This is a genomic window from Elusimicrobiota bacterium (assembly GCA_016722575.1).
In the GTDB taxonomy this organism is placed as follows: domain Bacteria; phylum Elusimicrobiota; class Elusimicrobia; order FEN-1173; family FEN-1173; genus JADKIY01.
The window spans coordinates 1-115,343 of record JADKIY010000005.1 but is presented as its reverse complement, the minus strand read 5'-3'; the positions used below and the strand labels follow the sequence as shown (position 1 = coordinate 115,343).

Annotated in this window: 89 protein-coding genes and 2 pseudogenes (1 of these 91 running past the window's edge); 4 read left to right on the top strand and 87 right to left on the bottom strand. The window is 61.2% G+C overall.

Annotation, left to right across the window (positions count from 1 at the left end; translation table 11 throughout):
• From IPP68_09385 to miaB, 10 genes are all read right to left on the bottom strand, one after another.
• Positions 1-338, bottom strand: partial view of a MotA/TolQ/ExbB proton channel family protein gene (locus IPP68_09385; protein ID MBL0350571.1) — the 5' portion only. The gene continues 295 nt to the left of window position 1, outside the view; 338 of the gene's 633 nt are visible here — the first part of the coding sequence; it begins with the start codon at positions 336-338; its stop codon lies beyond the left edge, outside the window.
• A gap of 25 nt (positions 339-363) precedes the next feature.
• Positions 364-3,327 carry a tetratricopeptide repeat protein gene (locus IPP68_09380; GenBank protein MBL0350570.1) on the bottom strand — a complete coding sequence of 988 codons (2,964 nt, stop codon included), beginning with the start codon at positions 3,325-3,327 and terminating at the stop codon, positions 364-366.
• 143 nt (positions 3,328-3,470) lie between these two features.
• Positions 3,471-4,028 (bottom strand): glycogen-binding domain-containing protein, encoded by a 558-nt coding sequence (locus IPP68_09375; protein MBL0350569.1) that lies wholly within the window; start codon positions 4,026-4,028, stop codon positions 3,471-3,473.
• Positions 4,025-4,702 (bottom strand): hypothetical protein, encoded by a 678-nt coding sequence (locus tag IPP68_09370; protein MBL0350568.1) that lies wholly within the window; start codon positions 4,700-4,702, stop codon positions 4,025-4,027. The genes IPP68_09375 and IPP68_09370 overlap by 4 nt, the downstream gene beginning before the upstream one ends.
• Positions 4,703-4,734: 32 nt before the next feature.
• Positions 4,735-5,979, bottom strand: a complete 1,245-nt coding sequence (locus tag IPP68_09365) for a Glu/Leu/Phe/Val dehydrogenase (GenBank protein ID MBL0350567.1) — start codon at positions 5,977-5,979, stop codon at positions 4,735-4,737.
• 14 nt (positions 5,980-5,993) lie between these two features.
• Positions 5,994-7,754, bottom strand: coding sequence for a DNA mismatch repair endonuclease MutL (gene mutL, locus IPP68_09360; protein ID MBL0350566.1), 1,761 nt, complete (start codon positions 7,752-7,754; stop codon positions 5,994-5,996).
• Complete coding sequence (locus IPP68_09355) at positions 7,751-8,185, bottom strand: PilZ domain-containing protein (GenBank protein MBL0350565.1); 435 nt, start codon at positions 8,183-8,185, stop codon at positions 7,751-7,753. The genes mutL and IPP68_09355 overlap by 4 nt, the downstream gene beginning before the upstream one ends.
• Before the next feature lie 82 nt (positions 8,186-8,267).
• Positions 8,268-10,868: a DNA mismatch repair protein MutS gene (mutS, locus tag IPP68_09350; GenBank protein ID MBL0350564.1), complete on the bottom strand. Its 2,601-nt coding sequence runs from the start codon at positions 10,866-10,868 to the stop codon at positions 8,268-8,270.
• A complete protein-coding gene (locus IPP68_09345) occupies positions 10,861-11,433 on the bottom strand; it encodes a lytic transglycosylase domain-containing protein (GenBank protein ID MBL0350563.1) in 573 nt (190 codons plus the stop codon). The genes mutS and IPP68_09345 overlap by 8 nt, the downstream gene beginning before the upstream one ends.
• On the bottom strand, positions 11,430-12,752 hold the full coding sequence (gene miaB, locus IPP68_09340) for a tRNA (N6-isopentenyl adenosine(37)-C2)-methylthiotransferase MiaB (protein ID MBL0350562.1): 1,323 nt from the start codon (positions 12,750-12,752) through the stop codon (positions 11,430-11,432). The genes IPP68_09345 and miaB overlap by 4 nt, the downstream gene beginning before the upstream one ends.
• 148 nt (positions 12,753-12,900) lie before the next feature.
• Here miaB and IPP68_09335 point away from each other — a divergent pair, with 148 nt between their 5' ends.
• Positions 12,901-14,217: a thiolase family protein gene (locus IPP68_09335; protein ID MBL0350561.1), complete on the top strand. Its 1,317-nt coding sequence runs from the start codon at positions 12,901-12,903 to the stop codon at positions 14,215-14,217.
• A gap of 69 nt (positions 14,218-14,286) precedes the next feature.
• Here the strand turns inward: IPP68_09335 and IPP68_09330 are convergent, their stop codons facing one another.
• The 71 genes and pseudogenes from IPP68_09330 to IPP68_08980 all read right to left on the bottom strand — a co-directional run bounded on the left by IPP68_09330 (position 14,287) and on the right by IPP68_08980 (position 77,882).
• Positions 14,287-15,180 carry a tyrosine recombinase XerD gene (locus IPP68_09330; GenBank protein MBL0350560.1) on the bottom strand — a complete coding sequence of 298 codons (894 nt, stop codon included), beginning with the start codon at positions 15,178-15,180 and terminating at the stop codon, positions 14,287-14,289.
• Positions 15,181-15,190: 10 nt separating this feature from the next.
• A pseudogene (gene recA, locus IPP68_09325) lies at positions 15,191-16,296 on the bottom strand (recombinase RecA).
• A gap of 127 nt (positions 16,297-16,423) precedes the next feature.
• Positions 16,424-16,921 carry a phosphatidylglycerophosphatase A gene (locus IPP68_09320; protein ID MBL0350559.1) on the bottom strand — a complete coding sequence of 166 codons (498 nt, stop codon included), beginning with the start codon at positions 16,919-16,921 and terminating at the stop codon, positions 16,424-16,426.
• A complete protein-coding gene (pgsA, locus tag IPP68_09315; protein ID MBL0350558.1) occupies positions 16,918-17,538 on the bottom strand; it encodes a CDP-diacylglycerol--glycerol-3-phosphate 3-phosphatidyltransferase in 621 nt (206 codons plus the stop codon). The genes IPP68_09320 and pgsA overlap by 4 nt, the downstream gene beginning before the upstream one ends.
• Positions 17,535-18,917 carry a 30S ribosomal protein S12 methylthiotransferase RimO gene (gene rimO, locus IPP68_09310; protein MBL0350557.1) on the bottom strand — a complete coding sequence of 461 codons (1,383 nt, stop codon included), beginning with the start codon at positions 18,915-18,917 and terminating at the stop codon, positions 17,535-17,537. The genes pgsA and rimO overlap by 4 nt, the downstream gene beginning before the upstream one ends.
• Positions 18,914-19,762 (bottom strand): helix-turn-helix domain-containing protein, encoded by an 849-nt coding sequence (locus tag IPP68_09305; protein MBL0350556.1) that lies wholly within the window; start codon positions 19,760-19,762, stop codon positions 18,914-18,916. Before IPP68_09305 ends, rimO begins: the two co-directional genes overlap by 4 nt.
• A 14-nt stretch (positions 19,763-19,776) precedes the next feature.
• Positions 19,777-20,430: an outer membrane lipoprotein carrier protein LolA gene (locus IPP68_09300; GenBank protein MBL0350555.1), complete on the bottom strand. Its 654-nt coding sequence runs from the start codon at positions 20,428-20,430 to the stop codon at positions 19,777-19,779.
• Entirely contained in the window at positions 20,427-22,703 is a 2,277-nt protein-coding gene (locus tag IPP68_09295) for a DNA translocase FtsK 4TM domain-containing protein (protein MBL0350554.1), read from the bottom strand. Before IPP68_09295 ends, IPP68_09300 begins: the two co-directional genes overlap by 4 nt.
• Before the next feature lie 11 nt (positions 22,704-22,714).
• Positions 22,715-23,500, bottom strand: coding sequence for an undecaprenyl-diphosphate phosphatase (locus IPP68_09290; protein ID MBL0350553.1), 786 nt, complete (start codon positions 23,498-23,500; stop codon positions 22,715-22,717).
• A complete protein-coding gene (locus IPP68_09285; protein ID MBL0350552.1) occupies positions 23,497-23,697 on the bottom strand; it encodes a winged helix-turn-helix domain-containing protein in 201 nt (66 codons plus the stop codon). The genes IPP68_09290 and IPP68_09285 overlap by 4 nt, the downstream gene beginning before the upstream one ends.
• Before the next feature lie 5 nt (positions 23,698-23,702).
• Complete coding sequence (locus IPP68_09280) at positions 23,703-24,107, bottom strand: biotin carboxyl carrier domain-containing protein (protein MBL0350551.1); 405 nt, start codon at positions 24,105-24,107, stop codon at positions 23,703-23,705.
• Positions 24,108-24,185: 78 nt separating this feature from the next.
• Complete coding sequence (pnp, locus tag IPP68_09275; GenBank protein ID MBL0350550.1) at positions 24,186-26,483, bottom strand: polyribonucleotide nucleotidyltransferase; 2,298 nt, start codon at positions 26,481-26,483, stop codon at positions 24,186-24,188.
• A gap of 157 nt (positions 26,484-26,640) precedes the next feature.
• Positions 26,641-26,907: a 30S ribosomal protein S15 gene (gene rpsO / locus IPP68_09270; GenBank protein MBL0350549.1), complete on the bottom strand. Its 267-nt coding sequence runs from the start codon at positions 26,905-26,907 to the stop codon at positions 26,641-26,643.
• A gap of 49 nt (positions 26,908-26,956) precedes the next feature.
• Complete coding sequence (locus IPP68_09265) at positions 26,957-27,769, bottom strand: hypothetical protein (GenBank protein MBL0350548.1); 813 nt, start codon at positions 27,767-27,769, stop codon at positions 26,957-26,959.
• Entirely contained in the window at positions 27,766-28,392 is a 627-nt protein-coding gene (locus tag IPP68_09260; GenBank protein MBL0350547.1) for a DUF2238 domain-containing protein, read from the bottom strand. The genes IPP68_09265 and IPP68_09260 overlap by 4 nt, the downstream gene beginning before the upstream one ends.
• 27 nt (positions 28,393-28,419) lie before the next feature.
• Positions 28,420-29,328, bottom strand: a complete 909-nt coding sequence (gene ribF, locus IPP68_09255; GenBank protein MBL0350546.1) for a riboflavin biosynthesis protein RibF — start codon at positions 29,326-29,328, stop codon at positions 28,420-28,422.
• Entirely contained in the window at positions 29,328-30,056 is a 729-nt protein-coding gene (gene truB / locus IPP68_09250; GenBank protein ID MBL0350545.1) for a tRNA pseudouridine(55) synthase TruB, read from the bottom strand. Before truB ends, ribF begins: the two co-directional genes overlap by 1 nt.
• Position 30,057: 1 nt before the next feature.
• On the bottom strand, positions 30,058-31,050 hold the full coding sequence (locus IPP68_09245; protein MBL0350544.1) for a bifunctional oligoribonuclease/PAP phosphatase NrnA: 993 nt from the start codon (positions 31,048-31,050) through the stop codon (positions 30,058-30,060).
• A 2-nt stretch (positions 31,051-31,052) separates the two neighbouring features.
• On the bottom strand, positions 31,053-31,457 hold the full coding sequence (gene rbfA, locus IPP68_09240) for a 30S ribosome-binding factor RbfA (GenBank protein ID MBL0350543.1): 405 nt from the start codon (positions 31,455-31,457) through the stop codon (positions 31,053-31,055).
• A gap of 15 nt (positions 31,458-31,472) precedes the next feature.
• A complete protein-coding gene (gene infB / locus IPP68_09235) occupies positions 31,473-33,668 on the bottom strand; it encodes a translation initiation factor IF-2 (protein MBL0350542.1) in 2,196 nt (731 codons plus the stop codon).
• A 4-nt stretch (positions 33,669-33,672) separates the two neighbouring features.
• Entirely contained in the window at positions 33,673-35,046 is a 1,374-nt protein-coding gene (nusA, locus tag IPP68_09230) for a transcription termination/antitermination protein NusA (protein MBL0350541.1), read from the bottom strand.
• 18 nt (positions 35,047-35,064) lie between these two features.
• On the bottom strand, positions 35,065-35,526 hold the full coding sequence (locus tag IPP68_09225) for a ribosome maturation factor RimP (protein ID MBL0350540.1): 462 nt from the start codon (positions 35,524-35,526) through the stop codon (positions 35,065-35,067).
• Positions 35,527-35,611: 85 nt separating this feature from the next.
• Complete coding sequence (locus IPP68_09220; protein ID MBL0350539.1) at positions 35,612-36,886, bottom strand: hypothetical protein; 1,275 nt, start codon at positions 36,884-36,886, stop codon at positions 35,612-35,614.
• Positions 36,883-38,535, bottom strand: coding sequence for a FecR domain-containing protein (locus IPP68_09215; protein MBL0350538.1), 1,653 nt, complete (start codon positions 38,533-38,535; stop codon positions 36,883-36,885). Before IPP68_09215 ends, IPP68_09220 begins: the two co-directional genes overlap by 4 nt.
• A gap of 105 nt (positions 38,536-38,640) precedes the next feature.
• The gene (locus tag IPP68_09210; protein ID MBL0350537.1) at positions 38,641-39,342 is read right to left on the bottom strand and encodes an FHA domain-containing protein; all 702 of its coding nucleotides are present in this window, start codon (positions 39,340-39,342) and stop codon (positions 38,641-38,643) included.
• A 21-nt stretch (positions 39,343-39,363) separates the two neighbouring features.
• Positions 39,364-40,182 carry a Stp1/IreP family PP2C-type Ser/Thr phosphatase gene (locus IPP68_09205; GenBank protein ID MBL0350536.1) on the bottom strand — a complete coding sequence of 273 codons (819 nt, stop codon included), beginning with the start codon at positions 40,180-40,182 and terminating at the stop codon, positions 39,364-39,366.
• 12 nt (positions 40,183-40,194) lie between these two features.
• On the bottom strand, positions 40,195-42,930 hold the full coding sequence (locus IPP68_09200) for a CHASE2 domain-containing protein (GenBank protein ID MBL0350535.1): 2,736 nt from the start codon (positions 42,928-42,930) through the stop codon (positions 40,195-40,197).
• Positions 42,931-42,958: 28 nt separating this feature from the next.
• Positions 42,959-43,438: a cyclic nucleotide-binding domain-containing protein gene (locus IPP68_09195; protein ID MBL0350534.1), complete on the bottom strand. Its 480-nt coding sequence runs from the start codon at positions 43,436-43,438 to the stop codon at positions 42,959-42,961.
• A 19-nt stretch (positions 43,439-43,457) separates the two neighbouring features.
• Positions 43,458-45,179 carry a proline--tRNA ligase gene (locus tag IPP68_09190; protein ID MBL0350533.1) on the bottom strand — a complete coding sequence of 574 codons (1,722 nt, stop codon included), beginning with the start codon at positions 45,177-45,179 and terminating at the stop codon, positions 43,458-43,460.
• Positions 45,179-45,955 carry an RIP metalloprotease gene (locus tag IPP68_09185; GenBank protein MBL0350532.1) on the bottom strand — a complete coding sequence of 259 codons (777 nt, stop codon included), beginning with the start codon at positions 45,953-45,955 and terminating at the stop codon, positions 45,179-45,181. The genes IPP68_09190 and IPP68_09185 overlap by 1 nt, the downstream gene beginning before the upstream one ends.
• The gene (locus IPP68_09180; GenBank protein MBL0350531.1) at positions 45,952-46,275 is read right to left on the bottom strand and encodes a site-2 protease family protein; all 324 of its coding nucleotides are present in this window, start codon (positions 46,273-46,275) and stop codon (positions 45,952-45,954) included. Before IPP68_09180 ends, IPP68_09185 begins: the two co-directional genes overlap by 4 nt.
• A complete protein-coding gene (locus IPP68_09175) occupies positions 46,272-47,459 on the bottom strand; it encodes a 1-deoxy-D-xylulose-5-phosphate reductoisomerase (GenBank protein ID MBL0350530.1) in 1,188 nt (395 codons plus the stop codon). Before IPP68_09175 ends, IPP68_09180 begins: the two co-directional genes overlap by 4 nt.
• On the bottom strand, positions 47,459-48,310 hold the full coding sequence (locus IPP68_09170) for a phosphatidate cytidylyltransferase (protein ID MBL0350529.1): 852 nt from the start codon (positions 48,308-48,310) through the stop codon (positions 47,459-47,461). The genes IPP68_09175 and IPP68_09170 overlap by 1 nt, the downstream gene beginning before the upstream one ends.
• A gap of 2 nt (positions 48,311-48,312) precedes the next feature.
• Positions 48,313-49,058 (bottom strand): annotated as a pseudogene (uppS, locus tag IPP68_09165) (di-trans,poly-cis-decaprenylcistransferase).
• Between the two features lie 29 nt (positions 49,059-49,087).
• Positions 49,088-49,663, bottom strand: a complete 576-nt coding sequence (gene frr / locus IPP68_09160; protein MBL0350528.1) for a ribosome recycling factor — start codon at positions 49,661-49,663, stop codon at positions 49,088-49,090.
• A gap of 21 nt (positions 49,664-49,684) precedes the next feature.
• Positions 49,685-50,404, bottom strand: coding sequence for a UMP kinase (locus IPP68_09155; GenBank protein ID MBL0350527.1), 720 nt, complete (start codon positions 50,402-50,404; stop codon positions 49,685-49,687).
• A gap of 10 nt (positions 50,405-50,414) precedes the next feature.
• Positions 50,415-51,278 carry a translation elongation factor Ts gene (tsf, locus tag IPP68_09150; GenBank protein MBL0350526.1) on the bottom strand — a complete coding sequence of 288 codons (864 nt, stop codon included), beginning with the start codon at positions 51,276-51,278 and terminating at the stop codon, positions 50,415-50,417.
• Between the two features lie 13 nt (positions 51,279-51,291).
• Positions 51,292-52,086, bottom strand: a complete 795-nt coding sequence (gene rpsB, locus IPP68_09145; protein ID MBL0350525.1) for a 30S ribosomal protein S2 — start codon at positions 52,084-52,086, stop codon at positions 51,292-51,294.
• A gap of 349 nt (positions 52,087-52,435) precedes the next feature.
• Positions 52,436-52,753, bottom strand: coding sequence for a ferredoxin family protein (locus IPP68_09140; protein MBL0350524.1), 318 nt, complete (start codon positions 52,751-52,753; stop codon positions 52,436-52,438).
• Between the two features lie 69 nt (positions 52,754-52,822).
• The gene (gene tatC, locus IPP68_09135) at positions 52,823-53,563 is read right to left on the bottom strand and encodes a twin-arginine translocase subunit TatC (GenBank protein ID MBL0350523.1); all 741 of its coding nucleotides are present in this window, start codon (positions 53,561-53,563) and stop codon (positions 52,823-52,825) included.
• 33 nt (positions 53,564-53,596) lie between these two features.
• Positions 53,597-53,779, bottom strand: coding sequence for a twin-arginine translocase TatA/TatE family subunit (tatA, locus tag IPP68_09130; protein ID MBL0350522.1), 183 nt, complete (start codon positions 53,777-53,779; stop codon positions 53,597-53,599).
• Between the two features lie 60 nt (positions 53,780-53,839).
• Complete coding sequence (locus IPP68_09125; GenBank protein ID MBL0350521.1) at positions 53,840-54,841, bottom strand: polyprenyl synthetase family protein; 1,002 nt, start codon at positions 54,839-54,841, stop codon at positions 53,840-53,842.
• 8 nt (positions 54,842-54,849) lie between these two features.
• A complete protein-coding gene (locus IPP68_09120; GenBank protein ID MBL0350520.1) occupies positions 54,850-56,241 on the bottom strand; it encodes an NADH-quinone oxidoreductase subunit N in 1,392 nt (463 codons plus the stop codon).
• Positions 56,242-56,248: 7 nt separating this feature from the next.
• The gene (locus tag IPP68_09115; protein ID MBL0350519.1) at positions 56,249-57,733 is read right to left on the bottom strand and encodes an NADH-quinone oxidoreductase subunit M; all 1,485 of its coding nucleotides are present in this window, start codon (positions 57,731-57,733) and stop codon (positions 56,249-56,251) included.
• Between the two features lie 29 nt (positions 57,734-57,762).
• Positions 57,763-59,754 (bottom strand): NADH-quinone oxidoreductase subunit L, encoded by a 1,992-nt coding sequence (gene nuoL / locus IPP68_09110; GenBank protein ID MBL0350518.1) that lies wholly within the window; start codon positions 59,752-59,754, stop codon positions 57,763-57,765.
• A gap of 1 nt (position 59,755) precedes the next feature.
• Entirely contained in the window at positions 59,756-60,064 is a 309-nt protein-coding gene (nuoK, locus tag IPP68_09105; GenBank protein MBL0350517.1) for an NADH-quinone oxidoreductase subunit NuoK, read from the bottom strand.
• On the bottom strand, positions 60,064-61,083 hold the full coding sequence (locus IPP68_09100; protein MBL0350516.1) for an NADH-quinone oxidoreductase subunit J: 1,020 nt from the start codon (positions 61,081-61,083) through the stop codon (positions 60,064-60,066). The genes nuoK and IPP68_09100 overlap by 1 nt, the downstream gene beginning before the upstream one ends.
• Positions 61,080-62,300, bottom strand: a complete 1,221-nt coding sequence (gene nuoH, locus IPP68_09095; protein MBL0350515.1) for an NADH-quinone oxidoreductase subunit NuoH — start codon at positions 62,298-62,300, stop codon at positions 61,080-61,082. Before nuoH ends, IPP68_09100 begins: the two co-directional genes overlap by 4 nt.
• Entirely contained in the window at positions 62,300-63,409 is a 1,110-nt protein-coding gene (locus tag IPP68_09090) for an NADH-quinone oxidoreductase subunit D (GenBank protein ID MBL0350514.1), read from the bottom strand. Before IPP68_09090 ends, nuoH begins: the two co-directional genes overlap by 1 nt.
• Positions 63,410-63,489: 80 nt before the next feature.
• Entirely contained in the window at positions 63,490-64,029 is a 540-nt protein-coding gene (locus IPP68_09085) for an NADH-quinone oxidoreductase subunit C (GenBank protein MBL0350513.1), read from the bottom strand.
• Positions 64,030-64,031: 2 nt separating this feature from the next.
• On the bottom strand, positions 64,032-64,544 hold the full coding sequence (locus tag IPP68_09080; protein MBL0350512.1) for an NADH-quinone oxidoreductase subunit B: 513 nt from the start codon (positions 64,542-64,544) through the stop codon (positions 64,032-64,034).
• A gap of 13 nt (positions 64,545-64,557) precedes the next feature.
• Positions 64,558-64,884 carry an NADH-quinone oxidoreductase subunit A gene (gene ndhC / locus IPP68_09075; protein ID MBL0350511.1) on the bottom strand — a complete coding sequence of 109 codons (327 nt, stop codon included), beginning with the start codon at positions 64,882-64,884 and terminating at the stop codon, positions 64,558-64,560.
• A gap of 23 nt (positions 64,885-64,907) precedes the next feature.
• Complete coding sequence (locus IPP68_09070) at positions 64,908-65,591, bottom strand: class I SAM-dependent methyltransferase (GenBank protein ID MBL0350510.1); 684 nt, start codon at positions 65,589-65,591, stop codon at positions 64,908-64,910.
• A 38-nt stretch (positions 65,592-65,629) separates the two neighbouring features.
• Positions 65,630-65,809 carry a hypothetical protein gene (locus IPP68_09065; GenBank protein ID MBL0350509.1) on the bottom strand — a complete coding sequence of 60 codons (180 nt, stop codon included), beginning with the start codon at positions 65,807-65,809 and terminating at the stop codon, positions 65,630-65,632.
• A gap of 201 nt (positions 65,810-66,010) precedes the next feature.
• On the bottom strand, positions 66,011-66,796 hold the full coding sequence (locus IPP68_09060) for a HesA/MoeB/ThiF family protein (protein MBL0350508.1): 786 nt from the start codon (positions 66,794-66,796) through the stop codon (positions 66,011-66,013).
• 16 nt (positions 66,797-66,812) lie between these two features.
• Positions 66,813-68,555, bottom strand: coding sequence for a nitrite/sulfite reductase (locus tag IPP68_09055; GenBank protein ID MBL0350507.1), 1,743 nt, complete (start codon positions 68,553-68,555; stop codon positions 66,813-66,815).
• A gap of 15 nt (positions 68,556-68,570) precedes the next feature.
• Positions 68,571-69,065, bottom strand: coding sequence for a M67 family metallopeptidase (locus IPP68_09050; GenBank protein ID MBL0350506.1), 495 nt, complete (start codon positions 69,063-69,065; stop codon positions 68,571-68,573).
• Positions 69,062-70,024: a cysteine synthase family protein gene (locus IPP68_09045; GenBank protein ID MBL0350505.1), complete on the bottom strand. Its 963-nt coding sequence runs from the start codon at positions 70,022-70,024 to the stop codon at positions 69,062-69,064. The genes IPP68_09050 and IPP68_09045 overlap by 4 nt, the downstream gene beginning before the upstream one ends.
• Positions 70,025-70,078: 54 nt before the next feature.
• Positions 70,079-71,113 (bottom strand): LacI family DNA-binding transcriptional regulator, encoded by a 1,035-nt coding sequence (locus IPP68_09040; GenBank protein MBL0350504.1) that lies wholly within the window; start codon positions 71,111-71,113, stop codon positions 70,079-70,081.
• A 79-nt stretch (positions 71,114-71,192) separates the two neighbouring features.
• The gene (gene moeB, locus IPP68_09035) at positions 71,193-72,299 is read right to left on the bottom strand and encodes a molybdopterin-synthase adenylyltransferase MoeB (GenBank protein MBL0350503.1); all 1,107 of its coding nucleotides are present in this window, start codon (positions 72,297-72,299) and stop codon (positions 71,193-71,195) included.
• Between the two features lie 44 nt (positions 72,300-72,343).
• Positions 72,344-73,000: a phosphoglycolate phosphatase gene (gene gph, locus IPP68_09030; protein ID MBL0350502.1), complete on the bottom strand. Its 657-nt coding sequence runs from the start codon at positions 72,998-73,000 to the stop codon at positions 72,344-72,346.
• Positions 72,997-73,551 carry a peroxiredoxin gene (locus IPP68_09025; protein MBL0350501.1) on the bottom strand — a complete coding sequence of 185 codons (555 nt, stop codon included), beginning with the start codon at positions 73,549-73,551 and terminating at the stop codon, positions 72,997-72,999. Before IPP68_09025 ends, gph begins: the two co-directional genes overlap by 4 nt.
• 6 nt (positions 73,552-73,557) lie before the next feature.
• On the bottom strand, positions 73,558-74,142 hold the full coding sequence (gene folE / locus IPP68_09020) for a GTP cyclohydrolase I FolE (protein MBL0350500.1): 585 nt from the start codon (positions 74,140-74,142) through the stop codon (positions 73,558-73,560).
• A gap of 11 nt (positions 74,143-74,153) precedes the next feature.
• Positions 74,154-74,561, bottom strand: coding sequence for a DUF2203 domain-containing protein (locus IPP68_09015; GenBank protein ID MBL0350499.1), 408 nt, complete (start codon positions 74,559-74,561; stop codon positions 74,154-74,156).
• 47 nt (positions 74,562-74,608) lie between these two features.
• Positions 74,609-75,067: a thioredoxin-dependent thiol peroxidase gene (bcp, locus tag IPP68_09010; protein MBL0350498.1), complete on the bottom strand. Its 459-nt coding sequence runs from the start codon at positions 75,065-75,067 to the stop codon at positions 74,609-74,611.
• The gene (locus IPP68_09005) at positions 75,054-75,467 is read right to left on the bottom strand and encodes an EVE domain-containing protein (GenBank protein MBL0350497.1); all 414 of its coding nucleotides are present in this window, start codon (positions 75,465-75,467) and stop codon (positions 75,054-75,056) included. Before IPP68_09005 ends, bcp begins: the two co-directional genes overlap by 14 nt.
• Positions 75,467-75,934 (bottom strand): molybdenum cofactor biosynthesis protein MoaE, encoded by a 468-nt coding sequence (locus IPP68_09000; GenBank protein ID MBL0350496.1) that lies wholly within the window; start codon positions 75,932-75,934, stop codon positions 75,467-75,469. Before IPP68_09000 ends, IPP68_09005 begins: the two co-directional genes overlap by 1 nt.
• Positions 75,931-76,158, bottom strand: a complete 228-nt coding sequence (locus tag IPP68_08995) for a MoaD/ThiS family protein (GenBank protein ID MBL0350495.1) — start codon at positions 76,156-76,158, stop codon at positions 75,931-75,933. Before IPP68_08995 ends, IPP68_09000 begins: the two co-directional genes overlap by 4 nt.
• Positions 76,155-77,108 (bottom strand): quinolinate synthase NadA, encoded by a 954-nt coding sequence (gene nadA / locus IPP68_08990; GenBank protein MBL0350494.1) that lies wholly within the window; start codon positions 77,106-77,108, stop codon positions 76,155-76,157. The genes IPP68_08995 and nadA overlap by 4 nt, the downstream gene beginning before the upstream one ends.
• A 27-nt stretch (positions 77,109-77,135) precedes the next feature.
• Complete coding sequence (locus tag IPP68_08985; GenBank protein MBL0350493.1) at positions 77,136-77,516, bottom strand: hypothetical protein; 381 nt, start codon at positions 77,514-77,516, stop codon at positions 77,136-77,138.
• Positions 77,517-77,543: 27 nt separating this feature from the next.
• Positions 77,544-77,882, bottom strand: coding sequence for a hypothetical protein (locus tag IPP68_08980; GenBank protein MBL0350492.1), 339 nt, complete (start codon positions 77,880-77,882; stop codon positions 77,544-77,546).
• 115 nt (positions 77,883-77,997) lie between these two features.
• Here IPP68_08980 and IPP68_08975 point away from each other — a divergent pair, with 115 nt between their 5' ends.
• Together IPP68_08975 and IPP68_08970 are read left to right on the top strand one after the other, a co-directional pair.
• Positions 77,998-79,458: a HAMP domain-containing protein gene (locus tag IPP68_08975; GenBank protein ID MBL0350491.1), complete on the top strand. Its 1,461-nt coding sequence runs from the start codon at positions 77,998-78,000 to the stop codon at positions 79,456-79,458.
• 64 nt (positions 79,459-79,522) lie between these two features.
• Positions 79,523-80,203 carry a response regulator transcription factor gene (locus IPP68_08970; protein ID MBL0350490.1) on the top strand — a complete coding sequence of 227 codons (681 nt, stop codon included), beginning with the start codon at positions 79,523-79,525 and terminating at the stop codon, positions 80,201-80,203.
• A 31-nt stretch (positions 80,204-80,234) separates the two neighbouring features.
• On the opposite strand, the gene IPP68_08965 is transcribed toward IPP68_08970, so the two are convergent.
• On the bottom strand, positions 80,235-80,606 hold the full coding sequence (locus tag IPP68_08965; GenBank protein MBL0350489.1) for a response regulator: 372 nt from the start codon (positions 80,604-80,606) through the stop codon (positions 80,235-80,237).
• Between the two features lie 2,991 nt (positions 80,607-83,597).
• Between IPP68_08965 and IPP68_08960 the strand changes: the two genes are divergently transcribed.
• Entirely contained in the window at positions 83,598-91,931 is an 8,334-nt protein-coding gene (locus tag IPP68_08960; GenBank protein ID MBL0350488.1) for an AAA family ATPase, read from the top strand.
• 495 nt (positions 91,932-92,426) lie between these two features.
• On the opposite strand, the gene IPP68_08955 is transcribed toward IPP68_08960, so the two are convergent.
• From IPP68_08955 to IPP68_08935, 5 genes are all read right to left on the bottom strand, one after another.
• Complete coding sequence (locus tag IPP68_08955; GenBank protein MBL0350487.1) at positions 92,427-109,667, bottom strand: hypothetical protein; 17,241 nt, start codon at positions 109,665-109,667, stop codon at positions 92,427-92,429.
• Positions 109,664-110,905 carry a hypothetical protein gene (locus tag IPP68_08950; GenBank protein ID MBL0350486.1) on the bottom strand — a complete coding sequence of 414 codons (1,242 nt, stop codon included), beginning with the start codon at positions 110,903-110,905 and terminating at the stop codon, positions 109,664-109,666. The genes IPP68_08955 and IPP68_08950 overlap by 4 nt, the downstream gene beginning before the upstream one ends.
• A 97-nt stretch (positions 110,906-111,002) precedes the next feature.
• Positions 111,003-111,254 carry a hypothetical protein gene (locus tag IPP68_08945; GenBank protein ID MBL0350485.1) on the bottom strand — a complete coding sequence of 84 codons (252 nt, stop codon included), beginning with the start codon at positions 111,252-111,254 and terminating at the stop codon, positions 111,003-111,005.
• A gap of 327 nt (positions 111,255-111,581) precedes the next feature.
• A complete protein-coding gene (locus IPP68_08940) occupies positions 111,582-111,833 on the bottom strand; it encodes a hypothetical protein (protein ID MBL0350484.1) in 252 nt (83 codons plus the stop codon).
• A 168-nt stretch (positions 111,834-112,001) separates the two neighbouring features.
• Entirely contained in the window at positions 112,002-112,319 is a 318-nt protein-coding gene (locus tag IPP68_08935) for a hypothetical protein (protein MBL0350483.1), read from the bottom strand.
• Positions 112,320-115,343 lie beyond the last annotated feature (3,024 nt).

The window sequence follows — 115,343 nt, the reverse complement described above, 5'->3', positions numbered from 1 at the left end:
CGCCGACCGAGCAGGGATTGGGTGCGCTGAAAGTAGAGGGTCAAGACGTGGTCCATTTCCTGGCGGTTTTTGTGATGAGCGGCCGCGGCGCCCAAAACGGCTTCCAGGGCTTCGGCGATGAGACCTCTGCCCCGATTCGCGGTTTCCTTGGCGTCGGCCAGGCGGCCTTCGAGCAAATGATCCTTGATGCGCCGGAAAAGTCGGCTGTCCAGTTGGCCCATGCGGGAGTAAAAATAAAGGCGCTCGATGGTGACGGCCACGAGAACAATGGACAGCACCAACAAAACGGGCATGACCAAACTGATCTTCATTATTTCGATGAAACTCATGTGCGGCATGTGTGTCCTCCGGGGATGTTGAAAATCATTTCGCGGCCGGTCCCAGAGCCGTCAATTGTTCCTGGGCGCGCCCGCGGCTTTCCGCGTCCGCCGCGTTCTTGACCACGTCTTTGTAGGCCCCCGCGGCTTGGGGCAACTTGCCCTGCAAAACCAACAAATCCCCCCACTGAAGGAGGCCGGCGATTCGGTAAGGATCGCTCTTGTTCGGCAGGGCGGCCAAGCTTTCGTACGCCTTCTGTTCTTCGGGGGCGTTTTTGATTTCCCGGAACACCCGCGCCACATTGTAGAGGGCTTCGGGGTACTCGGCCCGCCGGGGGGGCGTTTGGCGGTAAATCTCGGCGGCTTTTTGCTCCTGCCCCAGTTTTTCCAGAAATTGTCCCAACTGCAGGTAGGCGGTTCCGAGGTCTTCGGCGTTGGGGAAGGACGCGGCGTAGCTTTGCACCGCGTCGATGGCTTCCTCGACGTTTTGCGCTTGAATGTAGGACAAGGCGGCGTTCAGCGACGCGTTTTGGGCCAGGGCGTCTTTGGGAAACGTCTGGGCGAACAGCTCAAAGGTTTGAGCGGATTCGGGGAATTGTTTCAAATTGTACCGGCTGACCGCCAAATGAAACATGGCCAGATTGCGCTGGGCGTCGTCCTTGTAGGACTGCAAAAAGCCTTCGTAAGCCACGGCCGCTTCCTGGTATTTTTCCTCCAAGAAAAGCGCTTCGGATCGATAAAAAGAGGCCTGGGGCGCCAGGGAGGACGTGGGGAAGTTGAAAATGATTTTTTCGAAAAGCTCCCGGGCCTTGGGGTAATCCTTTTCGTTGTAGAGTTTGGCGCCCTCTTCCCAGTACACGTCGACCAGCACGGGGTTCTTGGTTTGGCCTTTGGTGAGCGCGTCGATGTCTTCGGGCGATTTGCCGGTTTTGTAATAGGCCATCTGAAGAAGCTGGGCGACCTGGACCGACTGCGGGTCCCGGGGATACTTGGCCAGGAAATCCTTGTAGGTGTCGATCGCCTTCGAGAAATTCTTGTCGTTGTAATAGGCCTGGCCGATTTGAAGCAACGCGTCCTTGGCGAATTCGGTCAGCGGGTAATTGCGCATCAGGTCTTCGAACCCGGCGATGGCCTCGGAGAATTTGGCCAAATCGAACCAGGTTTTGGAGGCTCGGAACAAGGCGTCGGGGGCGCGGTTGTCCTTGGGAAACTGGCGGACCAGCTTCGTCCAGTTGTCAATGGCATCGGTGTAGTACGAGGACCGATAAAGGGCCACGCCGCCTTGAAAGAGGGCGAAGGGGAGTTTTTCGTTTTTCGGGTCCACTTGTTCCATTTGCCGATAGAACCCGGCGGCTTTTTCGTATTTCTTCGCGTTGAAAGAGATGTTGGCCATGTCCAAGGTCAACTTGCCCATGAGCGCCCGGTCGCCGATGTCGCTGGCGTTCTGGTAAGCCCGTTGAAGGATCGGCAGGGCGGTTTCGGAGCTTTTGCCGAGGGCGCTCGCCAGGGCCTGGGCCCGCAGGGCTTGGGGAAGCCAGGGGTGCCGCGGGGGCGCGATTTTCGCGAACTCCTTGAACAGCGCCTCGGACTCGTCGCCGTGGCGCAACTTCAGATGCGCCTGGGCCAGCCAGTAAAGTGTTTCCGGATAATGGTTGCGCACGCCGTTGTCGATGGATTCCCACAGGCTGTTGACCTGGGTGGTCACGGCCTTGAACTGACCCGCCCGGTAATAATTCATGGCGGCCAACTGGGTCGCTTTGGCGGCGTAGGGGGTCGCCGGAAAATTTTCAACGACCAGTTGATAACTCGCGAAGGCTTCGGGCAATTTCCCCAATTTGTTGAAGGCGTACCCCTGGACCAGGAGGGCCCGCGGCGTCAGGTCGGCGTCGAGCTGGGTGCTCAGAAAATCGTTGGCCAAGTCGATGGCTTTTTTGTAATCGCCTTGGGCGGTATACCCCCAGATCAGCCGGTACATGTTGTCGACGGATTTTCGTTTGGTCTTTTGGGCCGACTCCAAAATGTCGATCAGGTGCGTGACCTTCTTTTGCTCCGCCAGGGCTTCGGACAACAGATAGGTGATGTTGGACAGGAGCATGGGGTCTTTGTTGTCGTCCGCCAAAATCGTCAGCTTTTCTTCGGCCGCTTTAAAATTGTTCTGTTGCATGTCGACGCAGGCCATGCGGTAGTAGGCCAGGGTTTCCCATTGGTCCGAGGGGCGGTCCCGGTAGATGTTCTGAAAGGTTTGCGCGGCAAGATTGAAATCCTTCTGCTGGTAAAACGTCTCCCCCACCTCGAACCGGGCGCGGTTGGCCCAGACGGATTCGGGGTGGTCCTCCGTGATGCGGCGGAAAACGGCGGTGGCCTCGGGAACGCGTTTGAGTTCCCGAAAGCACAGGCCCGCGAAATAGAGGCTCGCCGGGTTGCCTTCGTCTTTCAAAAAGTAATCCAACGCCCCTTCGTATTTACGCACCTCCCATTGGATGAGCCCCAACGGAAACATGTAGCGCGGGTGGATTTTGTAAGACGGATAAAAGGCGATCAATTCCTGGAAATGGACGAAGGCTTTTTCACGTTCGCCTTTGGCCACGCAAGCCAGAGCCAATCCAATAGTGGCCTCGGGCAGGATGGACCGGACGGCGGATTGGGCGGCGGCGGTGTAATAGCCGCTGGCCGTGGCGAATTGCGCCATGCGCATGTTGCAGTCGGCCAGCTTGATCAAAACGCTGGCCCGGAAAAATTCGTCCGCCTGGGGGACCTGAACGATGGTTTGGAGGATTTCAGCGGCTTCGTCCCATTTGCCCTGGGCCATGAAGGCGTCGGCCACGGCGTATTGGGTCCGCAGGCCCTCAATGCCGGGGGCGTTTTTTTGAACGAAGGTCAAATAATTTTGGAGGGATTCCGCGGGTTGGTCGGGTTTGAATTTGAATTGAAAATACCGAATGGGTTCGGATTCCTTGGCGCCCAGGGGCGTGGCGGCGGCGGGGAGGAGCCCCCCGAGGAGGACGGCCATGAAACGGCCGGGGACGGACCCGATCCACCGCGGGAGGGGCCGGTCTCAAAGAGGCAATCGTGTGCGGGTGGCATTCTCTTAATTATAGGGTCCGCGAGGCGGATTTGCAATACCGTTACAGAATTATTTCCAGGCGCGGGAGTTTATTTGGAGGCGGGCGCGACGCGAAGAAGGGAACGTCCTTTTTCGTCGCTGCGCCGTTGATTGGGGTCGCGAACGGTTTTCCCGTCCACGAGGAAATTGTAGGCGTGGTCCCCGGGGACGACGTCCACCGCAAGCGTCCAAAGACCCGAGGCCGATTTTCGAAAAGCCGCCGGGGTCCAATTGTTGAACGTTCCGGTAAGGAAAACTTTTTTGGCGACGGAATTTCGGTAACGGAAGGCCACTCGCGCGGTGGGGGCGGGTCCGGTCGAGGCCTCCACGCCGCCGGGCGTCGAGGTCGGTGGGGCCGAGACCGCCGTCGCCGTGGAAGTCGCCGTCGCGTCGGAGGTCGTCGTGGAAATCTCAACGGCGGGGACGGCGACGGGCGCCGTGGAGGTCTCCACCGCCGGGGTTTCCGCCGGAGGCGCGGCCGGCGGCGCCACGGGAGCGGCCGCCGAAGCGGGTTTCAATTCCCCGTAGCGTTCGTAGGCGCGGTAACCGGCTCCCCCGATCAGGGCCAGATCCAGCAGCATCAAAAGAAGTATTCGAGAGCGCGTCATGCGGGCGGGGTGCCGGGGGATTCGGCCAAATGTTCCAGGATTTTTTGCAGGCCGTAAACCTTTTCTTTAAAAGCGTGGAATTCGGCCGGGTCGATTCCGCCGCCGGCCGGGGCGGCGCCGGGTTCGGAGGCCCCCGGGACCGGCGCGGGGGCCTGGGCCACCGTTTTGGCCAGGTCGTCGATTTTCTTGGACAGTTCGCCGATTTCCTCCAGGCGTTTTTCCATTTGGCTCAACCGCTTGAGGAGCGGGTCGAGGAAAAGCGGGTCTTTCTTCACTTCCCCTTCCAGCGATGCCACCCGACGCACCAGCAATTCATACATGGCGACGTCGACGGAGCCCGGGGACGGCGGGGCCGCGGGTTTCGGCAACTCGGCCGGCGGCAGGACCATGGTTTTGGTCGCGTCGGCCGGCGGGGAAAGTTTGGTGGTCGCGTTGGGAGCGGGGGCAACGGCTTCCGACTTGGCGGGCCCTCGCACGGGGAGGGGCGTGGCGGTCGGGCCCACGCCGCCCGCGAGGGAATTCAGATCGGGGGCCTTTTCCGCTTTGAAAAACTTGGCCGCCAACGCCAGGAAGATCATCCCCCCGAAAACGGCCGAAGCGGAAGCGATGGCGAAAATCGGGTCGCCCATCAGCTCCACGTAGTTGTCCCACAGGGGAAGGAATCGTTCCATCATCAGAATTTAAAGGAATTGGATGGGCTTGTCAATCATGGAAAAAGGCCCCGCTGCCGAATCGCCTTGGCCAAACGGTCCAAGGCCACGAGAAACGCGGCCAGGCGAAGGTCGGTTTTGTTTTCCCCGGCCACCCGCCAGACCTCCTGAAAGGCGCGCAAAAGGATGGCACGCAGTCGGCCGCGCACTTCCTCTTCGTCCCAAAAAAACGCTTGCAAATCCTGGACCCACTCAAAATAACTCACGGTGACGCCGCCGGCGTTGGCCAGAATGTCGGGCACCACGGTCACCCCGCGTTCGTTCAGCAGCCGGTCGGCCTCGGTGGTGGTGGGGCCGTTGGCTCCCTCGACGATGAACCGGGCTTTGACCCGGGGCGCGACCTCCGCCGTGATCTGGTTTTCCAGCGCGGCGGGAATCAGCACGTCGCAGTCCAGTTCCAGAAGTTCCCGGTTGGTGATGGCCCGTCCCTTCCGATAGGTCGACAGGGTTTCTTTCTCGCTGTGACGTCGAGCGTCGTCGATGTCGATTCCCTTCGGGTCCGCCACGCCGCCCGTGGCGTCCGAAATTCCGACGATGCGGGCCCCGGCTTCCCGCAAGATGCGGGCCGCGTTGGAACCGACGTTGCCGAAGCCCTGAACCGCGATGCGCAAGTCCTTGAGCTGCCAATTTTTCACCCGGGCCAATTCCTGAACGATGAAGAAGACCCCCCGGCCCGTGGCTTCCCGACGACCCAGGGTTCCGCCGATTTCCACGGGTTTGCCCGTGACGACCCCGGGGACCGAATGGCCCACTTGGGAGGAGTAGGTGTCCATGATCCAACCCATGATTTTCTCGTTGGTGTTCATGTCGGGGGCGGGAATGTCCTTGTCGGGGCCGATTAAAATGGAAATTTCGGAGGCGTAGCGGCGCGTCAGGCGTTCCAATTCCCCCTCGGAAAGGGTTTTGGGATCGCAGACCACTCCGCCTTTGGCCCCGCCGTAGGGAAGGTTGACCAAGGCGCACTTCATGGTCATCCAAAAGGCGAGGGCGGAAACGTCGTCCAAAGACACGTCCGGGTGGTAGCGGATGCCGCCTTTGGCGGGTCCCCGGTCCACGTTGTGCTGGACGCGGTAACCCCGAAAAACCTTCACGGAGCCGTCGTCCCGTCGGACGGGGACGGACACTTCCAGGATGCGTTTGGGGTGGCGGAGGCGTTCGACGATGTAGGGTTCGAGCCCGAGGCGTTGAGCGCCGCGGTCCAACTGGGCAAGAGCTTGGTCCCACAGAGTCGGTGGCGTCATGGTGACGCTTAACTCTACATCCGGCGGAATCGTTTTGCCAGGTCTTCGTTGGTCAGTCGGAGGAACGTGGGCCGTCCGTGGGGGCAGGTCCAGGGGCTTTGGCACCCCTGCAGCCGGCCGATGACCCCGGCCATTTCCGGAGCGGAGAGAACGGCGCCGGCCATCAAGGACCCCCGGCAGGCGGCGCGCACGCGAAGGGCTTCGAGTCCCCGGGGAATTTTTCCCGAGGTCAAATCGTCGGCCAACCCTTCCAGAACTTCCCGCACCCGGGGCGAATCCCCCAGGGCGGCGGGCACCGCGGTGACGCGAAAGGACGCCGCGCCGAAGGCCTCCAACCGGAACCCGAGCGATTCAAAGGCGGGGCGTTGCTCCGTTAGGAGGGCGGCCGCTTCCGACGCCGGCTCCCACACCCAGGGAAGAAGGAGTCCCTGTCGGGCGCCGGTTTCGGCGTCGGCGGTCAGCCGTTCGTAGAGGGCCCGTTCGGCCGCGGCGTGTTGGTCGAAAATGAAGAATTCCCCCCCCGCTTGAGCCAGCACGTACGTCCCGTAAATTTGGGCCAGGGGGGCGAAGGCGGCCGCTTGAAACCACTCCCGGGAAAAGCCCCCGTCGCCGGCCTCGGCGTTGGGCGGGGCGGGGGTCAACGGTTGCTGAAATTCAAAGGCCGCCCGGGTTTCCGTGAGGGAGGGCGGACGGGGAAAAGCGAAGGGGGCCGGGCGGACCTCCGCCGACTCCGCGCGCCCCGCCGCGGGGGCGAAGGCCGGGGCGGTGTGCACGTCCCGGGAAAGGGCCTCCTGGACGGCGCGGCTCACGAACCCGTGCACTTGGTCTTCGTGGGAAAGACGAACGTCCTTCTTGGTGGGGTGGACATTGACGTCGACGAATTCCGGGTCGATGTGGAGGACCAGCACCGCCGCGGGGTGTTTGCCGATGGGCAGCCGTCCCCGATAGGCGTCGTAGAGGGCGTGGGACAGGCGGCGGCTGACCACGGGGCGGCGATTGATAAAAAATCGTTGGTAGCGGCCCGTCGGTTGGGCGCTCAAAACGTCGGACACCCAGCCCGACACGCTCATGTTGGCGCCCCGGGATTCGACGGGTTTAAGAGTCCGGGCGCGGTCGGCGCCCCACAGGCGCGCCAGACGATCCCGCAGGGCTTCGCGGTCGCTCACCGGCACGGCGGGCAGGACCAAGGGCGGGCGGTCCTCGGAAAGGATTCGCAGTTCCAGGCCCGGTTCGGCCAGGGCGACATCTTCCACGGTGCGGAGAAGGAGGGCCCGTTCGGTGGCGTCGGATTTTAAAAATTTCAAGCGCGCGGGCACGGCAAAAAAGAGGTCGTCGACGGTGATCGTGGTCCCCGGGGGAACGCCCGCCGGGCCTTCGCGCAATGGTCGGCCGGCTTCCAGGGCGATGGACCAGCCTTCGCCGTCGGCGGAGCGGGTGGACAAGCCAAAGCGGGAAACGGCGGCGATGGAGGGAAGGGCTTCCCCCCGAAATCCGTAGGTCGACAGGGTTTCGAGGTCCGCCAGCGCGGCGATTTTGGAGGTGGCGTGGCGTTCGAGGGCGAGCCGCGCGTCGTCGGGGGTCATGCCCCCGCCGTCGTCGGTCACCCGCAGGCGGCGCCGTCCGGCGTCCCGCCATTCGATTTCGAGGCGCCGGGCGCCCGCGTCCACGGCGTTTTCGAGGAGTTCCTTGAGGACGGAGGCGGGCCGCTCCACGACCTCGCCCGCCGCAATGCCCCGGACGATGTCGTCCGGCAGCTTTCGAACTTTGTTCTTCAATGCTTCAACTTAACGGGTTTGCCGCAGAGGGTCCAATAGGCGCATTGCCGGAAGCAGACGTCTTTGAGCCCGAAGGAGATCTTGAGTTCGCAATCCTGGAAGTCTTCGGCCATTTTGGTGATGCGGTGGACGGTGTCGTGGGAAAGGTGGTCGAAGCGGACGCCGATGGCGGTGGTGTCGCCTTTGACTTCGGTCCAGGCCACGCGGCCCTGGAGCTCGAGGTTTTCCAGGCCGTGGACGTCGAGCAGAATTTTGAGTTTGGCGTCGCCGGACACGTGGGCAAAGACGACCAGGGCCATGCCGCCGGCGGACAGGTTCGTGAGGACGGCGGGGACCTCCCGGGGCGGCTGGTCCATGACGAACAGGTCCACCGGCTCGGCCATGTCTTTTAAAACGGGAAAGCGTTTGTGTCGTCGGTTGTCGGGCTTCAAGGGACCCTCCTTCAAGGGGCGCGTCGGACTCCGCGGTCGAATGATAACAAAGCCGTCCCCGCGCGTCGAGTCCCGCGCGGCCTTACAATCCTTTTTTCAGTTCCGCCAATTTCTGAAGGGCCTCGAGGGGCGTCAAGCGTTCGGGGTCCAGGGCGCGGAGCGCTTCCAACACGGGGTGGTTGGAAAACAAATCCATTTGCCCGTTGCCGGCGGGCCGCACGGGCAGCCGGGCGTCCCCCTTCTCGAGGGCCGCCAGGAGAGCCGCGGCGCGCGTCACGCAGTCGGCGGGAAGTCCGGCCATTTGGGCCACGTGAACGCCGAAGGAGCGTTCGGCGGGCCCCGGCCGCACTTCGTGCAGGAGCACCAGGTCGATTTTGCCATCGGGTTTCGTCCACTCCCGGACGGCCGCGTGGGCGTTGGCGATGCGCGGAAACCGGTCCGGCAATTCGGTCAACTCGAAATAGTGCGTGGCAAAAAGAGTTCGCGGGCCGGCCGCGCCCCGCCCGGCCAGGTGCTCCGCCACCGCCCAGGCGACGGCCACGCCGTCGTAGGTGGAGGTCCCGCGCCCGACTTCGTCCAGGATCACCAAGCTTCGGGGCGTGGCGTTGTGGAGGATGCTCGCCACCTCCTGCATTTCAACGAGAAAAGTCGACGCCCCCGCGGCCAAATTGTCCCCCGCGCCGATGCGCGTGAAGATCCGGTCGACGATCCCCACCGTGGCCCGGGCGGCGGGGACGTAGGAGCCCATTTGGGCCAAAAGGACGATCAGGCCCGTCTGCCGAAGATACGTGGATTTTCCCCCCATGTTGGGGCCCGTGACCAGGAGAAGTTGCCGGTCGGCGCCGTCCAGCTCCAGGTCGTTGGGCACGAAGGCGCCGCCGCCCGTGGCCTCGAGCATTCGCTCCACCACCGGATGGCGGGCGCCTTCCAGTCGCAACACGGGGTCGTTCGTCAATCGGGGCCGCGTCCAATGGCCGCGTTCGGCCGCTTCCGCCAGGGAAGCCAACGCGTCGGTTTCGGCCAACCCCTCCGCCAGGCGAATGAGGGATTCCCGGTGAGCCAAAATTTTCTGGCGCAATTCGGCCAAAAGGTCCCGTTCCAGGGCCTTGGCTTTTTCCTCCGCGCTGAGGACCTTTTCCTCGTGGGCTTTGAGTTCCGGCGTCACAAAGCGCTCCGCGTTCGTCAGGGTTTGTTTTCGGATCCATTCGGGGGGCACCTTGGCCAAATTGACCTTGGAGACCTCGAGGTAATAGCCGAAGACCGAGGTGAATCCGATTTTAAGGGAGCCGATCCCCGTTTTTTCCCGTTCGGTCCGTTCCAAATCGGAAATCCAGCCCCGCCCATGGCGCGCGAGCTGCCGCCATTCGTCCAAAGGCGCGGAATAACCGTCCCGGATGACGCCGCCGTCCTGCAGGCGCTGGGGCGGATCTTCGGCCAGCGCCTTCTCGAGCAATTCCCGGGGGCCCGAGGGAACCTGGAAGGTTCGGGCCAGATCCCCGAGCGGGTGTTGGCCCGCCAGCGGTTCTCCGCCGGAACAGAGGGTTTTCTCCAGATCCGGCGCTTGGCGGAGGGTTCGGCGCAGGGCGCCGAGGTCCCGCCCGGAGGCCGTTCCCGCCGTAAGCCGGGAGAGGACGCGTTCCACGTCGGCCGTTTCGCGCAGCAGGTCGCCCACGGCGCGCCGGAGACGGCCGTGGGTCAGTAAAAAATCCACCCGGTCCTGCCGGGCGGCGATGGCGTCCAAATCCATCAAGGGGTTTAACATCCAGGCTTTGAGTCGTCGTCCGCCCATGGCCGTGCCCGTGTGGTCCAACAAATTCCAGAGGGCGGTGGGCCGTTGGGGGTCGCCGCCGTTGTCGGGCGGAAAAAGGTCCAAGCGGCGGAGGGCCAGGGCGTCCAGGGTCATGAACCGGGCCGGAGCGTGGGCCCGGGGCGGGCGGAGGGCGTTCAGGGCCGCGGCCTGGTTGCGTTCGATGTAATTGAACAGAGCCGCCACCGCGGGAAGGGCCGGATGGTCCGCCGGAAGTCCGTAGCCGTCGAAGGAGCGAACCCCGAAAAGCGTCGGCGCCCGGCGAAGGGCGGAGTCCGGCAGGAAAGAGGCGGCGTCCACGCGGGTGACCGGGCGTTGATCCTCGGGCGCGGGGCCGCCGGCCGGCCACAGAGTTTCCCGGGGGTCCCACCGGGACAGTTCGTCGGCCACGCCGGCGCTCCCCGGAAGGGCCGCGAAGGACAATTCGCCGGTGGACATGTCGGTCCAGGCGAGCCCCCAAGGCGAGGTCCCCCGCCCCGGCCAAACGGCGGCCAAAAAATTATTTTGTTTGGCCGACAACAATTCTTCCTCCAGCACGGTGCCGGGCGTCACCACGCGCACGACGTCCCGCCGCACCATGCCTTTGGTGGTCGCCGGGTCTTCCATTTGCTCGGCGATGGCCACGCGCCAACCCCGCTTGAGCAATTTGCCCAGGTACCCCGGCAAGGCGTGGTGCGGGAGGCCGCACATGGGAATCCCCTGGCGTTGGGTCAACACGAGCTCGAGAATGGGCGCCGCCCGGCGGGCGTCGTCTTCGAACAATTCGTAGAAGTCGCCCAGGCGGAAAAAAAGGATCGCGTCCGGGTTTTGGGTTTTGAGGGCCTGGTACTGACGCATGATGGGCGTGGCGGTGGGCGCGGCGGCGGGTTCAGACATGGAAAAACCGTTTCACCGCTTGAAGCCGCCGGAGCCAGCGATGGGTGCGTTGGACGCGGGTCACAAAAAAGCGGGTTTCGGGGAAGGGAATGTCCCGGGTGGACAGGGAGCCGTTGCCCCGCCACGCCCGGGTGTTGGTCGGGCCCGCGTTGTAGGCCGCCAGAAGGGACACTTCGTCCTCGCCGAATTCTTTTCTCAGGAGGGAAAGATAGTGAACGCCCAAATGGATGTTGATGTCCGGTTCCTCCAGATTAAGCGTCGAGGGGTTTTCCCCCACCCGGACGGCCATCTCCCGGGCGGTGTCCGGCATGAGTTGCATGAGGCCGATGGCGCCCCGGTGGGAACGTGCCGAGGGAGCGAAACCCGATTCGACGCGGACGAGGGCCAAAACGAACAACGGGTCGATGCCGTATTGCCCGGCGTAGAGGTCGATGGCGTCTTTGTGGATCAGGGGACGGGTGACCTGCCAATAAAACCGAGCGGGAACGGCCAAGGGAATCAGGAGGGCCAACGCCGGAACAATAAAGGCCCAGCGGCGGGGGCGTCGTTTGAGACCGGGGGTCATGGGCACGGGGTCCCGTAAAGGTTCTTCCCATCGGCTCGGACCACCCGACAGTCCACGAGGGCGCCCACCGGGGCGTTGGAATTTTCGATGAAAATTTTACGGCTGTGGGGGGTTCGGGCTTCGAGCGCGTCGCCCCGACGGGCTTCGATCAACGCTTCCGTTCGGGCGCCCACCTGCGCCGCGGTTTTTTGCTCCGCCAAACGGTCGGTCCATTCGCGCAAACGCGCCAATCGTTCTTCCTTGACCTCGATGGAAACGTCATCGGTCCGGGACGCGGAGACCGTTCCCGGGCGGGGCGAATATTTGAACGTGTAGGCCCCGTCAAAATCCACTTCCCGCACGAGGGACAACGTCTCCGCGAAGTCCTCTTCGGTTTCCCCGGGGAAACCGACGATGAGGTCGGTGGTGAGGGCCAGGCCCGGAACCGCCCGGCGCAGCCGGGCCGCTTTTTCCACGTAATCCCGACGGGAGTAATTTCGGCGCATGAGGGGCAAGAGCCGGTCCGACCCCGATTGGGCGGGCAAATGGAGGTGCGGGCAGACGGAGGGGGTTTCCGCCACGGCGGCCACAAATCGATCGTCCACGTGGTGGGGGTGCGGGCTCATGAACCGGATCCGCCGGACGCCCGGCTCGACCGCCACGGCCCGAAGCAGATCGGCGAAGTCCCGGATCTCGCGGCCGTCGGGACCGGGGTTGGGGCCCGCGGGTCGGTAGGAATTGACCGTTTGACCCAGCAGGAGAATTTCCGGTTGGCCCCGGGCGGCCTTTTCCCGCACCTCCGCCAGCAAACTCGCCGCGGGGCGGTATTTTTCCCGCCCCCGCACTTGGGGGACGACGCAATAACTGCAGGAAAAGTTGCATCCCCGCATGAGGGTCACGTGGGCCGTGACCGAGGACGGCGTTCCGGCGGCGCCCGTCATCCAGCCCCAGGCGTCCAGAGCTTCCCCTTCGCCGTCGTAGGCCAGGGACGGGAGGGCGGCGTCCACCAGCTCGTCAAAGCGGTCGATGGATTTGGCGCCGACCACCACCGAGACGTGGGGAAACCGTCGCCGGATGGTCCCCTGCAGTCGTTCGGCGGCGCACCCGGCCAAAATGACGCACCGGCTGGGGTCCTGGCTTTTCCAAGGGGTGAGCCGGCCCAAATAAGAGAGGGCTTTGTGTTCGGCGTGGTCCCGAACGGTGCAGGTGTTGACCAGGATCACGTCGGCCTCGGCCGGTTCTTCGGTCGGGGCGAATCCCCGGGCCGCCAGGCGGCGGCCCATTTCCTGGCTGTCCGCCACGTTCATCTGACAGCCGAAGGTTTCGACGTAAAATTTCATAATCCCGTTATTTTACCATGCCCGGGGCCCGTCGGCGCGGCGATTGACAAAGCCGCGCCCGGGGGCTAGCCTTAAAGCGAAGCCGGTCCACACGCTGGGGAGGACACCCATGAAGGCCACGCCCAAAAAAGTTGTGATTTGCGGAGGGGTGAGAACCCCGATCGGACATCTGGGCAAAAGCCTGGCCGGGTTTCTTCCCGAAGACCTGATGGAAGCCGCGGTGCGCGGCGTTTTCCAAAAAACATCCCTGTATCCCCACGCCGTGGACGGCGTCCTGGTCGGTTGGGTGGGTCAAGGATCCCACGCCCCCAACATCGCCCGGGTGACCGCCTTGAAAGCCGGTCTGCCCGTCAAAGCCCACGCCTACACCGTTCAAGCCAACTGCGTTTCCAGTTTGGAAACCGTGGCCAGCGCCTATCGACACATCGTGATGGGCGAGGGCGATTTGTACCTGGCGGGCGGGACGGAGTCCATGTCCAATTTCCCCTACGCCATCCGGGGACCCCGGTCCCACAAAAAGCTTCGATCCCTGGAAACCGTCAAGGCGGAATGGGCCAACCTGTGGGGAGACCCGGAGATCGCCATCCGCGACACCACCGAAGAAGGCCTCACCGATCCCATTGAAAAAATCAACATGGCCGCCACGGCCGAAATCTGCGCCCAGATGTATTCAATCTCCCGGGCGGCTCAGGACAAATACGCTTTTGAAAGTTATCGCAAGGGATTGACCGGCGAGAAAACCGGGTTTTACGCCACCCACGTCGTCCCCATTGAACGGGGCGGTCAAACGGTGCTGGAAAAGGACGAATACCCGTTTTTGCGGGAGAGCCTGGTGGAAAAACCCAAAATGCTCGAAAAGGCCCCGACCATTTTTGACGGGCCGTCCTATTCCATCAAGGATTTTTATCGGGACAACGGGTCGTACATCCAAGGGAAGACCTACGAAGAAGGCCGAAGCGAAGGGACCGTGACGCTGTTCAACGCCTGCGCCCGATCGGACGGGGCGGCGGTCGTGATCGTGTGTTCGGAGGAGCGGGCCAAGGATTTGGGGCTCGAAATTTTGGCCGAAATTTATTCCTGGGGATTCTGGGGGACCAACCCGGCCTACATGGGCATCTCTCCGGTTTTCGCGACGAACATCGCCCTGGAGCGGGCGGAGTTGAAATTCGGGGAACTTTCCCACATCGAGCTGCACGAGGCCTTCGCGGCGACCTGTCTCTCCATTTTCCGGGTGGGCAAGGAAAAATTCAACCAGGACTGGGCGGCGGCCAACGAGTCGGGCGCCTTGAACCCCAACGGCGGGACCTTGGCCCTGGGGCATCCCTTGGCCGCGACGGGTGTGCGGCTTTTGCTCAATTTGCTTTATTCAATGAAATCCGACCCCAACGCCCGTTTCGGCCTCTCCACGGCTTGTGCTTCTGGCGGCCTGGGCGGGGCCATGATCCTCAAGAAATACGGCGTCTGAGGGTTCGCGTCCTTTATTCGACGGGGTTCGATCGCTTCGATCGAGCCTCGTCTTCTTTTTTAACGGATCCTACGGGCGCGGATGGAATTGGCGGTGGGCCCGTTTGAGGGCCTCGCGGTCGACGTGGGTGTAAATTTGCGTGGTGGAAATGTCGGCGTGCCCCAGCATTTCCTGCACGGACCGAAGATCGGCCCCGTTGGCCAGCAGGTGGGTGGCGAAGGAATGGCGCAAGACGTGGGGGCTGAGCGGCCGATGAACCCCCGCGGCGGCCGCCCACCGGCGAAGGTGTTGCCAAAAGGACACGCGCGTCAGGGGCCGTCCGGAAGGATGGGCGAACAAAAAGCCTCCGGGACCCACCGGCCGCTCCGACAGCAGGCCTTGGAGGGCGCCGATCGCCCTCCGGTTCATTGGGACGACGCGCTCTTTTCCCCCCTTTCCCCAGGCCCGCACATACCCCACTTCCAAATCCACCTGATCCCGCTTTAAAGAAACCATTTCACTGACGCGCAACCCCGTCGCGTAGAGAAGTTCCAGCATGGCCCGGAAGCGGCGGTCGCCGAAGCGGAGGGGCGAGGGCGTGTGGGACAGTAGACGACGCACTTCTTCTTCGGTCAAGACGTTGGGCAGGCGCTCGGGTTTTTTGGGTCCCGTGAGGGTGGCGGTGGGATCCCGGTCGGTGTGACCTTCCCGCTTCAGATAGCGGTGGAATTGTTTCAGGGCGCCGGCCAGGCGCAAGAGGCTGGCCGCTTTAAGTCCTTCGGTCCGGCGCGCCCAAAGGAATTCGGCCAGGGTTTCGGCGTTGACCGCCTCCAAAGGAAGGCGGTGTTCGTTCAAATACCGAAAATAGGCCTTCAGATCGGCCCCGTAGGCGGCCAGGGTGTTGGCCGCCAGCTTCCGCTCGACCCGCAGGTGGTCGAGGAACTCTTGAAGAAACGGCGGGAGCGCCGCGGCTTCTTCGGGCAAGGAGGGCCCCCTAGGCGCGAGCGGCTTTGGCGGCGCGGGCGGGCTCTTTCTCTTTGGTTTCCTTGACTTCTTTTTCGGCCGCCGGTTTGGCTTCCACGGCCGCGGCGCCGTCCCCGGGGAAAAACTTGGCCCGGATGGCCTTGTCGATCTCGTCGGCGATGTTTTTGTTCGCCTTCAGGAATTCCCGGGCGTTCTCGCGGCCCTGGCCGAGGCGTTCGTCTTTGTAAAGAATCCACGTGCCGGCTTTCTCCACGATGCCGGCGTTGACGCCCATGTCGATGAGGCTGTTTTCCCGGGAGATGCCCTCGCCGAAAAGCATGTCGAACTCCGCCTGCTGAAAGGGCGCCGCCACTTTGTTTTTGACGACTTTGACGCGGACGCGGTTGCCCACGACTTTGTCGCCCTGCTTGATGGATTCGACGCGGCGGATGTCCAGCCGCACCGAGGCGTAAAACTTGAGCGCCATGCCGCCGGTGGTCGTCTCGGGGTTGCCGTACATCACGCCGATCTTCATGCGCAGTTGGTTGATGAAGATGATGCAGGTCTTGGAACGGGCGATGTTGCTGGTCAATTTGCGAAGGGCCTGGCTCATGAGGCGGGCCTGGAGACCCACGTGGGAGTCCCCATTTCCCCTTCGATTTCCGCCCGGGGCACCAGGGCCGCCACGGAGTCCACCACAATGATGTCCACCGCGCCGCTTCGAATCAGCTGGTCCGCGATTTCCAGGGCCTGTTCGCCGGAATCCGGCTGGGAGATCAGGAGGTTGTCGATGTCGACGCCGAGCTTTTTGGCGTATTCCGGGTCCATGGCGTGTTCGGCGTCGATGTAGGCCGCGGTGCCGCCCAGTTTTTGGGCTTCGGCCACCACGTGAAGCGAAAGGGTCGTTTTGCCCGAGGATTCGGGACCGTAGATTTCCACCACGCGGCCCCGGGGAAGCCCGCCCACGCCCAGCACGATGTCCAAAGGCAGGGAACCGGTCGGAATGGCGTCCACCTTCACTTTGGCGGATTTTTCCCCCAACTTCATGATGGCTTCTTTCCCGTGCTGCTTTTCAATGGTGGAAAGGGCCAGTTGCAGGGCTTTAAATTTCTCGTCTTTGGTGCTGGTTTGGGACATTTGGATCCTCCGATGGGTTCGAAAGGAGATCGTAATACATCGTTTACGCGACTGTCAACAAAAACTATTCGTTTGTATAGTGGTTGGGTGTTTTGGAGGGTAGGGTCTGCGTCCGGGGACGCGGCGTTTAAAGAATCGCGGCGGAAATTCCCTTGGTCAGAAAAAAAGCGATGATGCCCGCCACCAGGTCGTCGGCCACCACGCCCCAACCGCCGGGAAGGCGCGACACCGCTCGGCCCCAGGGGCCTTTAAAAACGTCGAAGACGCGAAAGAAAAAGACGCCCATCAAAAAAGGAACGGTGGCCCGGGGCAAAAGAAGGCAGGCGGTCCAGACCCCGGCCACTTCATCGATGACGATGCGGGGGTCGTCCAGGGAGAGCCACTTTTCCGCCCAATGGCTTGTGACGACCGATACCACCAGAACGGCCGCAAAAAACGCCCACAAACGGGGGCCGCCGACAGGGGCGATCCAAAGCAGGGCGGCGCCGGCGAGGGTCCCCAGAAGACCGCCGCCTTTCCATTTTTTGTGGGAAACCAGGTGGTAGGGGGCCCACCCCAGAAAACCCACGGTCGCCACGGACAAAACGGCCCATTGGCCCCAGGAACGGCGGGGGCTCTCGGTCACGGATTTTCCTTCAACAAGGCCCAATGTTTGCGCAGGTAGCTCACACCCGTGACCAGCGAAAAGAGCGTGGCGCCGAAGGCCATCCAGAAAGGAACCCAATCCAGGACGCGGGCCGCGTCCCCGCGCCAACCGCCCCGGGCATAAAGACTTTCAATGGAATGCCCCCCGAAGCGCTCCAGTCCGGAGGCGACCAGGAGGGCGACCAGAATGGCGATAATGGCCGTGTTCTGAATCGAGGTTTTGAATTTCCCCCCGTCGTCCGCCCCCATGATTTGCCCCTGGCTGGCGGCCACGGCCCGCAGGCCGGTGAGGACGAATTCCCGACCCACGATGGCGACGATCATCCAGGCGGGGATGTGAAGGTCCCGGAGTTCGATGAAGGAAATGAAAGCCGCCGTGATGATCAGTTTGTCGGCCAGGGGGTCCAGGAACACCCCCAAGGGCGTGACCATGTTCCGCGTTCGGGCAATGTGGCCGTCGACCAAATCGGTGATGCCGGCGCCGACGAAGATCAGCAGAGCGCCGAGGCGCGCGTAGACGTTGTCCCAGGAGACGCACAAGAGGAAAAAAGGAACCGACGCCAGGCGCGCGACGGTGAGTTTGTTGGGCAGATTCATCGGGGCGCCCCCGCGCGAGGCTTGGATTTCGGCCGGGCCGGCGCGATTCGTTGGGCCGGAGCCGACAGAGTCCGCGCCGTTAAATGGATGTCCCGAACGCCGGTAACGCGGGCCCGGTGAAAGCCGGGAGCCGGCCATCGGTCGAGGAGCACGCCGCCGTCCACTTCCGGCGCCTGGTGCCGCGCCCGGGCCGTGGGCTGGCCGTCGGGGTCCCATTCCACCAAGACCTCGATGTCGGACCCGACGCGGGCCTTGTCCTTGGCGGTTTTGACCTTCCGGTGGGCGTCCAACAAACGCTGCCACCGTTCGCTGACGACTTCCGCCGGAACCTGTCCCGGCAGGTGGGCGGAGGGCGACCGGGACTCAAAGGAATAGGGGAACACGCCCACGTGCTCAAAGACGCCCGAGGCCACGAGGGATTCGGCTTTTCGAAAATCCGTTTCGGTTTCGCCGGGGAACCCGACGATGAAAGTCGTGCGGAGGGCCAGGGCGGGCACGCGTTTTAGAAGGCGGTCCAAAAGGGTTCGGGTCGCCCGTTCCCCCCCCTCCCGCGCCATGGCTTTAAGCACGGCGTCGGCGATGTGTTGAAGGGGCATGTCGAGATACCCGCAGAGTTTGGGTTCCTCCGCCAGGAGGTCGATGAGGCGGTCGTTCACTTCGGAGGGGTAGGCGTAAAGCAGTCGGAGCCAGGTCAAGTCGGGCCACCGTCGAAAATCCTGGAGCAGATCGGTCAGTCCAAAATGCGGGAGGTCGCGGCCGTAGTCGGTGGTGTCCTGGCTGATCAATACCAGTTCGCGAACGCCCCGATCCACCAACCCCCGGCCTTCGGCCAGAATGTCGGCGGCCGGTCGGCTTTTGAGATTGCCGCGCAATTGGGGGATGACGCAAAAGGTGCATCGGTGATTGCACCCTTCGGAAAGGCGCAGGTAGGCCGATTGCTGTCCGGGTCGGAGTGGGCGCGGAAGGGCGGCGTCGTGGTAGCCGTTGGGACCCCGGTCCGTCGCCGCGGCGGCGCCCCCGGGCAGGCCTTTTTTCAGCCGCCGCTTTTCATCGATCACGTCGGGAAGGCGGTGGAATTGTCCCGTGCCCAAAAGCGCGTCCACCCCCGGCCAGGATTTGCCGTTCAAGTATTGGGCGAAGCAACCGGTCATGACCAGAAAGGAACGGGGGGCGGCTTTGCGAATGCCGGCCAAGGTGTCGGCCGCCTCTTTTCGGGCGCTCTCCAGGAAGCCGCAGGTGTGAACGACGATCACCGAGGCGTTGGGCAGGTCCGCCGTCATTTCCCAGCCCTCTCGGGCCAGGCGCGACGACATGCTTTCGGCTTCCACCTGATTCTTGGCGCAGCCAAGAACGACGAAAGCCACCCGGCCGCGCGTCACTCGTGGGGGACCGGCGCGGGGGAGGTGGAGCGGAGGACGGGGGTCGTTGCGGTCGGGCGCGCGGCCGGCCGAACCGCCGGGGCCGAGAGCGTCAGGGTGGCGCGTTCCCCGTTGGTCCCCGGCCAGACCACTTCGCCGGGATTGGAACTGCTCGAAGTCGGAACGGCGCCGCCGTCCACGTCCATCACCACCCGGGAAAGATTGCCGGCGCGCAGCCGAAACAGGGATTGGAAGGTCCATCGCCGGGTCTCGCCCGCGTTCAACGTGCCTTCGAATTTGACGGCGTTGTCGGCCCACACCCGCAACCACACCAGATTTTGGGCTCGCACCGTGGCCGTGTGTTCAACGATGGGGAGGGTCGGGGCGGTGGTCGACGACGAGAGAACCGCGGGGAGGGGCTGGGTATCGTTGACGTTGTTGAGGTTCAACGGGCCCGGGCGCGGCCGTTCCTGCTGGGAGCGGTAGAAATAGAAACCCGCCAGAATCACCAACACCACGCCCAGCATCACGAAGGGCAGGCGAATTTGAAGGAGGGAACCGCCGCCGCCGGCGGCCTCCGGGACGGGTTCGGGGTTGGTGAAAGCCGGTTTGTCGGTCTGGCCCAGTTGTTGACGCAATTGGCGGAGGAGGTCTTTTCCGTCCAGACCGAGGAATTCGGCGTATTTCACAAGAAAGCCGTCCAGGAACACCCGGGCGGGCAGTTCCGTCCAGCGTTCTTCCTCCAGGGCTTTTAAGAATTTGGCTTGGATGCGCGTCGCGTCGGCGACGTCCTCGATGGTTTTATTGTTCTGCAGCCGTCGGTTGCGTAGCGACTGGCCGATGGTGCCGGGAGCGATGTCGGTCATGGGATTCCTTCGATTTATTTCAATGGCGCGTCGATCACGTCGGTTCCCGCCGGAGGAGAAAACCGAAAAGCGTCGGGGCTCAAAGGGACATTGATTTTAAAATTTTTAACGGTGGTCGTCGCGGTCACGCTTTTGGAGGACAATTCGGTTTTGATCGGAAGCCCCGACGCCAGGTCCACCCACACGCGAAGGTCGTAGGGGAAAGCGCGGTCCCCCCGGGGGGTCAACCGGAGAATCGGCGTTTTGGGATCGGGCGTTTCGAGCGCGATATCGTATTTGGCGCGAAGTTCCGTCGTTTCGAGACGGAAGGGCGACAGACCCTGGGGGAAGCCCGCGGACCGGGCCCAGTTGTCGACCGAATCCCGAAGCGCTTGCCCCCGGGCCGGGAGGTAAAACCAGAGGTCTTTCCCGTCGCAAACGACCGTTTGCGGTTGGGGTGATTTTTGTTCGAGGCGGAAGCGGTTGGGGCGTTCGAAGAGAGCGGCGCCTTTGGATTTGACCGTTTCGCCGGTGAGCGGGATCCGGGTCGTTTGAAGATAATCGAATTGGAGCCGCTGGATCTCGGTTTCAGCCCGTTGGAGCCGGGCCACGACCTCCTCGGCGGATTGGGCCCGCAGCGACGCGGCCGCGGCCGCGACCAGGAGGAGGGACAGCGCGGAGCGCCTCACGCGGACGCTCTCTCCGATTGGGTGGGCGTCGTGGGTTCTTCCGGCGGCGGCGGGGGCGCTCCGGGGATTCGGAAGTAATCGTCGATCTTGTCGAAATAGATTTCCCACTTGTTGGTGCCCTCGGGTTTGAAAATGAATCCTTTGACTTCCAGGAGCGACAAGACGTTGGTGGCCCGGGCGGAGGAGCCGAAGTGCGCTTTAAGGAGGTCCTGGGAAACGCGTTTCCGCTCGACCACCAGGCGGAGGGCTTCGTCCAATTGCTGGCGGGTTTCCGAATCTTCCTGGGCGGACTCGGCCGCGGCGATCTGGGCGAAGATGTCCACGTAGTCGGGGCCGCCCTGGCTCTTGCAGAAATTGACCACGGCCTCGACTTCTTTTTCGGAAACGAAAGCCCCTTGCAGGCGGATGGGTTGGGGCGCTCCCGCCGGGAGAAAGAGCATGTCGCCTTTCCCCACCAGGGATTCGGCTCCGGGCCCGTCCAAAATCACGCGGCTGTCGATTTGGGAGGCCACCCGCAAAGCAATGCGGGCCGGGAGGTTCGCTTTGATGACGCCCGTGATGACGTCCACCGAGGGCCGTTGGGTGGCGAGGACCAGGTGGATCCCCACGGCCCGGGCCATTTGGGCCAGGCGTTGGATGCAGTCTTCCACCTCTTTGGCGGAAATCAGCATCAAGTCGGCCAACTCGTCGATGACGACGATGATGTAAAACTCCGGCGGCAGGCCCTGGGCCCGGCGTTTTTCGTTGTAACCCTCAATGTTGCGGACGTTGGCCCGAGCGAATATTTCGTAGCGGTATTCCATCACTTTGACCATGCGCTGGAGCGCCTTGGCCGCTTCCTTGGGCAAGGTGATGACCTGGGCGGCATCGGGGCCCGTGCGCGGATCGTACAAGTGAGGCAGGCCGTCGTACACCGGCAATTCGAGCCGCTTGGGATCGATGAGGCAAAATTTGACCTGGTCGGGTTTGGCGCGCAACAAGACCGACATGATGAGCGTGTGGATCGCCACGGATTTTCCCGCCCCGGTGGCCCCGGCGACGAGGAGATGCGGCATGGGCGCCAAATCCGTGACGTGGGGCTCCCCGGAGCTGGTTTTTCCCAGGGCGACCGTGAGGGGCGACACGCTGTTTTGAAATCGGGCGTCGGCGATGATTTCCTTCAACGAGACGATCACGGATTCGGAATTGGGGATCTCCACCCCGACCGCTCCTTTGCCGGGGATGGGCGCCAGCACCCGCACCCGGGTGGCTTTCATGGCCAGGGCGATGTCGTCGGCCAAGTTGACGATGGAGCTGATCTTGACGCCCGGGGCGGGTTCCAAATCATAACGGGTAATAACGGGGCCCGGGTGAATGTCGGTGGTGCGGGCCTCGACCCCGAAATTGGCCAGGGTTTGCTCCAAAATTTTGGCTTTGGCCACCAAGGCGTCTTCCGCGGGCTGGCGGCCCTTGTTGTCGGGTTCGCTCAGGAGGCTGATCGGCGGCAATTGGTAGGGCGGGCGCGCCGCGGCGGCGGGGCCGGCGACGGCCACCGCGGGGGCGGGGGCGTGCCGCGGAGCGACCGGTTTGGCCGATTCACGGGCCGGCGTCGGGGCGGCCGGAGGCGGCGCGGCAACGACGGGGGTCGGCGTGTTTTTGACCACGGTCGGGGCCGGTCGGGGCTCGAGGGGGGCGGGCGCCATCGGGCGCGGCTTCACCACAGGATCTTTTTTCGCCGCGGTCTGCTGGCGCGCGGAGCGCCATTCGTTCACATCGTTTTTAAGTTGCGTCCACAACCATTCCACCACGGTCATCGGGGAGACGCGCATCAACCCGGCGGCGGCGAGTCCCATCGCCGTCAGGGACACGAGCCACGCCCCCGGAGGGCCAAAAAGGCGGACCAAAAATTCCTGCCCGGCCAACCCGACGACGCCGGCGGCATTTTGTTGGAAAGCCAATTGGGAAAAAAGGCTGACGAAAGAAAGGGCGGCCGCCTGGAACAACGCCCCCAGGACGATGCGCAACGTCGGTTGGGGCCAGGGGCGCCGCAGAGAAAATCGAAGCCCGACGTAGCCCGCCCACAAAGGCACAATAAACCGGCCCACGCCGAAGGCCGTGGCCAAGGCCGCTTTGATCGGTTTTCCCCCCAAACCCAAAGGGAACAACACGCAATACATCGCCAGAACCGAGGCGGTCATGAGGACGATGCCCGGCAAGGAGCCGCGGTTTTTCGTTTCCGAACGGCGGCGTCCGCGGGCGTTGGTTTTAAATCGGGCGTTCAGGGAAAAGGCCATGTCGGCTTATTTTACACACTTTTGAGGAGCGCGAAGAGGCCCAACCCGAGGCAATACAGGGCAAAGGGCCAGAGGCGCCGGGCGGCCAGAAACCGCATCAGGATTCGGAGCGAGAGCGTCCCCACGGCGAAGGAAACGAGAAAGCCCACCACCGCCGGAACGGGCGGCAAGGCGGCGATGTCCCGGGCGGTCAATAGCACCGCGCCGAAAATGGCCGGCATGGCCGCCAGAAAGCTAAAGCGGCCGGCGTCGTCCCAGCGCCAGCCCAAAACCAAGGCGAGGCCGATGGTGGAGGCGCTTCGGGACCAGCCCGGCCAGACGGCGGCCCCTTGGGCGAGACCGATCAGCACGGGGTGCCAAAGTGGAATATCCCGGAGGGAGAGGCCCCCTTCCCGCCGGCCCCGTCGTTCGCCGGCCAATAGAAACGCCGCGGTGATGAGAAACCCAACGCCAGCGGCCAAAAGCGACATCGATAAACGTTCCACGGTGTGCTTGAGCCCCAATCCGATGATCCCGGTCGGAACCGTGGCGATGAGAATTAAGAGAAGTCGCCGTCTCTCCAGGGCGCGGGGTTCGTCATCGACGCGGGAGGTCAATCCTTGAAAGAGGCGTCCGAGGTCGGAACGGAAAAAGAGCAACATGGAAAGAAGAGTTCCCGCGTGGAGGGCGACGTCCAGGGCGAGCGAGCCCTCGCCGAACGCCGCTTGAAACAGGGCGAGATGGCCGTCGGAGGAAACGGGAAGGAATTCGGTGAGGCCTTGCACCACACCGAGCAGGGCCGCGCGGAGGAGGGTCACGATTTAACCAGCACCCAGTAGGTTCGGTCCCGGGCCACGATGTCGATCTTGCCTTCGCGGGAAAGCCACCCCAGGGCCAAATACAACAAGGTTTGGGTCAATCGAAGGTCCGAGCGAATTTGAAGGGCGGAAGATTCGCCTTGGCGGGTGAGATATTCCAGCACGAGGCCGCCGGCCTGGCCGATTTCGTGATGCATCCCGGTCAGGCCGGTTCGAGGAGGAAGAGGTCTTGCCCCGCGGACACCGGTTTGCCGTTTTCCGCGGCGATCTTTTTAATCTTGCCGGGCTTGTCGGCGCGAATTTCGTTCATCACCTTCATGGCCTCGACGATGCACAGGACATCGCCGTAGGCCACGGCGTCCCCTTCTTTCACAAAGGCGGCGGCGTTGGGGGCGGGGGAGCGGTAAAACACCCCGGCCAAGGGCGACGTAATCGACAGCGCCGCCGGCGTCGGGGCGGCCGCGACCGAGGGGACCGGGGGCGGGGGCGCTTGAGCCGCCGCCAGCGCGGGGACCTGGGGAACGACGCCCCCCGGGGCGGGCCGGGCCAATTTTAAATAGAACCCGCCGTCGCGGATCTCCAATTCCAGGAGATCCCGCTCCCGCATGAGTTCGTAATAATGACGAAGCTCGTCGGGGCCCGGCAATCGAAGGCCGTTGGTGGGGGCGGGGCGTTCCGTCACGATTTATTCGTACCCGCGACCGCCGTGATCGTCGCTGCGGCGTTCCACGGGAGGGCGCGGAGGGGCCGGCGGGGCTCCACGATCGCCGCCGCGGTCTCCCCCGCGGTCGCCGCCGCGATACCCACCGCCGCCGCGCCGCTCAAAACGATCGCCGCCGCGTCCGCCGCCGCGTTCGTCGCGCCGGGGACCCCGGGGGGCGACTTCCAATTCCGAACCGGGTTTGATGACCGCCCGCCGCGAAAGGTTGACCCGGCCCATGTTGTCGATTTCCAGGACTTTGACTTCCAATTGGTCGCCCACTTTGACGACGTCTTCGACGCGTTCCACGCGGGTGACGTCCAATTGGGAGATGTGGCAGAGGCCGTCTTTGCCCGGGAAAATTTCGATGAACGCCCCGAGTTTCGGCATGATGCGAACGACGGTCCCTTTGTAAATTTTGCCCACTTCGGCTTCGGCGCTGTAGCCCTCGATCTGGCGTTTGGCGGTTTCCATGGACGCGCGATCAATGGCGGTGATGTAGACGGAACCGTCGTCTTCCACTTCCACCTGGGCGCCGGATTCGGCGATGATGCGGCGGATGTTTTTGCCGCCGGGGCCGATCAAAGCGCCGATCTTGTCCACGGGGATCTTCACGACTTCCATGCGCGGAGCGGTCGGGGCCAGGTCCGGGCGGGGTTCCGCCAGGGCTTGGGCCATTTTACCCAAGACGAAGAGGCGGGCGCGCTTGGCTTGTTCCAGGGCCTGTTTCATGATGTCAACGGAGATGCCCTCGATTTTGATGTCCATCTGAAGGGCGGTGACGCCCTCGGTGGTGCCGGCGACTTTGAAATCCATGTCGCCCAAATGGTCTTCCATGCCCATGATGTCGGTCAAGACGGCGGTGCGATCGCCCTCTTTCACCAAGCCCATGGCGATGCCGGCCACGGCGCGTTTCATCGGAACGCCGGCGTCAAAAAGCGCCAGGGAGCCGCCGCATACGGTGGCCATGGAGGAGGACCCGTTGGACTCCAAAATGTCCGAGACGACGCGCAGGGTGTACGGGAACTTTTCGGCGTCGGGCAGGAGGGGCGACAGCGCGCGTTTGGCCAGGGCGCCGTGACCGACTTCCCGGCGGCCGGGGCCGCGTTCGGCCTTGGGTTCGCCGGTGGAGAAGCCGGGGAAGTTGTAATGGAGCATGAAGCGCTCTTTGTATTCCCCTTCCAACTCGTCCATGATCTGCTGGTCGGCGGGGGATCCCAAGGTGGCCGTGGCCAGGGCCTGGGTTTGACCGCGGGTGAAGAGGGCGGAGCCGTGAACCCGGGGCAACACGCCGCTTTGAATCGAAATGGGCCGCACGTCCTCAAAACCGCGTCCGTCCGTCCGGCGTTTTTCGTCCAAGATGAGCCGACGGGCTTCTTCGTATTCGAGGGTGGCGAGCAAGGACGAGATGTCGCCGCCCTGTTCGGGGTATTCGGCGGCCAGGGATTCCTTGACGTTTTTGACGACGCCGTCGATGAAGGTTTCTCGGGCGGTTTTTTCCGCGATGCGCATGGCTTCGGCGAATTTGCCGCGGGCGAGGTCGTTGACTTTCTTGATGAGGCCCGCGTCGATCGCCGGAGCGGCCACGACCATCTTGGCTTTGCCGACCTTGTGGAACAGCTCGGTCTGCATGTCGCAAATTTTGTCGATTTCCTGTTGGGCCAGCGCCAAGGCTTCCAGGAGGAGCTCTTCGGAAAGTTCGTAGCTGCCGGATTCCACCATCAAGATGGAGCCTTTTTTGCCGGCCACGACCAGGTCCAAAACGCTCCGGTCCTGCTCGTCCAGGGTCGGGTTGAAAACGAACCGTTCATCGATGCGGGCGATGCGGACGGCCCCGATGGGGCCGTTCCAGGGCAGGGTGGACATGCCGAGTGCCACGGAGGCGCCCAAAATGGTCAGGATGTCCGTGTCGTGCATGCCGTCGTGGGAGAGCGCCAGGGCGGTGATTTGAACTTCCAAGCGCAGGAATTCCGGGAAGAGCGGCCGAATGGAGCGGTCGATCAGGCGGCTCGTCAAAATTTCGTTGTCGCGCGCTTTCCCTTCGCGCTTAAAGAACCCGCCGGGGATGCGTCCCGCGGCGTAAGTGCGTTCACGGTAATCGACGGTCAGCGGAAAAAAGTCGCGGTCTTCGCGGGGTTTGGTCCCGTTGGCGGCGGCGACGATCACCACGGTGTCGCCCATGCGGACCAGAGCGGCGCCGGCGGCCTGGCGGGCCACCCCGCCGACTTCGAAGGAAATTTTCTTGTCGCCCACTTGGATTTCGGGTCGTTCAACGTTGTTCATGGTAAAAGGACTCCTTTGGAGTGTAAAAAAAACGCGGAGCCCCTTGGACGGCCGGCGGGTTTTGCGTTGTTCGGAAGGGATCGGAACGCTCCACGATCATGGAGCCTTCGCATCCCTTGCGTGTGCAAAACAACCGGCGCGCCAAAAGGGCGCCGCGCTATTTTCGTAGGTTAAGTTCTTTGAGCAGTTCCACGTACCGCTTCGGTTCCGATTCCCGCAAGTGCGACAGGAGTCGACGCCGGTGGCCCACCATCATCAAAAGTCCGCGCCGAGAACCGTGGTCCTTGGGGGCCTTTTGAAAGTGGTCCATGAGGCCGTTGATGCGCTCGGTCAAAATCGCGATTTGGGCGGCCGGGTTACCCGTGTCTTTGGGGGTGGAACCGAATTTGGATACGAGGTCGTGTTTCTTTTCTTTTGTAATCATCGGGAGGATTCTAGCAAATGAGGGAAAATCCTGTAAAGGATTTTCTTGCTCACTCGGCGTTGAGGGATTCCCGCCAAAGACGGTCGAGGGTTGGGGCGTCGGGAACGGCGAGGCCGTAGGCGAGGGGAAGGGCGTCGTCCACTGTTTTCCCCTCCCGGAGAGAGGCGCAGAAACGGACGAACTGGTCCTTTGAAAATCGGCGCATCAAAAACCGCGTCACGCTCCCGGCCTGGGCGTACCAGAGGGAGACGGCGCGGCCTTGATCGCTCCCGGCGCCCTGATAGGTCGTTTTAAAAAAATCGGCCAGCGGCGGCGGATGGCTTTTGATCAAATACCGATCCCGTTGGTTCGAGTCGCCGTCCCCCCCGTAGTCCCATTCCATGAGCATGGCGACGCCTTCGTTGAGCCACAGGGGCGGGGTCGTGGATTGGGCGACGAAATATTGCATGAAGAAAAGATGCCCCATCTCGTGGGCCAAGGTGCGGTTCAATTCGCCCGAGGGGTAGCCGTAGATTTTTCGGTTTCGAAAATCAATGTGGGCGGCCGACCAGGCGGGCATGTGGGCGTGCGCGGCGTAGCTCTCGGCGTTCTTGTACAAATAGACGTCGATCCGCTCGGAATAGGCCCCGGGCGAGAAAACGCCCAGGTCGAGAAGCAGTTTGGCGTGCAACCCTTCCAGATCGTTGAGGATGCCGGCGGGGGCGAAGGTTTCCTCGTGGTGCAGGCGGAAGTGGGTGGAGGCGGTTTGAGCGCTCTCCGCAAAAACGCCGATGTCCTCGAGGCCGCCGAACCCCGCGCGCGCGTTCCCCGCCAGGCCGAGGACCGCGCCGATCGCCGCCACGATCCTCGCCGCGCGGTTCACGTGGGTTTTTCCGGGGCCAATTCGCGGTCTTGGCGGCGGCCCAGGGCGATTTGCGCCGTGACCGCGCCGATCAACGCCATGGCCATGTCCCACTGGGTGTCCCACACGTCGCCCTGGGTTCCCAAAAAGGCGTCGCCCGCGCTGCCCGTGGCCAACGAGACGCCCCACTCGATCAACTCGTAAAACGCGCTGATCGACAAGGCCACGCAGCCCACCAGAAAAAACAGCCAGCCGCCCGGTTTCAAGGGGGAGCGTCGGATCAGAATTTCCCGGGCGATGAGCGCCGGCACAAAGCCCTGGGCGAAGTGGCCCAGCCGGTCGTAGTGATTGCGGGCCAGGCCGAAAGCATCGCGGATCCAATCGAACAACGGAACTCGGGCGTAGGTGTAGCGACCGCCGATCATCAAAACCACCATGTGAAGGCCGATTAAAACAAGGAGCGTGGGGGTGAGCGGAAAGCGTCGACGAATGGCGACGAGAATCACCGCGCCCACCACGGCCGGGGCCACTTCCAGGAACCACGTGAATCGGTCAAAGGGTCGAAATCCGGACCAAAGAAAAACGACGGCGATACCGATCCAGAACACCGTCTTTCCGAAAACGCGGCGGGGCGTGGGTTCCATGCCCTTAGGATAAACCCAAACCCGTTTTTACGCCAGCCAGCCCGAGCGACCCACACGGGATCGGGCCCGGCGCTCGTCCTCACGCAATTGGCGGATCAGGTCCGCGCGGGACGGGAATTTTTTTTCCGGACGAAGGCGGCCGAGGAGGTCGACCGTCAGACGCTGCCCGTCCAATCGGCCGAGAAAATCAAACACGTGGACTTCGACGGTTTGCGGCCCGTCGGCCAACACGGTGGGGCGTCGGCCGATGTTCATCATTCCCCCGCGGCGCGTGCCGGAGGGCAGGGCGACGCCGACCGCGAAAGCGCCGGCCGGCAAAATCTTGTCCGGGGAGACCCGAAGGTTCGCCGTGGGATAGCCCAGTCCCCGGCCCCATCCCCGTCCGCGGACGACCTCCCCCGAAAGGGCAAAGGAATGACCGAGAAAGGCCGCCGCGTCGTCGGTTTTTCCCGCCCGAAGGCACCGCCGAATAAGCCCCGAGGACACCGTTTGTCCCCGGTGCGCCACGGGCCCCACGGAGTGGACCCGCAGGTTCCACCGACGGGCCAGGCGCTGAAGCGTCGCGAAATCCCCCTCCCGGCTCCGCCCGAAAGCGAAATTAAAGCCCACCACGCACTCCCGGGCCTTCCATCGCCCCCGAACGTAGTCCCGAAGGAATCGAACGGCGGACAAACGGGCCAAGGGCCGGCCAAAGGCCAGTCGTTCCACGTGATCCGCGCCGAAACGACGAAGCAGGAGGGCGCGCTCCTCGGGGGTGGTAATCAACGCGGGGGACGGCTCGGGATGGAAGAAAAGGCGGGGCGGACGGTCAAAGGCCACGGCCAACACCTCCCCGCGCAACGCGCGCGCCCGGGCCCGGGCCTTCGCCAGAAGAGCCTGGTGGCCCCGGTGAACGCCGTCGAAGGTCCCGAGGGTGAGGACGACGGGTTTCCCCATCAGTCGGGCAACCGTTCGATGGGAATGAACGATCGCTCGAAAACGGCGGGGTCCAGGGCGGCGCGGTCCACCCAGGGGTAGGCGTTGCGGCGTTCGTAGGTTCCGATGGACTCCCGGCAAAGGCGCGACAAAACGCCACCGGTGCCCAACCGTTTCCCCAAATCCCGGGCCAGGGCCCGAACGTAGAAGCCCTTGGCGCAATCCACCCGAAAGTCGATGTCGGGCGGGGCGTAGGCCAGAAAATTAATGGCGTGGACTTCGACGGATTTGGTCGGTTTCTCCACCGGGACGCCCTTGCGCGCCCAATGATACAAGGGTTTGCCGTTCACCTTGACCGCCGAAAACGTGGGGACTTCCTGGTCAAAAACGCCCTTGAACCGTTCGAGTTCCGAGCGCGCGTCGGTTTCGGAAACGTCGGCGGCCGAACGGGCGAACGTCCCCGCCAGGGGACGTCCGTCGGTGTCGTCGGTGTCCGTCGCGAACCCGAGCCGCACCGTGCCTTCGTAGACTTTGCGTTCCGCCATGAATCGATTTTGTTGTGTGCGGGCCTCTCCGACGACCAAGAGGAGAAGTCCCGTGGCCATGGGGTCGAGGGAGCCGCAGTGGCCGACCTCCGCGGTGTTGAGGACCCGCCGGGCCCAAAGCACCGCGTCGTGGGAGGTCGGACCCTTGGGTTTGTCGATGAGAAAGAGGCCGGAGAGGACCCGGCGGCTGAGCAGAGGGGGCATGTTATTTAAGCGTTTTGGCGAGGGCGTCCAGGAGCGTTTGGGTCGCCGACGGCAAGGGGACCGGGAGCGTGACGCCGGAGGCGTTTTTGTGGCCGCCGCCCCCCAGGGAAACCGCCAACCGGCACAGGTCCACCGCGCCTTTTCCGCGCAGGCTGGCTTTGGTGCCGCCGCCCGGCAACTCGCAGAGAAACACGGTGGCCGCCACGGAGGGCGGGAGGAGGCCGTAATTGACGATGTCTTCGGTGTCGTCTTCCCCGGCGCCGGTTTCGGCGAAATCTTTTTGGGACAGGGAGAGAACGGCCACCCGCTGGTCCAGTTCAAGTCGGAGGCCCGCTAGAGCCCGGGCCAGGAGGCGCAGGGCCGGCACCGAACGGGTGCCGTAGACGTGTCGGTGGACTTCGGCGACGTCCACGCCGCGTCGCAGAAGAAGGGCCGCCACCGCGTGGCTTTCGGGGGTGGTGCAACTGTGCTGAAAGCGGCCGGAATCCGTGACCAGCCCCACGTACAAGGCCGTGGCTTCGGCCCGGTTCAGCGTGTGACCGGCGCGCTCGAAGACGTAGGCCAGTTGTTCCGAGTTGGAGGAAGTGCGGGGGTTGATCAGATTGATGTGGCCGAAGCGGCTGTGGTGGGCGTGATGATCGATGTTGATGACGGTGGTCGCCTGGGTTTTCAAGTCGATGATGTTCCCCATTCGGTCGGGCCCCGAACACTCGAACACCACGGCGCAGTCAAAGCGGCCGGGAATTCGGGGGGCGGTGCGGATCGAGCGGACCCCGGCCAAAAAGTCGAACATCGCGGGCACGCCGCCGGTGTTGGCCACGGTCACTTTTTTGCCGGACCGCCGAAGGAATCCGGCCAAAGCCAATTCGGAGCCCACGGTGTCGCCGTCGGGCCGTTCGTGGCCGGTGAGAAAAAAAGTTTTGTGTTTTTTGACCGCCGCCAGGATTTGCCCGATGGCCTGTTGCGACGATCGTGGGATCGGCGGCAGGGGCATGGTCAGGTTTTTTTGCGCGGCGGACGTTCTTTCCCGGGTTTGGTCGCCGGAGCCGCGGCGGCGGGCGGCGGAGCGTGGAGGTGTTCGATGATTTCGTGCACGCGGGCGGCCCGTTCGGGCGTGGCGTCGAACTCGAAATGGAGTTCGGGAATGCGCTTCAGGCTTTCGAGCCGCCGCATGCGCCGCGTTAAATCCGTCCGCATGGCGTTCAGGAGATCCAGGCTCCGGGCCTTTTCGGCGTCGGTGCCCATGACGGAGAAATAAACGCGGGCCTGCTCCAAGTCCTCGGTGACGCTCACCCCGGTAAAGGTCACAAACCCCAGGTCCGGCGGCTGGTTCTCCAAAACGAAATTGGAGATTTCCCGCAGAAGCAGTTCGTTGACGCGTTCAATCCGACGTTGCCACATGGGGGGGACGCCCGGTCAGAGCTTTCGGGCCTGCTTTTCAATGACGTAGAACTCGATTTTGTCCCCCACCTTGACGTCCTGAAAGTTCGCCAGGGAGATGCCGCACTCGTAGCCCTTTTCCACGTCGCGGACGTCGTCTTTGAAGCGGCGGAGGCTGCCGATGGCGCCTTCAAAAACGATGGCGCCGTTGCGGACCAGACGCGCCCGGCCGGTCCGGGTGACTTTGCCGTCGGTCACCATGCACCCGGCGACGAAACCCACTTTGGGGGCCGTGAAGGTTTTACGGACGTCGGCCCAGCCGGTCGTCACTTCCTTTTCCTCGGGGTCCAGGAGGCCTTCCAAGCCGGCTTTGACGTCGTTGACCATGTCGTAGATGATTCGGTAGGTTTTGATTTCCACGCCTTCCCGCTGAGCCAGGGATTCGGAGGAGGGGTCGGGGCGGACGTTGAAGCCGAGAATCACGGCGTCGGAGGCGTCGGCCAGCACCACGTCGGAATTGGTGATGCCACCGATGCCGGCGTGGATCACGCGCACGGAAATTTCCGCCCCGTTTAATTTTTCCAGGGAGTCTCGGATGGCTTCGAGCGACCCCTGCACGTCGGCTTTAAGGACGATGGGCAGTTGTTTTACCTTGCCCGCCGCGGCCGCTTCGTGAAAGGCTTCCAGCGTCAAATGTTGCCGGGCGCGTCGGGCTTCCGCCGTGGCGATGCCCTGGCGTCGTTCGGCGATTTCCCGGGCTTCCCGGTCGCTGGGGAGGACGACCAACTTGTCGCCGGCCTGGGGCGTGCCGGACAATCCCAAAATTTCGACGGGATAGGCGGGCGGGGCGTCCTTGACCCGTTCGCCCTTGTCGTTGGTCAACGCGCGGATCTTGCCGGCCGTGACGCCGCACACGAAGGCGTCGCCCACCCGGAGGGTGCCCTTTTGAATCAGCACCGTGGCCACGGGGCCCCGGCGGGGGTCGAGCTTCGCCTCGACCACGATGCCCTGGGCGGGGCGGTTCGGGTTTGCCTTGAGGTCCAACAGCTCGGCTTCCAGAAGAATCATTTCCAATAGTTTGTCCAAATTCTTTTTGGCTTTGGCCGACACTTCCACCATGACCGTTTTTCCGCCCCAATCTTCCGGGGCGAGGTTGAGGTTCGCCAGTTCCTGCTTGATGCGCTGGGGGTTGGCCGTCGGAAGGTCGCACTTGTTGATGGCGACCACGATGGGCACGCCCGCGGCCCGGGCGTGGTTCAAGGCCTCCACGGTCTGCGGCATTACGCCGTCGTCGGCGGCCACCACCAAAATCACCAGGTCGGTCGCCTGGGCGCCGCGGGCCCGCATGGCGGTAAAGGCTTCGTGGCCGGGGGTGTCCAAAAAGGTCACCAACCCCTTGTCGGTTTTCACTTGATAGGCGCCGATGTGCTGGGTGATTCCCCCCGCTTCTTTTTCCGCCACCCGGGCGGAACGGATGGCGTCCAAGAGGGAGGTTTTCCCGTGATCGACGTGGCCCATGACGGTGACGACCGGCGGTCGGGGCAGCAGCGTGCTGGCGTCGTCCGCCACACTGAGGGCTTCATCGGCGTAGAGGGCCTTGATGTCCACGTCAAAATTGAAGGCGTCCGCCAAGAGCGTCACGGAGTCTTTGTCCAGGCGCTGATTGAGGTTGGCCATGACGCCGATCGTGATGAGTTTTTTCATCACGTCCGGAAGTTTGACGTTCATCTTTTCGGCCAGTTCCTTGACCGTGATGGATTCGGGAACGGAAATTTTGGTCCGGGGAACCGGCGGGGCCGCGGGTTTCACCGGGGCCGGCGCGGGGGTCGGGGGACGCACGGGTTCGGCCGGCTTGGGCGCCGGGGCCTGGGGCGCGCGGGTTTCGGGCGTCGCGGGGCGGGCGGCGGGGACCGGCGTTGCCTTGACGACGGGCGGCGCCACGGGCGCCGGGGTCACGGGTTTCGTCGGCGGCTTGGGAATCGTGACGGAAAGGGGTTTGGGCTCGGGCGATTTGACCGGGGCCGTCGGCGCTTCGAGGATCGGTTCTTTTTTGGCTTTGACGGCGACCGGGGCCGGAACGGCTTTCGGGGTTTCGGCGTCTTTTTTGGGGGCGCGTTTCGCCTTAACCGGTTTTTCCGCCGCGGGCTTCGCTTTTTTCTTGGCGTCGGGTTTTTTGGGAGCGCTTTTGGCGGCCGGTTTGGCGGCCGCGGTTTTCTTTTTGGCGTCGGTCATGGCGTTATTCGTCCTTGGCTCCGGCGGTCGGTTCGGATTCCGGCGCGGGCGCGGATTCGGGTGTTTCGGCCGGGGCCGTTTCGGCGGCGGCCTCGTTGGTCGCGGCGTCCACGGGAGCGGCCGCTTTGGCCTGCAAATACAATTTGGCGGACTCGATGATTTTTTCGGCCGTCTTCTCGCCCACGCCGGAGAGGGCCGTGAGGTCGTCCGGTTTGGCGTTGGCCAACCGTTCCATGTCCCCCCATCCGCCTTTTTGCAACACCTCGGCGGTTTTGGGGCCCACGCCTTCCAGCCGGGAGAGCTCGTCGATGCGGGCGGCGGCGGTGGCTTGGGATTCCTCTTTTTTTTGCAGTTCGGACCGGACGTCGATGTTCCACCCGGTGAGCTTGTTGGCGAGTCGCACGTTCTGTCCGGCCTTCCCGATGGCGAGCGACAATTGGTCGTTGGCCACCAGGGCTTCGGCGCGTTTTTCTTCCAGGTTGACGATGCGGACCGAGAGGGGTTTCACCGGCGACAGGGCGTTGGCGATGTAGGTCGTGACGTCCGGCGAAAAGGCCACCAGGTCGATGCGTTCGCCTTGAAGTTCGTTGATGATGGGACGGACCCGGGACCCCTTCACCCCGACGCAGGCGCCGATGGGGTCGACTTTCGGGTTGTTGCTGCGGACGACGACTTTGGAACGGAACCCCGCTTCCCGTACGACGTCCAGGACTTCGACGGTTTTCTCGTAAATTTCGGGAACTTCCTGCTCAAACAGGCGTTTCACGAAGTCCGGGTGCGCCCGGGACAAAATCACCTCGGGGCCGCGCGGTCCCTTTTCCACTTTTAGAATGAGGGCGCGGACGCGATCGCCGACCATCCAGTGTTCGCGGCGGACTTGCTCGCGCATGGGAATGACGCCTTCGTTGCGCCCCATGTCGACAATGAGGTTGCGGTTGGCGAAGCGATGGACGGTGCCGTTGATGAGAATGCCCTCTTTGGGCTTGTATTCGGAATAAAGGCTTTCCCGTTCGGTTTCTCGGATTTTTTGAATGAGCACCTGCTTGGCCGTTTGGGCGGCGATGCGGGCGAAATCTTCGGCTTCAACGGGGATTTTGAGTTCGGCCCCCTCGATGATCCCGGCGCGAACTTTCTTGGCTTCGGCGGCCGTGATCTCCACGGCGGGGTTCGTCACCGTTTCCACAATGGCTTTGACGACAAAGGCGCGAATCAGGCCCGACGAGGCGTCGATGGAGGCCTGGACGTTGACCTGTTGGCCCGCGTGTTTCCGGTAGGCGGACACCAGGGCCTGCTCAATCATTTTCAAAATTTCTTCTTTGGGAATCCCCTTGTCCTTCTCGATTTGCTCCAGAACGGGGATCAATTCGCTTTTGTTCATGTTGTTTTTTACCTTTTCCTAAGCGCCGACCGCGGGGTCGAGTTTTGCGCTGGCGATGTCATTAAGAGGCACTTTTACCAAACCGTTGGTGCGGTCCAATAAAATCAAATCGTCGTTTTCCACCCCGCGGAGAAGGCCGTGAAAGTTCCGCTGGTTGTTGATGGGGGCGAAGGTTTTGACAATGGCTTCCAGGCCCGTAAAACGCAGAAAATCGTCCCGTTTTCGAAGGGGCCGTTGGAGGCCGGGGCTTGAGACTTCCAAGGAATACTCCCCGTCGACCAGCCGCCGTTCCTCGACCAACGTCCCGAGGCGGTCGCTCCATTCGGCGCAATCGTCCAACGAAACGCCGCCCTCTTTGTCCAAGAAGAACCGGAGGACCCAACCGGTGGGTTCCCGTTGATACTGAACGGCGACCAATTCCACCCCGGCTTCTTTCAAAACCGGAGCCAAATTCTGCTCGATGTCTTCGGCGACGCCCATGGATTCCTTTAAAACAAAAAAAGTGGCCTCAATTGCCGGCCACTTCTATCCTCATACTAACAAAACGACGGAGAAAAGGCAACGGTCAGATTTTGAGCGAAAGCCCCCCGTAATAGCTGGCGGAGGAGTAATTGTAGCGGTAAACCGACTCGTATTTCATGTTGGAGGCGGCGTCTTGGTAGGCGCCAGTTAAAACGGCGTCCAGGTGCTCCATCAGCGGGTAGCCCAGGCTGAGGCGGTAGGTCCAGGACGTGGTCGTCACGTGCCCTGTCAAGTAGGTGCCGTCGACGTCCTGCACGGGGCGACGCCCGTAACGTCGGCGGGACCACGACGCCCCCAGGCCGACCGTCAGTTTTTGATTGAAACGAAGGGAAAGCCGGGGGCCGGCGGTCCATTCCACGTAATCGTAGTAATCGTTGTTGAACACCGTCCGGGTGGTATCGTAATTATTTTGGTTGGAGTTCAGCCACGCCGCCGAAACGTCCAACCCCGTCACGCTGTCCACCGAGGCCCATCGGAACTCTCGCGCCGCGCCTTGTCGTCGCAGGGCGGCGGAGGCAAAAAGGAAGAGATCGTGCCGAAGCGTTCCGGCGTAGGCGCCGTCCACTTGGACCAGATTTTGGTCGCCGAACCGGCGGTCCGAGGCCGACGCGGTGGCCGACAACGCGGTTCGGGGCGACAATAGGGCGTCCGCCGAGATGGAAACGTCCAAACTTCGGTAATCGAGGACGTGGGTTCCCGCGTTCACTTCCCCGCCGAATTGTTGGGCCTCGGAGGAGAGACTGTCGAAATTCGGGAACGCGACCCAGTATAGGTCCACTCCCGCGCGTAAACTTCGGAGGGGCGATCCCGCGCGCTCCAACTCAAAACCCGCCGCTGTTTTTCGATAATCAAAGAGGCCGTTCCCCCATTTTTCGTCGGAGGTTTCGTTGACCAATTCCTGTTTGAACGACCCGTACCCTTTGATTTTCCACCGGTCCGTCATAGACCAAAGCGCCTTGACCGCCAGGGCTTGGTCCGATTGCTTTTGGGTGAGGAACCCTCCCCCGATCAGTTCTTGAACGTCGCGGGTTTGGCGGTAGTTGGCCGAGAGGCTCGGGAGAAGGGTGAGCCGTGGGCCCAGACGAAGGCCGGGCACAAACAAAACCGACCCGTTGGGGCCGCTGACCGGGGACTGGCTGTCTCCGGAAAAAGTGGATTGCCCCCCGTAGAATTCCGCGGAAAAATATGGCGTCCACGCGACGCCGGATTCCTCCGGGGCGCGGTCCGTCAGGGAATAGGCGAAAGCGGTTCGAGCGAAAATCGACAGGCCGATCGCGGCCGCGGCCCGGGCGTGGGAAGGGGAGGTCGAACGGATCATTTGTCTTGGCGACGTTCGTCCGGCGGCTGTAAGGTCAAGGGGCTCGTCACAATGTCGATTTTACGGCCGGGGAATAAATTGGAACCATAGACGGTCTCGAAATTGATGTCGTTCTTTAAATTGTTTTGGGCGATGTCGACGGCGTTGAGCCGTCGTCCGTCGTCGGCCAATCGGAAGGAGGTCACGGTGAGGGTCGGCCCGGCGGAGGCGAAGGGGACGGTGTAGGCCAGAGACATCACCGATTCCCTGGCCGCCATCGCCTGGGACTGATCAAAGGGCCCCGAGGTCCCGTCCAAATACAAACGGGCCGTGCGCACGTAGCCTTCGCTGATGTTGTATTTGGTGTGGATGACGGGATTGGTAAAGTAATGGGCGCGTTGCGCGGCGGAAAACCCGTCAATCAGGCGATCGTCGCCCACGACTCCGCCCGCCCCGACTCCGACATAGTCTATATATCCCCAGGGAAGGTCCTGGCCCCCGTCGTTGGCCAGATCGGTTTCGTCGCGGTTCTTTGTCGCTTCATAGCTCCCCGTGTAGAACGAGGAGTTCGGTACCCAATGGGAGAGAAGCACGGGCTCCTGCCCCTCGGCCTTGGCTTCCATAAACCAATGGGCGAACACCACCTGAGTGAAATAATGGATATCCAAGCCTTCCACGACGCCGAAAGGAACAGGCGATCCCCCGTCCCGCCAATCTTTGACCCAGTCGCCGCCGTTCGTTGCGATCCGCTGGGTGGCGACGGCCCAATTGTCCATGGGGCCGGTTCCCTCCTGAAAAAAAAGTCCTTTGACGTCCACCACGTCCGTCAGCGGGTTCTGGGAAAAGATGTCCAAGCGGGTCGCGTCGGTGCGATTGTCCCGGCGGCTAACGGCCACGAAGGCGAATTGCGTCGGAGTCGGGCGCAGCACGTATTCTTCCAAACGAACCCGTTTTCCGTAGGCGTCAATGAGGGCCTTCCCTTCCTGATAGACGCCCTCTTTTAAATTGTTGGCCCCTTGTTCCTGGCGTCCGTCCCGGTTTCCGTCGAAAAGGGCTTCCCGTTCGATTATATCTTTGGGGGGACCGGCGGGTGGCCGGTCGGCGGCCTCCGTTTTTTCTTTAAGAATATCCTGGGGAACCGGTTCCGGGGGCTTGGGGGCCTGGTTCGGTTCGATGGTGACGCTTTGGCCTTTCACGACGCTCACTTCGTTAAAGAGGCCGTCCAGATCCTTAAAGGACACGACGCCCTCGACCACCGAGAGGCGGGAGGTCCCCCGATTGAACACTTCCATTTCAAATTCGGTCCCACGGACCGCGGCCACGGCCAGCGGGGTTCTAATTTCAAAACGTCCCTTGGGACCGAGTTTGTGGACAAAGGCCCGGACCCGGCCGGCCAAAACGTGGAATCGATATTGAAGGCTCTTTCCACCCGACACCACGGTCAGGGTGGTTTTTTCCCGCACCGAGAGCCGATGCCCTTCGCCCATCCGAAGTTCGGCTTTCCCGGCGGGACCCGTGCGGAGGGTGTCGCCTTCCTTTAACGCCATGGAGCCGTCAATCGGGCGCCAATCGGTACGGCCGGACCGTTTCACTTCGGCCCGTCCCGTCATCGTTCGAACGTTCAGGGCCAACGCCGGTTCCGCGGCCCAAGACAAGCCGAGGAAAGCCAAGGCCGGGATCCAAAATTCACGGGGGAGGTTCCTCATCTCTTTAAGGATAGGCAGCCCGCGCCCAAAGTCAAGGGTCGGGAAAGGCGGAAACGCCGGGGGAGGAAGTTAAGGAGTGTCCTGCAGGAAATAAAGCAGTTTGAGGCCGCCCACATTGATCACGTCCCCTTCTTTTAAAGGAACCTGGGCCTGGTCCATTAAGGGATCGCCGTTCAACTTCACCACTTTGTCTTTGAGCGAGGTCAGAGAATGTCCTTCGGCTTTTTTAACAATGCAGCAAGCCAAATCCGGCTGGAAAAACCCCTTGAGCTTGATGTGGGCCTGGGCGGATTTCCCAATGTAGGTGGTCAAGTGAGTGAGGGCCAACGGTTCCGCTGGCGCATCCCCCTCGACGGTGCGCAAATAGCCAACCTTGTCGGCGGTGATTTTCGGGGGCGGCGGCGGGGACGACATCACAATGGTCGCGTCGGAAGTCAGGGCTTCCCGAGGAACGGCGGCCGCGGCCGCCCGGGCGGCTTCTTCTTCGTTGATAAACGTTACGGAATGTTTGGCGATCACGAGTTCGTCTTCGTGATGCAGCGGGGACTTGGTGACTTTTCGGTCCCTCAGGTAAGTCCCGTTGGTGCTGCCGACGTCCTCCACAAAGAAGGCCCCGGTGGGCTCCATGAGGACCTTGGCGTGATGTCCGGAGACGGCGGGGTTGTCGATCACGAGATCGCAATCGGGGCGGCGGCCGATGGTGGTTTCCGGCAACACGATGGGCAATTCTTTAAGAATCGCGCCGTTGAATTTTAAAAGAAGTTTGGCCACGTTGTCGCCCCTTCGATCCTGTCAGCCGGCGTGAGCCGCCGGTTTTCGTCCGAAAACCCGTGCCACCGAGGACCAGAACCCCCCGCCCCGGGCGCGCGCGACGGCCACCGTCACGTTGTCGCGACCGCCCTGCTCCAAAGCGAGTTGAACGAGATTATGGCACATTTCCGTCGGTTCCTTCAAACGGCGGAGTTCCCCGGCGATGGCCTCGTCTTTGACCATGCGGGAAAGCCCGTCCGAACACACCAAAATCAAATCCCCCGACGACAGCGTCGGTTCCGACACGTCAACGTCCACGTCGGGTTTGGCCCCCAAGGCCCGCGTCAAGACGTTCTGGATGTCCGAGGTTTCCGCCTGTTCCGGGGTCAGAAGGCCTTTGGCCACCTGCTCGGCCACCAAGGAGTGGTCCTGCGTGATTTGGCGGAATTCGTTGCCGTGCATCAAATAGAGGCGGCTGTCTCCCACGTGGGCGACCGAAAGGCGGGGCCCGTTCGCCAGGGCGACGACCACCGTGGTCCCCATGCCTCGACGCTCGGGGCTTTTTTGGGAGGCCTCCCAGATCATGTCGTTGGCCAGGCGCACCGCGGAATGGAGAAGGCGGCCCCGTTCCGACAAGTGCAGCGGCGCTTCGGAAGCCGGGATCGTTCCCGTTTTAAAGGCGTTGACCACCTGGTCGCGGATGATTTGGACGGCCAGCTGGCTGGCCACTTCCCCCGCGGCGTGGCCGCCCATGCCGTCGGCCACGACCAAAAGACCGAGATCGTCGTCCGAAAAACAGCTGTCCTCGTTGTTGCGCCGCACTTTTCCCGCGTCGGAAAGCACCGCCGTCGAAAGTTTCACCTTGTCCTCCGCCTACAGCTTCTGCGTCCCGTCCGGGTCCCGGGGGGCCGGCGGTTCACTAAGTTTAAGGGTGGAAGCGCCGCTGTCAACGGGGGGTGGAATTTGAACCGTGGGTTCGACAAGGGGGGCGGACGGTTTGACCGCCTCGGTCCGGAGGGCGGCCGGGACGTCGTCGGGACGGGCAAGGCATTCGCGAACGTCCCGAGCGAACTCGGCGCCCCGTTGATACCGGCGGTCGGGGTCCTTTTGCAGGGCTTTGTCGATCACGGCTTTGATTCCCGCGGCCACCCGGTCCGAACGCTTCAGGCGCGGGTCCGGGTGCTGTTCGTTGGCGATCTTGAACAGCAAGGTGGCGATGCTGTCGCCTTCAAAGGGTTTTTCCCCCGTGAGCATTTCGTAAAGCATGACGCCCAGGGAGAACAGGTCCGACCGCCCGTCGACTTTTTTGCCGGACAACTGCTCGGGGGACATGTAGCTGGGGGTGCCCATCACCGTCCCCGTGGCGGTCTTGGAAGACGCGGTGATGCGGGCGATGCCGAAATCCGTGACCCGAAGGGACCCGTCTTTGAGCCGCATGATGTTGGCGGGTTTCACGTCCCGGTGCACCACCCCGTTTTGATGGGCGTAATCCAGCGCGTCGGCGATTTGCGCGACGTATTCCAACACCTGGGGAACCGGGAGCAGGTGGTCTTTCTCCACGTATTTCTTGAGGTCTTCCCCCTCCAGCAACTCCATGGCGATGAAGGAAATCTCGTTGTCTTCGCCCGCGTCGAAGATCCGAATGATGTGCGGGTGGTTCAGCGTCCCCGCCGATTCGGCTTCCCGGAAGAATCGTTCCTTGGTGAATTTGGCCGTCTCGGCGTCCATGTCGTCGTCGAAACGAAGGGTTTTGATGGCCACGGACCGGTTAATCTTGGGGTCTTTGCCGAGATAGACCACGCCCATGGCGCCGCGGCCCAATTCCTTTTGAATTTCGTAGCGTCCGAGGGTGGGCTTGGCCGCGCCGCCGGCGATGGCGATGGTGCCGCCTTCTTTCCCCCCGCCCAGGCCCGGGCCCGCGATCATGGTTTCGCCCGCCTGCTTCATGGATTTGGCGCGTTCCTTGATGTCCTTGAAATTCGGATCGGCCTTGGCAATGTGGTCGTAGACCACCGCCGCCTTGTTGAATTGGCGTTTCCGCTCAAAATCGAGGGCCAAATTGTAAAGAACGCCTTTCATTTCGTCGTCCACGGGGACCAATTGGAATTTGGCGAAGGCCATGTCCAAAAGCCCCTGGCCCTGGAAGGACTGGCCGAGCATCTTGTTGGTTTCGATGCTTTGCGCTTCGACGAACTCCTTGCGACCTTCCGCGAAGAAAAACCGGCGGATCGTGACAAACCCGTAAGACAGCAGGATCAGCGCCAGGGGGTAAAAGATTTTCAACCACCAACCCCGGGAAACAAAAAGGAAAATTCCCACGCCGACGGTGGCGGCGAACAAGGCGGCGGCCACCAACAGCCCCCCCTTGGCCTTCAGGTGCGGGAGCAGGAACGTGGCGATCAACCCCAGGATCAAAAGCCAGGCGGCTTCGGCCTTGCCGGCCCACGGCGGACGCGAGACGAAGTCCCCGTCCAAGATGTTCTGCAGGGCCGAAAGGATGACGCCGTTGAACTGGTGGGTCGATTCGGCGGGGGTGACGAAAACGTTCCCCACCCCCAGGGCGGTCAGTCCGATCAAGACGATTTTGTTTTTAAACGCTTCGGGGGGCACCCCGCCCTCGTCGCGCAACACATCGACCGCGGAGACTTTTTTGACGTCCGCAAAGGGGCCTTGAAACTTGATGAAAAAGCGGCTCTCCGAATCCAAGGGAATGCGGCGGTCTCCCAGGCGAAGTTCCGTGCCCAAAACGACCGAAAGTTTATTGGTGGGGACGTTCAAAGCGATGCGGGCCATTTCAAGGGCCAGGGACGGGTGGTATTGGCCCGCGTATTTGATCACCACCGTGTCCCGGCGCACGGTGCCGTCGCTGTCGGAAAAGATGTTGCAATGGCCCAAGCCGGTGACGCTTTTAGCGAAGGCGGGAATGGGGAGGAGGGGTTGGAACCCTTCCGTGACGCGGGGGTCCCGGTCGTTGGCGATTTGGGATTGCAAGAGGGCGCGGGAGGCCATCCGCTCCATGGATTCGGGCGCCTCGTCCACCAAGGGTTTGTCGAGCGTCGCGAAGGTGAGGGGCAGGACGACGTTTTTCGTCTGGGCGAGGGCGCCCGCGAGTTGAGCGTCGTTGTCCAGGGATTCCTCGGTGTCCTCCAAGCTCACTTCGAAAGATTCCAGATCGTCCAGCGCGTTCGCGCCGATTTTCGTCTTCCCCCCGCGCCCCTTGGGGGCCGGGGTTTTGCGCCGGCGCGCCAGAAGGTCGGAAAATTCTTTTTTTAGGCCGCGGACCGCTTCCAACCCCTGGTTGGCGTCCGGGTCGACATACATGATGTCGAGCCCGATCACCTTGGGTTTCCCCTCGGCCACCCGTCGAAGGAGCTCCGCCACGGCGCCCCGGGCCCAGGGCCACCGGCCGACCGCTTCAAGGGAAGCGTCGTCGATGGCCACCATTCGAATTTCGTCGGACGGGGGCGCGGAGGGCGCCAGGTGCAGGCGCACATCGTATAGCTTCAATTCCAGGGATTCGGTGAATCCCGGCTGAAGGGTGGCCAACAGGCCGAGGAGGAGGGTGAGCGCCAGCCCAATCAGGGCTTCGGCTCCGAAAAGTTTTTTCACCGGGCCGTCCCGGTCGCCGACCGTCCCGTCACAACGGCGAACCGCCGCCGGCGGGAGCGTCGCCCGGTTTTTTGGACTGGAGAGCGGCGTGGCGTTGGCGCTGGCGTTCGGCCACTTTGTCCCGGAGGGCGAGTTCCAACGCCGGGAATTCGCGGAGAAGTTGTTTGAAGGTGTCGTGGGAGATCATCAGGATTTCGGACCCGTCCTCGGCCGATCGGATCGTGGCGCTGGCGGTGGTCGAATCCAACAGGGACATTTCGCCGAAAAAGTCGCCCGGCCCCAGTTCGGCGACGAGCGCTTTGTCGCCTGCCGTTTTGGAGAAAACTTGGACTTTTCCCCGTTTGATGATATGGAAATTGTGGCTGATTTCCCCCTGGAAAACGACCGTTTGCCCTTTGTTGTAGGTTTGCCGGTCGATTTCGGCCGTGACGCGTCGCAGTTGATCGTCGGTGAAGAAGGACAAAATATCGACGTGGCGCTTCAAAAACATCGTGTCGTCAAAGGGCACCTTTTTCCTCCGTCGTAATTTAGGCGACGACCGGGTCGGGGGATTTTTGACCCCGCCGTTCCGCCAGCCACGCCGTGGCCGCGTCGATGGCCACGTCCTGGGCCTCGGCCGCGCCGCGTCGTTTAATTTCCACCTGGCCCACGGCGAGCTTTTTCTCCCCCACCGTCACGCGCCAGGGAATGCCCAGCAAATCCGCGTCTTTGAATTTGACGCCCGCGCGTTGGTCCCGATCGTCCAAAAGCACTTGGAAGCCCCGGGCGGCCAATTCTTTTTCCAGGCGTTCCGCGGTTTCCATTAATTTCGGCTCCGAAACGTTCAGCGGCAACACCGTCACGTCAAAGGGAGCGATGGCCTCGGGCCAAACGATGCCGTTGTCGTCGTGGCATTGCTCCAACGCGGCGGCCACCACCCGGCTGACGCCGATCCCGTAACAGCCCATCTGGAAGGGCGTCTTCGCGCCTTTGTCCGTCAAATAGCCGGCGCCCATGGCCTGGGAATATTTGGTGCCCAATTTGAACGTGTGGCCCACTTCGATGCCTTTGAAGAAGGATAACCGCTTTCCGCACCGGGGGCAAGGGTCGGATTCCCGGACCAGCCGAAGATCGGCCACGCGGGCGGCCGTGAAATCCCGGGGGGCGTTCAAATTCTTCACGTGGCGCCCGTTCTTGTTGGCGCCCGACACCCCGTTGACGACGGCCGCGGCGGCCAGATCGGCAATCACCGGGACGGACCGACCCTGGGGTCCGGCGAAGCCGACGTCGCAGCCCGCCACGCTCCGGTAAACGTCGTCGCCGGCGCGGTAAAGCACCCGCGCTTCCAGGACTTTTTGAAGTTTGGCTTCGTTCAATTCCGTGTCGCCCCGAAGCAGAGCGATGATCGGCTTGTCGTCCGCCACGTAAATCTGCGTCTTGAGAAACCGCGATTCGGGGAGATTTAAAAATTTGGCGACGTCCGCCACCGCGCCCGGGCCCGGGGTGTCGACCTCCTCCAGCGGTTGGGGCGCTTCTTTTTCGGCGGCCGGGGCCAGGCATTCCGCCCGCTCGACGTTGGCGGCGTAGCCGCAATCGTTGCAGGCCGCGATGGTTTCCTCCCCCGTTTCGGCCAACACCATGAATTCGTGGGAGAAATTGCCCCCGATGGCGCCCGTCTGGGCTTCGACGGGACGGAACTTCAGGCCGCAACGGGTGAAAATCCGCTCGTACGCCGCGAACACGGCGCGGTAGGTTTTTTCCAAATCGGTCTCGTCGGCGTGGAAGGAGTAGGCGTCCTTCATGTAAAATTCCCGGGCGCGCATGACGCCGAAGCGGGGCCGGATTTCGTCACGGAATTTTTCGCCGAATTGGTAAAGGAGCAGGGGAAGTTCCCGGTAGGACCGCACTTCCCGGCGGACCAGATCGGTGACCACTTCTTCGGCCGTGGGCGCCAGGCAAAACTCGCCGTCCTTGCGGTCCTTGAGCCGCATCATTTCCTTCCCGTAGACCTGCCAGCGGCCGGACTCCTGCCAGAGTTCCTTGGGTTGGAGGGTCGGAAGCCACACTTCCTGGCCCCCCGCGGCGTCCATTTCTTCCCGGACGATGCGCTCCACGCGGCGCAGGGCGCGCAACCCGAAGGGCAGCCATTCGTAAAGGCCGGAGGAGACTTTCCGGATCATGCCGGACCGCAACATGAGGCGCGCCGACGGGGTGTCGGCGTCCGAGGGCAACTCTTTAAGCGTGGGCAGCAGATACCGCGACAGGCGCATTATTTGGTTCCGGTGGCGGCGGGCGCGTCACCGCCCCGCAGGCGTTGAATGTCCGAATAGGTCGCGAAAACCAAAATACCGAGGAGCACGGAGAGACCGACCGCGTTGGCGGTTTGAACGATCCGCCGGCTGACCGGTCGGCGAACGAGGCCTTCGATCAAATAAAACATCAAATGGCCGCCGTCGAGCATGGGGATCGGAAAGAGGTTGAACAGGCCGATCCCGAGGGAAATCATGGCGATCAGAAAAATATAGTCTTGCATCCCGCTTCGCGCGGACTTGGAGATGACGGCGGCGATGCCCACGGGCCCCGAGAGCTCCGGTTTTTCCCGCCGGACGATACGCTCCTTGAGGTAGTCGAGGGTGTGGACACTCCAAAAAACCGTTTGGAAGGCGCCCATGCGCAGGGACCCGAACAACCCCATTTTTTCGTAGACCGTGAGCGGCGTGATGCCGATCAGCCCGTGCCCGGTGGCCGGGTCCCGCCGCGGGGTTAATTGGACCCGCAGGGCGACGGACGTCTTTCCGTTTTCGGTCCGTTGAACGTCCAACCGTACGGGCCGTTCCGCGCGGTCGTGAATGGCCAGGGCCAATTCTTTCCATTGGGCGACGGCCGCGCCATCGATGGAAAGCACCCGGTCGCCCGGCCTCAATCCGGCGGTTTGGGCCGGGAACCCCTCGGCCAAATCCCCGATGACGGCTTCCGTGGAGAGGCTCGGATTGCCCCAGACAAAGAACACCAAACTGAAGAGGAGAAACGCGAGAGCGTAATTCATCGCCGGGCCGGCCACCACGATGGGGATTCGGCGGTACCAGGGTTTGGCAAAAAATTCCCGGGGATCCCGGGGGGGGTGCGCTCCGCCCCGGGGTCCATTTCCCCCGCCATCCGCACTTCGCCGCCCAGGGGGATCCAAGCGACGCAGTAGCGCGTTTCTCCCCAGGTAAAACCGAACAGTTCCGGTCCGAGGCCGAAGGAGAACCGATCCACTTTCACGCCGGTTTTTTTGGCGACGATGAAGTGGCCGAATTCATGAACAAAAATAACGAGTCCGAAAGCGATCAACACGCTGGCGGAACCGAGCAAAAATGAAATCATTTTTTCTCCTGTTCGATCAGGGCACGGGATTTTTCCCGGGCCCAGGAATCGGCCCTAAGAATAGCGGATAACCCGGCCTCTTCGCCAGGGGTCCGGGCCGGCGGGCGGTGGGCGGCCAGGACGCGGCGGCACAGGGCCGGAATTCCGGGGAAGGACAATTCGCCGTTTAAAAAAGCGTGGACCGCCACCTCGTTGGCCCCGTTGAAAACGGCGGGCCACGTTCCCCCCCGGCGACCGGCGGAAAGGGCCAGGGAAAGACTGGGGAACCGGCTGAAATCCGGTCGACGAAAATCCAACCGGCCCATTTCCTCCAATCGAAGGGGTTTTAAGGGCGTGGGGCGGCGCGCGGGATGGGTGAGGGCGTATTGAATCGGGAGCCGCATGTCCGGATGGGAGAGTTGGGCCAAAACGGCTCCGTCGTTAAATTCCACCAGAGAATGCACGATGGATTGGGGGTGAACGACGATGTCGATGCGGTCGAGGGGCACCTGAAAAAGGTGATGGGCTTCGATGGCTTCCAACCCCTTGTTCGTGAGGGTGGCGCAGTCGATGGTGATTTTCCTTCCCATTTTCCAGGTCGGGTGGTCGAGGGCTTCCCGGGGCGTGACGGTTTCCAGGGATCCCTTCCGGCGATAGAAGGCGCCGCCGGAGGCGGTCAGGATCAACCGCCGGACGGACCGGGCCTCGGCGCCGTTCAAGCATTGAAAGATGGCGGAATGTTCGCTGTCGATGGGCAAGAGCTCCGCGCCGTGGCGGCGCGCGGCGTCCATCAGCAAGTCGCCGGCCACGATGAGGGCCTCTTTGTTGGCCAGCGCGATTTTTTTCCCCGCGCGTATGGCCGCGAGGAGCGGCCGAAGACCCACGGAACCGACCACGGCGGACACCACGAGATTGGCCGCCGGGGTGGCGGCCAGCTCCACCAGGCCCTCCACGCCGACGCCGACCCGGCAAGTCAAGCGCCGGGACCGAAGCCAATTACGCAAAGACGCGGCGCCTTCTTCGGTGCCCACGACCACGCGGGCCGGGCGGAATTCGAGGATCTGTTTCTGGAGTTTTTCCAGGTTGGAGAACGCCGAGAGGCCGAGGAGGACCGAGGGGTCGCCGGCGCGGGCCAGTCGGCGCACGCAATCCAAGGTGTTCACGCCGATGGATCCCGTGGATCCCAAGAGGACCAAACGCCGCATCAAAGAATCCGGCCGACGGAGATCAGGTAGAAATAGAGGGCCGGTCCCGACAACAAAAAGGAATCGAAACGGTCGAGAATCCCGCCGTGGCCCGGGAGCAGTCCCGAGGAGTCTTTGACCCCGAAGCACCGTTTAAAAAGGGATTCCGCCAGATCCGAGGCCTGGGCCAGGACCCCCAAGACGATCGCCACCAAAACGGTTTCCCCCCGGCCGAAAAGCGAATTCATCCACCCTTCCCGAAGAAACAGGGAAACCAAAACCGCCGCCAAAAGGCCTCCGACGGCGCCTTCCCAGGATTTCTTCGGGCTCACTTGGGGGGCCAACCGGTGCTTTCCCATCGTCATTCCGACGGCCCAGGCGGCCGTGTCCTGGGTCCAAATCAAGGCCACGAGGAAAAAGGCCGCCAACCGTCCCGCGTGGAAAAACTCGGGCGTCGCGCCCCGGGCCTCGCGCAAGAGGATGAACCCCCCCAGGGGCCACGCGATTAGAAGAACGCCCGCGCAGGTCATGGCCATGCGCAGCATGGACAGGCTCTTGTCGGACCGTCCCAGTTCCCGGAAGATCATGATCGCGGCCGCGAGAGTCAGGGAAAAGGCCGGCGCCTGGGCGCGAAAGGGGGCGTCGGCCCGGAGGCCGGGAAACACCAGGGACAGCGTGACCAGCAGGGCCGCGGCGATCCCCGTTATGGATTGGTTGGCGTGCCCCCCGGCCTCGGCCATGGAATGGAATTCCCAAAGGCCCAGGAGGATCAAGGTGCCCATGAAAATCAAGAACGGGACGCTTCCCAAATACAACACCCATAGGAACAGGGGACCCAACACCAGGGCGGTCAGAACCCGCGGAAGAACCACGGTCAGGTCCCCCCAAAGCGGCGTTCCCGCCGCTGGTAATCCAACAACGCCAACACCAGGTCCCGTCGGCGAAAATCGGGCCAGAAGGTCGGGGTCACGTAAATCTCGGCGTAGGCCGACTGCCACAGCAGAAAATTGGAGAGTCGGAATTCGCCCGAGGTTCGAATCAGAAGGTCGGGGTCCGGGGAATGGGCGGTGTAGAGATGGCGGGCGAGGGTTTCCTCGGTGAGGTCCTCGCCTCCTCGGACAACGGCCCGGGCCGCGTCGACGATTTCCTGGCGCCCCCCGTAGTTGAGGGCGAGGTTGAGGTGCAACCCCCGGTTGGTGGAAAGAAATTCGATGGTTCGGTCCAGTTCTTTTCGGACCGGTCCCGGAAGGCCGTCGGTGCGCCCCACGGCGTGCAGGCGCACGCCGTTTTTGTGGAGTTCTTTGGCTTCGTTTCGAAGGGTGTGAACGAGGAGGCGCATGAGGCCCTGCACTTCGAGGGGGGAGCGTTGCCAGTTTTCGGTGGAAAAGGCGTACAGGTGAGGGTGCCGAGGCCCAATTGGCCCGCGGCGCGCACGATTTCGCGGACGCTTTCGGCGCCCGCGCGATGCCCCATCAGCCGGGGCAACCCGCGGCCCTTGGCCCAGCGACCGTTGCCGTCCATAATGATGGCCACGTGCCGGGGCAATCGCGCGCGATCCAGGCTTGATTCCAAAACGTTCAGGGAAGGCTCGCCGGCGGTGGCGGAAGGGCGGCGTTTCACGAGAGTGGGCATGGGATCGCCGTCGGCGGTCAAATCTCCAGGATGTCTTTTTCTTTGATGGCGAGGGTTTCGTCGATTTTTTTGATGTAGACGTCGGTGACGTGTTGAAGGGCGTGCTCGGCGTTCTTGCGGTCGTCCTCCGAGAGCGCCTTGTCTTTTTCCGCTTTCTTGATTTTTTCCATGGCCTCGCGTCGGTCGTTGCGGACCGAGACGCGGAAATCCTCGGCGACTTTCTTCACGTGCTTAACCATTTCCTTCCGCCGTTCCTCGGTCAACGTGGGGATGTTGAGCCGAAGCATTTTGCCGTCGTTGGTCGGGTTCAATCCGAGGTCGGACGTGCGGATGGCTTTTTCGATGGCGGCCAGGGCGCCGATGTCCCAGGGTTTGACCTCCAGGGTGCGCCCTTCCGGAACGCTCACGGCGGCCACCTGTTTGAGCGGCACGTGGGAGCCGTAGTACTCGACTTTCAAATGGTCCAGCAGCGAGCCGGTGGCGCGGCCCGTGCGAAGGCTCGCGTATTCCTGTCGGATTTTTTCCACCGACTTTTTCATCTTTTCTTCGGCTTCGTTAATGACGGGCTGCGCGTTGGCGTTGAGGGACGACATGAGAGGCCTCGGGAATTCGGGTCAGGGCGTCACAAGAGTGCCCACGTCTTCGCCGGCGATGGCTCGGCGCATGTTGCCGGGGCCCCGCAGATTGAAAACGCGGACGGGAATCTTGTTCTCCAAACAAAGGGAAAGCGCGGTGGCGTCCATGACCCCCAACCGGTCGCGGAGGGCGGTCAAGAGCGTCAAGGATTTGTAGCGCTTGGCTTTGGGGTTTTTGCGGGGGTCGGAATCGTAGACGCCGTCGACCTGAGTGGCTTTCAAGACGACGTGGGCTTCGATTTCCGAGGCGCGAAGGGCGGCGGCGGTGTCCGTCGAGAAGAACGGATTGCCCGTGCCCGCGCCGAAGATGACGATGCGGCCCTTTTCCAAGTGCCGGATGGCGCGCCGCCGGATGTAGGGTTCGGCCAACTTGGCGACCTCCAGGGCCGAGAGAACCCGGGTGGGCGCGCCCAGTTGTTCCAGAGCGTCCTGCAGGGCCAGGGCATTGACCAGCGTGGCCAGCATGCCCATTTGATCGGAAATAACCCGGTCCAATTCCTTGCCTTGCCCGCGCCCGCCCCGCCAGATGTTCCCCCCGCCGACCACCACGGCAATTTGGTGATGGGCCTTTTGGGCGGATTTGATTTCCTGCGCGATCCCGAAAAGCGCGTCCACGTCGATGCCCGACGCGGCGCGTCCGAGGAGGGCCTCCCCCGACAGTTTAAGCACAACCCGCCGAACGCGCTTGGGGGTGGGCATGGGTCGGCGGTTAGTCTTCGTCGCCGACTTTAAACCGCGCGAAACGCTTTACCGTCACCGGTTCGCCCACTTTCTTGGAAACGTCTTCCACGCGCTGGCGAAGGGTGGACTTGGGGTTCAAGTTGTCGGCCTGTTCCAAGAGACAAAAATCCTGGAAGAATTTCTTTAAATTGCCTTCGGCGATTTTGTCCCAGATTTTCTCCGGTTTGCCTTCGTTTTTGGCTTTTTCCCGGCCGATGGTTTTCTCTTTTTCAATCAAGTCGGCGGGAACGTCCTGGGGGTTGACCCACCGGGCGCCGTTGGCGGCGGCCTGCATGGCCAAGACTTTCCCCAATTCGGCGGCTTCGGGGGCGGCGGCGCCTTTTTCCGAGGCGGTGTTCAACTCCACCAGGGCCCCCACTTTCACGCTTTCGCTGGGGTGGATGTAAGACGCGAAAAGCCCCGACGACGGACGATCAAAGCGCGCGAAGCGCTTCAACACGATGTTTTCCCCCAGTTTGGCGGCCAGTTCCTTGACCCGTTCCTGGGGCGCGTCCGCGGCGGACGACCACGCGGGCGCGGCCGACGCGGCTTTCTGAAGAAGATCCCCCAGCAGGCCTTTGAAATCGTCCGTTCGGGCGACGAAGTCGGTTTCGCAATTGAGCTCCAAGAGAACGGCCGTTTTGCCGGCGGCGGCGATGGAAGCTTGAACGAGCCCGGCCGCGGTGGCGCGACCCGATCGCTTGGCGGCCGACGCCGCGCCTTGCTCGCGGAGAATCTGGATGGCTTTTTCAAAATCACCCTCGGTGGTGGTGAGGGCGCGTTTGCAATCCATGAGGCCCGCGCCGGTTTTGGCGCGGAGCTGCGCTACGAGATCACTGGTGACAACGGGCATGGCGGCCTCCGAATTAGGCGTTGGTGGTTTCGACCGGGACGACGGGCACGTCCGCGGCGCTGTCGGTGAGGGCGATTTCGCCTTCGGGCGCCGCGGCGTCGCCGGCGGCGGGGTCTTTGCGCTTGGCCAATTCGCGGCCTTCCAACACGCTGTCGGCCACCAGCTTGCAGAAGAGCCGGACCGAGCGGATGGCGTCGTCGTTGCCGGGCATGGGCCAGTCGATGAGGTCGGGGTCGCAGTTCGTGTCGCAGATCGAAACGATGGGGATCTCCATCCGGCGGGACTCCGTCACGGCCGTGATTTCCTGAACGGGGTCCACAATGAACAAGGCGTGGGGCAGGCTGTCCATGTTCTTGATGCCGTCCAGGGATTTCGCCAGGCGCTTGATGTCTTTTTCCCGGCGCATGGTTTCTTTTTTGGACAGGGAAGCGAACACCCCGCTTTGTTTCATGCGTTCCAATTCCTGCAGGCGTTTGGCCGATCGGCGGACGGTTTCAAAGTTGGTGAGCGTTCCGCCCAACCAGCGGTCCCGGATGAAGGGCATGCCGCAGCGGGCGGCTTCCTGGGAAATGGCTTCCCGGGCCTGTTTCTTGGTTCCGACAAAAAGAAGGGTTTTCCCGTCGGCCGCCAAATCGCGGACGTACGTCAGGGCTTTCTTGAGTTCCTTGACGGTTTTTTGCAGGTCGATGATGTGAATGTTGTTCCGGCTGCCGAAAATGTATTTGGACATTTTCGGGTTCCAGCGACGGGTTTGGTGGCCGAAATGAACCCCGGCCTCGAGCAACGCTTTCATGGATATGGACGCCATTGGTGCGAATTCCTCCTTGAATGAGACACCGGTTCGCCGAAAAAAAAACGGCCGCCGAATGCGCGACCGCCCCTTCACAGCGAGGATCCCGCCATGGAAACAGCGGGTCCGATAACCTGTGTCTGGTTTTTGCGGGGTTGGACCCCCGCTCCTCCATCCCCTTCGCTCGCCCGCCGACCCATGAACTCTGGGACCTCGACGGCCATCCGGGGATGTGTGAATTTGGGCGGCCGACAGCGCCGCCCCTGCGGTTCACAACGGTTTAATTATACCAATTGGATTCGACGAAGGCAAACAAAAAGCCCGCCCCGGCCGACGGCGCCGGGACGGGCTCTGGAAAAAGCAACGCTTATTTCGGGGTGATCTTAATGGCCACCACCGGGCAAACGCTTTCGCAGGCCATGCAGAAAATGCAGGAATCTTCTTTCGACGGATCGGCTTTCTTGGCCGACACCGGGTGTCCCGGGGTGTCCAACCAGGTGAACACGTTCTCGGGGCAGGCGTCCAGGCAGGCGCCGTCGGCGAGGCACAAATCGAAATCCACGGCGACCCAGGTGCCGTGAATGCCCAGCTTCGCGGGCTTTTCTTCGGGTCCCCAAACGGCGTGACCGGCGTGGTCGGCGAGTTTGGTTCGGTTTTTCTGAAAATCCGGATCGATGGCTGCCATGGTGCGTCTCCCTTCGGTGATCAGCGGTGGTATTGGAAAACGTAAGTGTATAACACGCTCACGGGGGTGTCAAGGTTCCATCGCCCGAGCGACGGCGATGGAAATTTCAAACAACAAATAGGTCGGAAGCGCCAGCGCCAATTGGGAAAAGACGTCCGGACCCGGGGTCACCACGGCCGACAGGATCAAGATGGCGATGAGCGCGTGCCGCCGGTAGCGGCGGAGCGTCGCCGCGCGGACAAACCCCCAGGCGGCCAGGGCGGCGATCACAACCGGAAGCTGAAACAATAGTCCGAGCCCCCCCGAGGTCCAAAGGGCGAACTCCAACACCGCGGCCACCGACAGCGTCGGTCGAAGATCGGCGGTGGCAAACCCCGTCAGGATCTTGAGCCCCACCGGAACGATCACGAACCAGCCCAACGACGCCCCCAGGAGGAACAAGAGGTAGGAAAAGGGGAGGGCGCCCAACACCACGCGCCGTTCGCTCAACGTCAGAGCGACGCCGACAAAGCGCCAGAGGTGGTAGATCAGCACGGGGGCCGAGAGAAACAACCCGAGGAGAACGGCCATTTTGAAACGAACGGCGAAGGCTTCCGTGGGGGCGAGGTAGATCATGGGCCCCACCGACCGGGCCAAGCGATGAATGACGGGGGCGGTGAGAAACCAGCCGGCCACGGACAAGGCCGCTACAGAGACCAGCGCCCAACGAAGCCGCCGCTGAATTTCGGTGAGATGGTCGACCAGCGGACGGGCCCGATCTCCCGGGGTGTCGGAGGGGCGGGCGGGGGGAGGCGCGGCGGGGGCGGTCACGGGGCGAAGCGGTGGATCAACGCGATGAAACGGTCAGGCTTTGGGGTCGTCGGAAACGCTTTTTTCGATGTCGTCGTGGCCCTCTTTCAGCCCTTGTTTGAAACCGGACAGGGCCTTCCCGAGGCTTTTGCCCAAGGCGGGCAATTTGTTGGGACCGAAAAACAACAACATGATCACGAGCACCAACAGCAATTCTTGCCAACCCATGCCGAACATAGAAGCCTCCCACCGCCACCGGGGCGGTTGCAAACAGTATACCGCTTTGAAAGGCCGTTGTTAAACTTGGCGGCTGGACAGCCGCCGGGCGATGTCCGCCAGGAGGCGACGCGCGGGAACGTCGGGCAGGGCGGTCAACGCCCCCTCGGCCTCGGCCAGCAGCTGCTGGACTTTGGCGCGGCAATCGGAGAGGACGCCGGAAGCGCGAACTCGTTCAATGAGACCCCGGATCTGTCCGTTGGGGTTTTTGAGGAGTTCGAACAGGGCCGTCCGCTCTTTGGCGGAAGGCATTCGCGCGGCGAAAAGGATGAGGGGCAAGGTCATTTTGCCGTGGGTCAGGTCGGTGTGAAGGGTTTTTCCCACCACCGCCTCCTCCCCCTCCACGTCCAGCAGATCGTCCACCACCTGGAAGGCGACGCCCATTTTTTCACCGAAAATTTCCAGCGCGTGCGCTTGCGCTTCCGTGAGCCCGGCCAACAACGCGCCCGAGCGGCAGGACGCCGCCATCAAAGAGGCCGTTTTTTTTCGAAGGAACTCGAGGTAGTCGTTTTCCGAGAGGGTGAATCGATAGCGGCTTTCATACTGGCCGATTTCCCCCTCGCACATGACCATGGTGGTTTCAGCGTAGAGCCGGAGCAATTCAGGCCGGCACAGGGCGCCGAGGCGTTGGAAGGCTTGGGCTAAAACGTAGTCGCCCAAAAGAACGGCGGCGCCCTCCCCGAATTTGACCCCGACGGTGGGGCGCTGCCGCCGCATCAAGGCGTCGTCCACCAAGTCGTCGTGAATCAGTGTGGCGATGTGGATCAATTCCACGGCGAGGGCGGTTTCCCGGACCGCCGCGGGATCCGCCGAGCCGAACCGGGAAGCCACATACACCAGCCCCGGACGGACGCGTTTGCCCGAGCCCGTGAGAACGTACTCCGTCAATTGCCCCAAAAACCCCGTTCGGTTTTTGGCGAATTCGGCGAAGGCCTTTTCCACCGCGGTCAGGAATTCCGGGAGGCCTTCGGCCCCGGGGGATTGAAGAACCGGTTCCAACACCTTGAAGACGGGAGGGACCACCAAGAAACCTAGGGGAGCACTTTCTGGACGAGGAGTAGGAACGTGTTGGGAAAGAGGCCGACGGCCGCCGTCACCACGCCGGTCAAGGCGAGGCATCCGGCGAGGGCCGGCGAGAAGGACAAGGGCGCGGGGCGCTCGTTGGGGTCAAAGAACATGGCGCGCACGATGCTGAAATAATAGGCAAAGGAGACGACGCTGTTGACGGCGGCCACCACGGCCAACCACAGGAGTCCCGGCGATTGCAGAACGGCCGAAAAGAGAGAAAACTTTCCGATGAAACCGATGAACGGGGGAACCCCGGTCAGGGACAGCATGAAAAACATCGTTGTGAGCGCCAGCGGCAGGGAGCGTTGGGCCAGGCCTTTAAAGCCGTCGATGGATTCCGTCTTCGATTCTTGCCCCATCGCCAAAACGCTCGCGAAGGCGCCCAAATTCATGAACACATAGCCGGAAAGATACACCAACACCGATCGGGCGCCGTTGTTGCCGGCGGCGGTGAAGCCCATCAGCACATACCCCATCTGGGCCACGGACGAATAAGCCAGAAGTCGTTTAACGTTGGTTTGGCGAAGGGCGGCCAAGTTCCCCACCGTCATGGTCAGGGCGCTCAGGGCGGCCAAGAGCGGGGTTAAGTGGAGGGCGCCATGATTGGGCAGAACGTGCAGGAGAAGACCGAAGGCCGCGGCCTTCGGTCCCACGGACAAATAGGCGGTCACGGGCGTGGGAGCGCCTTCATAAACGTCCGGCGCCCACATGTGAAAAGGCGCCAGGGCCAACTTGAACCCGAAACCGGCCAAAATAAAAAACAACGCGCCGGTCAACGGAAGCGCCGGAAGATCGACGGTGGCCGTGAGCAGCGCGTCGATCCGCGTTGTCCCCGTGAGGCCGTAAAGGATGGAAAAGCCGTAAATCAGGAGTCCGGCGGAGAAGGCGCCGACCAGGAAATACTTAATGGCCGCTTCGCTCGATCGTCGATCTTCCCGTAGAATTCCGGTGAGAACGAAGGAGGTCAGGCTGACCAACTCGATGGCGATCAGGAGCAGGAGAATGTCCCGGGCAGACATCATGAAAAACAACCCCACCGTGGAGAGGAGGAGAAGACCGAAAAAGGTCCCCCAGGAGAAATCTTTCCGCTGAAAAGCCGGAAAGGTGGCCGAAAAAACGGAGACCAAGCCAACCGCGATGAGGGCCAAGCCCTTCAAATAGCGGGTGGCGGCGTCGAAGGCCAGGAAATCCCAGGCGCAACCGTCGACGGTTCCCCCGAGGGCCCCGGCGGCGCCCGCCAGACCCAACGCCGCCAATAAGACCGCGGGGGCCTTGCGCCCGGGGCGGAACGCCTCCAGGAGAAACAGGGCCAGGGCCGCGGCCGTGAGGATCAGTTCGGGGACGATCGCGTTCATGCGGGACTTATCCCCCCGTCACGTGACGGATCAAATTCGTCAAGGTGGCGTCCATCATTTGAATCAAGCCGGTCGGGTATACACCGAGGAAGACCGTGAGGACCACGAGCGGGACCACGGTGACCAATTCCCGTGCGCCGATGTCTTTGAGGTGGCCTTCCCATTTCGTGTTGAAGGGACCCAGGAACACGTCTTTAATCAATTTAAGGAAAAAGGCCGCGGTGACCACGATCCCGATGACCGAGAGGGACACCCAGAGGAGCGAGGCGCGCTGGCCGAACCCGCCCAAAAAGCAGAGGAATTCGGAGACAAACCCGGCCAGCCCCGGGAGGCCCAGAGACGCCATGATTTGAATCGTCATCAGGCCCGTGTAGACCGGCAATTTGGAGCCCAAACCGCCGAAATCATCAATATTGCGCGTGTGCGCTTGGTCGTAGAGAACGCCGACCAAAAGGAAGAGGGAGCCGGTAATGATGCCGTGGTTGACCATCTGCAGGACCGCGCCCGAGAGCCCGGCCGAGGCATTCGACCCGGTGATGGCCGCCATGCCCAGGAGGCAATACCCCATGTGGTTAACGGAGGAATAGGCGACCATGCGTTTGATGTCCCGCTGATTCATGGCGCAAAAGGCCCCGTAGACGATGTTGATGAAGGCGATGACGATCAGGATCGGCATGAACCACCGGGTGGCTTCGGGCAGGATGGCGAAGGAAACGCGCAGCAACCCGTAAGTGCCCATCTTCAGCAATACGCCGGCCAGAATGACCGACACCGCCGTGGGCGCTTCCACGTGGGCCAACGGCAACCACGTGTGGAACGGGAAGGCGGGCACTTTAACGGCAAATCCGACGTAAAGGGCCAGGAAGATCCAGATGAACCGAACGCCCATGAATTTGCTGGATTGTTGGGCGAGTTGAAGGAGGTCGAAGGTGCGGGGCTCGCTGGAGAAGTAAAGGGCCAGGATCCCCAGGAGCATGAACACGCTTCCGGCCAGAGTGTAGAGGAAGAATTTGACGGCGGCGTATTCTTTCTTGGGACCCCCCCACACGCCGATCAGGAAATACATGGGCACGAGCGTCAGTTCCCAGAAAACGTAGAAAAGGAAAATGTCCAGAGAGACGAACACGCCCATCATGCCCGTTTCCAGCATCAGGAACCAGAAGAAATATTCTTTCACCCGGTTCTCGATGCCGAAGGACGCGATGACGGAAACGAGCGACAGAAGGGTGGTCAACAGCACCAGGGGCATCGACAGGCCGTCCACGCCCAGGTAGTAATGAATGTCGAAGACCGGAATCCAGGCGTGCCGTTCCACCAATTGCATTTCGGCGGTCCCGCCGTTGTAATTCAAGTAGGCCTGAATCGAGACCAGGAAGGCCGCGCCCGCGAAAGCGGTGGCGAGGGCACGGATGAGGCCCTTTTTCTCCTTCGGCATCAGTAGAATAACCGCGGACCCGATCAAGGGCAGGAAAGTGATTAGCGTCAAAGACATGGACAATACTCCTCTAGAGTTCTAAGAAATCAGCCGAAAGCGCCGACCGCCCACAGGATCATGGCAAAGACCCCCAGGGCCGCGGCGAGCAAATAGTTTTGGACGACCCCGGTTTGCAGGGAACGCAACCCCGCCCCGACCCGAAGGGCGATCCAACCGAAGCCGTTGACGAACACGCCGTCGACAATGTGGTCGTCGATCCAGCTTTTAACGCGGGACAGGAAGCGCCCGAGGGTGCCGAGGCCGTCCACGAAAAATTGATCGATGACTTCGTAATCAAAGGCCGCCAGAAAGGCGGCCGGTTTGAAGCAAAGAACGTCCACCAGCTTCAAGTAAAACGCGTCGAAATACCGGGTGCCCAGGGCGGTGTAAAGCCGGGGAAATTTTTCGGCCAATTTTTTGGGATCGGGGCTTCCCACGATGTACACCGCGTAGGCGCCGATCAACCCGAGGGTGAGCGCGGCCAGGGAGACGCCGAGGACCACCAGATGGCCGGGTTCGCTCGCCGCTTCGGTCGACGCTTCGGCCACGACTTCCGCGGCTTTGGGCACGAGCTTGGCGAAGGGCCAAATGTAGTGAAGCAGAAACCCGGAGACGATGGACAAGACCGCCAGCAACGACAACGGCAGGGTCATGGACGCCCCGCTTTCGTGGGCGTGTTGGAACCGGTGGGCGTCCCGGGGCGTGCCGATGAAGGTCAGGATCATGAGGCGGGTCATGTAAAACGTGGTGAGGAGCGCGGTGAATCCGGCGATGGCGAAAAGGACGTATTCGTGCTTTTCATACACCGCGGACAAAATGGCTTCTTTGGAGTAAAACCCCGAGGAAATATACGGAAACCCGATGATGGCCAGCCAGGCGCAGGCCATGGTGATGAACGTCACCGGCATCTTTTTCCCCAAACCGCCCATGAGGGGCATCTCGTTGGTGTGAACGGAATGAATCACGCTGCCGGCGCCCAGGAACAGCAGGGCTTTGAAAAAGGCGTGGGTCGTCAAATGGAACATCCCGGCCTGGTGGTCGCCCACGCCCATGGCCAACACCATGTAGCCCAATTGGCTGATGGTCGAGTAGGCGAGAACTTTCTTGATGTCGGTGGCGGTGATGGCGCTCAAGGCGGCGCCCAAGGCGGTCAGTCCCCCCGTCCAGGCGACGACGGTTTGGGCGATGGGCGAAAGCTCAAAGATGTAACTGAAACGGCCCAGGAGAAACACCCCGGCCGCCACCATGGTCGCCGCGTGAATCAAGGCCGATACGGGCGTCGGGCCTTCCATGGCGTCGGGGAGCCACACGTGCAAGGGCAGCTGGGCGGATTTCCCCACGGCCCCGCAGAAGAGGAGAAGCGAAATAGCCGTGGCCAGGCCCGGACCGATGGCTTGGACATGCTCGGCGCTGATGATGCCGAAGTTGGCCGTGCCCAGGGCGGTGAAGAGGAGCAACAGGCCCGCGTAGAAACCCAAATCCCCGACGCGGGTGGTGATGAAGGCTTTCCGACTGGCGTAAGCGGCGGCGGGCCGTTCGAATTCAAATCCGATCAAGAGATAAGACGACACGCCCATGAGTTCCCAGCCGATGAAGAATTGCAGGAGGTTGTTGGCCACCACCAGGATCAGCATGGCGGCGGTGAAAAAAGACAGGTAGGCGTAGTAACGGCCGAACCGGGGTTTCCCGTGTTGGTAGCCCAGGGAGTAAACTTGAACCAGGAAGGAAACCAGGGTGACCACCACCAGCATCATGGCGGCCATGCCGTCGATCATCACGCCCAATTCCATGCGGAAATTGCCCACGGTGAACCAATCCCGGGCCATTTCAAAGTAACGCCCCGTGATGCCTTCGTGCACCAGGAGATCGGCCGGGTGAAGGTATACGCCCCCCAAGATGATGCAGGACTGGATCAGACCCCAGGCGGCGACGGCGATGCCGATGAAGGCCCCTTCAAGCGGCAACCATCGGCCGAAAAAGAGGATCAGAACCGAAGCGGCCAGGGGCAGAAGCGGGATAAGGTAAGCGTGGTCGAGCATGTTAACCCTTCAACAGATTCAAGTCTTCGGACAGGACCGTTTTAAACTGTCGATAGACGGTGAGCACCAAGGCCAAGCCCACGACCGCCTCGGCCGCCGCCAGGGCGATGACGAAAATCGCGAAAGCCTGGCCCGTCGGTTGTCCCGGGTGTAAATAGCGATTGAAGGCCACCAGGTTGATGTTGGCGGCGTTGAAGATGAGCTCGATGGCGATCAGGACGCTCAAGGTGTTTCGGCGGGAAAGAGCGCCGAAAATCCCCAGAGACACCAATACGCCGCTCACCATCGTGTAGCCGAAAAGCGGGAGCATTAGGAATTCCTCTTGGAAAAATGAATGGCGCCCACCAGGGCCGCGAGCAGGACCAACGAGACGGCCTCAAAGGGAAGCAGCATGTCTCGGACCAGCATCAAACCCAACGGGGCCGACGTGGGGGCGGCCACGGTCAGTTCAATCGGTTCCGGAATCTGCTTGAACAGGGTGGACAAAAGCCCGACGAAAATAGCGGAGAGCGCCAGGCCCCAAACCCATTGCCCGTTGACCTGTTTGACAATCCAGTCCTTGGGGTTGCCCGACAAAAGGACCACAAAAAGCAGAAGCACCGTAATGCCGCCGGTGTACACCAGGATCTGGGCCACAAAGAGGAAGTCGGCCCCCAGCAGGGCAAAGAGCCCGGCCACCCCCGTGAGGCTCAAGACCAGCCAGAGGGCGCAATGGAAAATGTTTTTGACGGTCACGGCGAGGCCGGCTGGAACCAAAACCAATACCGCCAGGAACCCGAAAACGATTTTCGCGATCATGTCAGGCCACCGGGGAAGAGCCCGTCTCCGAGGCGTTGGTGGCGGGGTTGGGTCCGAGTTTCTGGCCGCGCGCGACGAAGGCCCCCAAATTTGCCCCGCTTCCGACGCCGCGGGTTGGGGGACGGAGGTTTTCCATTCCTGCATAAATTCCCCCCGGTGGGAGAAGGACAGCTCGTATTCCTTGGTGTGGTGAACCGACTTGGGTTTGGTCGGGCAGATTTCTTCGCAAAGCCGGCAGTAATTGCATTTGCCGAAGTCGATCCGGTACCAGGCCAAATCTTTCTTTTTTGTTTCTTCGTTCCGCTTGGCTTCCAACGAGATGCAGTTGGACGGGCAGGCCCGGACGCACATCTCGCAGGAAATGCAGATGTCGGGATGAAACGCCAAGGCGCCCCGGTAGCGATCGGACAGGGTCAGTTTTTCGTAGGGGTACTGAACCGTGATGGCCGGTGAAAACATGTGCCACAGGGTGATTTTGAGGCCCTTGAGCAACGCCCAGCTATTCAAGACGATGGTTTTAAAGTAGTTCATGATCGGTAAAGGAAGACCGCGCCGGCCAAGGCCACATTGACCAGGGACCAGGGGAGGAGGAATTTCCAGCAAAATTCCATCAATCGATCGACCCGAAGGCGGGGGTAGGACCAACGGAACCAGATAAAGAGGAAGACGATAAAGAAGCTTTTGGCGAAGAACCACACAAAAGAGGGAACGAAGTCCAAGAAGGGCCAGGGCGACGAGCCCCCGCCCAGGAAAAGGACGGTGCCCAACGCCGAAGCCAGAAACATGTAGGCGTATTCGGCCATGAAGAACATGGCCCACTTCATGCCGGAATATTCGGTGTGGAAGCCCGAGGTGAGTTCGGATTCCGCCTCGGCGATGTCAAAAGGCGTCCGGTTCGTTTCGGCGATGGAGCAGACGATGTAGATGATGAAAGCGATTTGGCCAATAACGGGATAGAAAATAAACCAACGCGGCAAGAACCCCATCCAGAGGCCTTTCTGGGCGTCCATCAGGCCCCCCAGCGAAAGCGTCCCGGCCCACATGACCACGGGCAAAACGGCAATCACACGGGGGATTTCGTAAGAAACCATTTGAGCCGCCGCCCGCAAACCGCCCAGGACCGAATATTTGTTGTTGGAGCTCCAGCCGGCCATCAAGAGACCGATGACCGTCAGGCCCGAAACGCCCAAAATGAAAAGCAGGCCCACGTCCAAATTGACCGCCGCCAGGCTCCCGTTGCCGAAAGGAATGGGAGCGAAGCACAGATAAGCCGGAGCCACCACAATGATCGGGGCCAGGAAGTGCAACACCCGATCCGCCCCGTCCGGGACGATGTCTTCTTTAAAAAGGAGCTTCATGCCGTCGGCGATGGTTTGGAGCGCTCCGTGCCACCAACCGACCCGCATGGGGCCCAACCGGACCTGAATGTGGGCGGCGATCTTCATTTCCCACCAGACCAGAAAGATGGGAAGCACTTGAATAAGCCCCAGCAGGATGGAGCAGGGGACCACCAAGGCCACCAGGGACGGAATCCAAGCCGGAAGGCCGTGCTTGGCCACTTGAGCGGTGAGAAATTCGAAACCCAAAGCAAAAAGGCGCGCGGGTTCCCCGATGAGGAGCGTGATTCCAAAGAGGCCGCCCAGAAGCACTCCCAACACCAGGAAAGAACGGAGGTAACGCCCTCGGATGCCTTGAGGGGTTTGATTGGGGGCCCAGGGCCCCGTGACCGCCCACGGTCCCTTGGCCATTAGCGGTCGACCTCGCCCAACACGATGTCAATGGAGCCCAAAATGGCGATCACGTCCGCCACTTTCCAACCCGTGAGAATTTCTTGAAGGGTCGCCAAATTGATGTAGGAAGGGGCTCGGAGGTGCAGGCGGTAGGGGCTCAAGCCCCCATCGGACACCAAATAGACTCCCAGAATACCACGGGCGCCTTCCAACTGGCCGTACGCCTCTCCGGCGGGCGGACGAAGGTTGGCCTTGGGCACTTTGCCCAGGATTTCGCCCGCGGGGAAGCTTTCCAAAGCCTGCTCCAAAATTCGGCAAGATTGTTCGATTTCATCCCGCCGGACCATGTAGCGGTCCCAGCAATCGCCGTTGGTCCGAACGGCCGCGTCGAATTGAAATTTCGAGTAGATCCCGTAGGGGGCGCTCTTGCGGAGGTCCAGGTTGACGCCGCTGGCGCGCAGGTTCGGACCCGTCACACCGTAGGCAATGGCTTTTTCCTTGGAAAGAACGCCGATGCCCTTGGTTCGGTCCATGAAAATGGGGTTGTAGCTCAGCAGATCATCGTATTCCTTGAGGCAGGTCTTCATGTGGGCCACAAACTTCTTGGCCTTCTCGATCCAGCCCTCGGGCACGTCGTTGGAGACCCCGCCGATGCGCACGTAGTTGTAGGTAATGCGGGCGCCGCAGAGTTGCTCAAAGAGGTCCATGATCATTTCCCGTTCGCGGCCGAAGGCGTAAAGGAAAGGGGTGAAGGCGCCGATGTCGATGCCGAAGGTCCCGATGAAAAGCAGGTGGGAGGCGATCCGGTTCAATTCCCCGGCGATGACCCGCAGATACTGGGCCCGTTCCGGGATTTCGACTTTCAGGAGTTTCTCCACCGTCAAGCAATAGGCCCAGTTGTTGAGCATGGCGCAGAGGTAGTCGTCCCGGTCCGTCAATATGATGAATTGGGAGTAAGTGCGGTTTTCGGCGAGTTTCTCCACGCCCCGGTGCAGGTAGCCCAGGTCGGGGACGGCGCCGGTCACCATTTCTCCGTCCAAACGCAGGACCACGCGCAACACGCCGTGGGTCGAAGGATGCTGGGGGCCCATGTTGAGAAGCATTTCGTGTTCGGAGATCCGCTCCATCTTGGTTTCAAAGGAGGGACCCGGCAAGAGGGAATCGGCGCGTTCGTTGACCTGGCCGGCCGGACCGGCGAGAGGCGTCGTCATTGGGCGGCTCCGTGGGCGGCCGGGGCGGCTTTGGGCAGGCCGATCTCGGACCCGTTGTCGTATTTGTCCGCCGTGTGGACGTAGTCTTTTCGCAGCGGCCAACCGTTGTAGCCTTCCCAAAGCAAAATCCGGCGAAGGTTGGGGTGGCCGTTAAACCGAATGCCGAACAAATCGTAGGTTTCCCGCTCCTGCCAATCGGCCGCCGCGTAGAGGGGCGTGAGGGAGGGGAGCGCGGGTTCGCCGTCCCGGGGGAGATCAACCTTCAGGAATATCTCGGCGGTGGGGGCGTCGGTTTGCATGAAATGGTAAACCAATTCGAATCGATTTTCTTTGACGTAATCGACGGCGGTAAAGAAATTGAGGAGGTCGAAGCGCAGGTCGTTCTTAAGGAAGGCCGCCACGTCGAAAATTTTAGCCGCGGGAACTTTGATTTGGGGCTCGTCCCCCCCCCGCACGAACTTGGGATCCGCCGACACGACGTCCTGAACGTCGGCAAAATGTTGATGCAGGGTTTGAAGGAGGGCGGCTTTTTCCACGATCATCCGACCTTGACCTTGAGGCCCGCGACGTACATCGTGTCGATTTTCTTTTGCAGGGCCAAAATGGCGTTGTGCAGGGCTTCCGGACGGGGCGGACAGCCGGGGATGTAGACGTCGACGGGGATGACGCGATCCACCCCTTTGACCACGGAGTACGAATCGAAATAGGGGCCGCCGCAATTGGCGCAGGCCCCCATGGAGATCACAAAGCGGGGTTCGGGCATCTGGTAATACAGCTTTTCGATGGCGGGAGCCATCTTTTTGGTGACGGTGCCGGCGATGATCATGAGGTCGGCTTGGCGGGGCGAAGGGCGGGGGATCACGCCGAAGCGGTTGACGTCAAACCGGGTGGAATAGGCCGCCATCATTTCAATGGCGCAACAGGCCAAACCGAAGGTCAGGGGCCAGATGCTGGATTTGCGCGTCCAGTCGACAAACAGGTCCACGGTGGTGAGGAGCAGTTCCCCGCCGGGAAGTTTATGGGAAACGCCGGGTAGTTTTTCGAAAATCAGGCCGCCCACGTCGTCACTCCCATCTCAAAGCGCCTTTTTTCCAGGCGTAGACGAGCCCGAAAAAAAGAACGCCGACAAAAAGCATGACCGCGACAAACCCTTCGACCCCCAGGGCCCGGAACTGGACCGCCCAGGGAAAAACAAAAAGCGCTTCGACGTCGAAAACCACGAACAAGAGGGCGAAAACGTAAAAACGAATGTTGGGCGAGATCCAGGCTGAGCCCACGGGCTCCATGCCGCACTCGTAGGCGGTGGTGTCTTTGGTGGTGCCGCGCTCCCGCACCAATCCCGCCGCCAGCAGGAGGACGGAGAAAAAAGTGAAGCCGATGAGCGCGAACACCAGAACCTGAAGATATTGAAACGTCACGAGGCACTCCCAATGAACAGCGAGACGACGCCCCCCCACAACGGGCGGAGCGTTAAAGACCGAAAACCGCAGGTTTGGAAAATCAACCGAAGTTCGTCCGCGGGGGGCAACGCGTCAATCGAATCCGCCAGATAACCCCCGGGCCAATGTTCGCCGAAAAAACAACGACCCAACGCCGGCAGGATGGTCCGATTATACAAACCATGCCCCCACCGTTGAAAGACCCCTTCGGGTCTCGTTAAATCCAAAAATACCAACCGGCCGCCAGGGGCCAGAACGCGCCGGGCTTCCCGCAGGACGTCCGGCAAGACGCCGCCCTTGAACAAGTTGCGCATCACGTAGGCGGACACCACGGCGTCGAACACGCCGTCCGGGAAGGGAAACGTTTTACCGTCCCCCAACACCCACGCGCCTTCGGGCCGGCGCCGCCGGGCCTCAACCAGCATGCCCGGGCTGACATCCAGCCCCACCGCCGAAGCGCCGCGCGCGGCGGCCAAAGACGCCAGCTCTCCGGTGCCGGTGCCGACGTCCAACACCCGTCGGTGTCCTTGAATTTCGGCGATCAGCGATCGCCGCCAGCGATTGTCCTGCCCGAGGCTGGCCCATCGGTTGAAGCGTCGATAACGGGGCGCCAACGGTGTAAACAGGCGCCCGATGTCCTCCGGAGTAAAAGCGGCCATGAGGAACACCGCGGGCCGGGGCCCGCCGGTGGAAAAGTTTAGAGGTCTTCGGCGCCGAGGGTTTTCTTTTTGCCCTCGTTTTGCACCTTGGTCACGGAGTCGTTGACGATGCCTTCGACTTTTTTGGACAGCGCGTCCACGTAATCGCCACCGGTGCGGAAGCCTTTTTCTTTCACCATCTTTTTGATCTTGCTGACCACGACGAGCATTTCAGCCATGATTACCTCTCTTTTTTCGGTGGCGGGGGGTTCCCGCAAAATAAGCGATCCGCGCGGCTCGGGGCCGCCGATGCAAGGCGACGTTTCGGTGTTTCGTTTAAAATTCGGGCGACCAACGGGATTCCGGTGTCGCTCCCCCGCGGTCCGGTGCCCTGCGCCGTTGAAGAAGCGTGCCCATTAAAGAAATTTGCCCGGGGAATGTCAAACGGCCGTCGAGACGCCGGCGCCGGGGGCGCAGGCCGGGCAGGTTTTTCGCCGTTCCACCACGCGCTCCCGCACGCGGCCGGAGCGGCCGTCGATCAACAGCAGTCGGTTCACGAGGGGCGCGCCCGCTCCCCAGAGAATCTTTAAAGCTTCCAGGGCCATCCAGCTCCCCACGAGCCCCGCCAGGGGGCCCACGACGCCCGCGTCGGCGCAGGAAGCGGCCAAGGCGGGATCGGGGGGTTCGGGGAAAAGGCAGCGGTAGCAGGCCGATCGTCCGGGGCGGACCGTCATGATCTGCCCTTCCCAACGAAGAACCGCCCCCCACACCAGGGGGATCCCCCGGCGCTGGGCGGCGTCGTTGACGATGTAGCGCGTGTCGAAATTGTCGGAACCGTCCAGGACCAGATCGTAATCGGACAGGAGGGGGGCGGCGTTTTTCCCCGTCAAACGAAGGCGATGTTCGGCGAGGCGGATCGCGGGGTTGAGGGCGGCCAATTTTTCCCGGGCGGAGATCGTTTTGGGACGGCCTTGGTCCGGCGTGGCGTGAAGGGGTTGTCGATGGAGGTTGGAGACGTCGACCGCGTCGTCGTCGATCAACCCGAGGGTGCCAACCCCCGCCCCGGCCAGATAAAAAGCGGCGGGAGAACCCAATCCGCCCAGCCCGACCAGGGCGACCCGGGCGGCGGCGAGCGCCTGTTGTCCCTTCCCCCCGACTTCGGGGAGGATCATTTGGCGCGCGTAGCGGGGGAGGTCGAGGTCCGTCACGGTGTTTGGGGGGATCACGCGCCCCCGGGCGAGGTTAAGCCGCGCACTCCCCGACGCCGATGTCCACTTTGAAATCGGCGTTTTCGCCCCAATCGAAGTAAAGCGAGGGGTTCTGTTCGTAGGGCGGCAACGCGGTGAATTCCTGGATTTCGGATTTGATCCGGGGTTTTCCCACGCGTTCCAGCCACTGGGCGAAGCTTTCCGCGCCCTGTTTTTCCCCTTTAAAGAGGGTCACTAGCTTTTTGACAGCGTCGGGAACCCGGCGGGCCGGTAAGGCGCCCACGGGTTGGCCGAATTTGACCTCGCCTTCCTTGGTCGATCCGCCCACCAGGACCATATAGTGAGGAACGGCCCGCTCGCCGACCTTGCGGTAGGTGCCGTAGAATCCCAAGGTCCCGATGTGGTGTTGGCCGCAGGAATTGGTGCAGCCCGATATTTTGACGTGCAACCCTTCCATGTCCGCGTCCGCTTTCAGCCCATCAACGAAAAGTCCATTCAAGGCCTTGGCCAACTCCCGGGATTTGGTCACCGCGATTTGGCAGGTGTCCGCGCCCGGGCAGCGGGTGATGTCGGAGAACCGCCCGGCGCCGGCCGCGGCCAACCCGATTTTAACCAATTCGTTGTAAAGCGCCGGAAGGTGCTCGTTTTTGACCCAGCGCAGGAGGAAGTTTTGCTCGATGGTGGTCCGCAGGCGGCCGCCGTTCAACCGGCGGGACACGTCGGCCAATTGGCGCATTTGAACGGCCGTCACGTCTCCCAAGGGGAGGACCACGGTGGCCCAGCTGTAACCGGGCTGTTTCTGGTCGGCGACGTTGGTGGATTTCCAGCGGTCGAACCCGGGCGCCGGGGAAGCCGACGGGACGCCGGTCGGGACCGGGGGCGCCGTTTCTTCGGGAACCGGGAAGGACCAATCGATCGTTCCCCCGCGCGTTCCCATCACCGCTTTTCGTTCGGCTTGGAATTTCTTTTTAAATTCCTCGGCGCCGCATTTTTTGACCAAAAATTTAATGCGGGCGTGAAGCTTGTCCTGGCGTTCGCCGTTGCGGTCGAAGAGTCGAATGACGGCCTCGATGGAGGGCAACAAAAGGTCCGCGGGGGTGAAATCCTCCAAACGAATGGCCACCTGGGGGGTGGCGCCCAGGCCGCCGCCGACGTACGTGCGAAAGCCGCGGACGCCGTTGCGGATTTCGGCCACGAAAGCCATGTCGTGAATGGCCGTCAAGGCGTAATCCTCGGCGGTGGATTCAAAAGCCATTTTGAATTTTCGGGGCAAATTGGCGCTGAGGGGGTTCCGCAAGAAGTAATGAAAGGCCGCGTCCGCGTAGGGCGCCACATCGAAAACTTCGCCCGGTTGCACGCCGGTGTAGGGATTGGCCGTGATGTTGCGAACGGTGTTTCCGCACCCTTCCCGGGGGGTCAAGCCCGATTCGGCCACACGCCGCATGACTTTCGGGGTGTCTTCCAAGGGGATCATGTGGATTTGAAGATTTTGGCGGGTCGTCCAGTGGCCGATTTTAGACGGAGCGAAGGTTTCCGTCACGTCGGCCAGGGCTTCCAATTGGTCCGGCGTCAGACGACCAAAGGGGACTTTAATGCGGATCATCTGTTTGTCGGTTTGGTTGCGGATGCCGTAAATGCCGTTGTTCAGCCGGAACCGGCGAAAATCGTCCATGTCCATGCGTCCGGCGCGAAGCTCGCGGATGTTCGTTTCAAATCGGCGGATTTCCTCTTCGACGTAATCCGGCACGGACACGGGGGTTTGGGTTTTTTGAAGCATGGCGTCTCCTTGGGTTCAGAGAACCCGGATGGGTTCTTCCTCAAACGGTTGCGTTTCTTCGGCGCGAAACCAACTGCGCGCTTCCACAAAATGACCTTGGTCCACCTTGACGATGACGTTGGACCACCCCGCCAACAGGGGCTGAGCGGCGTCGGTGGCGCTCGGTTTGGCCGGATGGTCGGGGTGGGTGTGCAGCACGCCGACCACGTCCAGCCCCGCCCGGGCGGCGTCCAATACGGCGCGGTTGAATTCCGCCGGGTCGATCACAAATTCGAATTGCCCCTGGGTGTTCACCCGGGCGCCCAGGGTGCCGGCGGCGGTGTCCAAGGTCCCCGGGTCGGCTTGGGCGCGGTGGCGAAGCAGGTTTTTTAACGGAAAGAAGCGATCGACCTGCCGCCGATCGGTTTTTTCCTGGCGGCCGATCAGCAGGCCGCACCCCTCGAAAGGATAACATTCCTCCGACCAGGCTTTCAGTTCCCCCACCAGGGATTGGCGCCAGGCCAGGGTCACAGTTCGTGGTCCTTCATGTAGTCCTCGAAATTGTCCAGGAGCTCTTCCCAGTAACGCGTGTGCAGGTAACGTTCGCCGGAATCCGGAAGAACCGTCACCAGGACCCCCTCCTCCAACCCCATGGCCACTTCAAAAACCCCTTGAAGGGCCGCCCCGCAGGAATAGCCCACCAAGACGCCCTCTTCCCGGGCCATGCGGCAGCACATTTCGTAGGCGTCTTCGGTGTAAACCGACACTTTCCGGTCATGGACCTTGGGTTCGTAGATGCCCGGAACGATGGAGGTTTCCATGTGCTTCAAGCCTTCCAGGCCGTGGAGCGGCGTGGCGGGTTCCACGGCGACCACGCGAACGTTGGGGTTGAGTTCCTTCAACCGCCGGCCGGTTCCCATGAGCGTTCCGCTGGTGCCGATCCCCGCGACGAAATGGGTCACGCGGCCTTCGGTCTGCCGCCAGACTTCCTCGGCCGTCGTTTTGTAATGGGCCTTCCAATTGTTGGGGTTGTTGTACTGGTCGGGAAGATAAAAGCGTTTGGGATCGGCGTCGTACATCCTTTGGGCTTCCCGCTGGGCCCCGTCCGAGCCTTCCAGGGGGTCGGTGTAAATCACCTTGGCGCCAAAGGCTTCGATGATCCGCTTCTTTTCCGACGCGTTTTCCGGCATGACCAATTCCACCCGATAACCCAGGGCCGCGCCGATCATGGCGTAGGCGATTCCCGTGTTTCCCGATGTGGAATCCAAGAGGACTTTGTCTTTGGTGAGCTCCCCGTTTTTGATGGCCTCCATTATCATGTTTTTGGCGGCCCGGTCTTTGACGGACCCCCCGGGATTCGTGAATTCGGCCTTGGCGTAAACTTCCACCCCGGCCGGAAGCCAGCGGGAGAGTCTTTCGAGACGAAGGAGAGGCGTGTTGCCGATGCGGTCCAGAAGACCGAGGCCCAATTGGGTGGCGGCGCTAGTCATGAACGTTAAATTTTAGGATATATGACAAAAATATCCAAATTCAACGAAGCGCGTTCAGGCCCAGCGGGCGGGGTCCACCCCGCCGGAGCTTTCGCGAACTTTCAATTCCGGCGGAAAGAGGCGGGTTTCCGGCTTCGGGGATCCGCGGTTTTCGTTGAGAGCGATGACCCGCTCGGCCGCGGCTTGGGCGATGTCTTCCAGGGGTTGGTAAACGGAGGAAAAGGTCACTTCCAAGTGGGGCATGCTGCAAACCGGCGAATCGTCGAATCCGATCAAGGCGACGTCCTCCGGGACGCGCCGATTGTGGCGCCGAAGGGATCGGTAGGAAGCGAGCATCATGATGTCGTTGGCGGCGAAAATGGCGTCCGGCCCCTTGGGCGACTCCATCCATTTGTCGGTGGTTTTCTCGGCCGCGCCGGGGTCGTAGTTCGCTTCCACCACGAAGGACTCGGGCAACTCGATTTTCGCTTCGGCCAGGGCTTGGACGTATCCCAAGTGGCGATCCCGGGAGGAAACCCACCAGCGGGAGCCGTGCAAAAAAGCGATGCGCCGGCGGCCTTGGTCGAGCAAATGCTTGGTGGCCAAATACCCGCCCCGGACGTTGTCGCAATCGAAGGAGTCCACGCCGTCGGCGCAAAAATTGACGGCGGCCAACGGCACGCCTTCGGCGCGCAATTGACGGAGGGCTTTCCCGTCCGGTGGGCCGAAGGCGGTAAAAACGAATTCCCCGACCAACCGACCTTTGTAGAGTTTGAGGGTTTGCTTGACGTCCAAGCCGTCGAAGGCCAGCAGGGTCACTTGATGGCCCGCGCCGTGGGCGGCCCGCAGGGCGCCTTTGATGATGCGAACCACGTAATCGTCCAGGGTGTTTAAAAAATTGGCGGGAAAGACGAGGCCGAGCACGGGAACCCGCCGGGCCGCCAGTCGGGCCGCCTGGGCGTTGGGAACGTAATCCGTGCGGGAGAGGTATTTTTCAATGCGCTCCCGCACGGCGGGGGCGACGTTTTTTCCCCCGGTCAATACCCGGGAGACCGTCCGCCGGGAAACCCGGAGGCGCTTGGCCAAATCTTCAAGGGAGGCAATGGGCATAATAAGGTCGTGGGCCGTTATTGCCCACGTGGGCATATCCTATCTTAATTTAAGGGTCGACGCCAGCGCGGGCCGGGCGTCAGTACTTCGGTACGGCCGAATCGATTTCGTCGGACCAGGCCGAAATGCCGCCTTTGACGTTGGTCAGCCGTCGAAAGCCCATCTGTTTTAAAACGCCGATGGCCTTTTGGCTCCGCACGCCCGACTTGCAATGAACCACGATGTCATCGGCGGTGTCCAATTCGTTGGCACGTTGGGCGATTTCGCTCAAGGGGAGGAGTTTCGCGCCGGGGATCCGGGCGATGTCCCACTCGTTGGGCTCGCGGACGTCGATCAGAACGAATTTGTCTTTCCGGTTCAGCCGGTCGGCCAGCTGCTTCACCGTGATCTCGGCCGATCCGTTGGCGGTGGCGGCCCCTTCGTTGCCGCGGCCGATGCCGCAGAACTGGTCGTAGTCGATCAATTCGGTGATCGTGGGTTTGTCCCCGCAAACGGGGCATTTGGGGTTCCGGCGGATTTTAACCTCGTCGAAGGTCATTTCCAGGGCGTTGAAAAGGAGGAGGCGACCCACCAGGGACCGGCCTTTGCCGAGGATCAACTTGATGGCTTCGGTGGCTTGAATGAGGCCGACCAATCCCGGCAGGATGCCCAAAACGCCGCCCTCCGCGCAGGACGGAACTTCGCCGGGCGGCGGCGGCTCGGGGTAGAGGCAACGGTAGCAGGGGCTTTCGGGGTCGCCGGGTTTAAACACCGTCGCCTGCCCGTCGAAACGGAAAATCGAAGCGTAGACGTTGGGTTTTTTCAGGAAGACGCAGGCGTCGTTGGTCAGATACCGCGTTTGAAAGTTGTCGGTCCCGTCGATCACGAGGTCGTGCTGGCCGATCAAATCCAGGGCAATGTCCCGGGTGAACGGCGTGTTGTACGTTTTGACGTTGACGTTGGGGTTGATGTCCCGAATGGTTTCCCGGGCGCTTTCCACCTTGAGTTTCCCCACGTCCCCCGTGCCGTGGATGACCTGGCGGTGCAAATTGGTGTGGTCCACGGTGTCAAAATCCACCAGCGTCATGTGGCCGACCCCGGCCGCGGCCAGATAGAGGGCGTTGGGGGTGCCGAGGCCGCCGGCGCCGATCAACAGGACTTTGGCGTCCATCAGTTTTTCCTGCCCCTCCACGCCCACTTCCGGCATGATGAGGTGACGCGAGTAACGCAAGACTTGTTCTTGATTGAGTTTCACCGAAGGACCTCCGACAAATCGCTGAACGAATTGATCAAGGCGTCGGGCAAAGCCGCCGCCAGTTCCTCGGCCGGGCGGAACCCGTAGGTCACCGCCACCACGGGCACTTGAGCCGCCCGGGCCGCCTGAATATCCACCAAACTGTCCCCCACCATCACCGCCCGATTCCGGGCGATGTTCGTGCGGCTCAACGCCTCCCAGAGGGGCTCCGGGGCGGGTTTTCGGGTGGGCAACGAGTCGCCCCCCAGCACCACCTGAAAAAGTTTTTCCATCCCCGCGGCCCGGAGGGTCTTCCAGGTGTGCGCCTCGGGTTTGTTGGTCACGACCGCCAAGGATTTGCCGGAAAAACGATTCAAGGTCTCCATCACGCCCGGGTAGGGCCGCGTGGTGTCGGCGCAGTGCTCCAAATAGTGTGGCAAAAATATTTCCAGGGCGCGCGCCGTTGTTTTTTCATCCATCGGGCCGGCGGCGCGCGCCAGCAACTGCCGCACGCCGTCCCCCACATACCGCTCGACCGTGGCCAGATCCAACACCGGTCGTCCCAGGGCCGTCAACGTGTGGTTGACGGAAAAGGCAATGTCCCCCCGGCTGTCCACCAGCGTTCCGTCCAAGTCGAAGAGGACGGCGTCGGCGGTCAGGAACCGCCCCGTCACAGGGCCGACAAGACCTCGGCGGCGTGTCCCTCCACCGAGACGTTCGGGAAAATTTTTCTTATGCGACGGTCCGGGCCGATGACAAAGGTCCAGCGGGCGGAGCGCCCCTTCTCTTCGTTGAGAACGCCGTAGGCCCTGGAAATGTTCCCCCCAACGTCCGACAAAAGAAGGAAGGGCAGACCGAATTTGGTTTTAAACGACCGATGGGAATCCGCGCCGTCCAAACTGACGCCCAAGACCACGGCGTTTTTTTGGCTGAAATCGGCCGCCCGGTCGCGAAAGGCGCAGGCTTCGATGGTGCAGCCCGGCGTGTCGTCTTTGGGGTAAAAATAAAGAACCACCGACTTTCCCTTGGCCGTGGTGGCCAGAAAGGTCGAGAGGATCACGGGGGTCCCCCCCTCGGTGGGAGCGGTAAAATCGGGGGCCAAATCGCCTTCTTTGAGCGTCACGAAAATCTCCTTGATCGTTTTTGCGGGGGGCGCCGTGTTCCCCGGAGCGATGAATCCAAAGGCCAAAAGCGTAAGGACGGCCCTGCCGAATCGCGGGGCCATCGGCGTTTACTTTTGGCGAATCAGAGAAAGAAATTCTTCCCGGGTGCGGGCGTCCTGGTGGAAGAGGCCGTGCATGGCGCTGGTCACCGTGGGGCTGGAGTAACTTTCCGCCCCGCGCATTTCCATGCACATGTGGCGGGCGTCGACGACCACGGCCGCGCCCAGAGGTTTGATCTTTTCCATAAGCACCTGGGCGATGTCGTTGGTCAGGCGTTCCTGTACCTGAAGGCGGCGGGAAAAGGCTTTCACCAACTTGGGGATTTTGGACAAGCCCAAAATGCGTCCGTCCGGAATGTACGCCACGTGGGCCACGCCGAAAAAAGGAAGGAGGTGGTGCTCGCACAGCGAATAAAATTTAATGTCGCGAACCACGACCATTTCGTTGTAGGACTCCTCAAACAGGGCGCCGTTGATGAGTTGGTCCACGTCGGTGTGGTAGCCCGAGGTCAATTCCAGTAGGGACTTGGCCACCCGCTGGGGGGTTCGCAGGAGGCCCTCCCGCTCGGGCGATTCCCCCAAACGGCGGAGAATCTCTTTGACCAAATCGGGGAGCGGCAGTTCGGCAAGGGGATGTTCGGTGGCGGATTTCATGGAAGCGCGTTTTAGAGGGAGCGGAAAAAGGGAACGGGGGACGGGATGGGCCGCCGGGCGGAGAACCCTTCGGTGACCCGATGCCAATGGGAAATGTCGGCTTCGCCGAGGCGCCAGCAGAGGTAAATTTCCGTTCCGTCGGGCCGGCGGGAAGGAAAATCCACCAAACCCATGTCCAAATCCTTGGGGAGGCAGCCGTGCTGGCAAACGGATTCCAGCCGGGCGTTGATTTCACCCATCAAGAACTCCACCTGGCCGCGGGCCAGAGCTTCGTCGGCAATGGAAAAGGAGGGGTTGTGGCGCCAGGTCGAAATACGGGCGTCCACGCGTCGCTTTAACTCCTTCACCTCTTCCAGCAAGGGCCGGATTTGGGGGAGGAGCTCTTGGGCTTCATCCAGCGTGAAATAACGCTGATGCATATCGATACCTTACTAAATTGTAGGCCTTTTGTCCAGGGTTTTTTGTCTCAAAGGAGAGCGAGGACTTCCCGGTCGTGACCAGCGGGTTTGACTTTTTTGAAAACCGCCTTTATTTTACGGTTTGAATCAATGATATAAGTGATCCGCAAAGTGCCCATGAATTTCCGCCCGTACATCGAACGTTCTCCCCAGGCGCCGTAGGCCTTCATAATTTTCAAATCTTCGTCCGCCAGGAGCGGAAAGGGCAGGCGGATTTTGTCGGCGAATTTCTTGTGGGAGGCGACGGGGTCCTTGCTGACCCCTAAAACGAACGCCCCGGCTTTCCGGAGGGCCGAAAAGCCGTCCCGAAAGGCGCAGGCTTCCACCGTGCACCCCGGGGTCATGTCCTTGGGGTAAAAATAGAGCACCACCTGTTTCCCCTTGAAGTCCGATAGGGAAACTTTTTTTCCGTCCTGATCCAGGGCGGAAAACGCGGGGGCTTTGTCACCGATCTCAAGCACGGGAATCCTCCGATTTTCGACATAGCGAAAAAAGTCGTTTGGACTGGTCCGACGTCACCGGCGCCACGGAAAGCCGGGGTATTCGCAGGAAGGGCATGGCGGCCAGCTGGGCGTCGGCGCGTAACTCGGCCAGGGCGATGGGGCGCGGAAGCCACCGATCAAAGCACAAGTCGATGGCCAGCCAATCGGGCGCCACGGGGTCGGGGTAAGCCGGGGCGGCCGCCACGGCCCAGCACACGAGGGCCTTTTGGGGCGAGGCGTGGTACCCCCAAATCCGGTCGCCGGCCTGAATGTCGCGCATGAATTTTCGCGCCGCGGGCCCCCGAATGCCGTCCCAACGAGCCGCCCCCTCCTGGACCTTCGACCAGGGGTATTCCTTGGGTTCCGTGGAAAAAATCCACTCCATCAGCTTTGGGGGATGGTCAGGACGCTGTCCGAGATCAACATCGTCTCCCGGTGCTGGGTGGACCATTCGCCGGAGCCGTCGGCGTAGCGGTCCTTTTTCCAAAGGGGGATTCGGGTTTTCATTTGGTCCAAAGCGTAGTGGCAGGCCTGGAAGGCCTCGGCGCTGGACGGCGCCGTCACCACCAAAAGCAATCCCGTTTCCCCCACCCGAACGTCTCCCAATCGGTGGCGGGCCAGGGCGTCGGCCCCGGGCCACCGCGCCCGAAGTTCGGCGAGAATGTCCGCCATTTCCGATTCGGCCAAGGGCTCAAAAGCTTCGTAGGTGAGGCCCGCCACTTCCCCCCGGGGCGTGCGATCCCTCCGGACCACCCCTTGAAAGGAGACCACCGCGCCGGGCTCCCCCTGGCGTCTGTTTCCTTCCAGGGTGTCCACGTCGATGGGGTCGTGGCACAAAAAGGGATCGCTCACAGGGCATTCCCCGGTGGCAGGAGAGCCACTTCGTCCCCGTCTTGAAGCGGGGTGGTCCACTGGGCCCAACGGCCGTTAATCGACACCCGCACGCTGTCGGGGTTGATGAAGGCCAGGGAGGGTTCCCTCGCCAACAAGGCGCCGGGCGTCGGCGCCGGGGCGAACTCCCGGGAACGGGCTCGGGCCTTCTCGGCCAATTGGGCGAAAAGGGTCAGGACGATCACGACGGTTTCCCCGGGGCCGACGTTTCGCCGACGGCCATCATGCGGTCGATGGCCCGCCGGGCCCGCTCGGCCACGTCCGCCGGGACGGTGATCCGGTGTTTCAGGTCTTCCAGGGACCAGAGGATTTTTTCCAAGGTGATTTTTTTCATGAATTCGCATTCGGCGGTTCGAACCACGGGAATAAAAGTTTTGCCCGGGTTCTGCTTGCGCAGGGTGTGCAGGATGCCCGTTTCCGTCGCCACCAGAAAGGTTTTGTTGGGAGACTCCTTGGCCCGGCGCACCATGCCCGAGGTGGAGGCGATGGTGTCGGCGTGTTTGAGCGCCGAGGAAAGGCAACCGCATTCGGGGTGAACCAGAAACTCGGCCCCGGGGTGGGCTTTCTTCTGGGCCTCGATGTCGGCGTCGTGGATGCCGAAATGCACGTGGCAGGAGCCGGGCCACAGATGGATTTTCCGGCCCGTTTTTTCGCGCACGAATTGACCCAGATACATGTCGGGCAAAAAAAGGATTTCCTTGCCGGCCGGGATCGCCCGAACAACGTTCACGGCGTTGGAGGAGGTGCAGCAATAATCGGCTTCGCCCTTGACCGCGGCGGTGGTGTTGACGTAGGCCACGACCACCGCGCCGGGGTGGGCTTCTTTCCAGGCGCGAACCTGGGCCACGTCGGCCGTGGCCGCCAGGGAGCACCCGGCCTCCAGGTCGGGGAGGAGGACGGTTTTGGCGGGGGCCAGAATGGCCGCCGTTTCGGCCATGAAGTGGACGCCGCAAAAAACGATGACGTCGGCGGTGGTCTTGGCGGCCTGGTGGGATAAGAACAAGGAATCCCCCACCACGTCGGCCAAATCCTGGACCTCGGGGCGTTCGTAGTTGTGCGCGAGGATCACGGCGTTTCGGGTTTTTTTCAACCGTTGAATTTCCGCGACAATGTCGGAGGGCGGGGCGGTGGCCATGGAGGAATTATATCCCTTTGGGAAACGCTAAAACGTCAGGACGGGTCCGCCCTGGGACTGGGATAAGAAAGCGACCAGGCCGATCACGGCGTCGGTCCGGGCGGCCACGGCGCCGTTGTCGAGGCCGAGCAGTCGAACCCACGCCGAGCAGGCGTAGAGGCGGATTTTCCCGTGCCCGTGAAGCTCCTTAAGGAATTCCATGGGCGTTTTTCCGTCGAATTGGAAAAGGGATTCGGAGGCGAAGGGCGGGGTCAGCGTCCAACGATCCTCCGTAAACGCGCTCAGGGCCGGGCCCCGGAGAAAAAGCAAACCGGTATCGCCCCGGGCCCGGGCCGCCGCGAGGAAAGCCACGGCTTCGTAAAATTTATCGAGAGTGGAGGAATAGAGAACGGCCGAAAAGGTTGCCACGGCGTCCTCCGTTCAGGAATGCGCCGATCAGCGGCGCGCGGGACGGCGGGTTTCGACGGGACGGGCGGCCGCGGCCGGCGTGCCCCGGGAATCGTTGGCGGGCGGCGGGGTCTGGCGAATGCGGCTTTGAATGGCTTCGAGGGTCAGCCGATTTTGCTCCTGAATTTTGGCGATTTTACGCGCCGTACGCCACTGATGCAGGCTGGTTCCGACCGAGAAAAAAAGACCGAGCACGACGAGGAGGGTGGAGAGTCCCAAAGCGATGAAATACCGGGTCCGTTGAGTTAAAAGGAAGGAAATGATGATTCCCAAAATTCCAAGGCTTAAAATCATGAGTCCAAACATGCTGTTGGTCACAACGAACATGGACAGCCTCCCCAAAATTAAGTTCAAAAATAATCCTAACAGATAAACCCCTCGCCAACAAGGGCCAAATTTACGACCTTGACGGAGGCCGGACCCTCTGTTACACTGGAAAAACTTGAAAAAAATTTCCCTTCGCACCAAATTGAGCCTTTATTCCAGCTTGCTGGTGTTGGGCGTCGTTTCCAGCGTGGGGTTCTCCCTTTACGTGGCCGAACGTCATTATTTGCTCCAGCGGTTTCAGCAAAGCCAGCAGGAAAGCGTTCAGTTTCTCGTTCAAATCGGCCGGGAATCCCTGACAAGCCGCAACATGCCCCTTTTGGCCAGCTATCTTTCGCTCCTTCGCAAATCCCGCGCCCTGACCTACGCCATGGTTTTGGACGGCAAAGGACAGATCGTGGCCCACACCAACACCATTTTCATCGGTCAGAAACCCACGGACACCGTCACCTTGCAAGCCCTGGAAGCCGGAACCCTCACCCAGCAGGAATCCGCGGCGGCCAACGATCAGGTGGTGGATCTGGCCATGCCCATCCTGCAGGAAGGACGCCGGTGGGGCACGGCCCGGGTGGGATATTCCCAAAAGGCCATCGCCGCCCTGGTCGACGGATCTTTGGAAGCGGCCCGGCATCGAATTTTTGTGGCGGGAGCGGTGTCCATCGTTGTTGGAATCGCCATCGCCGTCTTTTTGGCCCTTCTCCTGGCGAGGCCCATCCGTCATTTGCGCGATGGCGCCCACCAAATCGGGGAAGGGGCCTTGGACCATCGGATCCGCATCACCTCCCGGGACGAACTGGGCGAGTTGGCCAACGAGTTCAACGTGATGGCCGCCAAACTTCAGGAATTGGACCAGCTGAAGCAGGATTTCGTTTCGAACGTCACGCACGAACTGCGGTCCCCGTTGACCTCGCTGCGCGGGTACGTCGAATTCCTGCTCCGGGGAAGCGCGGGGACCTTAAACGACGAGCAGCGGGATTACTTGATGGTCATCAAGAACAATTCCGTCCGGCTGGCGCGGTTCATCGACAATCTGTTGGACGTCGCGAAAATAGAATCGCGAAAAATCGAGCTGCATCCCGAAAACGTTCGTCCGCAGGACATCGCCCGGGAAATGGAAGCCGTCTTTCGGCCCATGGCGGAGGAAAAGGAAATCGCCTTTCACACGGAAGTCCCCCCCGACGTACCGCCGCTTCGGGCCGACGCCGACAAACTCGTGGAAATCTTTACGAATTTGCTGAGCAACGCCTTTAAATTCACGTCGGAAAACGGGCGCGTCGTTTTTTCCGTGTCCGAGGAGGGGGACGCCCTTCATTTCCGGGTGGCGGACAGCGGCGTTGGGATTCCGGCGTCGGCCTTGGAGAGCGTGTTCAACAAGTTTGAACAGGTGAAACCCACCCACGGCCTGGCCCGGAAAACCAAGGGAACGGGGTTGGGGCTGACCATTGTTCGTGGTTTTGTGGAGGCGCACGGCGGACGCGTGTGGATGGAGAGCGAAGAGGGGCAAGGGTCCATCGCCCACGTGGTGCTGCCGAAATCCGGCGGTGCCAACAAAGCCGAAACCCCCGAGGCCGCGCGTTGATTCTTTACAAGGGGGGTCGGAAGTTTTACGATACCCAGGCCGTTTTCGATAAGGAGCGCGAACCATGTTAAAGAAGCGCATCATGGTGGTGGACGACGACAAGGACATTCGTCGGTTGGTGGAAAACATTTTGTCCAAAGAGGGGTTCGTGACGGTCGGCGCCGAAAACGCCGCCGACGCCCTGAAAAAAATTCAGAATTCCAAGCCGGATTTGATCATCCTGGATTTGCAATTGCCCGACAAAGACGGTTTCGAAGTGTGCAAGCAACTTCGGGCGGATCCGGCCACGCGGTACGTTCCGGTGGTTTTTCTCACCGTCCAGAACGTCGACTCTTACAAGATCGCGGGACTGGAAATCGGGGCGGACGATTACATCACCAAGCCGTTCAATCAGACGGAATTGGTGGCCCGGGTCAAGGCGGTTCTCCGTCGGGTGGATTGGCGCGACAAAAAAGAAGCGGCGTTGCGGGACGGCCTGTTGTCGGTGGACATGGAAAAGCATTCGGTCCATCTGGACACCAAGCCGTTGGATTTGTCCCCCAAAGAGTTCGATTTGTTGGTTTCCCTCCTTCGCAATCACGGCAAAGTCATGACCCGAGCGGAGCTGTCCGAAACCGTTTGGGGTCACGAATATTTTGGAAACACTCGAACGGTGGACGTGCACGTGGGGCGTTTGCGCAAGAAATTGGGGAAGATGGGCGAGAAAATCCGAACGGTGGAACGAATCGGCTATCGTTACGAGTGAGTTTTTCCCCCGGCCGCCGAGGCGACGGGCGTCAGGTGGCGGCGGGTTTCAGGAGATTTCGAACTTTGTCGAGGAACGCTCCGAAGGGAACGGGTTTCGTCAGTTTTCCCAGCACCGTTTCGGCCGCGATGGGCACTTCCTGAGCCATAATCGAAACGATTAAAACGGGAATGGTCTTTGTTTGAGGATCCCCCCGAAGTTCCCGCAGAACTTCCAGTCCGTCCTTGTGGGGCATTTCTAAATCCAACGTAATCAGGTCCGGCTTAAAAGAGCGAACGGCCGCAAAGGCGTTTCGGCTGTCGTTCACGCATAGAACGTCGCAGCCCATTTCCCCGCAAAACTCTTCCAACAAACCGGACATGGCCGGATCGTCGTCAATGATGAGCACTCGTTTCCTTCCCATTTCCCCCTCCTCGGCGCGGACGGCTTCCTTTTAAATTTAGATCAAAAAGTCCTTCCCCGCCTTAATTAATTGTAACCAACATGAAACAAATGGATGTTTTCTTATTTACATTACATTTACATTTTATTCAGGCCCTCTTTATCTCCCTTTGGTATGTTTAATGCGAAATATGAGATCTTCCCGTAAAATTAAATTAATTAAACAGCATTTTGCCGCTTTGACGGCCGGTTGTTTTTTACTGTCAAATTTGGGAATGCCCTATGTGGAGGCGTCGACGTCGTCCTCCTTTTGGGAAACCAGGAAAAAACCGTCCGAAATTCAAAAAACACTCCCCGAGTTCTCGAAACCTCTGGAATCGTCCAATTCGGACGCCGGAGAGCTTGGCTTCCGGCCCGAGGACGGATGGGTCAAGGAGCGATTTTGGCCGGGGCAGGAAACTCCCGGCCCCTGGCGCATTGGCGACCAAACGATGCCCTTTATCGTTCACGTGCAGGACGCCCATCGCAACGTGGACGCTCAGCGCGCGCTGGGTCGCCTCGTTCGATCCCTGGCTGAAAAAAACGGCGGCTCCGCCTTGGTCTGCGTGGAAGGCGCCTGGGGAGAACTGGATCCCGGATTTCTGAAGGTTTTCCCCGATCGGGATCTTCGCAATCGGGCCGCCGACGAATTTCTGCGGGCCGGCTGGCTGACGGGCGAAGAGCATTTGGCCGTCACCGCCGACCACCTCGCCCTGCGCCTGGTGGGCGTTGATGACTCGTCTTTGCACCGGGCCAACCGCGCCGCCCGGGAGCGGGCGGAACCCTTGGCCGGTCTCGCCCAGGGGCGTTTGGTCCGCCTCGCCGACCGCGCGGCCCGGCGCCGGGCGACCCTTTGGCCCAAGCCGCTTCAGGATATCGAGGCCATTCGGCGCCGCTACGAGGCCGATGAGGAAACCCTGGCCCATTACGTTCGCGCCCTGGCATCGGTCCTTCTCCCCGGCGATCGTCCCCTTTTTCCCACCTTGGAGGCCTTTGGGCGCCTGAGCCGTCTTGAAGAGCGCTATTCGCCGGACCGGGCCCGCCAGGATTTGCGGCAGCTGGCCGCGCGAATGGCGTTCGAGGCCCCCGCCGATGAAGCCGCTCTGCGGGCCCGACTTCAGGCCGGGCCCCTGGATCGTTCCCACGCCATCCTGGACTTGATCCGTCGGACCGGTGGAACCTCCTCGGCCAAATGGCCGGCCCTTCGGGCCCACGCGGAAGCCCTGGCCCTTCGCGACACTATCGACGCCGGCCGGCTGACGACGGAGATGGAATCCGCCCATCGCCGCGCCGTGGACGGCCTCGTGAGTCAGAGCCCCGATTCCCAGCGTCCCGAAATTCTCGGACTCTTGGCGGCGACCGATTGGATTCACCTCCGCCAACGCCTCTGGTCTTTTGAGATGACGCCGCGGGAATGGCGAGCCACGCGCCGGGACTGGAACCGTTTCTCCTGGGCCGACATCGAGGGCCTCCTGGGGAACGGCGCGGCGGTGGATTTTGGGGACGCCGTGCACGACGCTCTCCGGGGCGCGGAAAACGATTTGCGGACTTTCTACGAAACCGCCCTTCAACGCAACCAGGCCATGGCCGACAACACCATCGCCGCCGCGCGTCGTTGGCGCGCGGACCGCCTTGTGCTCATCACGGGCGGCTTCCACACGCCGGGGTTGACGGATCTCCTTCGCCGAGCGGGGGCCAGCCACGCCGTGGTGTGTCCGGTCTTTAACACCCATCCCGCCTCCGCCGCCAAAACCGCCACCCTCCGGGACCAAAGCCGGCTGGAGGACTTCTCCGACCGCCAAACCCTCGCCGCCGCCCAATGGGCCTGGGCGGTGAAGGCGACCGGAAGCACGGCTTTTGAAAACGTGAAGCGTCGCTGGCTCGATTTGGTCGGGCCTCAGGACCGGCCCTGGATGGGCGCCATCCATTTGTTAACGACCGCGTCGGAACAGAACGGGGGGTGGTCGTCCTTGGTGGGCCTCGCGGGAGGCGTTCGTTTGCGCCTTGGATTTGATCCCGCTCACGGGTTCACCGCGGCCGGGACGGCCGAGGGGACCCGCCCTCCCCGGGCCGGTTCATCGATTTCATCGACGGTCGGCGATCCGTCGAACTTTTGGAAAAGCCTGGCGGATCGTCATCGACGTCACGGGGCCGGACTTACAGGGCTTTGGCGATCCACCTGGCCCTGGATCGCGGCGGGGAGCGTGTTGTTGGGGGCGGCGTGGGTCCTTCTGCCCGTCCTGGCGGGCCCGCACGGCCTTCACGCGGTGGCGGCCGTCGGCGACCTTCAATGGGCGGTCATGGCCGGTGTGATTTTCCCCCCGTGGGGACGGCACCTGGGCCTTTGGCGTTTGGAAGGCCCTCCGCGTGAATCCGGCGGATCCGAAAACGACGGGGCGCCCGACGAGTTAAAGAAACGGTTGGCGGCGGTGTCGGAAAGCGAGCGCCGTCTGGCCGACGCCGTCGCCCGAAAAAACGCGGCGGACATCGCCGCCGCCCGGGAATCTTTGTCCCGCGCGCGGGTCGGCGTGCAAGAATTAATGCGTTACCATTTGGCGGCGAACGACGAAGCGGGGGCGCGCCTCTATTTGGGATTGGACGGTTCGAACCGGGAAGTCTTTATTCGTTCCGTGGGGCCTCAAGTCCTTGGGCGCGTCATTCACGGGATGTCCGGTCAATTTTTTGATCAAACCAAAAAGCTGATCCGGCGACGGCGGGTCCTCCTGGAGCGCGCCCGGGCGGTGGAAGATCAATTGCTGGATCCCGCCTTTGGGGAGAAAGCGAAGGCTTTCGAATCCTTGGCCGGGGTGATGCGGGCCCTCGACCAGAACACGGATTGGGTGGAGGAAGGCCTGCACACCCTGGTGGGCACCCCGCATTTTCCCGATATTCCCGGGGCGATGTTGCACGGATCAAAAACGAGATCCGCGGCAAGCTGCAACGATTGTTGGAAAATCGGGTCGGGGACGAACAATTGGCCCAATCCCTTCCCGGCGCCTCCGGGGCGGCCGGAAAAGACCCGATCCCGCTATTGCGCGAGGCCGCGAAACGCCACGAACAAGCGCTGCGGGACGTCCAGGCCGACGCCCTGGCCCTATTGACCCCCTATATATTCCGCGAACCGCTCTATGCCCATCACCGGGCCCGGGCCCTTCTTCATGGACTTCGAAACCGGGAAATTCGGTTCATTCAACGGGTCCTCTCCCAGGACCGCGTTACGCTCGACGCGGTCGGGCCCATTTACCACGCGGCCGATTTGTTGACGGAAACCCTCGGCGATATCGTTCAGGATTTGACGTCCCAAGCCCAACAGGAAATTGATCGGTCCGCGATTCCGACGCCCTCCATGGACGAGTTTCCGGAAGGCCAAAGCGTCCTGAACCGCGTTCAGGCCTCCTTGGAACGCCCCGGATTATTGACCACGGGGTCCCTGGTGGTTTCTTCCGACCGACAAAAGAAACCGCTGCTTCGGGCCTTGGCCCACCGGTTTCGAAACCAACGCCCGGGCGACCCGTTGGCGGGACGGAAGTTGGTCTACGTGGATTTAATGAAGGTCTTTTCCGACCCGTCCCGCGACCGAATCGTTTATGAAAGCCTGACGGAGCAGCCGGACGGCACGCCCGGGCTCCTGCGCCTGGCGGCCCAAACGGGCGACGTCGTTGTGGTGTTGGATTTGGACGCCTTTCAATTCGAGGACATGCCCGTGCTCGACCGGGTCCTGGAATATTGGTCGGGAATGAGCCGCCGGGGGTTCTCCCCGCCGCCCTTGGTGGCCCTGGCGTCGGAACCCACCCAGCAGCTTTATTTGCGCAAATCCAAGATGTTTCGGGAATATTTCGAAGCCGCGCCGGCGTTTTCCTCTTCCGCCGCGACTCGGGCCCTCCTCAATTTTGACGCCAACACTCTGGGGCGACGCCTGGGGGTCGAGATTCCCCCCGCGTTGATCGACCGGGCCTACGCGGAAGTCCAGAACCGGACGCCCTACGACCGACATTCCATGGCGCTCCGGGTGTTGGAGGCGGCGGCGACCTTGGAACGGGCCGCCCCCGGGCCGGGCGCGGCGGTGCTGCGTCCGGAAACCGTGGATCGGGCCCTTCGGGAATTGCCGTCCATGGAAAATCTTCCGCTGGAAGCCCGTTTGTGGGCCCGCCGTGAAGTCTTCCCCCCGGAGGTGTCCGAGGAGGCCGACCGGGAAATCCGCCGATACGGAATGCTGAAGGGAAATCCCGAGCAACCCCGGGTGGCGGAGTTCCTCAACAGCCTCATTCGATTTCCCTGGACCGAACGCGCGCCGGATTTGATCCCCGGATCCCGGACCCTTCCCGCCCCCGCCTTGGACCTGGCCCGCCAGGAAGTTTTGGCCTCGGTCCGCGCTTCCCTGGATCAAAGCCACAGCGGGTTGGAGGAACCCAAGGCCGAAATGCTGCAGTACGTCGTTCAGTTATTGCAACGGGAAACGGGACAAGGACGAAAGGCGGGATGGAACCTCCTGTTGGTCGGCCCGCCCGGCGTGGGCAAAACAACGTTGGTCCGCGCTTTTTCCCGGGCCATTCAAAATCGAAAATTCGAAGTCATTCCCCTGGGCGGTATGGACGACGAGGCCGAGCTCGCCGGTCACCGCCGAACCTACATCGGAGCCCGAATGGGCAAATTGGCCCGGGCCCTCCTGGATCTCGGGATCTCCAATCCCATCGTGGGCCTGGACGAAATCGACAAACTCGGCGCCCGCAACGGCGATCCCCGAGCGTTCCTGCTTCAAGCGCTCGACCCGGAACAGAACAAGGATTTCCGGGACCGTTACCTGGGGCCCACCCCCTTGGACGGCGTTATTTTCATCGCCACCGCCAACTCCCTGAACATCCCGGGGCCGCTGCTGGACCGGTTTACCGTCATTCACGTTCCCGGCTACAGCGTCGACGAAAAGGTCGACATCGGGGCCCGGCACGTTCTCCCCCGGCTGCGCGAGGAAATTCCCATCGCGTCGGAAATTGACATCCCCAATCCCCGATCGCTGGTCCGGGCGGTGGCCCGCGGATACACCTGGGAAGAGGGGGCCCGGCGCCTGGTGAAACTACTTCGGAAAGTCCTTTTGCGGTCCCTGCGCGAATGGTTCGACCGCGGAGAGACGATTACGGTCGACAACGAATCCTTGGGGCGGTTCCTCGGAAAACCCTGGGAATACCCCGCCATTCGCGCGGAGGACCGGGTGGGCGAAGTCGCCGTGCCGACCACCCGGGGCCAATTGCGATTTGTTCGGGCGGGAGCGGAAGCGGATTCTGCCGAAACGGGATTGATCGTCAATCAAACTTGGGGTCCCGCCACGGTGAACAGCGCCCGATTGGCCGGGGATTTGGTGTCCCATCGATTGGAGACCGCGGCCCGGGAGCTGGGAATGGACGCCCTTCCGGAAACGGCCCGCCGGGGCGCCCTTCGACTGGACGCCCCCGGGGGAATCGGAGAGGACGATTCCACCAAGGGATTGGCGTTTGTGGTGGCGATGATGTCCCGACGATTGAATCGCCCGGTCCGGCGAGACGCGGTGTTCGCGGGTGAAATTGATTTGCGGGGGCGCGTGTTGGATGTGCCCGAGGTTCGACAACGCGCCATCGCCGCCCGCGAAGCGGGGGCCCGCTATCTGTTCCTTCCATCGGCCTCCGAGGCGCACCTGTTTCAGGAAGCCTTTAAAACCGCGCCCTATTTGATCGGTCCCGTGTTAAACCTGGCCTCCGGCCTTTTTTGGATTCGCGAACGATCCCTTCGACCGACCTCGGGTCCCCAGGAAAAAGCCGCCGTCGAACGATGGAACGCGTCCGTTCAGCAATTGGCCAAAAACCCTCCCCCCGGCGCCGCCTTTCGATCCGGGGAACGGCCGGGGGAATGGACGGTCACCGGATCCCGGGAGGTACTGGTGGACCTGTTGGCCGACCTGCCTTCCCTGTCCGGGCAGATGGTGTATTGCTTGATCGACGATCCAGCCGAAGCCGTTCGTCTGGGGTTGGCGGGATCCCCCGCCTCCCGGTGGCCGGATTCAAAAGCGTCCGCGCTTTCCTGGGAAAACGACGTGATGCCGATCGAGGGACCGGCAAAACCGGCGGCGTCCACCCTGGGATCCTCTTCGGGCGAAACGGCCGCTTCCAAGACGTTGGAGGCGACTCCGTTGCGGGAAGCGCCCTGGCTGTTCGATCTCGGAGGATCGACGGTCGATTTGGAATCCCTGCTTGCGGACCCTCTGGAAAACAGCGACACGTTGATGACGCTCTTTGACCGCGCCATCGCGGACGAAGGCAGCCGTCCGCGGTTGGTGAATGTTTTGCGCGCGCTCGTGTATTCCCACCCCCAGGAAATGACCCAGTTCGTCGAGGGCATATGCGCCGATCCGGACTTCGCCGAATACCGCCAACTGATTTTCGACGTCCTTCCCGTCTCGCTGGCGGGTCAAATGCTGGCCAATTATCGCGCCGGAATTACTCGGACGATTCAGGCGGAATTCCAGGAAAACGCTTCGCGATTGGAAAAACTGGAATCGGCCCTTTTGCAACGCCACAGCCGGTCGGCCGTCGCTGCGGAAAATGACCGACGGCTCCTTCAAAAACAATTCGCGGAATTTTTGGAGCTGGTCAGAAAGGACGTGGCCGACATCGGGGAAAAAGCCAACGAAGATTTTTTAAAAAATCCGTTGCGGGAATTGGAAAGCAAGGCCGCCGCCGTGAGCGCGGCCACCGACCAGACAATCCATTCCGCCTTGTCCGATTTGCGGGACCCGATCTCAACGATCGCGGGCTATTTGAAGGCCCGCGCCTACGATTTCGCATTTCCTCAAATGAGCGCCAATCAAACGGAGGTTCGCCGAGTCATTGATGCCCAACTCAACAAACTGTTGGAAGAATTGGTTGGGGAGGTGTTTCCTTCCCTCCAAAAAGAGGAAAAAGCGATGCCCCGGGTGGGCGCCATTTGGAAATCGTATCTCGCCGCGTTGTCCGTCCAGGAGGAAACGCAGCGGGGGCGTTTGGCGTTGCACGGTGCCGAAACGGCCGGGGGGATGTCGTCGGCTTTTCAGGCCACTTTCGAAGAAGCCACCGGCGTGGTGGTGGATTTGTTGGATCGGCAGGTTTTTCGATCGGTCAACGTTGTGTGCCCATCGGACAATACCAAGGCGGTCTTCCCCGGTCTATTGGCCGAACGATTGAAGCGGGAGCATCGTCCCCGCCGTGTGATTACCGTTGAAATCAATCAATTCCCCGTCGATCCCCGGGACGCCCTCCGGGAAATGGTGGCCATGATGGAGTCAGCCCACAGGGCGGGCGATGTCGTCTTCGTGATCGATTTGGACGAATTCCGCTCCCGGTTTGGGGACACCCGGGCCCGCTCCCTGTCCCGCGTGCTCGGCCGTTGGACAAGCCAGCGAAATCCGCTTCCGTTGGTTTTCCTTTCCAACGAAGAGACCAACGCCGATTTTACGGAAAATCTTCCCGTCTTTTTCCGCTGGATTCCCCAACACCGGTTGCGCGTCGCGAACGCCCAGGTGTTGTTGGAATACGAATTTGACGCGCTGGAACGGAACGGCGTTCGGGTCGACGAGGCCGCCCGAAGGTGGTTGGAAATCAAAATGGGAAAGGAAGAGGTGGATTTTGCCCTGGCGGCCTCCTTGTTGCGGGACGGCGCCGCCGAAGCCCACCGCCAACACCGGGAATTAATGGCCGATGATCTGGAAACGGTCTGGGCCCATATGCAGACCGGAGAGTTGACCGCCCGGGTTCGAATGCTGCCGGACGACGCCCGCCGTCGGGGCATGGCTCTGTTGGCCCAAATGAACAACGCCCAGGAAGGTTCTCACGAATACGGGAACATCCGCGACGTGTTGGAAAACCTCGTTCGCTTTCCGTGGTTGAAACGCACGGCGAGCCCCTTGCCCGCGGCCCGGGCCGCGGATCCCGCCCAACGGGAGGAGGAGTTTCGTCGGGCCGGTCGGGCCATTTTGACCCGGGCTCGGGCCCACCTGGACGAAAGCCACTACGGCATGGCCGAGGCCAAAGACGAGATCGCCGATTATTTGGCCGAACAAATTCAACGGGAGCGGCACGGCCGCCGGGGAACCGGAAAAGTCCTCTGTTTGGTGGGGCCGGCGGGCGTCGGAAAATCCACACTGGCGGAATCGGTGGCCCGGGCCTTGGGCCGCGAATTCGGCCGGGTTCCCCTCGGCGGCACCCGGGATCCCGCCGAAATCCGGGGCCACTCCCCCACCTATCAAGGGGCCATGCCCGGGAACATCGTTCAAACCATGCAGAAGATGAAAGTTCGAAATCCCGTCATTTTGTTGGACGAGGTTGAAAAAATGGACGCGGGTATTCAGGGCAACCCCGCCGATGTGTTGCTCCAGGCGTTGGACGAGGAGCAAAACGACCACTTCACCGATCACAACATCGGCGACGTTGATTTGTCCGAGGTCTTGTTCATCGCGACGGCCAACGAGGAGGATAAAATTCCGGAGCCGTTGAAGGATCGGATGGAAATCGTCCGTTTGCCCGCCTACGATCGGGCGGAAAAAATTATCATCGGCACGGACAAATTGCTTCCGCGCGTAATACAAGGCCTGGGCGTCGCCGCGGGCCAAGTTCAAATCCCACGGCCGCGGGACTTGATTACGTCCTTGGTGGATGGGTACACACAGGAGCCGGGCGTCCGGGAACTGGACAAGCAGTTGACCCGGTTGGTGAAGCGCGCCCTGTCGGAGGTTTATTGGTCCGGCGGAAAACCGGTGGTCCTGACGGTCGAAAAATTGCGCGAATACATGGGCCTCCCCCGGCGCGGCGCGGCGAGCCGGGCGCCCGTCGAAGTGGGCGAAGCCATGGGGTTGGTCGTTTCCCCCCGGGGCGGCGGAACCATCAATATCCAAGCGGAAATCCGGCCCGGCGGAGATCCCAACGCCGCCGTGGAAGTCGTTAATTTCGGTCAACTTCAGCCCGACATGCTTTTCAGCATCGAGACGGCGCTTTCCTATATTCGAAAGAACATGGCCCGCCTGGGGGGCTCCTTGGCGGCCTTGAAGGGCCAACGTCTCTTGGTGAATATTTCACCGGGGGACGTGAAGAAAGATGGTCCGTCGGCGGGGATTGGATTCGTCGCGACGATCTTTTCGGCCTTGACCGGGCGCCCCCTTCGGCAGGATTTCGCCATGACCGGGCAGGTCGACGACGAAGGGAAAATTTATCCCATCGGGGGTTTGAAAGAAAAAATACTGGCGGCCATCGCCGACCGCGCATCAACGATTATTTTGCCCATCGGGAACAAGGAAGAGTTGATTAAATCCATATTTGTGCAATCGCCGGATTTAAGAGGAGTAATTGAGGAAAACGGAATTCAGCGAATTGCGATTGAACCAAAGAAGCCCTTGGGCGACAAAGCCTTGCCCACCGCCGAAGATTCAACCTGGGAAGCCCTAAACACCTTGCTCTCGACAAAGGCCCGGCAATACGGTTTGGTGGCCGAAGCCGATCGAGCCGGCGCCGTCAATCTTGCGGGATCGCCCGACCAAATGACCCGCTTTCTGAACGATGCCGAAATAAAAAAGAACGTCACCTCCCACGTGACGTATTTAATCGTATCGCACGTTGATCAGGCGTTGAACGCCCTCCTGGCCCTCGGGGAAGGCACAAACGGTGTGACCGCCTCGGCGAGCCCATCTCCTCCACTGGCGGGTTTGGCGGTGGGTGGAGGAATCTCGGCGCTCCTGGGCGGCCTCTTTTTCTCGCCGGATTCGAGCGCGGCGACATTGACACAGACCCTTCAATGGGCGGCGCCCCTTTCTTCCCCCTGGCTGGTGCCGGTCGTCTTGATCGCGGGCGTTTTAGCTGTCAAATTTGTGTTCGGCCGCGTCCACTGGCTGTCTCTTTCCCAATCCTCGTTCAAAAGCCTTGCAGCGAAGGGGTTGGAATCCATGAACGCCATTTTGTCCACGGTTTTAACCGGGGTTATTGAATTTCTGAACGCTTTAGCCAATTTCCGCTCCTTTTTCCCGGTTCCCCCCCTTGGCCAAGAAGGTTTTAATTCTCCGACGACCCCTGTTTTGCTGGCTCAAGCTCCACAATTGGCCTCGTTGCTTTCCTCCCCCGCCCGTCAATGGCTGGAACAACGGATCGAATCCCCGGGATCGGCCCGTTCCCAGTGGGTATCCGGATTGGTAGGCTGGGCTGAGGGCCATTTTAATTTGGAGGAATCGCGGTATATTCAAAAAGCCCTTCATAACAATCGCACGAAGGGGGCGATCCAGGTCGGGGAAAACGGTGCGAAGGCGGGAGATCCTGGCCGCCTATTAATGTTGGTTCGTTCCATTTCCCCGGCTCTGAATCGCGAATTTCTAAAGCAATTGCGCCAAATGGCGGAGGATCGGCTGGTTGGAAAGGTTTCGACCCGGGAAGAATTGAACGGTGCGATGGATCGAATTGCCGTGAACGCCTGGCCTTCGCCGGAATTCGCCAATTTGGACGAGGAGAAGAAAGAATCCACTCGGCGCACCTTGTTGGAAATCCAAGAGGTTTTAATCGCCGCTTTGGATATTCAAACGGCCACGGGAAACACCACCGCCTCCCCAAATGAATTCGAGCCGGTTTCAGAAATAGCCCCTGGCGAATTGAATTCCGGCAAAAATGGTTGGGTTATGGCCAGCCAGGCGATGTTTTTGCGCCCCACCCTGTTGGAATTCAGGGAAGTGTATGTTTTGGACGCCGATTTGCTAAATACAAAAGCTTCGGCCGAGGTGGAACGATTAATTAAACAGCAGGCCCGATTGGAAGGCGACAATCCGCCTTTGGTGGCCATTGTTTCGGAAAAAGATGACACCGCCGCCGTGAAATCCCGAATTCCATCGGATCGTTGGGGCCTTCCGGCGGCTCGGATATTGCCCCTGGGGTTTGACGGCCTTTCGCGGGCCAACGCCATTGAATTTGCCCCGACCGGGCGACGTGTATCCTTGGAAGCTCTTAAAACAGAAATCGCCCGCCAATCGGGTGGTGGAAACGGTCAAGCCCTTCGCGTGACGCTTTGGGCCGCCGCCGGGCGCTCCGAGGTCTTTGACGGGGCTTTGGTCCGCTTGATTTCCGTGGAAGAAGATCTGCTATTGGAAGGCGCCGCGGCTTCGGCGTTTATTGAGCAACTGCGTCAATTGTTTCCTCCCGTCGAAGCGGATCAAATGATCCGCAATTTATCCCCTGACGGAACAGGCCGAGTGATTCGCTTGCCGGGGCGGTCTCCCCTCCTTCAAGGAACCATCAGCACGATTCAAACCGATCTTCTGATTCAAACCAACGCCTAGAAATTGACTCGACCGGTCAACGGTCGTCCCCTAAATCCGGCCGGTCCGGTTGGGGCCTGCGCAAAACTCAGGTAGCGGGGGTGCCCGAATCACCGTCCCGAGTCGCGCCCTCCCTTGGGATCCGTAAGCCAAGGACCTCAATGGCCTCGGGCGAAGACGCCATTCGCTGCCCGATAGGGTTTCAAGACAGCCCTTCGAAACAGAAGGGCCCTTCCTTTCCGCGCAGGGTCATCGGCCGATGAATCACCCCCCCAGGATCAATGAGTCCTTCGCCGTTGAAGGGTTTCCCCTTTTGGAATCCATTCGACCTGTTATCCCCACCCGTTTCGAACTGGCCATGGAACCGAAGAGTCCTCTCCGGGGGCTCGTGGTCCCGGGCCACGGGACGGGTGGAATAGGCGGGAACACGGCCTTGCTTGGTAGGCAATTAAATGAAGAAACCCCGGCCCGCCTTTACAGCGGACCGGGGTTTCCGGTTTAAGAAGGTGTTTCGCCTTAGGCGCTTTGGCTGGCGACCTTCATGGCGTCGATGGCCTTCATGAATTCCCCGACGGCTTGAGCCAAGGGGATCACGAGGACCTGCGTCAGGTCCGCGATCCAGCTTTCCCGGGCGCCGGTGAGGAGGGCGATCCGGAGCTTGGCGTCGCGGCTCAGGCTCAAGAGTTCGGCCAGTTTGGGCATCAAGCGGTCCAGGACGACTTTGTTCGTGCGGTCCTGAATGGCGCCGGCGGGCACCTGGGATTTATCCAGGAAAGACACGCCTTTGACGCCTTTCAACCGTTTGGTGACCTTCAGCCAGTCGCCCTGACGTTGCGCAAGGTTGTTGACGACGACAATGCGGAAGACCTTGCCTTCGTCGGCGCGCAGGTTCCGGGCCAAGGCGTCGATGTTGGTGGCGGCCTGTTCGAGGACTTTGTTGCGGGCGATCAGGTCCGAAGCCGACACCATGTAAACCAAGGGTTCGGTGGATTTTACCGGCGTTTTGCCGAGCCCGACGCCCAAGGCCATGGCCAGGAGACCGCCGTCCTGTTGAGCGGCGGCCAGGGTGGCGCGAACTTCGCGGCCCTTGGCGACGCCCAGAGCCAGAGCTTTGGCCAAGAGGCCGTGGGCGATTTCACGGGCGCGCCAGAGCTCGGGACGGTTGCGCCCAGCGAAGGAACGGGCCTCCACTTCCTCGAATTGAGCCAAGGGTTGGAGATCGGCGCGCGACTTCAGGGACACTCCCATCAAGGCGCCGGCCAAGGCTTCCATGTCCAGGCTTTCCTGGCTTAAGGGGCGTCCCCAGGCCGCCATGAGACCGGCGTGGGCCGATTCGTGCGCCACGGCGAGTATCAGGGCGAGGCGATCGGTGCCCCGGACATCGATGTCGTTGCGGACGGTGTTATCGGCCCAACGGCTGATCATCCAGGACCGGGCGGCGTTGGCCTTGGACGGAGAAGCGTCCCAGCCGACTTTAAGTTCCGGTAGGGGCGTATCGGACGAAACCCCCAAGGTCCGGGCAAAGAGCGGCAAGAAGACCTTGTTGGCCACGGCCGTCAAGGCGGCTTCGGTGTATTGGCGGTTCCGCCCGAAGAGGTTCGGGTTGTAGGCCCGCCCGGCGGCTTCCCCGATCAAGTTGGCCATCAGGCGGTCGGCCTTGGCCCGGTCCAAGGCGGCGTTGAGCTTCGCCGCTTTGGCCTTGAGATCGTTGGAATCCATGGCGATTTCCGTGCTGTCGATGTTCAAGGCGCGCAGGGCCGCAAATCGCTGGGCGTCATTGGCCAAGGCGGCGTAGGCCGCGGAGGGCGCCAGGGGCGATTTCTCGAGGAAGGCCCGGGTGGCGTGCAGTTGCGTCATGGGGTTCCCCTGGACGGCCCGCTGCGACTGGTCGATCTGTCGGCGGAGTTCTTCGAGGGTCAGCCGGTTGGCCGCCAGGTCCTCTTCCAGGGTGTCGACGCCGCTTTGCAGGGAGCCCAACACCTTGTCGAAGAAGGGCGTGTGCTCGGCGTTGGTCGGCACGGGTTCGCCGTTCAGCAACCCGTTGGCGATGAACGTGGCCAAGGGTTGTCGGGACGTGGCGGGCGCCGTTCCGGGGGCGCCTTCGGTGATTTCGATATAAGCGAGGGCCGCGTTCCCGCCGGATTGGGGCAGGCCGCCGGAAACCACGCTCGGGTTCGCGGACGGAACGCCCGGTTGGTCGGCGGGCGGCGTCGAGACGAGAGAGGCGGCGGTTCCGCCGTTAAAGACCACGCTGAAGTAGGTCCATTGGCCCAGACCGTTCAAGATGAGGCCCTCGGGGGCCTGGCCGTTGATTTCCTGAAGGTCGGTCAAGGACGGCATGGTCGAATCGTTCCCGGGGTGGGAGTGGACCATCAGGGCGCCCTGAGGCACGGCGCTGGGCAGAACCACGGTGGTCTCCCGACCGTTGTTGGCGCCCGGAATCGGGGTGATGGAAACCAGTTCGTTCCGGCCGTTGAATTGGGCCACCGACGCCACTTCGCCGTTGGGGTTCGTCAACCCCGCCCAGGCCTTGGGAGAGAGGGTGGCCAGGAAGGTGGCCACCGCCGCCGCCGTGACCGCGCCCCGGGACCGACGGGAGCTTTGATCCTCGGTTCCCGTTTCCCGCCGGTATTCGGCCATCATGCGGGGCAGGTTCCAGAGCCCGTGGGCCACGGAGGACATCAGGAGCGCGGCCACGGGGCCGACCGCCGCTGAGGCGGCGAGGTAAAGACCCGTCATGGCCGTGGAGAAGACCAGGCGGGAGGCGAAGTTTTTCCAGAGGCCGCTGTCCTTCAGGGCGGCCGCAAAACCTTTCAATCCGCCGCCGTTGGTCCGCATGGCGGCGCCGATTTCCACCGCCGAGTGGGCGGCGGCGAACAGGGCGCCAAAGAGGACGGTGTTCCCCGCCAAGGCGCCCAGGTTGAGCGCCCCGCCGTCGAAGAGCTGTTGGCCCATGTGAGAGAAGGCCAAGTGACGGAAGGCCACTTCTTCGGCGAAGGGCATCACGATCCCGCCCATGGACCAGTAGAGGGCTTTCTGGGTGAACGTCGCGTTGGGCGACAGGAGCCCCTTCGTGACGGGCGCCAGAATGTTTTGCTGGGCGCTCGCTTGGAAGGCGTTGGCCGTCGGTTGGGTGTTCCCTTCGGACAGGGAATTGTCGGCCGTACGTGTGCCCCGGCTCGACATTTCGTCCCCGGGCAGGTTTTCGGTCGGCTCCGGCGTCTGGACATCGGTCATGCCGCGACTCTTGCCGCCGTTCCCTTTATTGAACAAGGATTTCTTTCCCGTCGTCGGCGTGATCGCCGGAGGCGTGGGATTGCTCGCGGGAACCCGTTCCACGACCGGCGTCGTTTCAACGGCCGCCGCGTGCAAGGTCGCTTCGGCGGGCCGAACGGCGCCTTGGTGCGCCACCACGGTGTGCCCCGTGCCCAAAGTCGTCGTGGGCGCCTGTTCCCGAAGAGTCGGCGTTTCAACCGTAGGGAGTTCTTTGGCTCGAGCGGCGGCCACCACTTCGGGGTAATAAGCGTCGATGAAGGGTTGCAACGATTCGTCGGCCCGAAGCGCCAGGAGGTTCTCTTGGTCGCCGCTGGCGGCGGCAACCTTTTCAAGAGCCTTGAATTGCCCATCGCTCAGCCCGACCAACTGATCGTAGCTGGTCGATTTGGCGAATGGCTCGATGCCGGAGATTCGATTGTAACGACTCTTGGCCATTTCCAGGTTCGGGTAGATTATTTTACCAAGGTCTGAATTTGCGGCTTCGGCAAAGGAGGTAAAGGAATCCGCCGAACCGAGCGATGACAGGTCGGCCCGGACGCCAGAACCCCTCACGGAACTCATCCAGGCCAGAGCGGCAGGAATAGACCGCGCCAACGAGTAACCCGCGGCCAACAACGACGGAACGGCCGAAATCCAGACCGTGCTCGTCATCACGTAAAGGGCGGCCGGCAAAGCCGAAGATCCCGCCACTTTGGCCACAAGCGGACCGGCTTTGGGTCCCAAACGACGGCTCAGGAAGGGCAAGAGGTATTTTTCAGCAGGTGCCGCCAAGCTAAACTGCTGGGACGCGTTTTGCACGTTTGCCTTAAGATTCGCCACGTGTCGGCCAACAGCGGCCTGGAAAGTGACGGTGTCGCTGAGAAACGCCTGTTGACCCCGAGCCGTCCATAGACGAGTGTCCGAAGCCGCTTGGGAAAGCGAAACGGTTCGCGACAGTTGAGAAGCCCAGCGAGCGTTGAGGGATTCATTGGCGCCGTTTGCGGCCGCCGCTTTTCGAAGGAGAGACACCGCCTGCCCGGCCTGCTCGATGTTGTTAAGGTTGGCCCCGGGCAGGAGGGCCGCAAAGCCCCGCGCTCGATCGACCGCGCCAGCGTCAAGGGCGATAATACCCAAAGAAGCCAGCGTCAGGTTTTGTTGTTGCAATTTCAATTTGGCCTCGGCGGCCGCCATCCGGTCCATCAGGACGATAAAGCCCGGTTCCGAAGCCCGGAGGGACTCGTTGGCTTTCGCCAAAAAGTCATTTTGCCTTTGAACGAGGCCATCGACGTCCTCCGGTTTAGCGGTGGCGGTGTCAATTTTTTGGGCTTCTTCCCGAAGGTGACGGTAATTGAGAACGCCCAGTGAAGTTGAAAGGGCATTCAATTTGTTCTCAAAGGCCTCACTGGTCGATTGATGGGCCAGGTAAGCGTCCCAGGTTTTTTGAAGGCCTTTGCCCGCGGTCTCGGACCCAAGGCCGTTGGCAAGAATCCAATCAACAAACCCGCGATGTCCCGACTGCTCGAACTTCATGTAGGCCGCTTTAAAGGAATCGTCGTTCGAGGGAATCCAGTTGTTGGCGGCGGCCGCCTGGACCGTGAGGACGGACAACAAGTTCACGGTCGCGGGAGCCTTCGTCTGGCCTTCCTTGTGGGCGACGTTGGGGGCTTGAATATTGGCGTTCCCCCATTGTTCAAGCAGTTGTGTCGCTCGCAAAACATTGGCGTCGGTCATTTGGCCGCTCGGAACGCCTTGGACTCCAGCGGCGGTCAGGAACTGCTGAACGGCCTGATAATCGGCTCCGCCCGTAGTGGCCAGGGTGACGGCGGTGTTGGCAAAGGCCATTCCCGCGGCGGTGAGAGCCGTGCGCTCGCCGCCTCGAAGCAGATAAAGGTCGGCGGCCCCTTCCAGGACGGATTTCAATTTATCAAAGAAACCCGGATTGCCCTGATTGGCCAATTTGAATTGAATATCGGACAAAGTCCGAAGAGGCTGTCCCTGTTTCTGAGTCAAGAACGCTTCCCCGCCAAGAGACGACTCGGCGGCTTCGCGTTGAACCAGGACTTTGTTCCCTTTGCCTTGGGTGCTTGAGACGTCTTGGCGCTGCGTTTCGGTGTTCATCGCGTCCAAGACCCCTTGCATATCCCAGCGGTATTGGGGATTCCCATCCGATCCGGTGGTTTCACTCGCGGTGCGCATACCATCCAGAGTTTTGGCGTCCAATCGTGTGCTGAGCGTGTAACCATCGGTCAAAAGTGAAACGGAAATGGTCATTTTCTTTCCGGTATCGTCAATGTCACTTCCGAAACGATTACCAAGTACGCGGCCCGCATTTTGAGTCAAGGCGGTGGCCGGCATCAGGTGCGGGTCAACGATCACGAGTCGGACGCTTTGGCTATTCTCGAATCGCTGAATGTCGATCCCGCGACCCAGCTGCTGTACGCTTCCCAATATGATCTGATTTTGCGCTTGCTTGCCGTCTTCGCCACCTTTCACGACTCGGGTGATGTCCGCGCCGTCGGTGATCGTCCCGTCGATCAGGGCGATCTTTTCGCCGCCCCTGCCGTCGGCCTCGAGCATCTTGGCCACGACTTTCTGCGCGATCCGGGCGTCCCGGGAGTTGGCGAAGGTTGCGATAAGCTGTTGGTCCGGGTTCAGTGCGTCCAATCCCAACAGGACAAACTTGCTCATGGGGTCTTCAATCAGGCGCCCTTTGTTATCTGCCGCCAGATCATACGTGACCGCTTGGCTGGACCCGTCGCTCAAGCTTTTCGTATCTTTCATTTCTAATCGACCCGTTTCGCCGTTTATTGTGAAATCCCGCGTATTGATTTCGGGGGTTCCGGCGTTTTTAACGTTGAGGTCATGCCCCAGGGTTTCCTTAAAGACACCCCGCACGGCGCTCGACAAGGTTCCCGACATTCCGATGAAGCCGAGACCTTCCTCCAAAGCCCCCAGGGCGGAGACCTGCTTGTGTTCCCCTTCCATGGGTTTGGTGATCGAAAGGCCAAGCAGGGCCTGCAAGGTTTGGATGGTACCCCGAGGCGGCACCAGATCCATGGCCACCCCATTGCTGTCCATCATGATTTTGCCGGTTTTGCCGCCGATCTGATAGAAATCTTTGCCTTCGCGCCATGTGACCAGGGTGTTAAGCGCGTTGCGGGCGTATTCCCGTGCCACCACCAGAGGAACCCCCCCCACATCGGCCAAACGGCCGGCCATACTGTCGGCGGTCTTTTGAACCCATTCGTCGCCCAGACCTTTGCCTCGGCCCAATTCAACGACACCCATGGCCAATTTAACGCCGTTGGGGGTTAAACCGTGGGATTCGGCGTTTCGTTCAAATTCCACGCTTAGTTGTTTCAGATGTTCGGCAAACGTGGCGGCCGATTTATGACCATCGGCGAATTGACCAAAGCGGGACGCGAGGACCGAGGCCAATTGATGGGAAGGCTTGACGCCTTCGGGGATATCGCCGGTCATTTTGCCGAGCAACCAGGCGGCTTCGGCTTCCACGCTCATCCCTTCCCGAATGGCGGTGCGGAATTGGGCGATCTCCTCGGGCGACAGCTCCCGGTCGTTCCCCATTCCGAGCACTTCACGGGCCACGGCTTCAACCGCCCTATCCGTCACCGACTCCACCAACTCCGTCCGTTGCGCGTCGATTTTGCCGAACACGTCGTTGCGAAGAAGAGAAATAGCCTCGTAGCGCGACAATCCGCCGTCCAAGATTTCTCCGGCGCGTTGCGAAATTATTTTTTCGAATTTCGCCTCGACGCCTTGCATGGCTTCATCGCGACGGGCGTCCGACAATTCGGCCGCTTTGCCCAATTCGGCTTCAAAGGATCGGTGGATGGGGGCGCCCAGGTCGGCCACGCGAGCCAGCGTCTCGGCCGACACTTTGTTGTTGGCCACCTTGTTCGCCAATTCGGGCGAAAGACCGGCTTGGACCAAACGGTCCGCGATGGCCGCGGCGTCAAGGCCGTTAAATTGGCCGGAGGCTAAGGCGCTGACCAAACCGCGGGTCGATCCGCCGGAAATGGTGGCGGGGATAAAGGCCATGGCATCCACTTCGTCGCAAAGGGCCACGCCGATTCGATCCTTCACGGCGTAGCTGTCTTTGGTGCCGGTTTCTTCGGCTCGCAGATCATTAATGCGCAGTCCAGCCAAAGTGCCGTAGGTCATGAACAAAACGCCGCCCTCCCGGGCCACGCGGGCTACTTCAGCACGGTCGGTGGTGTCGGTCACCTTCAGCATGATGCCCATTTGATTGCCCCAGACTCGCCGCGTCGTGGAATAGTTGTTGTCGACGTTGCCGGGGGTATCGGCGAGGACGAAGGTGGCACGACCCAATTTGGTGTTCAGCGGGTGCACCAACTTGGTTAAGATGGCGAAAAGAATCGTTTTTCCAGCACCGGTGCCGAGAAGTTGAACCATGCGGAAGTCGTCTTTTTTGACTTCCATGGTTTTGGCAATCTGGTCGGCCGTGATTTTGGGGTCGCCCGCCATGTCCATCAGCGTCCGGAATGTTTCCATAACGGACTTGAGGGCCGCCTTTTGGGGAACGGTCAAGTCGGGGAAACCCATGGCGCGCGCGGCAATAGCCATCACGGCGTCGAGCTTTGCATCGGATTTTAAACCTTCGCCATTTGCGCCGATGGCCCGAATCACACGCATGGCGGCGTGATCTTGCGGGGTGGTTTTCCCGTTTCTCGAGTCTTTCGAATTGAGATCTTCCCGATAACCTTCCAGGGCGGACCGTTCCTCGGCTGTCAAGCGACCGTTATCGGCGCGGAGGCTGGCCGTGACGAATTCAATTTCAGCGTTGCGATCGGCTTTGTTGCGAGCTTTTTCGGAACCCGCGCCAGTCATGAATTTGACGTCGGCGTCAAAGGCCTCCAGCGCCGCCGTTTTGAACTTCGCTCCCGCTTCACCCAATTGTTCCGCGCGAGCGACAGAGTCTTTGTAGCGATTGCCGGCCTCCTGGGGTTCCCGCCATGCCTTGTTCAACGCTTCTTTGACTTCCGGGGTCAGCGAGAGTTCGCCGTCTTTTCCCAGAAGGCGAATTTCCCCGGCAAGACCGAAACCGACAACCCGCATGCCGTTGAACCCGTCGATTTTGTCCGCCAAGGACTGGGCCCGCAGCAATCCTAATTTCAAAAACGAAACTTCATCGGTGGGCTTGATGTCCTTCGGCAATTCAATCTTGGCTCCTCGCGCGAGGGTCAGCGATTCGGCGTTAAGGCCGAACATGTCCAATCGGCCGGCATTTTCCCCAATTTTTTTGATCCCAACCTCAAGCCGTGATCCCTCAAGATCCCCGGCAAGGGATGCGACGGTAAACAATTCGCCGGAGGCTTTTGGATTGGCCTTTCGGAGGTTCATTGAACCCGCTTGATCAAACACCAGTCGAGTCGCCTCCAAAATTAATTTCCCGCCACCGCTAAGAGTGATAGAAAAACCCCCAAGGTTATTGATGCCTTCCAAATTCATTAGTGCAGTCAGGTCGGCGGTTTTTTTACCCGCATTTTCCACCAATGTCCAAAGAGCGCGGGCCCCCGCTTCCGTAGGACGATCGACTTGGACTTTGTATTTCTCCGACGCCGATTTGCCCGGGCCGGCTTCCAATTGCCAAACAATGTTGACGTTGCCTTCGCCCTCGAAGGTTTTGCCTTCCAAAGCGCTAATCGAAGCGGCCTTGGCGGGGTCCACGGTTCCTTCCATTCGCAAAGTGCCGATCTTGCCATTGGAAACATCGATGCGGACAGTCACCGAATCCGTTGGGGCTTTGATCCCCGCCGCGTTGGCTCCTTGGACGTGGTCGCTGTAGGCTTTTAAAATGCCCTCCACTTGATTTGCTTTTGCCGAAAACTGCAAAGACATGGTCTTGGCCGAACGATCGTAAACCAATAAGCCCGTTTGGCCTTTGGGAAGTAGGTCGGCCGCACCGGGGATGGCTTTCTCCAAGGCCATTCGGTTGACCGTGACTTCAATCACATCGCCGCGCACTTGAACCGCGGCGTTGAGACTGACCATTTGAGCAAACAACTCCTCCGCCGCGATGTCTTTGATGCCGGCGTTGGCTTTCATTTCTCCTCGAGAACCGTCGGCGCCGGGGATTTTAAGCGATTCATTGACGCCGAGATTCATCGATTGGAGTTGGCGCAGCGACGTGGCCGAGTCGGCTCCCGTGGCTTCAAAGCTCGCTTTGACGAAGGCGGTTTTCGCAAAAACATTCTCGAACCGGGAAGATTCCATGCCGCCGACGCGCTTCCCATCCAAGGAGACGTCAACCTTCCCATCGGAAGTGCGCGTCAATTCCAGGGATTTGCCCGATTCGCTGGTGGCGCTGACGCTTCCGTCCGACGTCTCGAGGGTTTTCGCGGCGCCCATATAATCGTGCGCGTTTCCACCCCAGGCGTCCAGAGCCTCGCGGATGGCCATGGAATCGGAGACGCGGACATAATGCGTAAATCCGCCCTCACGGGGAACTGAGAGAGAATCCGTTCCGGTGAGTGTGCGCTCCAAGGCCCAGTCGTGGCGAACCACGCTGGCGGTCACTTTGCCGTTGATGTCGGATATAGCGAGAATGTCGCCCGCTTTAAAAGCAAGACGTCCGGCGGGGGCGTTTTGAGAATCTTTAATATCGAAGGCCCGCTTTTCCAGGGCGCCCGTAAAGAGGGCGTTGGCTTCCGTCGAACCTTCCGCGGAACGCCCGATCGATCCGCTGGTCTTGTCGCTGAAGGCCATTTTTAAACCGCTCAGAGCCTGGGGCACGACCAAAAGCAGCGCAAAGCCGGTGTCGCTCGACACGGCTTCTCGTTGTTCTTTGGTGAGATCGGAGAAAGACGCCAAGCCGATGGCGGCGACGGTTTCGATCGTGGCCAGCTGGAAAGCCGCGACGGAATTACTGACAACATAAGTCGTGGCGACTTGCATTATTTTCTCGCCCAGGCTGAGATTTCGCCCGGCGGAAGCCTGTTCTCCGTGCAGAACTCCGGCGCTCAATACGTTGAACCAAAGGCCGGTTTTCGCCATGGTCAAGGCCGAAACCAATTCGGTTTTGACCAGCCCCATAAACCCTTCGTTGCCCTTAAGAAGGCCGGCGTCGTGGGTTGAAATGTCCACGCCGAAGAATCGCTGTATCGCTTCCGAGGGCGTTTGCAAAGCGGCTTTGGCCAAGTCGAACATGGGGCCCATAAGGCCGAAGTTGATTGCGCCTTTGAGGCCGAGTTCTGAAACCGCCAGGGGGTTTGCCGCCAACTTGCTGAGGTTCGTTTCCGCATTGGCGGCGAAACCGCCGGCCCGGGAGAGGAAAGCCGACATGGCAAAGCCGGCCATTCCCCCGATGGCGGAAAGATAACCCAATTCATTCAGAGTGATCTTGAATTCCTGGCCGGTGGCCATGGAATTCATGGCACGGTTAACAACGGTGAACCCAACCATGGTCGCCGCGCCGGTCACGGAGGAGCGTACCGCGTAGGAAGCGCCGGAGGCCACAATTCGGCCGACCTGGCCCATCGTTTGGGTGGCGCCAACGCCAAAAGCCTCAGAAGAGAATTTTTCAATGGTGGTGGCGACATTGGCAATACGCACCGAAGCGCCCGCCGAAACGGATTGCACAAAGGCGGATCCGCCGACTTGAGCAATCCGCTCGGCGGCCACTTTTAAAACGGGCGCGGCCGCCGTGGCCGCCATTCCGAGCACCATGCCGGTTTTGAAGCCGGACACGTAACTTTCCGCTAGGGATTTAACGGAAACGCCTTCGCCGTTAACAACCGTAATCCCGGAGTTGATTACCGCGGTCATTAGACCGAACTGGTGGCCCGCAATGACGGCCGATCCCGCGAGACGAGACAACGCCGTTTCACCCAACACACGGGAACCCCAACCGGTTGCCGCTTCCTGGGCTGTCGGGGCCATCAACAGAAGCGTGCGACCCATAATGACGGCGCCTTCAGTGAAGGATTCCGCCGCAAAGGCAAGGCGGGTGCCGGTCACGAGAATACGGCCGGCAACACCGACCCCGAAGGGAATTGTCACAATGAGAGCCACATCCACAACGGCTCCAAGGGATTTCCAACCGGCCGACTTTTCGTCTTCGGAAGATATTTTTTCGTTGACATCGTACCGCATCAGATCGCGAATATTGGTTTCCCGGGCCGATTCGTCGATGGTTCCCCCCACGAAACCCCAGGCCGAACGTCCGGCGTAGGCGGCGGCGTTGCCCACTTTGGATCCGAAGTCGGTGAAGAAAGCGCCCCAGGAACCGTCGCCGGTTTTAACCATCTTGCCCGATTCGTTGTAGGTGAATTTTTCGACGCTCACCCGGTGCCAAAGTGAGGCGGCCGCGGCGTCCTTGAAATCCAGGGTAACGCCCTGCCCGGTGAGAACGGGCGAAAAACCGTTGGCGTTGCGTTCAAACATGATGGTTCCCGAAAGCTGGACGCGGTCGCCTCCGTTCAGCGTTCGGACTTCCATGTCGGCCTTCCGCCACCCGCCGCTCCCTTTGCTGTCCGACTTGCTGTCCGACGCCGCCTGATCAATAACGGAACTGGCGGCCCGGCTTTCCAGGACCATGGTTGATCCTTTAAATGAGACCTTACTGATGGCCATGTCGAAAGTCCCCATCAGTTGCCCGCTGATATTTTCAAGTTGCCCGAGGTTCAAAGAGACCAGACCCGGCACGTTGTTTCGGATTTCAACACCAAGATAGGATTCGACGAATTCCCGGTTGGATTTCAACGCCTGGAGGGTGCTGGCGTCGAATTTCCAGGAACCGTTTTTGCCCGCCTCCCCTTCCCACGTAAACGAGGCGTTCTTGATTCCGTGGAAATTAGACACGACCAGCTGCGTCGAGCCGCTTTCAAACAATTCGGCGGTCGGATTGTAAGTCACCGATACATTGGTCAAGGTCGCCGTGCGTCCGCCTTTCCCCTGGCCTTCGTGAACAACTACGGTGACCGTGTGGGAACAATCCGGGCTCGGCACTTCGGAGTATTGGGTGACGTGGTAGGTCGAAACCGTGGCCTCCACGAGCCGACCACCGATCACCCGGCTCGTCGTTTTTCCATTATTGGTCGCGGCTTCCGCAACGAGGCCGTTGATTGCCGCCATAGTCGGTTTGTTGTTGAAATCAATGCCGTTGGCCTGGGAAGGAAGCACTTTTTGAACATCGAATCCCATGGCCCGTAGCGTGTAAGCCAACGTCAACGTGTTGTGTCCTGACGCGGCTTGGATCGAATCTACCGTGCGACTCTGGGCGCCGCTCAGCTGAGCGGTGCCGGCGAGGGAAACCCCGATCGTCCCGGTTTTTTCATCCTGTTTGCCCATGGATATCGTAAGGGCCGTTCCTTTGGCGTTTCCGGTCGCCATGGCCACCTCGCCAGTGGGGGACATGACCATAACGCCGACGTTTTCTTTTCCATCGAGACTTCGAAGGACAAACGATTGCTGGGAGATCCCCTCCTGCTTAAACCCAAAGACGCTCGAAAGCGCGCCTTTCGTGAATTCGGACAAGCCGGCGACCTTGAATTCCGAATAGGTGCCGATGGCTTTCCCGGTATCGGAATCCATGGCTTGGCGTTTGGTGATAACGGCCGGGGAACCGAGGTTCGAGATCGTTCCATTGGAGCGAACATCGAACACGCGCTGTTCGCCGTTGAGGTTTTGAACGATGGTGGACCCCAAGGTCCCGTTTTTGTCCTTGCCGGCGGCAAAAGTGAAGAAGGAGAGGTCCTTTTTATCTTTGCCTTGCGCCGCTTCGGCGGCTTGAAGGATAATTGTGGCTCCGTTGCTCGTGGCGTCCTTCGCACCCGTGGTGAGGTTGATGCTCATGCCGAGGAACACGACATTCGCGCCCAGATTATTGCGCCCCGCCCGCACCAAGTTAAGTTCAGATTGGAGGGTCGCTTTCAGTTCCGCGTTTTGGGTGTTGGTGGCGCCCTCTCGAGAGAGCGCGGTGATGGTGAGATTTTTGTCCATCGTAAGGCTAACCTTGACGGTATTTTCTCGCGGGGTGCCGTTGGCGTCGAAAGTTTTTTCTTTGACTTCACCGTTAAACACGTAAGCGCGGATACCGCCGCCGGTTGTCCATGAACGAACGCCGTCGCGCGTGCCAAGGCTCAGCTGGCGGTGGATCGTTACCGCCTCGAATTTGAGAGTCAAACTATTCGGAATTGTTTTGTCCGCGGGGGTCACCGAACGCGCGGCCTCAAACATTCCGGCTTTGTTCGCGGTGAAGATGGAACCGTTAAAGGAAATTCGGTCGCCCTGATTGCCGACAAGACCGCCTTGACGGTTAAACCCGATGGTCAAGTCGCCGGTTCCCGCATTGGAGAATCGCTGAAACCCGTTTCGGGTGAGCAGCAACGTCGAGGTGCCTTCCATGAGCGTCACGCTGCTGCTTTGGGAAGGAAGGGCCACGCCGTTTTTGACGTCGTATTGAACGCCCAGCATCGTGAACCCGCCTTGGTCAAAAGACCAGTCTCCGCGCGCGTTGCCGCTAAAGGTGATTTTGTTGCCTTGGTCCGAAGTAAACCAACCGGCCTGGAAGGTCACGGGCCCGTTCCGTTGGAAAGTGAAGGACGTTCCGGTAACCGGGCCGTCGATAAGTTCAAACCCTTTGGCGACGACCAGCCCGGCCGCATTGGTTTTGAGTTGGACGCCGTCTTCGGTTCGACGCAACGTCGCGAATCCGGAGCCCGTGTACACGCTCGCTTCATCGTTGATTCCCATGGCGGACAATCCGGTCTTCAGGTTGCCCATCGACGCCGCGTTGTAAACCATGCGGCCGTCGGCTTGCCGGGTGGCCACAACGGTTTTACCGCCCACGGTGTAATCGTACGACGTCACGTTGGCTTCCCCTTTGTTTCCACCGGTCAAAGTGATACCCCGTTGGTCCCGGAACGACATGCCTTTGCCAAGCACGCCGGCCACCTGCATTCCCTCGGTGAGATAAACGCCACGCGATTTATCGCCGGAAGCGTATACGGCGAAGGCAGCATTTTTCCCGGAGTCAAAATAAAGGTTGATTTCAACATTCCGCGCGCCCGTCTGAGGGTCGCGAACCAGGAATCGCGTCACGTCGGCTGTGCGAGCACCGACCGCCAATCGGGTTTTCACATCGCCCGTGGTCTCTTCGGTGACAAAGCCTCGTTTCATTTGCTCGACCGTGGTTCCGTCCGCCGATAAGGCGTAAGCCTTGCCTTGGAATGCCTCGGTTCGAAGGGCTTGTGTGATGAGGTATCGAGTGCCTCCGATAGCGACTTCGTTGACGAGCGTTTGCCCGTCCAGCGTTGTATTGCCCCGACGCAGTCTGCCGTCCTGGACTTTGTACTCCGTGGCCATTTCGATGGATTTTGTCGTTCCATCGGCATTTTTCAACTTCATGTCCTGTTTAACGCTGAAGGCGGTGTTGTCCTCGAGGCGTTTAAGGCCCAGAGCGCCCGATTCCGTCTTGGAAAGTTCAAAGGATTGGAAAACGCCGGTCGCAACCTGGACTGTGAGATATTGCGTTCCTTTGGAGCCCGACACGACTTCCGTGGGCATGTTGTCGAGACGGATTGCAATGCCACCCTGGGTGTTGGCGCTGAAGACGTAAGCCAAGGTGTGCGATTTGCCGCCTTCGGAAATGGCTTCGGATTTAAGGACGGCGCCGTCGTTCAATTGGTTGAAAGATTTGAAGTCGGCGGAAAGGTAGAACGCCTGATACGTCCGCTCCCCTTTGGAGGTTGTGGCCGTAATGAGGTATTCGCCTTTTTGGTCGTCGGCTCGAACGGAATTAATCACGTCCCGGCCGTCAACGCGATTGGTCATGCGGCCACTTTCCGAAACCACAACGGAAACGGTGTGATCGCCATAAGACCGCTCCATCACTTTATCGCCGGCGCGCAATTCCGTCGCTGTCGAGGCGTTCGCCGCGGCGCGGAAGGTTACAAAGGTCGATTGGCCGTTGCGCTCAACGCGGACGGTAAAGGCTTCCCCATCGCCAACCTTTTGATAAGCGACGACTTCTTGGCCCCGGTAGGAGAGCTTGGTTTCCGTAACGGTTTTCCCATCGGCGCCCAATACGCCCGTGAACTCGCGCGTTAAAACGCCGACGCTTTGGGTGACCATTCCACCCGCGGAAACCTGGACCTCTCCCCCTTTATTAAACGTCAGTGTTACCACGCCGCTGGATTGCGAGGTGAAACCGTTGGCGGAGGCGCCTTTTTGGGCGAACGTCAGCGATTCAGCGCCATTGGCCATCCAACGATGCGTCACCCCGCCGGAGCTTTGCGAAAGACTGCCGGCCGTGACCGTGAGACCCTTCTCGGCTCCGGGGATGCCCCGGGCATTGAGGGTAAAGGCCGATCCATCGGTTTCCACCGTGTAACCCGCGACGACCATCCCTTTGGCGGCGTTTTCAACGCGGATGATCCCGGTTTGCCAGACAATTTGGTCGCCTTGGATGAAAAGCTTGCCCGAAACGATGTCGTGGGAGGCTGTTTGCCCATGAAGGACGGCAACCGTGTCGCGGGCCGTGCCGGAAGCCCCGCCCTCGTTACCTCCCCGTTTAACAGAGAGCGCCGAATTCGATGAAACATCGGCGAAACCTTCAAACACCGCCCCATTTCCGGTGATGCGAATCGTTCCTCCAGCGGCGGCGGTCACATCCCGCCAATTGCCGGCGTTGTCCCGGATTTGGATTTGCGTTTCGGCCTTGATGGCAAAGGTTCCATCCGGTTGCTGTTGAATAGCATCCATATTGGTGGCGTTTGAAACTCGAATGTTCCCTTTGTACCCGGCGGACGTTGTGTCCAGGCTGGCCAAATCGAACTTGGCGTTGGTCACGGAATTGACTTTGCCATACCGATCCACTTCGACCACCGCGGCACCGTTCGGGGTGGTGGCGGCGAGGGCCGCGCTCGGCGAGCCGATCTGCAATTGCGAGGAGGCCAATTCGCCCGCCGGAGACTCATCGGATTGGGCGTGGAAATTGGGACCGATGGGGCCGAGCGGGGCGCGGCCCCCGTTCATGGGGTCCGGCGAACCCGCGGGTCCGGAACCGCCGGAGGTGCTTTGCGGTGCCCGGTCCAGGTCCAGGCGGTTCGTGGGAGTCACTTTCACGCCGTTCACCGTCGTCGGTTCCGTGACGCTGTAAGACTTTGAAAGGACTTCCAGCGACGCCGACAGTTTGACGCCGATGATTGAATGTCCGCGGCTGTCCTTGGTGCCTTCCGCGAAAGTGAGCTGCAAACCGCCGTCTTTCGTCTGGACGGAGGAGTTGATTTTGACTTGGAAGCCGTCGATGAACATCTTGGCCCCAACCAAACCGTTTTGCGCGAAGAGGGCCAATCCGTCGGTCGGGCGGAAATCCCCGCCCAAAATAAACCCGGGTCGGCTTTGAACCGCCGTCCACCCGCCCAGCCGGTTCGACTGTTGAACGATGTGGAACGTCGTGCCGTCTTTTCGAACCTCCGTCAGACGCTCGGCGCCGGCGGAGGAGGTGACTTGACCCGTGATCGTGTTATATTCAACGGCTCCTCCCCGGAAAATCTGTCCCGGAAGCGCGGGCAATGCGAATTTTCCTCCCGGGTTCGCGGCTTCCGCCGTGAAGGCAACGGTGGTCGCTCGACCGCCCTCGTCGTAAACGATGGTCGGCGTGACTTTCACTTGATCAAAAAAGTCCCCTTCCACCAATTTTCGTTCGCGCGCGAAGAAGGTATTGCCGGTGGTCGTTTCCGCTCCGGACACGATGCGCCAGAGACCATTGCCCAGTTCGATGGCTTTGACGTCCCGCTTGGTGCCGTCGATGACCATCGTTTTATCGATGACCCCGCCGGTGGCTTGGCCGCCGATGACGGCGTCGGCCTTCAACGTCGCCAACGTGTCGATTCGTCCCTCGTCGTTCTTTCGGAAAGAGACGGAATAAACGCCGCCCTCGGCCACAATGCCGCGGGAGGCCCACTGGGCTTTGACATCGGCGCTCACTTTCGATTCGTCAATTTCAACCGACACCGTTTCGCGCGTTTGAACTTTGTCGCCTTCGCCCGATTTGGTGATATGAACGGTCATTTCTTTGAAGCCGCTGGCTTCAAGATTCTGAAGTTCCTTTAAGATGGCTTCCAGCGGGCGACCATCAAGCTTGATTTCGTTGTTTTGCACTTTTTGAATCAAGGTGCTGGCTTGTTCGCCGTTGAGTTTCAAGTCGATCTGATCGCCCACGGCGGTTTTGCCCTGGTCGACCGTCAAATTGAAGGCGACCTTGCCTCCGACGCTCCCGAGGCCGCCGAGATTTAACGTCGAATCATTGACCAGTTTCACATCGCCCTCAAAACGGACCCGGGCCCCTTCGATGGTCCCGTTCTCCATGGCTCGGGCGGTGAGTTTCAAATCGACGCCCATCGTAAAAGCGCCGGCCTCGTCGCTGAAGGCTTTCCTGATTTCCTTGGCATCGCTTTCGGAAACGCCCGAGGAGCGCAATTTAGCGGTCAGGTCCGAAGTGACATTCGCCACCGTCATGGGTTCCCGGCCCAGGAGAAAATACTTCCGGATTTGAGGTCGATTTGGAAATTAACTTCTTGGCCTTTGCCGTAGCCCAATCCGCTCGCAAACCGCTGTAAACGGCCATCCAAACTGTCGAAGGATTTGCCGATCTCAACGGAACCATCAACGCCTTGGTTCACAGAGACCAGGAACTTTTTAACCGTGGCGCCTTTAAGGAATTCGTCGCCTCCCAAGGCCTTGAGATTCGCTTTCAACGATTCAAATAATTCGGACTTTTCACCGTAAGCCGCTTTGAGGAAGCCCATGAATTGCTCAGCGCCTTTGGCGTCTTTGATCTTGCCATCCCCGAACTGTTTCGTGAGATCGAGGAAAATCTTGCCGGAATCAAAGTCGTGAATGACACGAACGGTCGCTTCGCCCAATTTGGCATCTCGGATGAAATCTCGCGTTTTGGGGTCCCGAATGGCCGATCCTTTGATTTCAAAAATGAGGACTTTGTCGCTTCCCAACAGGCCGAGCTTGATTTGCCCAACAATCTCTTTAGGGTTGTAACTTTCGAAAAAGGCCTTGAGTTCGTTTTTGGTCAGCGAAAGCAGATTCGCTTTGCTTTGGGCGTCCAATTTATCGAGGTCCAGAACGGCCATGCGCAACTGCCCATCCGTGGCCGATCGGGGGTCCGTGACCTCGTAGGCTTGGCGGTCCGCCCGGCTCCAGGATTGCATCATCAAGTCGATGGGATTGAAGGCGTCTTTTAACAATTGCGACGCAATGTCGGTGATCCCAATGGCCTTGGCGGCCGCCACAAAGTCCGCGTTGCCGGCCAACTCTTTATTGAATTTGCCGGATTCGATGTCGCTTAAAGTCGCCCGACGCTCTTGATTGCCCGATTGGGCGTCATCGGAGGACCGAAAGCTTGCCCCAGCGGCCCGGTCGCCGTTCACGGCCGTCAAGGCCAGGTCGAAAGCCGCCATCCGACGGAGCCCGAGGCTGACTATCCGGCAGGTTGGCTTGGGCCACTTCCCGCATCGTGGATTGAGCCTTCGCGCTGGGGGCCCTTTCGACGGGGGCAAGGACCTCGCCGCTTGTTCGCCAAGGAAGTTTCCGATGTTTCGAACGCTGTCCGTCAGAAGAAACCCGACGGCGGTGCTTTTGGAGCCCACGACTTTGCCGTCGACGATCTTCGAGTAGGTGCTCATTTCGCCGGCGTATCGTTTTTGAAGCAGTTGATTGGCTTTGGTCGCCAACGAATTCATCAGGCCGCGCCACAGGTCGCCCTTGGAAGGGAGAGAAGAAAACCCTTCCGCCGACGTTCCACCTGCGTAAAGCCAACGACAACCATCAACAGCGAACTCATCCAGCCGTTTTGGGGCCGAGGGCTTTATCGACCAATTGTCCGGCCGCGATCACCGCCGCCTTCTGCAATAGGACTTTCGAGTCCAGCATTTTCGAGAGGTCGCCCATGCCGCCAAAGGCCAGGAGGCCTTGTGTAATTGCGCCGGTCAAGTAACCAAGATCGGGGGCGTATTGTTGGAATGTGTCCGAAACGACGATGGTGACCGCTTGACGAATGAAATCTTTCACAGCCGCGGTGATGACGTTCACTGCCTTGCCCGTCACATCGAATACACTCGCGATATTTTAGAAATGCTGCCTGCAATTTCATTTGAAAACCTTCGCTCGTTTTCAGGGCGCTTTGCCCGGTGCCTGCCGATCGCGCCCGCCTCCCCGTTGCCCGTGAACGAGGCGCTTCCCATGTAAGGGTCGCCACGGAGGATGCCGCGGCCATTAACCCGGACAACAAAGCCATTTCCAGTTCCCGGTCATCATGTAGGTCATCGAAGCTCACGACGAATGTTGAAACCGCCAACACACAAAGGACCGTCATGGCCCCGGCCGCGACGCCGCCCACCGACGACCACCGCCGCCGCGTCAAGCAACGACGCCCATCGCGTCCAGTTGTTCGCCAAGGGCGGCCCATTGGAAATTAATGGCCAATCCCACGCCAATATAAATCGCGGCGATCATCACGATCGCCATGAGCAACTTGCCGAAAATGCCGTCCATGCACCCGCCGCCGCCGCCCAGGGTTTCGGAGTGTTCCACACCTTGTTTTCGTCCTTGCCAGGTCAGTTCGTTTCGGTTGTCGTAGTGGTTGGTGACGATTTTCAATCCGTCGGTCACCGTGCCCCCGCCCTTGCCCACGGGAGGCGAGTAGCTGTGGTATTGTTCGTTCTGGCTCAGGACGTTGCCGGTGGCGTTATCGAAAACAATGTCGTAGGTGTTCTGCCATCCGCTGCTCCCGTCCGAATTCGAATAGGAGTTGAAACCCGGTGGGCGCGACCGAATTCGTCAAAGTCCGAGGAACTGGTCCCCGCTGGTCCACAACATGGTGTTGACGGTTTTGCTGCAGTTTTCCGCAGCCCACGGTGGTGAGCCGGGCATGTAATTGGAGTAGTCGTTGTAGACCAGGCGCCCGTAGACGTCGTATTTCATGTTGTATTGGTGGGAAGAGAATCCGAAAGCGGAAAAATACCCTTCGTAGCGCGCCTGGTTGGCGTTGTAGCCGCTGTAAACCGTTCCGCTGGCCTGCTGGTCCACCAAGCGGTCGGCGTTGTCGTAGGCGTTGGTGATCGTGACGTTGGCGTTGCCGTTGACCCAGCCGTTCACGCCCGTCGCTGACTCCCGGGACCATGCCGTAGGTGGAATTGGTCCACTGAACGCTTTGGTTCTTCTGGTATTCGCGGCCTTTGGAATCATGCGACGTCCAATGGACTTGGACGCTGACGGGACGCCGCCGTTCTTCGAGTAGGATTCATTGTAGGAATAAACCTGGCCGATGGAGTTGTAGGTGATGGAATTACGCTCGGTGGGGGGTCCCTTTGCCTTCGTCCATCGATTTTCGACGTGAGCGGAGGTGCGCCCGCTGCTGTTGAGACCGTTACGGTGCGGTCCGACGTAAAGTGCCCCATCCCTCTTCGAAAACCGTCTGTGTGGACGGTTCCACCGGCCAATGCGACGGCCGTTGGAGTCATACTTGTACGTTTCAGGGAATTGCTGTAAGAATCGATTGAAGTATCGCGTATCGTCGTGGTGTGGGTCGTCACGATGGATCCATCGCCGTCGGAGACGTAACGCCGCTTTCCCAGTCGTAGCTGTAAGTGGGCGTGCCGACCGTATCAGAGACGCTCGACTGGGATTCGCTGTAAATGGTACGGTGTCGATGCGCGAGGACGATTCCAATATTTTCGCCGAACCCGCGAAAATGCCCATTTCCTGGTGAATCGTGCCCCTTCCGAAATATGCCGCCCACGATGGACCACCGGAGGTGGAGCTGGACCCGGTCGGCATGGCGCCATACCGTTGGTAATAAGCCATGCAGGACTCGCTGGAAACCGATTGGGTCGTTCCATTGGCCTTGCGGGAATCCACTCCGACAATTGAAAGTTGTCCCGTCCGCCTCCGCGCCGATCATCGGCCCGCGCTGTCATAGATGCGTCGTGGTGATGGAGGTGGTCGTGTAACGGCATGCCTTCTTCGTCCGGAAGTGGCTCGTCGTCGTCGACGTGTTCGCCCTAATCAAGAAGCGGCCGTTGATGACGACGAAGGTCTGGGCGATGTTCCCCCGAATAATTGCTCTTCCGCCCGTCCTCGGAAACGCTGGTGCCGGTGCGGTACGGACCCCGTAACGCCGGTCAGGCGGCTGGGCGTCAATAGGAATAATTAGTCGTGACTTCCGGATGGCTGTTCCCTTGCCCGGTGGTGCTCGGAAACAGAGGTCGGAACGAAGATTTTCGCCTGCCCGTTCAATACGCGGAAATACTGCGTGAGGGACGCAGGTCGTGTTCCCTTCGCCGTCCGTGCTGCTGAAACGTTCCGCGCGCGTAGGCCCCAACCAGCTGCCCCGCGTGATTGAACGAATTAAAAATGGTGAGGTCTTGGGACTCGGTCGACCCGTCAGGGTGCGAGCCGGAGGTTTGCGTCACGATTAAGGAGACCATCAGATCCAGCCACCCCAACGCTGGTAGGTTTGCATCCGAGGTGGAAGTGTTGGTAACGCTGGTCCACGTGCCGCTCCCGTTCCCGTCCGGGTCACGTTGAATTGCTGGGTGGTGGAGGGTGGTGGTGCCGTTGCCGTTCGTCAGCCACGGCCCGCGGCGTTGTGGGTGTAGTTCAAAACGTTGCGGGGGGGTGTCGGACGCGGCGTTCGTGGTGATGGTCGTGTTGGTCGTTTGGGAAGCAAGAACGGTTTGCCCCACCCGACAGCGTAGCTTTGATCCAAGATCCGCAACGACCCGCTGGGCCGCAAGCCGCCAGATTAGGGTAGACGTTTTCCCTGTTGGTCGAGTGAGAAGGCCTTTAGCGCCGGTCATCTGACCGACACAGAACAACAAATCCATGGATTGGTCGGATTCATGAGACGCGTCGCCCGGCGGCACGCCGCTGCTGCTGTGGGTTTGCGAATGGACCACTTCAGCGTTGCCGTTGATGATGCGGTAGGTGTTATCGGTGCAGGTCGTTCCCGACTCGATGACCGTTTCCCGTTGCCGATTAAACCCGTCGCGATTAGCGTCGTTCCAAATAATTTCCCCGGTCGTTCCTCGGAATGCCCGGTGGCTCAGTCATGACGGCTGCCGGAATACTGATAATCGACGACGCTGGTCGTTGATCAGTCGGATCAGGTGGGTCGTCGTTGATTCGGTGTGTTTCTCGAAGGTTTGGCCCGCCACCACGATCAGGATTGGACCAGCCGTTCGTGTAGGAATAAGTCCACGACGCTCCATCGAGGTCCAGCGTCTGCTGGGTGGAGGAAAGGTGGTCCCGCCCCAATCGCGGCCTGTAAAAATCGACGCTGTAACCGGTGTTGGATTCGCTGTTCCGAAATGTCCGCGCGGTGCCGTAATTCGACCCGTCGTGGGCGCTGTAGGTCGTGGTCCGGCGGTGGGTGGCTGTCCCGACGGATTGTCCCCGCAATCACGTAGGTGGTGTCCCCGAGGCACTGAATGACTCACGGTGCCCGTCAGCGTTCTTTTTGTCGTAACCGGAAGACACGCCCCGGGTCGGACCAGCTGGCCTGGCCACCGTTGTATTCATTAGGCGTCCCCGACGTGTTGTGGGAGTGGTTGATGGCGGCCGTGTAATTCGAGGCCGCGTAGCCGGGTAAAGGTCGCTGGTCGTCACGCTTCCTCCCGCGACCCCTTGGCCGTTGTGGATGGCCATGACGGTCGTCGTGTGCAGGTCCCGTCGTTCCATGGTGCCGTATCGGTCGTCCGGCACTGCGAAATGGACGTGCTGTCAGCCGTGCTCAACCTTCGTTGGATTGGCCCAAGGCGTTGTATTCGTAATTCGTGGTCGTGTCGGGTCGTGGTGTTGGTCCGGTCGAATTCGTGGTCGAACGCGTGGCGGTAGTGCGAAACGACGGCGATGTTACGATCCGCCGTGTCGTGTTGAAATCAAACCGGGGATGGTGGGGGGTTGGGGGGTGTAATCGGATGCCGTGGTCGTTCCGTGGTGGGGCGGGCCACCGCCCGAGTCAGTGCCCGCGCGCGTTGGCAGGTAATGAAACGTCCGGAGTCCGATTCCGTGGCGTTGACGTTCCCTTCGGACGCGGGCAGGTAATGTTGCGAAATCGTGCGGGACGACACGCTTGACCCCAAACAATCGCGTTCTGGGTGTTCGACGTGATGTGGGCGG

Excerpts from the sequence above, each read along its gene's own strand:
- IPP68_09380 (MBL0350570.1), bottom strand. The coding sequence starts at position 3,327 with ATGGCCGTCCTCCTCGGGGGGCTCCTCCCCGCCGCCGCCACGCCCCTG.
- IPP68_09375 (MBL0350569.1), bottom strand. The coding sequence starts at position 4,028 with ATGACGCGCTCTCGAATACTTCTTTTGATGCTGCTGGATCTGGCCCTG.
- IPP68_09370 (MBL0350568.1), bottom strand. The coding sequence starts at position 4,702 with ATGATGGAACGATTCCTTCCCCTGTGGGACAACTACGTGGAGCTGATG.
- IPP68_09365 (MBL0350567.1), bottom strand. The coding sequence starts at position 5,979 with ATGACGCCACCGACTCTGTGGGACCAAGCTCTTGCCCAGTTGGACCGC.
- mutS (MBL0350564.1), bottom strand. The coding sequence starts at position 10,868 with ATGTCTGAACCCGCCGCCGCGCCCACCGCCACGCCCATCATGCGTCAG.
- IPP68_09345 (MBL0350563.1), bottom strand. The coding sequence starts at position 11,433 with ATGACCCCCGGTCTCAAACGACGCCCCCGCCGCTGGGCCTTTATTGTT.
- miaB (MBL0350562.1), bottom strand. The coding sequence starts at position 12,752 with ATGAAATTTTACGTCGAAACCTTCGGCTGTCAGATGAACGTGGCGGAC.
- pgsA (MBL0350558.1), bottom strand. The coding sequence starts at position 17,538 with ATGAATCTGCCCAACAAACTCACCGTCGCGCGCCTGGCGTCGGTTCCT.
- IPP68_09305 (MBL0350556.1), bottom strand. The coding sequence starts at position 19,762 with ATGACCGACATCGCTCCCGGCACCATCGGCCAGTCGCTACGCAACCGA.
- IPP68_09295 (MBL0350554.1), bottom strand. The coding sequence starts at position 22,703 with ATGGCCTTTTCCCTGAACGCCCGATTTAAAACCAACGCCCGCGGACGC.
- IPP68_09285 (MBL0350552.1), bottom strand. The coding sequence starts at position 23,697 with ATGCATCACGAAATCGGCCAGGCCGGCGGCCTCGTGCTGGAATATCTC.
- IPP68_09280 (MBL0350551.1), bottom strand. The coding sequence starts at position 24,107 with ATGCGGGAGCGGGATCTCCTGGAATTGGAGATCCGCGACGGCGGGTTC.
- pnp (MBL0350550.1), bottom strand. The coding sequence starts at position 26,483 with ATGAACAACGTTGAACGACCCGAAATCCAAGTGGGCGACAAGAAAATT.
- rpsO (MBL0350549.1), bottom strand. The coding sequence starts at position 26,907 with ATGATTACAAAAGAAAAGAAACACGACCTCGTATCCAAATTCGGTTCC.
- IPP68_09260 (MBL0350547.1), bottom strand. The coding sequence starts at position 28,392 with ATGGAACCCACGCCCCGCCGCGTTTTCGGAAAGACGGTGTTCTGGATC.
- ribF (MBL0350546.1), bottom strand. The coding sequence starts at position 29,328 with ATGGGGAAACCCGTCGTCCTCACCCTCGGGACCTTCGACGGCGTTCAC.
- truB (MBL0350545.1), bottom strand. The coding sequence starts at position 30,056 with ATGCCCCCTCTGCTCAGCCGCCGGGTCCTCTCCGGCCTCTTTCTCATC.
- IPP68_09245 (MBL0350544.1), bottom strand. The coding sequence starts at position 31,050 with ATGCCCCTGCCGCCGATCCCACGATCGTCGCAACAGGCCATCGGGCAA.
- rbfA (MBL0350543.1), bottom strand. The coding sequence starts at position 31,457 with ATGTGGCAACGTCGGATTGAACGCGTCAACGAACTGCTTCTGCGGGAA.
- infB (MBL0350542.1), bottom strand. The coding sequence starts at position 33,668 with ATGACCGACGCCAAAAAGAAAACCGCGGCCGCCAAACCGGCCGCCAAA.
- nusA (MBL0350541.1), bottom strand. The coding sequence starts at position 35,046 with ATGAACAAAAGCGAATTGATCCCCGTTCTGGAGCAAATCGAGAAGGAC.
- IPP68_09225 (MBL0350540.1), bottom strand. The coding sequence starts at position 35,526 with ATGGGCGTCGCCGAAGACATCGAGCAGAATTTGGCTCCGGTTTTGAAA.
- IPP68_09220 (MBL0350539.1), bottom strand. The coding sequence starts at position 36,886 with ATGATCCGTTCGACCTCCCCTTCCCACGCCCGGGCCGCGGCCGCGATC.
- IPP68_09190 (MBL0350533.1), bottom strand. The coding sequence starts at position 45,179 with ATGCGCCTGTCGCGGTATCTGCTGCCCACGCTTAAAGAGTTGCCCTCG.
- IPP68_09185 (MBL0350532.1), bottom strand. The coding sequence starts at position 45,955 with ATGAATTACGCTCTCGCGTTTCTCCTCTTCAGTTTGGTGTTCTTTGTC.
- IPP68_09180 (MBL0350531.1), bottom strand. The coding sequence starts at position 46,275 with ATGATTTCATTTTTGCTCGGTTCCGCCAGCGTGTTGATCGCTTTCGGA.
- IPP68_09175 (MBL0350530.1), bottom strand. The coding sequence starts at position 47,459 with ATGCGGCGTTTGGTCCTCTTGGGATCCACGGGATCCATCGGCGTGAAC.
- frr (MBL0350528.1), bottom strand. The coding sequence starts at position 49,663 with ATGTCGTCCCTCAACGCCAACGCGCAGCCCGTCATTAACGAAGCCGAA.
- IPP68_09155 (MBL0350527.1), bottom strand. The coding sequence starts at position 50,404 with ATGCCCACCCCCAAGCGCGTTCGGCGGGTTGTGCTTAAACTGTCGGGG.
- tsf (MBL0350526.1), bottom strand. The coding sequence starts at position 51,278 with ATGCCCGTTGTCACCAGTGATCTCGTAGCGCAGCTCCGCGCCAAAACC.
- rpsB (MBL0350525.1), bottom strand. The coding sequence starts at position 52,086 with ATGGCGTCCATATCCATGAAAGCGTTGCTCGAGGCCGGGGTTCATTTC.
- IPP68_09140 (MBL0350524.1), bottom strand. The coding sequence starts at position 52,753 with ATGGCAGCCATCGATCCGGATTTTCAGAAAAACCGAACCAAACTCGCC.
- tatA (MBL0350522.1), bottom strand. The coding sequence starts at position 53,779 with ATGTTCGGCATGGGTTGGCAAGAATTGCTGTTGGTGCTCGTGATCATG.
- IPP68_09120 (MBL0350520.1), bottom strand. The coding sequence starts at position 56,241 with ATGAACGCGATCGTCCCCGAACTGATCCTCACGGCCGCGGCCCTGGCC.
- IPP68_09115 (MBL0350519.1), bottom strand. The coding sequence starts at position 57,733 with ATGTCTTTGACGCTAATCACTTTCCTGCCCTTGATCGGGTCCGCGGTT.
- nuoL (MBL0350518.1), bottom strand. The coding sequence starts at position 59,754 with ATGCTCGACCACGCTTACCTTATCCCGCTTCTGCCCCTGGCCGCTTCG.
- nuoK (MBL0350517.1), bottom strand. The coding sequence starts at position 60,064 with ATGCTCCCGCTTTTCGGCTACACGATGGTGAGCGGCGTATTGGTGTCT.
- IPP68_09100 (MBL0350516.1), bottom strand. The coding sequence starts at position 61,083 with ATGAACTACTTTAAAACCATCGTCTTGAATAGCTGGGCGTTGCTCAAG.
- nuoH (MBL0350515.1), bottom strand. The coding sequence starts at position 62,300 with ATGGCCAAGGGACCGTGGGCGGTCACGGGGCCCTGGGCCCCCAATCAA.
- IPP68_09090 (MBL0350514.1), bottom strand. The coding sequence starts at position 63,409 with ATGGAGCGGATCTCCGAACACGAAATGCTTCTCAACATGGGCCCCCAG.
- IPP68_09070 (MBL0350510.1), bottom strand. The coding sequence starts at position 65,591 with ATGGCCGCTTTTACTCCGGAGGACATCGGGCGCCTGTTTACACCGTTG.
- IPP68_09065 (MBL0350509.1), bottom strand. The coding sequence starts at position 65,809 with ATGGCTGAAATGCTCGTCGTGGTCAGCAAGATCAAAAAGATGGTGAAA.
- IPP68_09055 (MBL0350507.1), bottom strand. The coding sequence starts at position 68,555 with ATGCTTCAAAAAACCCAAACCCCCGTGTCCGTGCCGGATTACGTCGAA.
- IPP68_09045 (MBL0350505.1), bottom strand. The coding sequence starts at position 70,024 with ATGACTAGCGCCGCCACCCAATTGGGCCTCGGTCTTCTGGACCGCATC.
- IPP68_09040 (MBL0350504.1), bottom strand. The coding sequence starts at position 71,113 with ATGCCCATTGCCTCCCTTGAAGATTTGGCCAAGCGCCTCCGGGTTTCC.
- moeB (MBL0350503.1), bottom strand. The coding sequence starts at position 72,299 with ATGCCGGAAGTGGGCGTGGAGGGGCAGGAAAAACTGATGGACGCCAAA.
- IPP68_09025 (MBL0350501.1), bottom strand. The coding sequence starts at position 73,551 with ATGGCCCCGCGATTCGGCAGGGCCGTCCTTACGCTTTTGGCCTTTGGA.
- folE (MBL0350500.1), bottom strand. The coding sequence starts at position 74,142 with ATGAAATCCGCCACCGAACATCCCCTTGCCGAACTGCCGCTCCCCGAT.
- IPP68_09015 (MBL0350499.1), bottom strand. The coding sequence starts at position 74,561 with ATGCATCAGCGTTATTTCACGCTGGATGAAGCCCAAGAGCTCCTCCCC.
- IPP68_09005 (MBL0350497.1), bottom strand. The coding sequence starts at position 75,467 with ATGGAGTGGATTTTTTCCACGGAACCCAAGGAATACCCCTGGTCGAAG.
- nadA (MBL0350494.1), bottom strand. The coding sequence starts at position 77,108 with ATGGCCACCGCCCCGCCCTCCGACATTGTCGCGGAAATTCAACGGTTG.
- IPP68_08980 (MBL0350492.1), bottom strand. The coding sequence starts at position 77,882 with ATGTTCGTTGTGACCAACAGCATGTTTGGACTCATGATTTTAAGCCTT.
- IPP68_08970 (MBL0350490.1), top strand. The coding sequence starts at position 79,523 with ATGTTAAAGAAGCGCATCATGGTGGTGGACGACGACAAGGACATTCGT.
- IPP68_08965 (MBL0350489.1), bottom strand. The coding sequence starts at position 80,606 with ATGGGAAGGAAACGAGTGCTCATCATTGACGACGATCCGGCCATGTCC.
- IPP68_08955 (MBL0350487.1), bottom strand. The coding sequence starts at position 109,667 with ATGACGGTGGCGAATGTCACTTCGGACCTGACCGCTAAATTGCGCTCC.
- IPP68_08950 (MBL0350486.1), bottom strand. The coding sequence starts at position 110,905 with ATGAATTCGTTGGCGACCAAAGCCAATCAACTGCTTCAAAAACGATAC.